This is a genomic window from Burkholderia cepacia (assembly GCF_001039005.1).
In the GTDB taxonomy this organism is placed as follows: Bacteria; Pseudomonadota; Gammaproteobacteria; order Burkholderiales; family Burkholderiaceae; genus Burkholderia; species Burkholderia theae.
In genome coordinates this window covers 1-113,906 of the sequence record NZ_LDWR01000058.1, presented here as the reverse complement: position 1 = coordinate 113,906, position 113,906 = coordinate 1, and the positions used below count along the sequence as shown (strand labels likewise).

General features: G+C 66.8%; 106 protein-coding genes, 1 tRNA gene and 4 pseudogenes (1 of these 111 running past the window's edge). 75 read left to right on the top strand and 36 right to left on the bottom strand.

All coding sequences use genetic code 11. The features are described from left to right. Window positions 1–14, top strand: the 3' end of a protein-coding gene (locus VL15_RS30835) for an amino acid permease (protein WP_048250505.1). 1,525 nt of this gene lie to the left of the window's left edge; the window shows 14 of its 1,539 coding nt (coding positions 1,526–1,539); its start codon lies off the left edge, out of view; its stop codon occupies window positions 12–14. A gap of 184 nt (window positions 15–198) precedes the next feature. Here the strand turns inward: VL15_RS30835 and VL15_RS30830 are convergent, their stop codons facing one another. After that, entirely contained in the window at window positions 199–924 is a 726-nt protein-coding gene (locus tag VL15_RS30830; RefSeq protein ID WP_048250504.1) for a glutathione S-transferase, read from the bottom strand. Window positions 925–1,052: 128 nt separating this feature from the next. Then, entirely contained in the window at window positions 1,053–1,385 is a 333-nt protein-coding gene (locus VL15_RS30825) for a cupin domain-containing protein (protein ID WP_048250502.1), read from the bottom strand. A 397-nt stretch (window positions 1,386–1,782) separates the two neighbouring features. Here VL15_RS30825 and VL15_RS30820 point away from each other — a divergent pair, with 397 nt between their 5' ends. The 7 genes from VL15_RS30820 (at window position 1,783) to asd (ending at window position 8,479) form a co-directional block, all read left to right on the top strand. Beyond that, window positions 1,783–2,604, top strand: a complete 822-nt coding sequence (locus tag VL15_RS30820) for a hypothetical protein (RefSeq protein ID WP_048250500.1) — start codon at window positions 1,783–1,785, stop codon at window positions 2,602–2,604. Window positions 2,605–2,636: 32 nt separating this feature from the next. Then, window positions 2,637–3,395 (top strand): hypothetical protein, encoded by a 759-nt coding sequence (locus VL15_RS30815; RefSeq protein ID WP_048250498.1) that lies wholly within the window; start codon window positions 2,637–2,639, stop codon window positions 3,393–3,395. Between the two features lie 232 nt (window positions 3,396–3,627). Beyond that, window positions 3,628–5,037, top strand: coding sequence for a 3-isopropylmalate dehydratase large subunit (gene leuC, locus VL15_RS30810; protein WP_048250496.1), 1,410 nt, complete (start codon window positions 3,628–3,630; stop codon window positions 5,035–5,037). Window positions 5,038–5,040: 3 nt separating this feature from the next. After that, on the top strand, window positions 5,041–5,187 hold the full coding sequence (locus VL15_RS30805) for an entericidin A/B family lipoprotein (protein WP_021158717.1): 147 nt from the start codon (window positions 5,041–5,043) through the stop codon (window positions 5,185–5,187). 68 nt (window positions 5,188–5,255) lie between these two features. Then, complete coding sequence (leuD, locus tag VL15_RS30800) at window positions 5,256–5,906, top strand: 3-isopropylmalate dehydratase small subunit (RefSeq protein WP_048250494.1); 651 nt, start codon at window positions 5,256–5,258, stop codon at window positions 5,904–5,906. Between the two features lie 76 nt (window positions 5,907–5,982). Continuing rightward, window positions 5,983–7,050, top strand: a complete 1,068-nt coding sequence (gene leuB, locus VL15_RS30795) for a 3-isopropylmalate dehydrogenase (RefSeq protein WP_048250492.1) — start codon at window positions 5,983–5,985, stop codon at window positions 7,048–7,050. A gap of 307 nt (window positions 7,051–7,357) precedes the next feature. Further along, window positions 7,358–8,479: an aspartate-semialdehyde dehydrogenase gene (gene asd / locus VL15_RS30785; RefSeq protein WP_048250489.1), complete on the top strand. Its 1,122-nt coding sequence runs from the start codon at window positions 7,358–7,360 to the stop codon at window positions 8,477–8,479. A 102-nt stretch (window positions 8,480–8,581) separates the two neighbouring features. Here the strand turns inward: asd and flgE are convergent, their stop codons facing one another. Beyond that, complete coding sequence (gene flgE, locus VL15_RS30780) at window positions 8,582–9,826, bottom strand: flagellar hook protein FlgE (protein ID WP_048250487.1); 1,245 nt, start codon at window positions 9,824–9,826, stop codon at window positions 8,582–8,584. A 799-nt stretch (window positions 9,827–10,625) separates the two neighbouring features. On the opposite strand from flgE, the gene VL15_RS30775 reads away from it, so the two are divergent. From VL15_RS30775 to VL15_RS30720, 12 genes are all read left to right on the top strand, one after another. Further along, the gene (locus VL15_RS30775) at window positions 10,626–12,707 is read left to right on the top strand and encodes a FimV/HubP family polar landmark protein (protein WP_048250486.1); all 2,082 of its coding nucleotides are present in this window, start codon (window positions 10,626–10,628) and stop codon (window positions 12,705–12,707) included. After that, complete coding sequence (gene truA, locus VL15_RS30770) at window positions 12,707–13,519, top strand: tRNA pseudouridine(38-40) synthase TruA (protein ID WP_048250484.1); 813 nt, start codon at window positions 12,707–12,709, stop codon at window positions 13,517–13,519. The genes VL15_RS30775 and truA overlap by 1 nt, the downstream gene beginning before the upstream one ends. Then, window positions 13,516–14,217, top strand: a complete 702-nt coding sequence (locus tag VL15_RS30765; RefSeq protein WP_048250482.1) for a phosphoribosylanthranilate isomerase — start codon at window positions 13,516–13,518, stop codon at window positions 14,215–14,217. Before truA ends, VL15_RS30765 begins: the two co-directional genes overlap by 4 nt. Window positions 14,218–14,272: 55 nt before the next feature. After that, entirely contained in the window at window positions 14,273–15,466 is a 1,194-nt protein-coding gene (gene trpB / locus VL15_RS30760) for a tryptophan synthase subunit beta (protein WP_048250481.1), read from the top strand. Between the two features lie 9 nt (window positions 15,467–15,475). Continuing rightward, complete coding sequence (locus tag VL15_RS30755; protein WP_048250480.1) at window positions 15,476–16,327, top strand: DNA-methyltransferase; 852 nt, start codon at window positions 15,476–15,478, stop codon at window positions 16,325–16,327. 46 nt (window positions 16,328–16,373) lie between these two features. Continuing rightward, a complete protein-coding gene (gene trpA / locus VL15_RS30750) occupies window positions 16,374–17,189 on the top strand; it encodes a tryptophan synthase subunit alpha (protein ID WP_027791147.1) in 816 nt (271 codons plus the stop codon). Window positions 17,190–17,254: 65 nt separating this feature from the next. Then, a complete protein-coding gene (gene accD, locus VL15_RS30745; RefSeq protein ID WP_048250479.1) occupies window positions 17,255–18,127 on the top strand; it encodes an acetyl-CoA carboxylase, carboxyltransferase subunit beta in 873 nt (290 codons plus the stop codon). A 100-nt stretch (window positions 18,128–18,227) separates the two neighbouring features. Continuing rightward, entirely contained in the window at window positions 18,228–19,538 is a 1,311-nt protein-coding gene (gene folC, locus VL15_RS30740) for a bifunctional tetrahydrofolate synthase/dihydrofolate synthase (RefSeq protein WP_048250478.1), read from the top strand. A 29-nt stretch (window positions 19,539–19,567) separates the two neighbouring features. Then, window positions 19,568–20,404, top strand: a complete 837-nt coding sequence (locus VL15_RS30735) for an SPOR domain-containing protein (RefSeq protein ID WP_048250477.1) — start codon at window positions 19,568–19,570, stop codon at window positions 20,402–20,404. Window positions 20,405–20,410: 6 nt separating this feature from the next. Further along, window positions 20,411–20,905, top strand: a complete 495-nt coding sequence (locus tag VL15_RS30730; protein ID WP_027782633.1) for a CvpA family protein — start codon at window positions 20,411–20,413, stop codon at window positions 20,903–20,905. Window positions 20,906–20,956: 51 nt separating this feature from the next. Then, window positions 20,957–22,489 carry an amidophosphoribosyltransferase gene (purF, locus tag VL15_RS30725; protein WP_048250476.1) on the top strand — a complete coding sequence of 511 codons (1,533 nt, stop codon included), beginning with the start codon at window positions 20,957–20,959 and terminating at the stop codon, window positions 22,487–22,489. A gap of 242 nt (window positions 22,490–22,731) precedes the next feature. Further along, window positions 22,732–23,922 (top strand): O-succinylhomoserine sulfhydrylase, encoded by a 1,191-nt coding sequence (locus VL15_RS30720; RefSeq protein ID WP_048250475.1) that lies wholly within the window; start codon window positions 22,732–22,734, stop codon window positions 23,920–23,922. Between the two features lie 129 nt (window positions 23,923–24,051). Here the strand turns inward: VL15_RS30720 and VL15_RS30715 are convergent. The 3 genes and pseudogenes from VL15_RS30715 to VL15_RS30705 form a co-directional block, all read right to left on the bottom strand. Further along, window positions 24,052–24,990 (bottom strand): annotated as a pseudogene (locus tag VL15_RS30715) (NAD-dependent epimerase/dehydratase family protein); the annotation flags it as partial. Next, on the bottom strand, window positions 24,977–26,023 hold the full coding sequence (gmd, locus tag VL15_RS30710; protein ID WP_048250474.1) for a GDP-mannose 4,6-dehydratase: 1,047 nt from the start codon (window positions 26,021–26,023) through the stop codon (window positions 24,977–24,979). The gene gmd and the pseudogene VL15_RS30715, both read right to left, overlap by 14 nt. A 36-nt stretch (window positions 26,024–26,059) precedes the next feature. Then, complete coding sequence (locus VL15_RS30705; RefSeq protein ID WP_048250473.1) at window positions 26,060–27,124, bottom strand: acyltransferase family protein; 1,065 nt, start codon at window positions 27,122–27,124, stop codon at window positions 26,060–26,062. 469 nt (window positions 27,125–27,593) lie between these two features. Between VL15_RS30705 and VL15_RS30700 the strand changes: the two genes are divergently transcribed. The 3 genes from VL15_RS30700 to VL15_RS30690 are packed head-to-tail and all read left to right on the top strand — an operon-like array spanning window position 27,594 to window position 33,758. Beyond that, on the top strand, window positions 27,594–29,786 hold the full coding sequence (locus VL15_RS30700; protein ID WP_048250471.1) for a hypothetical protein: 2,193 nt from the start codon (window positions 27,594–27,596) through the stop codon (window positions 29,784–29,786). Between the two features lie 43 nt (window positions 29,787–29,829). Next, window positions 29,830–31,296 carry a flippase gene (locus tag VL15_RS30695; RefSeq protein ID WP_048250470.1) on the top strand — a complete coding sequence of 489 codons (1,467 nt, stop codon included), beginning with the start codon at window positions 29,830–29,832 and terminating at the stop codon, window positions 31,294–31,296. Continuing rightward, the gene (locus VL15_RS30690; RefSeq protein ID WP_048250469.1) at window positions 31,293–33,758 is read left to right on the top strand and encodes a glycosyltransferase family 4 protein; all 2,466 of its coding nucleotides are present in this window, start codon (window positions 31,293–31,295) and stop codon (window positions 33,756–33,758) included. Before VL15_RS30695 ends, VL15_RS30690 begins: the two co-directional genes overlap by 4 nt. A 368-nt stretch (window positions 33,759–34,126) precedes the next feature. Here the strand turns inward: VL15_RS30690 and VL15_RS30685 are convergent, their stop codons facing one another. Beyond that, on the bottom strand, window positions 34,127–35,302 hold the full coding sequence (locus tag VL15_RS30685; protein ID WP_048250468.1) for an acyltransferase family protein: 1,176 nt from the start codon (window positions 35,300–35,302) through the stop codon (window positions 34,127–34,129). Window positions 35,303–35,534: 232 nt separating this feature from the next. Here VL15_RS30685 and VL15_RS42885 point away from each other — a divergent pair, with 232 nt between their 5' ends. Both VL15_RS42885 and galU read left to right on the top strand, forming a co-directional pair. Continuing rightward, entirely contained in the window at window positions 35,535–35,678 is a 144-nt protein-coding gene (locus VL15_RS42885) for a hypothetical protein (RefSeq protein ID WP_196319642.1), read from the top strand. 230 nt (window positions 35,679–35,908) lie between these two features. Next, on the top strand, window positions 35,909–36,796 hold the full coding sequence (gene galU / locus VL15_RS30680; RefSeq protein WP_048250466.1) for a UTP--glucose-1-phosphate uridylyltransferase GalU: 888 nt from the start codon (window positions 35,909–35,911) through the stop codon (window positions 36,794–36,796). Window positions 36,797–37,174: 378 nt separating this feature from the next. Here the strand turns inward: galU and VL15_RS30675 are convergent, their stop codons facing one another. After that, on the bottom strand, window positions 37,175–38,293 hold the full coding sequence (locus VL15_RS30675) for an acyltransferase family protein (RefSeq protein ID WP_048250465.1): 1,119 nt from the start codon (window positions 38,291–38,293) through the stop codon (window positions 37,175–37,177). A 261-nt stretch (window positions 38,294–38,554) separates the two neighbouring features. Between VL15_RS30675 and VL15_RS30670 the strand changes: the two genes are divergently transcribed. From VL15_RS30670 to VL15_RS30660, 3 genes and pseudogenes are all read left to right on the top strand, one after another. Continuing rightward, window positions 38,555–39,004: an HU family DNA-binding protein gene (locus VL15_RS30670; protein WP_048250463.1), complete on the top strand. Its 450-nt coding sequence runs from the start codon at window positions 38,555–38,557 to the stop codon at window positions 39,002–39,004. A 41-nt stretch (window positions 39,005–39,045) separates the two neighbouring features. After that, a complete protein-coding gene (locus tag VL15_RS30665) occupies window positions 39,046–39,243 on the top strand; it encodes a hypothetical protein (RefSeq protein WP_155420326.1) in 198 nt (65 codons plus the stop codon). After that, window positions 39,240–40,032 (top strand): annotated as a pseudogene (locus VL15_RS30660) (AadA family aminoglycoside 3''-O-nucleotidyltransferase). Before VL15_RS30665 ends, VL15_RS30660 begins: the two are co-directional and overlap by 4 nt. Window positions 40,033–40,197: 165 nt before the next feature. On the opposite strand, the gene VL15_RS30655 reads toward VL15_RS30660, so the two are convergent. The 3 genes from VL15_RS30655 to VL15_RS30645 form a co-directional block, all read right to left on the bottom strand. Beyond that, on the bottom strand, window positions 40,198–40,671 hold the full coding sequence (locus VL15_RS30655; RefSeq protein WP_048250461.1) for a VOC family protein: 474 nt from the start codon (window positions 40,669–40,671) through the stop codon (window positions 40,198–40,200). 389 nt (window positions 40,672–41,060) lie between these two features. Further along, complete coding sequence (locus tag VL15_RS30650; RefSeq protein ID WP_048250460.1) at window positions 41,061–42,218, bottom strand: porin; 1,158 nt, start codon at window positions 42,216–42,218, stop codon at window positions 41,061–41,063. A gap of 441 nt (window positions 42,219–42,659) precedes the next feature. Next, window positions 42,660–43,592, bottom strand: coding sequence for a YihY/virulence factor BrkB family protein (locus VL15_RS30645; RefSeq protein ID WP_048250458.1), 933 nt, complete (start codon window positions 43,590–43,592; stop codon window positions 42,660–42,662). Window positions 43,593–43,734: 142 nt separating this feature from the next. Between VL15_RS30645 and fdnG the strand changes: the two genes are divergently transcribed. From fdnG to VL15_RS30600, 8 genes and pseudogenes are all read left to right on the top strand, one after another. Then, window positions 43,735–46,806: a formate dehydrogenase-N subunit alpha gene (fdnG, locus tag VL15_RS30635; protein WP_080971006.1), complete on the top strand. Its 3,072-nt coding sequence runs from the start codon at window positions 43,735–43,737 to the stop codon at window positions 46,804–46,806. 10 nt (window positions 46,807–46,816) lie between these two features. Further along, window positions 46,817–47,731: a formate dehydrogenase subunit beta gene (gene fdxH, locus VL15_RS30630; protein ID WP_048250455.1), complete on the top strand. Its 915-nt coding sequence runs from the start codon at window positions 46,817–46,819 to the stop codon at window positions 47,729–47,731. Then, window positions 47,728–48,354, top strand: a complete 627-nt coding sequence (locus VL15_RS30625) for a formate dehydrogenase subunit gamma (protein WP_039370262.1) — start codon at window positions 47,728–47,730, stop codon at window positions 48,352–48,354. Before fdxH ends, VL15_RS30625 begins: the two co-directional genes overlap by 4 nt. Window positions 48,355–48,463: 109 nt before the next feature. Beyond that, window positions 48,464–49,399: a formate dehydrogenase accessory protein FdhE gene (gene fdhE, locus VL15_RS30620; RefSeq protein WP_196319641.1), complete on the top strand. Its 936-nt coding sequence runs from the start codon at window positions 48,464–48,466 to the stop codon at window positions 49,397–49,399. A 75-nt stretch (window positions 49,400–49,474) separates the two neighbouring features. Beyond that, entirely contained in the window at window positions 49,475–50,914 is a 1,440-nt protein-coding gene (gene selA / locus VL15_RS30615) for an L-seryl-tRNA(Sec) selenium transferase (protein ID WP_048250453.1), read from the top strand. Beyond that, window positions 50,911–52,836: a selenocysteine-specific translation elongation factor gene (gene selB, locus VL15_RS30610; protein ID WP_048250452.1), complete on the top strand. Its 1,926-nt coding sequence runs from the start codon at window positions 50,911–50,913 to the stop codon at window positions 52,834–52,836. Before selA ends, selB begins: the two co-directional genes overlap by 4 nt. A 32-nt stretch (window positions 52,837–52,868) precedes the next feature. After that, window positions 52,869–52,964 (top strand) — tRNA-Sec (locus VL15_RS30605). 149 nt (window positions 52,965–53,113) lie between these two features. After that, a pseudogene (locus VL15_RS30600) lies at window positions 53,114–54,368 on the top strand (tyrosine-type recombinase/integrase). Here VL15_RS30600 and VL15_RS30595 read toward each other — a convergent pair. From VL15_RS30595 to VL15_RS42235, 4 genes and pseudogenes are all read right to left on the bottom strand, one after another. Then, a complete protein-coding gene (locus tag VL15_RS30595; RefSeq protein ID WP_048250451.1) occupies window positions 54,337–54,570 on the bottom strand; it encodes a helix-turn-helix transcriptional regulator in 234 nt (77 codons plus the stop codon). The pseudogene VL15_RS30600 and the gene VL15_RS30595 sit on opposite strands and share 32 nt — an antisense overlap. Next, on the bottom strand, window positions 54,567–54,932 hold the full coding sequence (locus VL15_RS30590; protein WP_048250450.1) for a hypothetical protein: 366 nt from the start codon (window positions 54,930–54,932) through the stop codon (window positions 54,567–54,569). Before VL15_RS30590 ends, VL15_RS30595 begins: the two co-directional genes overlap by 4 nt. 2 nt (window positions 54,933–54,934) lie before the next feature. After that, window positions 54,935–55,180, bottom strand: coding sequence for a hypothetical protein (locus VL15_RS30585; RefSeq protein WP_048250449.1), 246 nt, complete (start codon window positions 55,178–55,180; stop codon window positions 54,935–54,937). Then, window positions 55,177–55,413: pseudogene (locus tag VL15_RS42235) on the bottom strand (hypothetical protein); the annotation flags it as partial. The pseudogene VL15_RS42235 and the gene VL15_RS30585, both read right to left, overlap by 4 nt. On the opposite strand from VL15_RS42235, the gene VL15_RS43340 reads away from it, so the two are divergent. The 6 genes from VL15_RS43340 to VL15_RS40860 all read left to right on the top strand — a co-directional run bounded on the left by VL15_RS43340 (window position 55,345) and on the right by VL15_RS40860 (window position 61,159). Next, a complete protein-coding gene (locus VL15_RS43340; RefSeq protein ID WP_048250555.1) occupies window positions 55,345–56,082 on the top strand; it encodes a hypothetical protein in 738 nt (245 codons plus the stop codon). The pseudogene VL15_RS42235 and the gene VL15_RS43340 sit on opposite strands and share 69 nt — an antisense overlap. 6 nt (window positions 56,083–56,088) lie before the next feature. Beyond that, entirely contained in the window at window positions 56,089–56,439 is a 351-nt protein-coding gene (locus tag VL15_RS30570; RefSeq protein ID WP_048250448.1) for a hypothetical protein, read from the top strand. A gap of 8 nt (window positions 56,440–56,447) precedes the next feature. Continuing rightward, window positions 56,448–57,683 carry a baseplate J/gp47 family protein gene (locus VL15_RS30565; RefSeq protein ID WP_048250447.1) on the top strand — a complete coding sequence of 412 codons (1,236 nt, stop codon included), beginning with the start codon at window positions 56,448–56,450 and terminating at the stop codon, window positions 57,681–57,683. Next, window positions 57,684–58,343, top strand: a complete 660-nt coding sequence (locus VL15_RS30560; protein WP_048250446.1) for a DUF2612 domain-containing protein — start codon at window positions 57,684–57,686, stop codon at window positions 58,341–58,343. A gap of 1 nt (window position 58,344) precedes the next feature. Further along, on the top strand, window positions 58,345–60,276 hold the full coding sequence (locus VL15_RS43335) for a hypothetical protein (RefSeq protein ID WP_053077741.1): 1,932 nt from the start codon (window positions 58,345–58,347) through the stop codon (window positions 60,274–60,276). Between the two features lie 241 nt (window positions 60,277–60,517). Continuing rightward, window positions 60,518–61,159 carry a class I SAM-dependent methyltransferase gene (locus tag VL15_RS40860; RefSeq protein WP_080971005.1) on the top strand — a complete coding sequence of 214 codons (642 nt, stop codon included), beginning with the start codon at window positions 60,518–60,520 and terminating at the stop codon, window positions 61,157–61,159. On the opposite strand, the gene VL15_RS30540 is transcribed toward VL15_RS40860, so the two are convergent. Both VL15_RS30540 and VL15_RS30535 read right to left on the bottom strand, forming a co-directional pair. Further along, the gene (locus VL15_RS30540; RefSeq protein WP_048250444.1) at window positions 61,160–61,876 is read right to left on the bottom strand and encodes an SGNH/GDSL hydrolase family protein; all 717 of its coding nucleotides are present in this window, start codon (window positions 61,874–61,876) and stop codon (window positions 61,160–61,162) included. It lies immediately after the preceding gene. 2 nt (window positions 61,877–61,878) lie between these two features. Further along, window positions 61,879–62,148 (bottom strand): XRE family transcriptional regulator, encoded by a 270-nt coding sequence (locus VL15_RS30535; protein ID WP_155420325.1) that lies wholly within the window; start codon window positions 62,146–62,148, stop codon window positions 61,879–61,881. Between the two features lie 282 nt (window positions 62,149–62,430). On the opposite strand from VL15_RS30535, the gene VL15_RS42225 reads away from it, so the two are divergent. From VL15_RS42225 to VL15_RS30510, 6 genes are all read left to right on the top strand, one after another. Further along, entirely contained in the window at window positions 62,431–62,712 is a 282-nt protein-coding gene (locus VL15_RS42225) for a hypothetical protein (protein WP_155420324.1), read from the top strand. 62 nt (window positions 62,713–62,774) lie between these two features. After that, window positions 62,775–62,996 (top strand): hypothetical protein, encoded by a 222-nt coding sequence (locus tag VL15_RS30530; protein ID WP_048250441.1) that lies wholly within the window; start codon window positions 62,775–62,777, stop codon window positions 62,994–62,996. After that, window positions 62,983–63,807 (top strand): lysozyme, encoded by an 825-nt coding sequence (locus VL15_RS30525; RefSeq protein ID WP_048250440.1) that lies wholly within the window; start codon window positions 62,983–62,985, stop codon window positions 63,805–63,807. Before VL15_RS30530 ends, VL15_RS30525 begins: the two co-directional genes overlap by 14 nt. Beyond that, entirely contained in the window at window positions 63,804–64,142 is a 339-nt protein-coding gene (locus VL15_RS30520; protein WP_048250439.1) for a hypothetical protein, read from the top strand. Before VL15_RS30525 ends, VL15_RS30520 begins: the two co-directional genes overlap by 4 nt. Then, window positions 64,066–64,329, top strand: coding sequence for a hypothetical protein (locus tag VL15_RS30515; RefSeq protein WP_048250438.1), 264 nt, complete (start codon window positions 64,066–64,068; stop codon window positions 64,327–64,329). The genes VL15_RS30520 and VL15_RS30515 overlap by 77 nt, the downstream gene beginning before the upstream one ends. 325 nt (window positions 64,330–64,654) lie before the next feature. Further along, window positions 64,655–64,867 carry a hypothetical protein gene (locus tag VL15_RS30510; protein WP_048250437.1) on the top strand — a complete coding sequence of 71 codons (213 nt, stop codon included), beginning with the start codon at window positions 64,655–64,657 and terminating at the stop codon, window positions 64,865–64,867. Window positions 64,868–64,969: 102 nt separating this feature from the next. Here the strand turns inward: VL15_RS30510 and VL15_RS30505 are convergent, their stop codons facing one another. Beyond that, window positions 64,970–65,374, bottom strand: coding sequence for an NUDIX hydrolase (locus VL15_RS30505; protein ID WP_048250436.1), 405 nt, complete (start codon window positions 65,372–65,374; stop codon window positions 64,970–64,972). A gap of 324 nt (window positions 65,375–65,698) precedes the next feature. On the opposite strand from VL15_RS30505, the gene VL15_RS30500 reads away from it, so the two are divergent. Further along, entirely contained in the window at window positions 65,699–65,923 is a 225-nt protein-coding gene (locus VL15_RS30500) for a hypothetical protein (protein ID WP_230684563.1), read from the top strand. A 289-nt stretch (window positions 65,924–66,212) separates the two neighbouring features. Here the strand turns inward: VL15_RS30500 and VL15_RS30495 are convergent, their stop codons facing one another. From VL15_RS30495 to VL15_RS30480, 4 genes are all read right to left on the bottom strand, one after another. After that, window positions 66,213–66,530, bottom strand: a complete 318-nt coding sequence (locus VL15_RS30495; RefSeq protein WP_048250435.1) for a hypothetical protein — start codon at window positions 66,528–66,530, stop codon at window positions 66,213–66,215. 242 nt (window positions 66,531–66,772) lie between these two features. Further along, window positions 66,773–67,009: a hypothetical protein gene (locus tag VL15_RS30490; protein WP_048250434.1), complete on the bottom strand. Its 237-nt coding sequence runs from the start codon at window positions 67,007–67,009 to the stop codon at window positions 66,773–66,775. 589 nt (window positions 67,010–67,598) lie between these two features. After that, window positions 67,599–68,987 (bottom strand): nucleobase:cation symporter-2 family protein, encoded by a 1,389-nt coding sequence (locus VL15_RS30485; RefSeq protein WP_048250433.1) that lies wholly within the window; start codon window positions 68,985–68,987, stop codon window positions 67,599–67,601. A 151-nt stretch (window positions 68,988–69,138) separates the two neighbouring features. Further along, window positions 69,139–70,086, bottom strand: coding sequence for a LysR family transcriptional regulator (locus tag VL15_RS30480; protein WP_048250432.1), 948 nt, complete (start codon window positions 70,084–70,086; stop codon window positions 69,139–69,141). 103 nt (window positions 70,087–70,189) lie between these two features. Between VL15_RS30480 and VL15_RS30475 the strand changes: the two genes are divergently transcribed. Further along, a complete protein-coding gene (locus VL15_RS30475; protein WP_048250431.1) occupies window positions 70,190–70,927 on the top strand; it encodes an SDR family oxidoreductase in 738 nt (245 codons plus the stop codon). Window positions 70,928–70,947: 20 nt separating this feature from the next. On the opposite strand, the gene VL15_RS30470 is transcribed toward VL15_RS30475, so the two are convergent. Beyond that, a complete protein-coding gene (locus VL15_RS30470) occupies window positions 70,948–71,925 on the bottom strand; it encodes a LysR family transcriptional regulator (protein ID WP_048250430.1) in 978 nt (325 codons plus the stop codon). 133 nt (window positions 71,926–72,058) lie between these two features. On the opposite strand from VL15_RS30470, the gene VL15_RS30465 reads away from it, so the two are divergent. The 8 genes from VL15_RS30465 (at window position 72,059) to VL15_RS30430 (ending at window position 81,381) form a co-directional block, all read left to right on the top strand. After that, window positions 72,059–72,775, top strand: a complete 717-nt coding sequence (locus VL15_RS30465; RefSeq protein WP_048250428.1) for an SDR family oxidoreductase — start codon at window positions 72,059–72,061, stop codon at window positions 72,773–72,775. Window positions 72,776–73,022: 247 nt separating this feature from the next. Next, window positions 73,023–74,486 (top strand): MFS transporter, encoded by a 1,464-nt coding sequence (locus VL15_RS30460; protein WP_048250427.1) that lies wholly within the window; start codon window positions 73,023–73,025, stop codon window positions 74,484–74,486. Beyond that, entirely contained in the window at window positions 74,483–76,024 is a 1,542-nt protein-coding gene (locus VL15_RS30455) for an FGGY family carbohydrate kinase (protein WP_048250426.1), read from the top strand. Before VL15_RS30460 ends, VL15_RS30455 begins: the two co-directional genes overlap by 4 nt. An 18-nt stretch (window positions 76,025–76,042) precedes the next feature. Beyond that, window positions 76,043–77,722 (top strand): glycerol-3-phosphate dehydrogenase/oxidase, encoded by a 1,680-nt coding sequence (locus tag VL15_RS30450; protein WP_048250425.1) that lies wholly within the window; start codon window positions 76,043–76,045, stop codon window positions 77,720–77,722. Next, a complete protein-coding gene (locus VL15_RS30445; protein WP_048250424.1) occupies window positions 77,719–79,281 on the top strand; it encodes an FAD-binding oxidoreductase in 1,563 nt (520 codons plus the stop codon). The genes VL15_RS30450 and VL15_RS30445 overlap by 4 nt, the downstream gene beginning before the upstream one ends. 5 nt (window positions 79,282–79,286) lie before the next feature. Then, window positions 79,287–79,862 (top strand): glycerol-3-phosphate responsive antiterminator, encoded by a 576-nt coding sequence (locus tag VL15_RS30440; protein WP_048250423.1) that lies wholly within the window; start codon window positions 79,287–79,289, stop codon window positions 79,860–79,862. A gap of 29 nt (window positions 79,863–79,891) precedes the next feature. Further along, window positions 79,892–80,227 (top strand): putative quinol monooxygenase, encoded by a 336-nt coding sequence (locus tag VL15_RS30435; protein ID WP_048250422.1) that lies wholly within the window; start codon window positions 79,892–79,894, stop codon window positions 80,225–80,227. Further along, window positions 80,224–81,381, top strand: a complete 1,158-nt coding sequence (locus VL15_RS30430) for an iron-containing alcohol dehydrogenase (RefSeq protein WP_048250421.1) — start codon at window positions 80,224–80,226, stop codon at window positions 81,379–81,381. Before VL15_RS30435 ends, VL15_RS30430 begins: the two co-directional genes overlap by 4 nt. Window positions 81,382–81,437: 56 nt before the next feature. On the opposite strand, the gene VL15_RS30425 is transcribed toward VL15_RS30430, so the two are convergent. From VL15_RS30425 to VL15_RS30415, 3 genes are all read right to left on the bottom strand, one after another. Next, window positions 81,438–82,058 (bottom strand): hypothetical protein, encoded by a 621-nt coding sequence (locus VL15_RS30425; protein ID WP_230684562.1) that lies wholly within the window; start codon window positions 82,056–82,058, stop codon window positions 81,438–81,440. Further along, window positions 82,025–83,191: an MFS transporter gene (locus VL15_RS30420; protein WP_048250420.1), complete on the bottom strand. Its 1,167-nt coding sequence runs from the start codon at window positions 83,189–83,191 to the stop codon at window positions 82,025–82,027. The genes VL15_RS30425 and VL15_RS30420 overlap by 34 nt, the downstream gene beginning before the upstream one ends. 170 nt (window positions 83,192–83,361) lie before the next feature. After that, complete coding sequence (locus VL15_RS30415) at window positions 83,362–85,542, bottom strand: ornithine decarboxylase (RefSeq protein WP_155420323.1); 2,181 nt, start codon at window positions 85,540–85,542, stop codon at window positions 83,362–83,364. 58 nt (window positions 85,543–85,600) lie between these two features. Between VL15_RS30415 and VL15_RS40855 the strand changes: the two genes are divergently transcribed. The 3 genes from VL15_RS40855 to potE all read left to right on the top strand — a co-directional run bounded on the left by VL15_RS40855 (window position 85,601) and on the right by potE (window position 89,793). Then, entirely contained in the window at window positions 85,601–85,852 is a 252-nt protein-coding gene (locus VL15_RS40855) for a hypothetical protein (protein WP_080971003.1), read from the top strand. Between the two features lie 200 nt (window positions 85,853–86,052). Next, complete coding sequence (locus tag VL15_RS30410; RefSeq protein WP_048250417.1) at window positions 86,053–88,353, top strand: Orn/Lys/Arg decarboxylase N-terminal domain-containing protein; 2,301 nt, start codon at window positions 86,053–86,055, stop codon at window positions 88,351–88,353. A 54-nt stretch (window positions 88,354–88,407) separates the two neighbouring features. Continuing rightward, entirely contained in the window at window positions 88,408–89,793 is a 1,386-nt protein-coding gene (potE, locus tag VL15_RS30405; RefSeq protein WP_048250416.1) for a putrescine-ornithine antiporter, read from the top strand. 39 nt (window positions 89,794–89,832) lie between these two features. Here potE and VL15_RS30400 read toward each other — a convergent pair whose 3' ends face one another. Continuing rightward, a complete protein-coding gene (locus tag VL15_RS30400; RefSeq protein WP_048250415.1) occupies window positions 89,833–90,741 on the bottom strand; it encodes a LysR family transcriptional regulator in 909 nt (302 codons plus the stop codon). 269 nt (window positions 90,742–91,010) lie between these two features. Here VL15_RS30400 and VL15_RS30395 point away from each other — a divergent pair, with 269 nt between their 5' ends. Continuing rightward, complete coding sequence (locus VL15_RS30395; protein ID WP_048250414.1) at window positions 91,011–91,595, top strand: putative glycolipid-binding domain-containing protein; 585 nt, start codon at window positions 91,011–91,013, stop codon at window positions 91,593–91,595. A gap of 27 nt (window positions 91,596–91,622) precedes the next feature. On the opposite strand, the gene VL15_RS30390 is transcribed toward VL15_RS30395, so the two are convergent. Next, window positions 91,623–92,615 carry a sulfonate ABC transporter substrate-binding protein gene (locus VL15_RS30390; RefSeq protein WP_048250413.1) on the bottom strand — a complete coding sequence of 331 codons (993 nt, stop codon included), beginning with the start codon at window positions 92,613–92,615 and terminating at the stop codon, window positions 91,623–91,625. Window positions 92,616–92,789: 174 nt separating this feature from the next. Continuing rightward, window positions 92,790–93,197, bottom strand: a complete 408-nt coding sequence (locus VL15_RS30385) for a DUF427 domain-containing protein (RefSeq protein WP_048250412.1) — start codon at window positions 93,195–93,197, stop codon at window positions 92,790–92,792. A gap of 326 nt (window positions 93,198–93,523) precedes the next feature. Here VL15_RS30385 and VL15_RS30380 point away from each other — a divergent pair, with 326 nt between their 5' ends. Further along, window positions 93,524–95,185, top strand: a complete 1,662-nt coding sequence (locus VL15_RS30380; protein WP_053077739.1) for an ABC transporter substrate-binding protein — start codon at window positions 93,524–93,526, stop codon at window positions 95,183–95,185. Window positions 95,186–95,227: 42 nt separating this feature from the next. On the opposite strand, the gene VL15_RS30375 is transcribed toward VL15_RS30380, so the two are convergent. From VL15_RS30375 to VL15_RS30350, 6 genes are all read right to left on the bottom strand, one after another. Then, complete coding sequence (locus VL15_RS30375) at window positions 95,228–96,175, bottom strand: TauD/TfdA dioxygenase family protein (protein ID WP_048250411.1); 948 nt, start codon at window positions 96,173–96,175, stop codon at window positions 95,228–95,230. A gap of 161 nt (window positions 96,176–96,336) precedes the next feature. Beyond that, the gene (locus VL15_RS30370) at window positions 96,337–97,290 is read right to left on the bottom strand and encodes a TauD/TfdA dioxygenase family protein (protein WP_048250409.1); all 954 of its coding nucleotides are present in this window, start codon (window positions 97,288–97,290) and stop codon (window positions 96,337–96,339) included. Window positions 97,291–97,437: 147 nt separating this feature from the next. Further along, window positions 97,438–98,283, bottom strand: a complete 846-nt coding sequence (locus VL15_RS30365; RefSeq protein WP_048250408.1) for an ABC transporter ATP-binding protein — start codon at window positions 98,281–98,283, stop codon at window positions 97,438–97,440. Between the two features lie 40 nt (window positions 98,284–98,323). Then, entirely contained in the window at window positions 98,324–99,154 is an 831-nt protein-coding gene (locus VL15_RS30360) for an ABC transporter permease (RefSeq protein ID WP_048250407.1), read from the bottom strand. Between the two features lie 35 nt (window positions 99,155–99,189). Then, window positions 99,190–100,032, bottom strand: coding sequence for an ABC transporter permease (locus tag VL15_RS30355; RefSeq protein ID WP_048250406.1), 843 nt, complete (start codon window positions 100,030–100,032; stop codon window positions 99,190–99,192). A gap of 15 nt (window positions 100,033–100,047) precedes the next feature. After that, window positions 100,048–101,130 carry an ABC transporter substrate-binding protein gene (locus VL15_RS30350; protein ID WP_048250405.1) on the bottom strand — a complete coding sequence of 361 codons (1,083 nt, stop codon included), beginning with the start codon at window positions 101,128–101,130 and terminating at the stop codon, window positions 100,048–100,050. Window positions 101,131–101,984: 854 nt separating this feature from the next. Between VL15_RS30350 and VL15_RS30345 the strand changes: the two genes are divergently transcribed. From VL15_RS30345 to VL15_RS30290, 12 genes are all read left to right on the top strand, one after another. Then, window positions 101,985–102,167, top strand: a complete 183-nt coding sequence (locus VL15_RS30345) for a Flp family type IVb pilin (protein ID WP_048250404.1) — start codon at window positions 101,985–101,987, stop codon at window positions 102,165–102,167. Between the two features lie 89 nt (window positions 102,168–102,256). Further along, a complete protein-coding gene (locus tag VL15_RS30340) occupies window positions 102,257–102,736 on the top strand; it encodes an A24 family peptidase (RefSeq protein WP_048250403.1) in 480 nt (159 codons plus the stop codon). 18 nt (window positions 102,737–102,754) lie between these two features. Continuing rightward, window positions 102,755–103,771, top strand: a complete 1,017-nt coding sequence (gene cpaB / locus VL15_RS30335) for a Flp pilus assembly protein CpaB (RefSeq protein ID WP_048250401.1) — start codon at window positions 102,755–102,757, stop codon at window positions 103,769–103,771. A gap of 62 nt (window positions 103,772–103,833) precedes the next feature. Beyond that, on the top strand, window positions 103,834–105,216 hold the full coding sequence (locus VL15_RS30330; RefSeq protein WP_048250400.1) for a type II and III secretion system protein family protein: 1,383 nt from the start codon (window positions 103,834–103,836) through the stop codon (window positions 105,214–105,216). 13 nt (window positions 105,217–105,229) lie between these two features. Next, window positions 105,230–105,613, top strand: coding sequence for a CpaD family pilus assembly lipoprotein (locus VL15_RS30325; RefSeq protein ID WP_048250399.1), 384 nt, complete (start codon window positions 105,230–105,232; stop codon window positions 105,611–105,613). Between the two features lie 22 nt (window positions 105,614–105,635). Then, window positions 105,636–106,859, top strand: coding sequence for an AAA family ATPase (locus VL15_RS30320; RefSeq protein WP_048250398.1), 1,224 nt, complete (start codon window positions 105,636–105,638; stop codon window positions 106,857–106,859). Then, window positions 106,856–108,265 (top strand): CpaF family protein, encoded by a 1,410-nt coding sequence (locus tag VL15_RS30315; RefSeq protein ID WP_048250396.1) that lies wholly within the window; start codon window positions 106,856–106,858, stop codon window positions 108,263–108,265. The genes VL15_RS30320 and VL15_RS30315 overlap by 4 nt, the downstream gene beginning before the upstream one ends. Further along, a complete protein-coding gene (locus tag VL15_RS30310) occupies window positions 108,262–109,239 on the top strand; it encodes a type II secretion system F family protein (RefSeq protein WP_048250395.1) in 978 nt (325 codons plus the stop codon). Before VL15_RS30315 ends, VL15_RS30310 begins: the two co-directional genes overlap by 4 nt. Beyond that, on the top strand, window positions 109,236–110,180 hold the full coding sequence (locus VL15_RS30305) for a type II secretion system F family protein (protein WP_048250394.1): 945 nt from the start codon (window positions 109,236–109,238) through the stop codon (window positions 110,178–110,180). The genes VL15_RS30310 and VL15_RS30305 overlap by 4 nt, the downstream gene beginning before the upstream one ends. Continuing rightward, entirely contained in the window at window positions 110,177–111,037 is an 861-nt protein-coding gene (locus tag VL15_RS30300; protein ID WP_048250393.1) for a tetratricopeptide repeat protein, read from the top strand. Before VL15_RS30305 ends, VL15_RS30300 begins: the two co-directional genes overlap by 4 nt. Then, on the top strand, window positions 111,034–111,462 hold the full coding sequence (locus tag VL15_RS30295) for a TadE/TadG family type IV pilus assembly protein (protein ID WP_048250391.1): 429 nt from the start codon (window positions 111,034–111,036) through the stop codon (window positions 111,460–111,462). Before VL15_RS30300 ends, VL15_RS30295 begins: the two co-directional genes overlap by 4 nt. Then, complete coding sequence (locus VL15_RS30290; protein WP_048250390.1) at window positions 111,455–112,495, top strand: TadG family pilus assembly protein; 1,041 nt, start codon at window positions 111,455–111,457, stop codon at window positions 112,493–112,495. The genes VL15_RS30295 and VL15_RS30290 overlap by 8 nt, the downstream gene beginning before the upstream one ends. Here VL15_RS30290 and VL15_RS30285 read toward each other — a convergent pair. Next, window positions 112,459–113,721 (bottom strand): glycosyltransferase family 87 protein, encoded by a 1,263-nt coding sequence (locus tag VL15_RS30285; RefSeq protein ID WP_048250389.1) that lies wholly within the window; start codon window positions 113,719–113,721, stop codon window positions 112,459–112,461. The genes VL15_RS30290 and VL15_RS30285 overlap by 37 nt on opposite strands. Between the last annotated feature and the right edge of the window lie 185 nt (window positions 113,722–113,906).

Sequence of the window (113,906 nt, the reverse complement as noted above, 5' to 3'; positions counted from 1 at the left end):
CGCGCGGCGCGTAGTGCACACGCCGTATCGACGCGGGGCTGCTGAGGTTCGCGGCGGCTGCGTGAGCCGCCGCGTTCAGTTCAGGTCAGGCAGGCCTTCATGAAGTCGACCCGCGCGAGCACCTTCTGCGGCACGTGCGTGGTCGCGTGAACGGGAACGGTGCCGCCGCGCGCGACGACGCACCTATGTCGGCGGCCGTTACTTGTCCAGCTCCGGATAGTGCCGGAAGATCCCCATGTCGTTGAACGGGATGCGGCGCTCCGACTCGAGATAGCGCACGACGGGCGGATGCTGCGCGACGCGGTCGTGCAGCGCGACGAGCCCCGCGACCTTCCGCTCCGCGCGCTTCATCGCCTTCGGAAACGCGTAGCGCAGGCCCTCGACAAGCTGGAACATCGACAGGTCCGCATAGCTGAGCGCGCTGCCGGCGATGTAGCCGCCCTCGTGCGGATTCTGTTCGAGCACGCGATCGAAGTAGCCGAGGAATTTCGGCAGCCGGTTCTCGAGGAAATCGGCCGCACGCTCGGCGGCTTCCGCTTGCTGGTCCTCGTAGTACAGGCAGCTTGCGATCGGATGATGCGTGTCGTGGATCTCGGTGACGAAATCGGCGACGGTCAGCTGGAGCTGGTGCACCCACAGCCGACCGGCTTCGTCGTCGGGCGCGAGCCCGAGCCGCGTGCCGAGAAACAGCAGGATGTTCGCGGTCTGCCCGACGACCAGGTCGCCGGCCTTCAGGAACGGCGGCGCGAGCGGTACGCATTCCGCTTTCGTGCTGTCCATCATGCGCATCATTGCCGACACGCCCATCCCGCGCCCCGATTCGCGCGCGACGTCGACATAGTCGGCTTCGGCCGCCTCGAGCGCGAGCCGCACGTATTCGCCGCGGCCCTGGATCTCGGGCCAGTAATAGAGTTCATATCGCATGCTGTGCTCCTGTCCGCTGAACCGGCTGTTGGCGGTTTCGTGAAGACCGGGCGGCCGTGCGCCGCCCGTTGCGAATAGACAGTCTAGAAGATCACGGGAAAAGCGCCGCGCGCGTTACGCGTGACGCTTCACTCGCCGCGTACGCCGCGTTCGCCGCCTTCGGGGCCGTAGAAGAATACCCACGTCGAGAAGTCGTCGGAGAAGCCGACGAAGCGATGCTCCGCGTGCGCGGCGACGAACAGCGCATCGCCGGCCGTGACGCTGCATTCGCGTCCGTCGACGACGAAGCGCGACGTGCCGGTCGCGATCACGTAAACCTCGTCGCGCGTATGCGGCTTCTGCTTGTCCTCGATGCGGGGCCGGTACAGTTCGACGTCGAGCGAACCGTGGCGAAACAGTGTCATGAATAGCGTGCCTTCGTAGTCGAGGCGCGCAAGCGATTCGTTCAGGCCGAGCTTCATCGTGGTGGGCTCCGGATCCGATCGTGGGGACGTGCGTTGCATCATCGTATCGCGAAATTGGGCGATCACGGTTCAGCGCGCGACGAAGCACGCGAATCGCATCACTCGCCACCGATGGAACATCGGCAAGTCCGCTCGCCACGCATGAAACAAAATCGTCCATCGGTGAAACGGCGTCACGATAGCCTGCATTCGATCGACAGGTTCACCGCAATTTAATAAACGCCCACTACGATCCAGCATCGTCGATCGACAGCGTGCTGCGATCCGATCCGCGCGTCGATCCTGTCGCCCGCCTTCCAGCCGCGCGACGTGCCCGATTGTCATTTCCCGTGAACCCGCGATTTGCATCGCCGCGACTGGTCGCCGGCGTTGTTCGCATCGTTTCGTATTTCTTATGAATCTGAATCCGTCGGCCTCTTCACGCAGAAAATTCCTTGCCGCCGCACCCGCCGTTGCGGCGGCACCGCTGCTGAGCGCATGCGGCGGCGACGACGTTACGTCGGCGCCCATCACCGATTCGGCGCTTGCTGCCCAGATGTCCGCAAAACTGAACGCGCAGCTCGGCGATGCGGCGACGGTCAACGCGATCGTGCCGGCGTTGACCGACGTCGGCTTCACGTGGGACCTGCCGACGGCCCCGGCCGCGCAGGTCGGCGCGATCGTCGCGTACAGCTTCGGCAACCGTCCGAACGCGGCGAGCGGCAACACGTCGAGCAACGGCGGCAACCAGGCCGCGCTGCCCGATCCGGGACCGGTCAACGAAGCGCTCGCGGATGCCGTGTACCGCATCCGCCAGTTGAAGCCCGTCAAGGTCTACGCGCAGTGGGAAATCGCGCGCTTTCTCGTGTCGAAATACGGAATGGGCACCGACGTGTTGTCGTCGATCGAGCCGGTGATCGCGAGCGACGGTTCGATCGTGTACCTGAGCACGGCAGGTGTCGCGGCGGTGGCTGTGTCGCGCGCGGGCGGTGCGGCCGCGATGGGCACCGTCGCGGTGGTCGGCCATCGCGACCATGCGAAGCGCTGCATCCAGACCTCGCAGCAGGCGGGCATGAAGGCGGCAGCCGTTGCCGAGGTACCGCTCCCGACGATGTACGACCCGCAATCGGGCCAGCCGTGGACGCGCAATCGCAGCCTGTATCTCGTGCACGACATGTATGCGCAGATGCTCGGCCGCGCGATGGCCGCGACGATGCAGGCGTTCCCGAAGGGCTGACGCCTTCCGTTTTTCACTCGAATCTCATGACCATGACGACCCGCCGCCATTTCCTGGCTTCCACTTCCGTGTTCGCCGCGTCGTGCGCCGCCAGCGCGCCGAGTTTCGCGAGCGACGCACCGGTTTCCGATGCCGAACTGCAACGCCAGATGCTCGGCAAGCTGACGACCGAGCTGAACGACCGCGCAACGGCCGCCGACGAGGCCGGCTACCTGTTCGACACCTTCTTCTCGTGGACGCCGCCGACCGTCGATTCGAGCCGCATCCGCACGATCGTCGCGTACGGCTTCGGCAGTCGCGCGCCGGCATCCGGCACCGTGCCCGTACCGGGGCCCGTGAATGAAGCGATCGCCGATGCGGTGTTCCGGCTGCGCCAGACGATTGCGATGCCGATTTTCGCGCAGCAGGAGGTCGCGACGGTGCTCGCGTCGAAGTACGGGCTGACGGCCGGCGTGACGTCGATCGCGACGCCTGCCGCGGTTGCCGGCAGCCCGATCCCGACGCCCGACGGCGTCGCCGCCGCGATCGTCAGACAAGCTGGCTCGGCCGCGGCGCTCGGCACGGTCGGGATCGTCTCGCACGCGGATCAGGCGTCGATCGCCGTGCGCGTGTCGAATGCGGCGGGGATGCAGGCGGCGGTGCCGGCCGGGCTGGCGCTGCCGTCGCTCTACGACACATCCGCGCAGCAGCCGGCGATGCGCCGCCGCGATCTGTACCTGATGAGCAATGTCGGCATGCAGTTCGCGATGCTGCGGCTCGATTTGATCAACCGCGAATATCCGAACGGCTGAGCCGCGGGGCTTCGGCCCGGCGCGCGCGATCCGTGCGACGCGATCCGCGATCGCAGTTCACCGGATCCCGCGCGCCCCGTTTGCCGGGTAATGCCGATACAGGTATTGGCACTACCAGCCAAACCACTGTTTTTAATGGGTTTTTTCGCATCCGGCCTGCGCCGCGACGCGTTCTGCGTGGCATAATCGACCGCATCCGTAAGGCTTGTAGTCACAACGACCCCGCATACCCATGGCACAGACTCTCTACGACAAACTGTGGAATACCCACGTGGTCCACACCGAGGATGACGGCACGACTTTGCTGTACATCGACCGTCAGCTGCTGCATGAAGTCACGAGCCCGCAGGCATTCGAAGGGCTGAAGATCGCACAGCGTCCGGTGTGGCGCATCAGCGCGAACCTGGCCGTGTCGGACCACAACGTGCCGACCACGGACCGCAGCCACGGCATCGCCGATCCCATCTCGAAGCTGCAGGTCGACACGCTCGACTCCAACTGTGATGCGTTCGGCATCACGCAGTTCAAGATGAACGACGTGCGCCAGGGCATCGTCCACATCATCGGGCCGGAGCAGGGCGCGACGCTGCCGGGCATGACGATCGTGTGCGGCGATTCGCATACGTCGACGCACGGCGCGTTCGGCGCGCTCGCGCACGGCATCGGCACGTCGGAAGTCGAGCACGTGCTCGCGACGCAAACGCTGCTGCAGAAAAAGAGCAAGAACATGCTCGTGAAGGTCGAGGGCGCACTGCCGCGCGGTTGTACCGCGAAGGACATCGTGCTCGCGATCATCGGCAAGATCGGCACGGCAGGCGGCACGGGCTACGCGATCGAATTCGGCGGCTCGACGATCCGCGCGCTGACGATGGAAGGCCGCATGACGGTCTGCAACATGGCGATCGAGGCCGGCGCGCGCGCGGGCATGGTCGCCGTCGACGACACGACGATCGATTACCTGAAGGGCCGTCCGTTCGTGCCGACCGGCGCGGAATGGGATCAGGCCGTCGAGTACTGGCGCCAGTTCAAGTCCGACGAAGGTGCGCAGTTCGACCGCGTGGTCGAGCTGAACGCGGCCGAGATCGTCCCGCAGGTCACGTGGGGTACGTCGCCGGAAATGGTCACGTCGATCGACGGTCGCGTGCCCGATCCCGAGCGCGAGAAGGATCCGGTCAAGCGCGACGCGATGGAGCGTGCGCTGGCCTACATGGCGCTCGAGCCGAACACGCCGATGGAAGCGATCAAGGTCGACAAGATCTTCATCGGCTCGTGCACGAACGCGCGGATCGAGGATATCCGCGCGGCCGCGTATGTCGTGAAGAAGCTGAACCGCCGGATCGCGTCGAACGTGCGTCTCGCGATGGTCGTGCCGGGCTCGGGCCTCGTGAAGGCGCAAGCCGAGCGCGAGGGGCTCGACAAGGTGTTCACGGACGCCGGTTTCGAATGGCGCGAGCCGGGCTGCTCGATGTGCCTCGCGATGAACGCCGACCGGCTCGAGCCGGGCGAGCGCTGCGCGTCGACGTCGAACCGCAACTTCGAGGGCCGGCAGGGCGCGGGCGGTCGCACGCACCTCGTGAGCCCCGCGATGGCCGCCGCCGCGGCGATCGAAGGTCATTTCGTCGACATTCGCAAGCTGGGGTAACGCGTGACGGCATCCAAGGTCATCGCGCGGCTGGTCGCCGCGCTGGCGCTGGCGGGGCTGGGTTTCGGCCTCGCCGGCTGCAATACCGTCCAGGGCTTCGGGCAGGACGTCAACGCCGCCGGCAACGCGCTGAAGCGCGCCGCGGAGTGACGATTCCCGCCGAGAATTTGTCGATGTGTGCCGGCTGAACGCCGGCCCTTCAACCGGATAGACGGATCATGGAAAAATTCAATGTGCATACCGGCGTCGTGGCGCCGCTCGATCGCGAGAACGTCGACACCGACGCGATCATCCCGAAGCAGTTCCTGAAGTCGATCAAGCGCACGGGCTTCGGTCCGAACGCGTTCGACGAATGGCGCTACCTCGATCACGGCGAGCCGGGCCAGGACAACTCGAAGCGTCCGCTGAATCCCGACTTCGTGCTGAACCAGCCGCGCTACCAGGGCGCATCGGTGCTGGTCGCGCGCAAGAACTTCGGCTGCGGCAGCTCGCGCGAGCACGCGCCGTGGGCGCTGCAGCAGTACGGCTTCCGCGCGATCATCGCGCCGAGCTTCGCGGACATCTTCTTCAACAACTGCTACAAGAACGGCTTGCTGCCGATCGTGCTGACCGAGCAGCAGGTCGATCACCTGTTCAACGACACGTATGCGTTCAACGGTTATCAGCTGACGATCGACCTCGACGCGCAGGTCGTGCGCACGGGCGACGGCCGCGAGTATCCGTTCGAGATCGCCGCGTTCCGCAAGTACTGCCTGCTGAACGGCTTCGACGACATCGGCCTCACGCTGCGCCACGCGGACAAGATCCGCCAGTTCGAAGCCGAGCGGCTCGTGAAGCAGCCGTGGCTCAACACCAAGCTGGTCGGCTGATATCGCCTTCGAGGCGGGCGCGCTGTCGGCGCGCTCGCCGGCCTGCCTCCATAACCTACCCAGTCAGGAATAACGCATGAAGATTGCAGTGCTGCCCGGCGACGGCATCGGTCCGGAAATCGTCAATGAAGCCGTGAAGGTGTTGAACGCACTCGACGAGACGTTCGAGCTCGAGCAGGCGCCGGTCGGCGGCGCGGGCTACGAGGCGAGCGGTCATCCGCTGCCCGACGCGACGCTGAAGCTCGCGAAGGAAGCCGACGCGATCCTGTTCGGCGCGGTCGGCGACTGGAAGTACGACTCGCTCGAGCGCGCGCTGCGCCCCGAGCAGGCGATCCTCGGGCTGCGCAAGCATCTCGAGCTGTTCGCGAACTTCCGTCCGGCGATCTGCTATCCGCAGCTCGTCGATGCGTCGCCGCTCAAGCCCGAGCTCGTCGCGGGCCTCGACATCCTGATCGTGCGCGAACTGAACGGCGACATCTACTTCGGCCAGCCGCGCGGCGTGCGCGCCGCACCGGACGGCCCGTTCGCCGGCGAGCGCGAAGGCTTCGACACGATGCGCTACTCGGAACCGGAAGTGCGCCGCATCGCGCACGTCGCGTTCCAGGCGGCACGCAAGCGCGCGAAGAAGCTGCTGTCGGTCGACAAGTCGAACGTGCTCGAAACGTCGCAGTTCTGGCGCGACATCATGATCGACGTGTCGAAGGAATACGCGGACGTCGAGCTGTCGCACATGTACGTCGACAACGCGGCAATGCAGCTCGCGAAGGCGCCGAAGCAGTTCGACGTGATCGTGACGGGCAACATGTTCGGCGACATCCTGTCGGATGAAGCGTCGATGCTGACAGGCTCGATCGGCATGCTGCCGTCGGCGTCGCTCGACAAGAACAACAAGGGCCTGTACGAACCGTCGCACGGTTCGGCGCCGGACATCGCGGGCAAGGGCATCGCGAACCCGCTCGCGACGATCCTGTCGGCCGCAATGCTGCTGCGCTACTCGCTGAATCGCGCGGAGCAGGCCGATCGCATCGAGCGCGCGGTGAAAACGGTGCTCGAACAGGGTTACCGCACGGGCGACATCGCGACGCCGGGCGGCAAGCTGGTCGGCACGACCGAAATGGGCGATGCGGTGATCGCGGCGCTGTAAGGCTTTGCGGTAATAACGTAGAAAGGGCGCGAACAGGCTGCAAAAACGGCCGGTTCGCGCGCGGTTGGCCGTTGTGCGGGCAACCGGCTTTGTGTAGACTCGAACGATGGCGCATATTTCCCTGATCTCCCCGGTCTTGAAACTCCACGGCAGCATTGCCCGTGCGGGTGCGCGCGCCATCGTCATCACGAAAACCATTACCACGAAAACGATCATTAAACGCTGATCGTCCGTCGTGCCCGCCTTTTTCCCCGCGCGGTCACAGCGGGGACGGAAATGGCGGGGAAGCTCCATCAAAGGGTTAGTCATGAACGTAGGTCTCGTAGGTTGGCGCGGCATGGTCGGCAGCGTCCTGATGCAGCGCATGCAGGAAGAGGGCGATTTCGACCTGATCGAACCGGTGTTTTTCAGCACCAGCAACACGGGCGGCAAAGCGCCGTCGTTCGCGAAAAACGAGACTACGCTCAAGGATGCGACCAACGTCGACGAGCTGAAGAAGTGCGACGTGATCATCACGTGCCAGGGCGGCGACTACACGAACGACGTGTTCCCGAAGCTGCGCGCGGCCGGCTGGAACGGCTACTGGATCGATGCGGCATCGTCGCTGCGGATGAAGGACGACGCAGTCATCATCCTCGATCCGGTCAACCTCGACGTGATCAAGGACGCGCTGGTCAAGGGCACGAAGAACTTCGTCGGCGGCAACTGCACGGTCAGCCTGATGCTGATGGCGCTGGGCGGCCTGTTCCGCGAGAATCTCGTCGACTGGATGACGGCGATGACCTACCAGGCCGCATCGGGCGCGGGCGCGCAGAACATGCGCGAGCTGCTGTCGCAGATGGGCACGCTGAACGGCGCGGTGCAGGAACAGCTCGCCGATCCGGCTTCCGCGATTCTCGACATCGACCGCCGCGTGCTGGCCGCGATGAACAGCGATGCGATGCCGACCAGCAACTTCGGCGTGCCGCTCGCCGGCTCGCTGATCCCGTGGATCGACAAGGATCTCGGCAACGGGATGTCGAAGGAAGAGTGGAAGGGCGGCGCGGAAACCAACAAGATCCTCGGCAAGCCGGCCATGGGCGAGCCGGGCTCGATCCCGGTCGACGGCCTGTGCGTGCGGATCGGCGCAATGCGCTGCCACTCGCAGGCGCTGACGATCAAGCTGAAGAAGGATGTGCCGCTCGACGAGATCAACGGCATCCTCGCCTCGGCGAACGACTGGGTGAAGGTTGTGCCGAACGAGCGTGAAGCATCGATGCGCGACCTGTCGCCGGCGAAGATCACCGGCTCGCTGACGGTGCCGGTCGGCCGTCTGCGCAAGCTCGCGATGGGCGGCGAATACCTGTCGGCGTTCACGGTCGGCGACCAGCTGCTGTGGGGCGCGGCCGAGCCGCTGCGCCGCATGCTGCGCATCCTGCTCGACAAGTAAGCCCGCTTGCCGGTCCGGCCTGTGGGCCGGGCTGCACAAGATGACGCGCCGCGTCGGCCTTGATGATGTCAAGGCTGGCGCGGCGCGTTTTTCATGCGCGGATCAGCGCAGGTTCAGCAGCGTCTGGTCGACTGTCTGCTGGCTCTTGATCGTCTGCGCATTCGCCTGGTAATTGCGCTGCGCGGTGATCAGGTTCACGAGCTCGGTCGTCAGGTTGACGTTCGAGTTTTCCAGCGCGCTCCCCTGCAGCGTGCCGTGGTTCGTGCTACCCGGCGCGGAGATCTGCGGCACGCCCGACGCGGCGGATTCGGTGTACTGGTTGCCGCCGATGTTCACGAGCCCGTTCGGGTTGTTGAAGTTCGCGAGCGCGATCAGGCCGAGCACCGCGCTTTGCCCGTTCGAGTAGTTGCCGGTCAGCTTGCCGTCGGGGCCGATCGAGAACGTCGTCAGTGTGCCGCTCGCGAAACCGTCCTGCGCGAGGTTGGTCACGCCGTTCTTCCCGCCGTACTGCGTCGTGCCGCTCAGGTCGAGCGTCAGGTTCTGCGGGTTGGCGCCGCCCGTCGTGTTGGGGACCGAGAACGCGAACTGGCCGAGGCTCGGCGTCGGCTGGCCGGTGGCGGCCGAGGTCGTCGAGCTGATCCGGCCCGACGTGTCGAACGTGACCGTGCCGAGATTCGTCGGCGTCTGGCCCTGCACGCCCGCGTACGCCTGCCAGGTGCCGGCCGCGCCCTTCGTGAAATACATCGTGACCTGCTGCGAGCCACCGAGCGTGTCGTAGACCTGGATTGACGAGTTGTAGTTGTACGTCGTGTTGTCGGTCGCGTTGAACGGCGTCTTGGTCGGCACCTTGTCCTGCGAGTTCAGGTTGAACTGACCGGTGATCTTGGTCGTCGCCTGCGGTGCGATGTTGTTGGTCGGCGCCTGCAGCGGCACGGTCGCCGCGGTGTTGATCGCGCCGCCCGCGCCTGCCGCATAGCCCATCAGGTTGCGGTTTTGCGAGTCGACGATGGCGCCGTTCTTGTCGCGGTGGAACGTGCCGTCACGCGAGTACGTCGTCGCGCCGTTGCTCGACATCTGGAAGAAACCGTTGCCGTTGATCGCGATATCCAGCGACGAGTGAGTCGTATTGATCGTCCCCTGGCCGAACTGCTGCTGCACCGATGCGAGCTGCGTGCCGATGCCGATCTGCGTGTTGACCGACGTCGCGACCGAATTCGCATACATGTCGGAGAAGTTCGCGCGGCCCTGCTTGAAGCCGGTCGTGTTTGCGTTCGCGATGTTGTTGCCGATCACGTCGAGATTGCTCGACGCGCCGGCCAACCCGCTCAAACCCTGCTGATAGCCCATGTTCGATCCCCGTAACGAGCTGGTGAGTGAATGCAGTCGTGCGACTGCGCGATGCCCCCTGGCACCTCACGGCGTCAGCCCGGCCTGCGCTCCCGCCTTTCCGGCATGTGCGAACGCGATGGTCGAATTGCGCCGATTCTTGTTTGAAGTCGATCGTAGCGACCGCAATTATTTGATCTGTGTAATTTTGTGTAATGTAATTGAATTGCCGGTGAAACGATTGCTTTTGTACGACCAATGGGGAGGGCAGTATGGGCTGTAAGCCTTATGGGGCGGGGCTTTCTGGGATGAAATGTTCAATTCGACGATAAGAGAGGGGAATTGACTTCTTATCGTTCAATTGAAATTTATTGGAATGGGATTGGCGGGCCGGTGGGATTTTTTTATTGGCGGCTGTTAATCCATTAACGGCAGGCGGTGCGAATTATTGAGCGGGCGTGCCTGATTCCGCGGCCGCGGTTCCGCGTCGGGCGCCCGGGCGGGCGAGCCTCCGGTGCGCGCCCGAAAGCCGCATGATTCGTTCGGGATGCGAGGGCTTTGATTCATCGGGGAGCGTTCTTTTGATCACCCTGGCGCGCCGGCTGCAGCGTGCGGACCGGGGCGGCGGCGCGGCCGGTTGCACCTGCCGGCGACGAATTCGGCCCGAACCCGATCGCGTGAAGTAAACTACGCGGTTACGACGCACAGACCCGCCTAAAGCGTCGCGTTCCGCGCGACGCTTTTGCATTTCTGCGGCAACTTTATTGACGCTTCCAACCGCGAATCCGAGCCGCGCCTGCGCGCGGCGATAGAGCCAACGATGTCCCGAATTTCCTTGTTTCCGCGTCAGTCCCGTCTGTCGCGCGCCGTGCGTGGCGCGCTGGCGATCCTGGCGCTCGGCGCAGCCGCGTCAGCTTGGGCGGCCGGCGCCGGCGAACTGCCGGCTTCCGCTGCCGGCGCCGCGCCGCTTACCGTGACGGTCCAGCCGGGCCAGTCGCTGAATGATCTCGCGAAAGCGGCCACGCAATCGCACGATCCCGGCGTGCTCGCGCGCGCCGGCCGCACGCTGTTCGACGCCAATCCGCAGGCGTTCATGAAGCACGACGCGAGTCGCCTGAAAGTCGGTGCGACGCTGACCGTGCCCGCGCTCGACGCGACTGGCGCGGCGCTCGTGCCGGCCGGTGCCTCTGGCGCATCCGGTGCGACGGCAGCCTCGGCACCCGCCGCCGCATCGGGCGGGGTGGCGGGCGCGCAGCATGGCGCGTCCGCGCCGCATCCGGTGTCGGCCGTGCAATCCGCGCCGGTGGCGCCGGCCGTGCATGCGGCTCCGGTGAGCGGCGCGAGCGTTGCGACGGCCGCGGGGGCGTTGGCTTCGGTCGGCGCTTCGGCCGCGCACGGTGCGTCGGCTGTCGAAAGCATGCAGCCGGCGGCGCCCGCGGCCGGTGCAAGCGGCCCGCACGTGTGGAGCGGTTCGATCCAGTCGGCGCCGTCGTCCGCGAGCGAGGCCGCGGTCCAGCCTGCGCAGGGCAGCCAGGGTTCCGGCGCGAACGAACCGGCCGGCGCTGCGCCCGTCGCGGGCGCGTCGCAGCCGCGACCGTCGAGCCTGCAGCAATTGCTGGCGCTGAAGAACCGCGTGCTGATGGAGTTGCAGAAGCACGGCATCGGCAAGCCGGCCGGGCCGAACGACGTCGCGCCGTCGATTGCGGCGGCTCCTGCCGCGCCGCGTGCGGCCGCGAACGATGCGGGTGCGTCGGCTGCCGCGTCGACCGCAGGCGAAGCCGCGTCCGGCGTAGCCGCCAGCGCGGTGCAACCGGCATCGGCGCCCGCGCAACCAGCCGCGCCCGTGGCGGCGCCTGCGCGCCGTACCGAACAGATGGACTGGCGTCCGGCCGCAGTGGCCGGCGCGGCCGTGATCGTCCTCGCGGCCGGTTTCATGTGGCGCAAGCGCCGCAAGGGCCGGCGCACGGACGATACGGGTACGGCGGCTGCCGCAGCGGGCGGTGCCGCGGCTGCGGAAGCTGACGTTGCGCCGGCCGTCGAACGCGAACTGCCGATCCAGCCCGAAATGCCGGTCTCCCGCGATGCGGCTGCCGACATGCACCTTGCCGCGGCGACTGCCGCAGCGGCGGAGACGATCGAGCCGCACGATGCGGATGCAGCGACGGTGCCCGAAGCGACGAAGCCGCATGGCGAGCAGCTCGAGTTGCCGTCCGCCCACGCCGAAGACTTGCCCGTGAGCGAGGCGGCCACGCCGCCGGCGCCGCACGACACGGAACCGGTGGAAGAGGCCGCCGCCGACCAGCCGGCCGAGACGCCCGCCGCGCCTTTGGCGCCCGAAGCGCAGCACGCGGCGCTGATGCAGAACGCGATCAGCGCGCTCAACAGCCTCGACATGCCGCTGCCGCCGCGCGCACCGGACGAGCCGTCGCCGGCATCGGATGAGCCGGCTGCGCGAGCAGAGCCGTCCAGCACCGATCAAATCGCAACTAACGGTCAATTCGCGCCACACCCGCCGATTGGCTCGGGTGATCCGACCCCGGAACATCCGGCCGACCAGGACGACGAGTTCGAGTGGGACCCGGACGCGGCGACGCCCGCCGGCCACACAGGCAGCCCGTCCGCGACGTCGACGCTGCCGCCGCTCGGCGGCGCGCAGTTCGGTGCGCTGAAGCTCGATTTCGACCTCGACCTGCCGTCCACGCCGGGCGCCGCGCTTCCCGCGCTGACGCCGGGCGAACTCGCACGCATCGCGCGCAACAAGCTCGATCTCGCGTCCGAGTACGTCGAACTGGGCGATCTGTCCGGTGCGCGGACGCTGCTGCAGGAAGTGGTCGACGCGAACGACGCCGCGACGCGCGACGACGCGCGCGCGCTGCTCGCGAAACTGGCGGACGAGGCGTGATGCGGATCGCACTGGGTATCCAGTACGACGGCGCGGCGTTCTGCGGCTGGCAGGCGCAACCGCACGGCAAGACCGTGCAGAACGCACTCGAGCACGCGCTGGCCGAGTTCGCGCGGGTGCCGTTGCACACGACGGTGGCGGGGCGGACCGACACCGGCGTGCACGGGCTCGGGCAGGTCGTGCATTTCGACACGGACCTCGATCGCGACGATTTTTCGTGGGTGCGCGGAACCAACGCGTTCCTGCCGTCGACCGTGTCGGTGCAATGGGCGAAGCCGATGCCGGAGGCCTTCAACGCGCGTTTCTCGGCGTTCGAGCGCACCTATTACTACGTGCTGTACGTGCACCCCGTGCGTTCGCCGATGCTGGTCGGTCGCGCGGGCTGGATCCATACGCCGCTCGACGACGACGCAATGCGCGCCGCGGCCGCGCACCTGATCGGCGAGCACGACTTCTCGTCGTTCCGGTCGTCGGAATGCCAGTCGAAGACGCCGGTCAAACATCTGCATCAGATCGACGTGCGGCGCGCGGGCCATTTCATCCATTTCCGCTTCCGCGCCAACGCGTTCCTGCACCACATGGTGCGCAACCTGATGGGCTGCCTCGTCGCGGTCGGGCGCGGCCGCTATCCGGCCGACTGGGTTGCCGACGTGCTGGCCGGGCGCGACCGCGGCCTCGCGGCGCCCACGTTCATGGCCGACGGGCTGTACCTCGCCCACGTCGGCTACCCGGCGGAATTCGCCGTCCCGCCCGCGCAGCTCGGCAGCGTGCCGTGGAGCAGCGTCTGGGCCGATCTGGACCTTCAATCATGACGGATCACGCCGTTTATCCTTCGACTTCCGCCGCGGCCGGCCTGCCGCCGCGCACGCGCATTAAGCTGTGCGGGCTGTCGCGTCCCGAGGACGTGCTGCACGCGGCGGCGCTCGGCGCCGATGCGATCGGCCTCGTGTTCTACCCGAAGAGCCCGCGCGCGGTGACGATCGCGCAGGCGGCCGAACTCGCGCGCCTGGCGCCGCCGTTCGTGTCGGTGGTCGGGCTGTTCGTGAATGCGACCGAAGCGGAGATCGAGGCCGTGGTGCGCGACGTGCCGCTCACGCTGCTGCAGTTCCATGGCGACGAGACGCCCGAGCAGTGCGATGCGCTCGGCCGCGCGGCACGCCTGCCGTGGCTGCGCGCGGTGCGCGTCGGCCCCTCGACGCAGCCGTCCGATTTGGTAGAATCGGACCTTCATTATTCGAAAGCGCGCGGCCTCCTGTTCGACACCCTGGTGCCGGACTACGGTGGTAGCGGCAAGGTCTTCGATTGGTCTCTTATTCCCGCAGAGCTCGCGCGTCGGGCCGTTTTGAGTGGTGGCTTGAACGCGCAAAACGTCGGTGATGCGATCCGCCAGCTGCGCCCGTTTGCTGTCGATGTCTCCAGTGGCATCGAAGTGGAGGGCGCGAAGGGCGTGAAGGATCACGCCCGAATGGCGGCGTTCGTACGCGCGGTGCGCGAAGCGGATGCCGGGTGATGCAAGCCGGTGCGGCCCCGAAAGCGGGGCGCATCGACCGATCGAGAGAGACACCATGTACAACCTTCCTGATAGTCGCGGCCACTTCGGCCCGTATGGCGGCGTGTTCGTCGCCGAGACGCTGATTCACGCGCTGGACGAACTGCGCGCGGCGTATGAAAAATTCCAGAACGATCCCGACTTCGTCGCCGAATTCGAGCGCGAGCTGAAGCATTTCGTCGGCCGTCCGTCGCCGATCTATCACGCGCAGCGCTGGAGCGAGACGCTCGGCGGCGCGCAGATCTACCTGAAGCGCGAGGACCTGAACCACACGGGCGCGCACAAGATCAACAACGTGATCGGCCAGGCGCTGCTCGCGAAGCGCATGGGCAAGAAGCGCGTGATCGCCGAAACCGGTGCCGGCCAGCACGGCGTCGCGACCGCGACGATCTGCGCGCGCTTCGGGATGGAGTGCATTGTCTACATGGGTTCCGAGGACGTGCGCCGGCAGGCCGCGAACGTCTACCGGATGAAGCTGCTCGGTGCGACGGTCGTGCCGGTCGAGTCGGGTTCGCGCACGCTGAAGGATGCGCTGAACGAGGCGATGCGCGACTGGGTCACGAACATCGAAAGCACGTTCTACATCATCGGCACGGTCGCGGGCCCGCATCCTTACCCGATGATGGTGCGCGACTTCCAGCGCGTGATCGGCGACGAGTGCAAGGTGCAGATGCCGGAGATGACTGGCCGGCAGCCGGACGCGGTGATCGCCTGCGTCGGCGGCGGCTCGAACGCGATGGGCATCTTCTATCCGTACATCGACGACCAGTCCGTGCAGCTGATCGGCGTCGAAGCGGCCGGCGACGGCCTCGACACGGGCCATCACGCGGCGTCGCTGATCGCCGGCAGCCCGGGCGTGCTGCACGGCAACCGCACGTACCTGCTGCAGGACGACAACGGCCAGATCATCGAGACGCATTCGGTATCGGCGGGCCTCGACTATCCGGGCGTCGGCCCCGAGCATGCATGGCTGAAGGACAGCGGCCGCGCGCAGTATGTCCCGATCACCGACGAGGAAGCGCTGAAGGCGTTTCACGACTGCTGCCGGATCGAGGGGATCATTCCCGCGCTCGAGTCGAGCCACGCGATCGCATATGGCGTGAAACTCGCGCCGACGTTGCCGAAGGACAAGATCCTGCTCGTCAACCTGTCGGGCCGTGGCGACAAGGACATGCACACGGTCGCCGAGCGATCGGGCATCGAGCTCTGACCCCGACCGATGCGTGACCTGATCGAAGAGCCGGGCGGCGGTGCTGCGAGCGAGGCGGAGGCGGTTCAGCCTGCCGCCGCCGTGCCGCGCGCGCTGCCGTCCGGTATCGAACTGCATAACCGCGATTTCCTGACCCATGCCGCGCACCTGCCGGACGCGTCGATCGACCTGATCGTCGCCGATCCGCCGTACGGGCTCGGCAAGGACTACGGCAACGACTCGGACAAGCTGTCGGGCGACGTGTTTCTCGCGTGGACGCGCGAGTGGCTCGAACTGGCGATTCCGAAGCTCAAGCCGAGCGGGTCGATGTACATCTTCTGCACATGGCAGTACGCGCCGGAAATCTTCAGTTTCCTGAAGACGCAGCTCACGATGGTCAACGAGATCATCTGGGACCGGCGCGTGCCGAGCATGGGCGGCACGACGCGCCGTTTCACGTCGGTGCACGACAACATCGGCTTTTTCGCGGTTTCCAAGGCGTATTACTTCGATCTCGATCCGGTCCGCATCCCGTACGACGCCGACACGAAGAAGGCCCGCTCGCGCAAGCTGTTCGAAGGCAGCAAGTGGCTGGAGATGGGCTACAACCCGAAGGACGTCTGGTCGGTCTCGCGCCTGCACCGGCAGCACGCGGAGCGCGTCGATCATCCGACCCAGAAGCCGCTGGAAATCATCGAGCGGATGGTGCTCGCAAGCTGCCCGCCGGGCGGCCGCGTGCTCGATCCGTTCATGGGCAGCGGCACGACTGCGGTGGCCTGCGCACGGCAGGGGCGCGACTTCGTCGGCTACGAGATCAACGAAAGTTATTGTGCGATCGCGCACGAGCGCGTGAACGCGCTCGCCGCGCAGGCATGCGCGTGAATCGCGCCGCCGCATCGCCGAACGCAATGCATCCAGGAAAATTGCCATGTCCCGTATCCAGCAGACCTTCGCCGCGCTCGCCGAACAAGGCCGTAAGGGCCTGATCCCGTTCATCACGGCCGGCGACCCCGACCCCGCGAAGACCGTCGAATTCATGCACGCGCTCGCCGAAGGCGGCGCCGACGTGATCGAACTCGGCGTGCCGTTCTCGGACCCGATGGCCGACGGCCCCGTGATCCAGCGCTCGTCGGAACGCGCACTCGCACGCGGCGTCACGCTGAAGAGCGTGCTCGCCGACGTGAAGCGCTTCCGGGAAACCGACCCCAAAACCCCCGTCGTGCTGATGGGCTATGCGAACCCGATCGAGCGGATGGGCGTCGACGCGTTCGCGGCCGAAGCGCAGGCGGCCGGTGTCGACGGCGTGCTCGTCGTCGACTATCCGCCGGAAGAGGCGGGCGTGTTCGCCGAAAAGATGCGCGCCGCGCAGATCGATCCGATCTTCCTGCTCGCGCCCACGTCGACCGACGAACGCATCGCCGACGTCGGCAAGATCGCGAGCGGCTACGTGTACTACGTGTCGCTCAAGGGCGTGACCGGTGCGGGAAATCTGGATGTTTCGAGCATTGCGGGTAAAATCCCGGCCATCAAGTCGCGCGTGCCGGTTCCGGTGGGCGTCGGCTTCGGTATCCGCGACGCCGAAACGGCGCGCGCGGTGGCCGAAGTGTCGGACGCCGTCGTGATCGGCAGCCGTCTGGTGCAGCTGCTCGAAAGCGCCGCGCCGGAAGGCGCCGCCGCCGCGCTGAAGACGTTCATCGCCGAGCTGCGTGCCGCGCTGGACGGCGCGGGCAAGACGGCGCGATAACACCAACATAGGAAGGCGGGAACGGGCCGCGCGGCCCGACCCGCCACGGAACAGGAAACCATACGATGAGCTGGCTCGACAAACTGTTGCCGCCGAAGATCAAGCAGACCGACCCGAAAAGCCGCAAGGGCATTCCGGAAGGCCTGTGGGTCAAGTGCCCGTCCTGCGAGGCCGTGCTGTACCGCAACGACGTGGACGCGAACCTGCACGTGTGCCCGAAGTGCGATCACCACATGCGCATCGGCGCGCGCGAGCGTCTCGACGGGTTGCTCGATCCGGAAGGCCGCTACGAGATCGGCCAGGAAATCGTGCCGGTCGACACGCTGAAGTTCAAGGACAGCCGCAAGTACCCCGATCGTCTGAAGGAAGCGATGGACGAGACGGGCGAGACCGACGCGATGGTCGTGATGGGCGGGGCGATCCACACGCTGCCCGTCGTCGCGGCCTGCTTCGAGTTCTCGTTCATGGGCGGCTCGATGGGCTCGGTCGTCGGCGAGCGGTTCGCACGCGGCGCGCAGAACGCACTGGAACAGCACGTGCCGTTCATCTGCTTCACGGCGTCCGGCGGCGCCCGGATGCAGGAAAGCCTGCTGTCGCTGATGCAGATGGCCAAAACCACCGCGATGCTGACCAAGCTGGCCGAAGCGAAGCTGCCGTTCATCTCGGTGCTGACCGACCCGACGATGGGTGGCGTGTCGGCGAGCTTTGCGTTCCTCGGCGACGTCGTGATCGCCGAACCGAAGGCGCTGATCGGCTTTGCCGGCCCGCGCGTGATCGAACAGACGGTCCGCGAGAAGCTGCCGGAAGGTTTCCAGCGTGCCGAATTCCTGCTGACGACGGGTGCGATCGACATGATCGTCGACCGCCGCAAGATGCGCGACGAGATCGCGCAGCTGCTCGCGCTGCTGCAGCGACAGCCGGCCGACGCGCTGGCCTGACCGGCGCAAGGTGGTGAACTCTGCGCGTCGCCTGGCTTCAGCGTCAGGCGGCGCGCTTCGTTTTTTGGCGTAGTGGCGGTACCGATCCAGATTTGATCCGATGAGCACTTTTCCCACTCTCGACGCGTGGCTTTCGCATCTCGAACGTGCGCACCCGGTCGGCATCGACATGGGCCTGACCCGCATCGGGCAGGTCAAGACGGCGCTGCAGCTCGAATTCGCGTGCCCCGTCATCACCGTCGGCGGCACGAACGGCAAGGGCTCGACCTGCGCGTTCCTCGAGACGATTCTCGTGCGCGCGGGCTACAAGGTCGGCTGCCACACGTCGCCGCACCTGCTCGAATTCAACGAGCGCGCACGCGTGAACGGGCAGAACGTCACCGATGACGAACTGCTGCCGCACTTCGAGGCCGTCGAAGCCGCACGCATGTCGCTGCCCGAGCCCGTGTCGCTCACGTACTTCGAATTCACGACGCTCGCGATCCTGCATCTGTTCGCGTCGCGCGGGCTCGACGCGGTGATCCTCGAAGTCGGCCTCGGCGGCCGGCTCGACGCAGTCAACATCATCGATACCGACTGCGCGATCGTCACGAGCATCGACATCGACCACACCGAATATCTCGGCGACACGCGCGAGAAGATTGCGTTCGAGAAGGCCGGGATCTTCCGCGCGGGCAAGCCGGCGATCTGCGGCGATCCGGCCGTGCCGCAGACGCTCGTCGACCATGCCGAAGCGATCGGTGCCGACCTGTGGCTCGTCGGCCGCGATTTCCGCTACGAGGCGCAGGCGGGTGCGGAGCGCCAGCAGTGGAGCTACCTCGGTCGCGAGAAGCGCTATCCGGCGCTCGCGTATCCGGCGCTGCGCGGCGCGAATCAGCTGATCAATGCGTCGGCCGCGCTTGCCGCGCTCGAGGCGCTGCGCCCGCTGCTGCCGGTGTCCGCGCAGGACATCCGGCTCGGGCTCGCGAACGTCGAGCTGCCGGGGCGCTTCCAGGTGCTGCCCGGCAAGCCGGCGATCGTGCTCGACGTCGCGCACAACCCGCACGCGGCGGCCGTGCTCGAACAGAATCTCGGCAACATGGGCTTCTTCCCGTACACGTACGCGGTGTTCGGCGCGATGCACGACAAGGACATCGACGGCGTGCTGCGGCACCTGAAGGGCGAGATCGACCACTGGTGCGTGACCGATCTGCCGCTGCCGCGCGCGGCCTCCGCGGAGCAGCTCGAAGCCGCGCTGCGCAAGGCCGGCGTGGAGGAGGGGCCCGATTCGAGCGTGACGCGTTACGCGTCGCCCGCCGAAGCGTTTCGCGATGCACTAAAAAGAGCATCCGAGAATGATAGAATCGTGGTTTTCGGCAGTTTCCATACGGTTGCCGGCGTGCTGGCCTACCGTAAATCGCAGCAACACTGACTGACGGGCAGTTTCGGACTCAGCCATTCATGGGAATTTTCTCGTTCGGCAAAAAAGACGACGACGCGCCCACGCGGCGCGGCGGTCGCACCGGGACCTCCCGGAACGTGCGCACGGAGCGCACTGAACGCGTCGAGCGACGCTCACGCCGCACCGAGCGTCCGGAATCGGACGCGCTGCTCCTCGATCCGACCCTTCCAGAAAAGCAACGCGCGCGCCGTCGCCTCGTCGGCGCGATCGCGCTCGTCGTGGCTGCCGTGATCGTGCTGCCGATGGTGCTTGATTCGCACCCGAAGCCGGTGACGGACGACATCGCGATCGACATCCCGAACCGGCCCGCGCACCAGGCGGTCGCGCCGCGCGACGACGACGCATCCGATGTGCAGGCGGGCGTCGCGCACGACGAGCCGCCGGCGTCCGATGCCGCCGTCGCGGCGGGCCCGGCGCCCGCGCCGAAGGATGCCGACAAGCCGGCCGCGAAACCCGATACGACGACCACGGCAAGCGTGACGCCGCCGAAGCCCGCGCCGAAGCCGGTCGCCCCCGCGGCGAAACCGGCCGCGCCGAAGCCGGTGCCCGCGACCGTCGCGAATGCCGACACCGCAAGCCCGGACAGCAGCGACGCATCGTCGCCGGCGTCGCCGGCCGGTGCGCGCTTCGCGGTGCAGCTCGGTTCGTTCAAGGATGACGCGACGGCCCGTTCGTGGGCCACCAAGTTGAAATCGGCGGGCGTGCCCGCATATGTCGAGCATCGCAAGCAGGCGGACGGCAGCACGGCTACACTGCTGCGTGCGGGCCCATTCGCGGATCGCGCGGCGGCTTCCGCCGCGATCGCGAAGGTGCGCGAAGCCGGTCTGACGCAATAACGCACGATGCTGACGGCTTTCGACTACGCTGTATTGGCGGTGATCGTGTTGTCGGCGCTACGCGGTGCGTGGCGCGGCTTCGTCTCGGAGATTTTCGGGCTGATCGGCTGGATCGCGGCGATCGTGATCGCGGGCCGCTACGTCGGGCTGGTCGTGCCATATATTCCGGCGAACTGGCCGGGCGGCGCGCTGACGCAGTGGGTGATCGCCTTCGCGTTGCTCGTGATCGGCGTCGTGCTGGTCGCCGGTGTCGCGAACGCGCTGCTGTCGCGGATCGCGCAGGCGAGTGGCCTGGGCGGCGTCGACCGCTCGCTGGGCATGATGTTCGGGCTCGTCCGCGGCTGCGTGCTGGTGGTGCTGCTGGTCGCGGCGGCCGGGCTGACCGAACTGCCCAAACAGGATTTCTGGCGCAATGCGCTATTGCGTCCTTTCGCCGAACAGGGCGTGCACGAGCTGAAGCAGCTCCTGCCCGACGGCATGGCCCAGTACGTACGCGTGTGACGACGCGGCCGGGCAGGACGGAACCGATTTTGTCATTCTGAAGGACATGCCATGTGCGGCATCGTAGGTGTTATCTCCCAATCCCCGGTCAATCAGCTGATCTATGACAGCCTGCTGCTGCTGCAGCATCGCGGTCAGGACGCGGCGGGCATCGCGACGGTGGACGGCAGCAATTTCCACATGTACAAGGCGAACGGCATGGTGCGCGACGTGTTCCGCACGCGCAACATGCGCAGCCTGCCCGGCACCTACGGCATCGGCCAGGTGCGCTACCCGACGGCCGGTTCGGCGTCGAGCGAAGCCGAGGCACAGCCGTTCTACGTGAACGCGCCGTTCGGGATCATCCTCGCGCACAACGGCAACCTGACGAACTGGCAGCAACTGAAGGACGAGATGTTCCGGATCGATCGCCGGCACATCAACACCAATTCCGACAGCGAAGTGCTGCTCAACGTGTTCGCGCACGAGCTGCAACTGTCGACCACGGGCCTCGAGCTCGATCCGGCCTCGGTGTTCAAGGCAGTCTCGGGCGTGCATCGCCGCCTGCAGGGCTCGTATGCGATCGTGTCGCTTATCGCCGGCTACGGCCTGCTCGCGTTCCGCGATCCGTTCGGCATCCGCCCGCTCTGCCTCGGAAAGCTCGAGACCGAGCACGGCACCGAGTGGATGGTCGCGTCGGAGTCGGTGGCGGTCGAAGGCATCGGTTTCGAATTCGTGCGCGACGTGCAGCCGGGCGAAGCGATCTTCATCGACCCGGCCGGCAACTTCCACAGCCAGCAGTGCGCGGAGAAGCCGACGCTGAACCCGTGCATGTTCGAATACGTGTACCTCGCGCGTCCGGATTCGTGCCTCGACGGCGTGCCTGTCTACAACGTGCGCCTGCGCATGGGCGACTATCTCGCCGAGAAGATCAAGCGCGAGCTGCCGAACGTGCCGATCGACGTCGTGATGCCGATTCCCGATTCGTCGCGCCCGGCTGCCATGCAGGTCGCCGCGAAGCTCGGCGTCGAGTATCGCGAAGGCTTCTTCAAGAACCGCTACGTCGGCCGCACGTTCATCATGCCGGGGCAGGCGGTGCGCAAGAAGTCGGTGCGCCAGAAGCTCAACGCGATGAGCATCGAGTTCAAGGACAAGAACGTGCTGATCGTCGACGATTCGATCGTGCGCGGCACGACCTCGCACGAAATCGTGCAGATGGCGCGCGATGCGGGCGCGAAGTCGGTGATCTTCGCGTCGGCGGCGCCGCCGGTGAAGTTCCCGAACGTGTACGGCATCGACATGCCGACGCGCGGCGAGCTCGTCGCGCACGGCCGCACCGACGACGAAGTCGCGAAGATCATTGGCGCCGACCACCTGATCTACCAGGACGTCGACGATCTGCGCCGCGCGGTGCGCGACATCAACCCAAAGCTCGAACGCTTCGAGGCGTCGTGCTTCGACGGCAACTACATCACCGGCGACGTGACGCCCGAGTATCTCGACAGGATCGAGCGTGCACGCCTCACGCCGGCGTCGCAAGCCGATCGCGACACGGCCGGCGAGACCGAGCGCTCGCAGATGAACCTGCAACTGTCGGTCGAGTGACACCGGCGTACGCTTTCGCCGAAGCGTGATAGGATGTGGCCTTGCGTCGATTTGATATCAGCTTGCGGACGCGGGGCAACTTCCCAAAACAGCTAAAGCGAAGGTCGGCGGAAGTCGGCCCGAGTCGATCGCTGTCGTACCCCGAAGCCCGCTGATGCCGATGCATAGCGGGCTTTTTGTTTTGGCCTGGTTTTGGTCAGGTTTGCGCGACACGCGCAACCATCGAATACGGAAAACGGAACATGGACGACTCCCTCAACTTCGACACGCTTGCCGTGCGCGCGGGCACGCTGCGCAGCGACTTCAACGAGCACTCGGAAGCGCTGTTCCTCACGTCGAGCTTCTGCTTCTCGAGCGCGGCCGACGCGGCCGAGCGCTTCGCGAATTCGGAAGACTACTTCACCTATTCGCGCTTCACGAACCCGACCGTCACCATGTTCCAGGAGCGTCTCGCGGCGCTCGAGGGCGGCGAGGCGTGCATTGCGACCGCGTCGGGGATGGCCGCGATCATGTCGGTCGTGATGTCCGCGCTGCAGGCGGGCGACCACCTGGTCAGCTCGCGCAGCCTGTTCGGCTCGACGCTCGGGATGTTCTCGCAGATCTTCAGCAAGTTCGGGATCACGACGACCTTCGTCGACCCGACCGACCTGAACGCATGGCAGGAAGCCGTGCGGCCGGAAACGAAGATGTTCTTCCTCGAGACGCCGTCGAACCCGCTGACCGAACTCGCCGACATCGAGGCAATCGGCAAGATCGCGAAGGCCGCGAACGCGCTGTTCGTTGTCGACAACTGTTTCTGCAGCCCGGTGCTGCAGCAGCCGCTGAAGCTCGGCGCGGACGTCGTGATGCACTCGGCGACGAAATTCCTCGACGGGCAGGGCCGCGTGCTCGGCGGCGCGCTGGTCGGCTCGAAGGAATTCATCATGGGCAAGGTGTTCCCGTTCGTGCGCAGCGCGGGCCCGACGCTGTCGGCATTCAACGCGTGGGTGCTGCTGAAGGGGATGGAGACGCTGTCGCTGCGCGTCGAGAAGCAGTCGGCGAACGCGCTGGAGATCGCGCGCTGGCTCGATTCGCATCCGGCGGTTGCGCGCGTGTTTCATCCGGGCCTCGAGTCGCACCCGCAGCACGAACTCGCGAAGCGTCAGCAGAAGGCGGGCGGCGCGATCCTGTCGTTCGAGCTGAAGGGCGACACGCCCGAGCAGCAGCGCGCGAACGCATGGCGCGTGATCGACAGCACGAAGCTGATCTCGATCACCGGCAACCTCGGTGACACGCGCACGACGATCACGCATCCGGCGACCACGACGCACGGCCGCATCACGCCGGAAGCGCGTGCGGCGGCGGGGATCACCGAAGGGCTGATCCGCTTGTCGGTCGGCCTCGAGGACGCGGGCGACCTGCGCAACGATCTCGCGCGCGGTCTCGGGGGCTGAGCGCGCCGGCAGCGGCCTTCATAACGATGCGACGGGGCGCGCCGGCGTCCTGTCGCCATCGGCACCGTAGTCACGGCGCACGCCTTCGCGCGTGCGCGATCCGTTCGGCGTACGTGCAGGCGGCATGTCGTCACGCACCGCGCTCACCATCCACCGCAAAGTTTCGTCGAGCGGCGTGACGGGCAGTTCGCCCACCGCGCGCCGCAGTTTGTCGCGCGACCCGCTCAGGCTCTTCACTTCGTTGTGCCGCACGAAACGCGGATCGACCGTCACGTCGATCACGTAGCCGGCGATGCGGGACAGTATCGCCAGCACTTCGTTCAGCGAATACGCACGCTCCGAGCAGACATTGAGTATCTCGCCGGCCGGCGCGGTTTCGATCAGCTTCAGATAGGCGGCCGTCACGTCGCGCACGTCGGAGAAATCGCGGCGCACGTCGAGATTGCCGAGCGAGATCCGCGGTTCGTTGCGCGCGTAGTGCGCGACGAGCTTCGGCAGCAGATACGTATCGCTCTGGCCGACGCCCGTGTAGTTGAACGGCCGCGCGATCACGATCGGCAGCCGGTCGGCCCACAGCTTCGCCGCATATTCCATCGCGAGCTTGCTGATCGCGTAGTCGTTCGCGGGGGCGGGCGGGACGTTTTCGTCGAGTACGCCGGCCGTCGAGTTGCCGTAGATGTTCGCGCTGCTCGCGAGCAGCACGGCAGACGGGCGGCGGTCGAGGCCCGCGAGCGCGGCCAGCAGGTTGCTCGTGCCGACGACGTTGACCGCGTAGGTTTGCGATGGGTCATCTTGCGCGACATGCGCGCGCGCGGCGAGATGCACGACCGCATCGGGTCGTGCGTCGGCCGCGGCCGCACGTACCGCATCCGCGTCGAGCAGGTCGACGGGCAGCAGCGTGCAGTTCGCGAACAACGGTTCGTCGGACGGCGGCGAGCCGGGCGCGACCGTGCCCCAGACTTCGTAGCCCGCCGCTTCGAGGTGTTGCACCATGTAGCGGCCGGTGAAGCCCGTCAGGCCCGTGACGAACGCCCGGCGCGGGGCGTGTTCGAGATCAGAACGTGTCATGGTGCTGGTTCCGCGTCAGATCCGCCTCGACCATCATCTGGCAAAGCTGTTCGAGCGTCGTCTCCGGTGCCCAGCCGAGCTTGCTCTTGGCCTTGTCCGCGCAGCCGATCAGCAGATCCACTTCCGCGGGACGGTAGAACTTGGGATTCACTTCGACGAGCACGTTGCCCGTCGCCACATCGAGACCGCGTTCCTGCTCACCCTTGCCGGTCCATTCGATCTGATAGCCGGCCGCCACGAACGCCATCCGCACGAAGTCGCGCACGGTTTCGGTGCGATTGGTGGCCAGCACATAGGTGTCGGGCTCGTCGGCCTGCAGCATCCGCCACATCCCTTCGACGTATTCGAATGCAAAGCCCCAGTCGCGCTTCGCGTCGAGGTTGCCGAGCTCGAGGCGCGTTGCCTTGCCGAGCTTGATCTTCGCGACGGTGTCGGTGATCTTGCGCGTGACGAACTCGCGGCCGCGCAGCGGCGATTCGTGGTTGAACAGGATCCCGCTGCTGCCGAACAGGCCGTACGACTCGCGGTAGTTCACGGTCATCCAGTGCGCATACAGTTTCGCGGCGCCGTACGGGCTGCGCGGATAGAACGAGGTCGCTTCCGTTTGCGGAATCGACTGCACCTTGCCGAACATTTCGGACGTCGACGCCTGGTAGAAGCGTGTTTTCGGGCTCACGACGCGGATCGCCTCGAGCAGGTTCAAGGGACCCAGGCCCGTCACCTCGGCGGTCGTCGTCGGCTGGTCGAACGATACGCCGACGAAGCTCTGCGCGGCCAGGTTGTACAACTCGTCGGGCTGCGTACGTTCGAGCAGGCGCAGGCTCGCGCCTGCGTCGGTCAGGTCGTGCTCGACGAGCGTGAGGTTCGGGTGCGTGTCGACGCCGAGCTCGGCGATACGCCAGAAATTCACCGAGCTGGTACGGCGGTAGGTGCCCGTGACTTCGTAGCCCTTGTCGAGCAGCAGCTTGGTCAGGTAGGCGCCGTCCTGGCCCGTGACCCCCGTGATGACGGCCTTCTTGCGAGTTTGGCTCATGGCGTTGTCCTTGTCGAAAATGATAGATGGTGAAATTCAGGCGGTCGTGCTTGCGGCGGCCGGCAATGCGCGGCGTGCGGGGCCGCGCGTCAGGCGCCGTTCGAAGCCGTACCAGCTCAAGGTCGCGTAGGCGAGCGTGATCGCGAGCGCGAGCGCGGCCGTGACGAAGCGGTTCAGGTGCAGCGGCCACAGCGCGTACAGCACGCTCAGGTGGATCAGGTAGACGGTGTAGCTGATGGTGCCCACGTAGACGAGCATCGGGTTCGTCAGCACGCGTTGCACGATGCCGCGGCCGCGCAGCGCGATCACGACGATCGACGTACACAGCAGCAGCGAGATGCTGTAGAGCGCTGCATTCGACAGTGGCGTATTCGCGGCGCGAAAGCGCGGGAACGACAGGTGCAGCCAGCCGAGGATCGCGAGCGACACGAGCGCGCCGACGATCGCGAGCGGATAGAACGGCTCCAGCGCGCGCCGGTCGCGGCGCAGCACGATCGCGAGCAGCGCGCCGGCTGCGAGCAGGTCCATCCGGAACGGCGTCAGGTAGTAGATCGGCCAGAACGAATCGAACCACGGCGTCGCGATCGCGCGCAGCACCGGCGCGGCGACGATCAGCGCGGCGGCGACCCACAGCAGCGCGCGCTCCGAGCACCACAGCACGACGAACGGCCAGAAGATATAGAACTGCTCCTCGACCGCCAGCGACCACAGCACGTTCAGGCTGTCGTGGCCGATGCTGCCGAGCGACAGCCCGATGTTGGTCGAGAAGAACGCGAACCACGGCCAGTGCGGCAGCCAGCTCGCGCCGAACAGGATCGTCGAGACCACCAGCAGCAGCACGTACGGCGGCAGGATGCGACGCACCCGGCGCGCGTAGAAGTGGCTGAAGTACGACTGCCCGCGCGCCTTGCGCTCGAGCAGGATGCCGGTGATCAGCAGCCCGCTCAGCACGAAGAACAAGTCGACGCCCATCCATAGCGGCGCCTTCAGCGCGTGCTGCAGGAACACGGCGCCCACCGCGATCGCGCGCAGCCCGTCGAGCTGCACGATGCGGCCGTGTTGCGGCGAGGCGAGGTTGGCGGGTCGCGCAAGGCCGGTCATTGCGCGGTTCCTTCGCGACGTGCATCCGATGCGTGTACGTATTGCATGCCTTTAAATGGAATATTGATTCGAAATCGATTCTAGGGAAAAGAAATCGGTAAAAAAACGCGCGCCATTTATCTGACGGCAAACATTCAAATGCCGATTATTTCGGTCGTGAGATGAAAGGTTGGCGCCCGGACAGCCGCGACAGGCGGTGTGGGGCGGCATTTTCTACGGGGCAACGTGTGAAAGGCGGTCGTTATTGCCGTTTTTGTGCGCTATTTCCTGCCTGTTCCGGTTCGATATTTCAGGCTGAAACATCCCCAAATATTTCCAAATTTCTTGTGATTATTTTTGCTTGTAACCTGCATCGCGACGTTTGAAACCCATTTATTTAGCGACAGGGTGCGCCGGCAGTCCGTGGCGGCGCCGGTCGCTTTCGCATCAAGTCTGGAGAAGCGCATTGCGACGTCTGATTCTGGTTGGCATGACGGTAGGCGCGGCGCTGCTGGCGAGCGCCGCACCGGCCGAAACGGTGTTGCCCGCGACGACGTCGTGGATCGGCAACACGTTCGGCTATGGCGACGGCAGCTGGACGCAGATCGACATCCGCGCGATCGCGGTGACGCCTGAAGGCAAGGTGTATACGAATGCGCCGTGGGATGAGAGCGGGGCCGAGGCGAGCGTCTACCAGGACGGGAAGATGCTCGGCTTCGCCGGCGGCACGCACGGCTGGGGCAACCTCGGCGGCAACGCGATCGCCGTGAACAGCAAGTATGCGTACGTCGCGATCGGCGTCGGCAATGAGCGCGGCCACCTTCAGTCGCCCGGCATCTGGCCGGACAAGGGCAAGCAGTGGTTTGGCATTTCGCGGCGCGCGATCGGCGACCTGAAGCAGCCCGCGCCGTTTCGCGCGGCGCCGCAGCCGGCACCGGGCGGCCGGGCCGATACCGGCCGCGCGCGTATGGCCGCGAGCTTCATGATGGTCAACGAGGTGCCGGCCCCCGCGCGCTCGGAAGTCGGCGAACAGAAGGCGGAAGTGGGCGGCCTCGCGGCCGACGACAAGACGCTGTTCGCGACGAATCCGTCGCGCGACGCGGTGGATGTCTACGACGCCGAGACGATGCAGCAGAAGGGCACGTGGAGCGCGCACGAGCCGGGCCGCATCGCGCTGGCGGGCGACGGCACGCTGTGGCTGCTCACGGACACGATCAACGGCCCCGCGCACCTCGTGCACATGCGCGCGGATGGCCGCAAGGTCGACGACGCGCCCGCGCTGCCCGAAGGCACCGATGCGGTGGATGTGGCCGTCGATGCGAAAGGGCGCGTGCTCGTCGCGGACAACGGGCCGCGCCAGCAGATCCTGATCTTCTCGAAAGGCGGCAAGGGTTATGCGCAGTCCGGCACGCTCGGCGAGCGCGGCGGCATCTTCGCGGGCCCCGTGCCGGGGCGGCCGGGGCCGCAGCGCTTCAACGGGCTGACGGGCGTCGGCGTCGACCGCGCGGGCAACGTGTATGTGGCGATGAACGGTATCGGACCGCGCCACGACTCGATCGGCGCGGGGCTCGGCGCGGTGCTCGAAAGCTATACGCCGGACGGCAAGCCGCGCTGGCAGGTGCAGGGGTTGCTGTTCGTCGACGGCGCGTGGCTCGACCCCGCGCGGCCGAACAGCGTGTACACGGGCAACAAGCGCTTCGAGCTCGACCTGTCGAAGCCGCCGGGCCAGGACTGGAAATACGTCGGCTTCCTGTCGAACCGCTTCAAGTATCCGGACGACCCCGTGTTCCATACGGACCAGTGGCCGGGCATGCCGATCGCGCGCCGCGTCGACGGCCGCACGTTCCTGTACCTGACCGACATGTACGCCGATCACCTGAAGATCTACCGCTTCGACGCGAAGCGCGACGGCGAGGTCGCGATTCCGTCGGGCCTGATCGCGGGACGCGCGCGGCCGGTCGACAAGGTGCCGAACAAGCCGCCCGGCGGCGACTGGCTGTGGCGCGATGCGAAGGGCAACGGCCGCCTCGACGCCGACGAGTTCACGCTCAATACGACTGGCAAGGCGAAAGCGGGCGGCTGGGGCTGGTGGGTCGACACGAAGGGCGACATCTGGCGCACGAGCGACGTGCGCGGCATTCACCGGTTCCGGTACGGCGGCGTCGACAAGGCCGGCAACCCGATCTACTCGTACGACACGGTCACGACCTACCCGATGCCGCAGCCGTTCACGCAACTGCGCCGCTCGATCTACGACGCGCAGACGGACACGCTGTACGTGACCGGCTACACGGCCGACGCGCCGCCGCAACCGGGCATCAACAAGGAAGTCGGCCGCGTGCTGGTGCGCTTCGACAAGTGGTCGAGTGGTACGCCCGTCGTGCGCTACACGGTCGCGCTGCCGTGGCAGCTCGACGCGAAGCCGATCCTGGACCTGATCGGGATCACGGTCGAGGGCCGCTACATCTTCACCGTGGAGCCGGTCGGCAAGATCCACGTGTACGACAAGGACACCGGCAAGGAAGTGGGCGTGATGAGCGCGGGCACCGAGGTCGGCAAGGCATCCGGCTGGGTCGACGTGCCGTTCGGCATCAGTGCCTTCAAGCGCGAGAACGGCGAATACCTCGTGTTCGTCGAGGAAGACGCGCGCGGCAAGGTGCTGATGTATCGCTGGAAACCGTGACGGGCGGCGCGCCGTCGTCGTCCCCGTCACACAAGGCTCAAGCATGGACAAAGGCATACTCAAGAACGTTTCGATCAACTTCATCGGGCTGATCCTGCCGACCTTCGTGTCGCTGGTGACGGTGCCCGCGTATATCCACGCGCTCGGCGTCGAGCGTTATGGCGTCGTCAGCCTGGTGTGGACGCTGATCGGCTATTTCGGGATCCTCGATCTCGGGATGAGCATGGCCGCGCAGAACCATATCTCGAAGGCGCTCGCGAGCGGCAACGACGACGAAAGCGCACGCGTGTTCTGGAGCGCGTTCTGGCTGAACCTCGGCACCGGCATCGTGGGCGGGCTGCTGATCTATTTCGGCGCGTTCATCTACACCGCGTATTTCACGAAGGTGTCGGCCGCGATGCAGCACGAGGTGTATCTCGCGCTGCCGTGGCTCGCGCTCGCGATTCCGCTGGCGAACGTGTCGTGGGTGTTCGCCGGCGCGATCAACGGCGCCGAACGGTTCGGCGTGTTCAACACGAACCAGACGATCGGCACGTTCCTGTTCCAGCTGTTGCCGCTCGGCGCCGCGTGGTGGATCGCGCCGAACCTGCAGACGGTGCTTGCCGCGGCCGTCGTCGCGCGCCTGATCGCGGCGGTGATGCTGGGCCACGCGAGTATCAAGGTGCTCGGGATCCGGCGCATCGATCCGCCGCAGTGGGGCACCGCGAAAGGGCTGTTCAACTTCGGCGGCTGGATGCTGATCGCGAGCACGACCAGCATGATCGCGGACACGCTCGACCGCGTGATGCTCGGCGCCGGCATGGGCGCGAAGTTCGTCACCTATTACACGGTGCCGCAGAACCTCGTCACGCGGCTGAACATGCTGCCGAACGCGCTCGTGCGCACGCTGTTCCCGCGCCTGTCGGCGGTCGGCCGCGACCACGCGGACACGCTCGCGCGCCAGTCGCTCGAATTCCTGAACGGCGTGTTCACGCCGGTCGGCATCGTTGCAATTTTCGCGCTCGCGCCGTTCCTCACGCTGTGGGTCGGCGCCGATCTCGCCGCACATTCGGCGCCGGTCGGCCGCGTGCTGGTGATCAGCGTGTGGCTCGTCGGCCAGGCGAGCGTCACGCGGATCCTGATCCAGTCGCAGGTCAACCCGGCCCGCGCGGCGTTCGCCGGGCTCGTCGAAATGCCGTTCTTCGTCGGCGGCCTGTGGTTCGGCATTCATCACTTCGGGCTGATCGGCGCGGCGGTGGTCGTCGCGGTGCGCGCGTTCGTCGATTACGGCGTGCTGCTCTATCTGTCGGCGATCCGGATGCGCGCGATCGTGCTCGACATGCTGGCGCACCTGGCTTTCCTGCTCGCGAGCCTGTTTCTCGCACAGGCGTGGCCGGGGCTCGGCGAGTCGATCGGCCTGTGCGCGGTCGTGCTGGTACTGAACGTCGCGTGGTCGCTCACGATGACGCCGGGGTTGCGCGCGCTCGTGCGCGACCTGTTTGTCCGTCTCAATGCGAGGAAAACCGTATGAATCGCGATCTGGCGGAACACGCCGTATTGAATCTCGCCACCGCCGATGCGGCCGTGGCCGAAGCAGGCGACGCCGTCGCGCTGCGCCGGTCGGAGCCGGCTGGGCGGGCCGACGCGCGCCATCCGGCGCGCACGCTGCGTGTGGCGATCGTCCACGACTGGCTGGTCACCTACGCCGGCGCCGAGCGCGTGCTCGAGCAGATCGTCGCGTGCTTTCCCGACGCGGACCTGTTCAGCCTTGTCGATTTCCTCGACGACCGCGCGTTCGTGCGCGGCAAGCCGGTGACGACGTCGTTCATCCAGAAGCTGCCGTTCGCGCGCACCAAATACCGGAGCTACCTGCCGCTGATGCCGCTCGCGATCGAGCAACTCGACGTGTCGGATTACGATCTCGTGATCTCGAGCAGCCACGCGGTCGCGAAGGGCGTGCTGACGGGGCCGGACCAGGTGCACATCAGCTATGTGCATTCGCCGATCCGCTATGCGTGGGACCTGCAGCACCAGTACCTGGAGCAGTCGAACCTCACGCACGGGCCGAAATCGCTGCTCGCGCGGATGATCCTGCATTACATCCGCAACTGGGACACGCGCACCGCGAACGCGGTGGACGGTTTCGTCGCGAACTCCGCGTTCATCGCGCGGCGCATCCGCAAGGTCTACCACCGCGACGCGGCGGTGATCTTCCCGCCGGTCGACGTCGACGCGTTTTCGCTGAACGCGGAGAAAGAGGATTTCTACCTGACCGCGTCGCGGATGGTGCCGTACAAGAAGATCGACCTGATCGTCGATGCGTTCTCGCGCACGCCCGAGCGCAAGCTCGTCGTGATCGGCGACGGCCCCGAGATGCAGAAGATCCGCGCGAAGGCCGGCCCGAACGTCGAGATCATGGGCTACCAGCCGTTCGCGGTGCTGCACGACCGGATGCGGCGTGCGAAGGCGTTCGTGTTCGCGGCCGAGGAGGATTTCGGGATCTCGGTCGTCGAGGCGCAGGCCTGCGGCACGCCTGTGATCGCGTACGGCAAGGGCGGCGCGCTCGAAACCGTGCTCGACCCGCGATCGGCCCCGAACCCGACCGGGCTGTTCTTCGACGAACAGACGCCGCACGCGATCGTCGCGGCGGTCGACGACTTCGAGCGCGCGCCGCAGCGCTTCACGCCGAATGCGTGTCGCACGAACGCGGAGCGGTTTTCCGCCGATACGTTCCGGCGGCGCTTCCTCGATTATGTGGAGGAGGCTTTGCCCGGCTCGACCGCGCAGCGCGGCACGGCCGCCGCGCCGATGCCGGCCGCACGCGGCCCGGCGACGCTGGTGCTCGATCAGAGCGGCGTGCTTGGCGGTGCCGAGCTGTCGCTGCTCGAGATCATGAAGCACATGCGCGCGAACGCCGACGTGCTGCTGTTCGACGACGGTCCGTTCCGCGCGGCGCTCGATGAGATCGGCGCGCGCGTCGACGTGGTCGACCAGGGCGCGCTCGCGGGCGTGCGCAAGCAGGGCGGCGTGTCGGCCGGCGCATTGAAACAGCTCGTGCGGCTCGTGCGCGATGTCGCGCGTCGCGCGCGCCGCGCCGAGGTGATCTACGCGAATACGCAGCGCGCAATGGTGGTTGCCGCGCTCGCCGGGCGGCTCGCGCGCAAGCCGGTGGTGTGGCACCTGCGCGACATCGTCAGCACCGATCATTTCGGCAGCAAGCAGTTGCTGGCGATCAAATACTGCGCGCGGCTCGGCGTCACCCGCGTGATCGCGAACTCCGACGCGTCCGCGCAGGCGTTCCGCGCGCTGACGGGCTTTACGCCGCAGCACGTCGACGTCGTGTTCAACGGCATTTCGGCCGAGCCGTTCGACGCGCTGGAAGGCGTCAGCCAGGCCGCGCTGCGCGCGCGCCTCGGGTTGCCCAAGGATGCGTGGCTCGTCGGCTCGTTCAGCCGTCTCGCGCGCTGGAAGGGCCAGCACGTGCTGCTGGAGGCCGCCGCGCGGCATCCCGACATGCACGTGGTGCTGGTCGGCGCACCGCTGTTCGGCGAGGACGAATACGCGGCGCAATTGCACGAATACGTCGCGCGGCACGGGATGGACGAGCGCGTGCATTTCCTCGGGTTCCAGCGCGACGTGGCCGCATGCATGACGGCGGTCGACGTCGTCGCGCACACGTCGATCACGCCCGAGCCGTTCGGGCGCGTGATCGTCGAGGGGATGCTCGCGCGCCGGCCGGTTGTCGCGGCCCGCGCGGGCGGTGTCGTCGAGATCATCGAGGATGGTGACAACGGGCTGCTCTGCGAGCCGGGCGATGTGACCGCGCTGGCCGATGCGCTGGACACGCTGAAGCGTGACGGCGCGCTGCGCGAGCGGCTCGTCGCGAGCGGGCGCGCGACGGCGGTGCGCCGGTTCGGGACCGAGACTTACGTGCAGCGGGTCGAGAAGATTCTCGCGGATACGGCGAAGGCCGCGAAAGCGAAGAAGCAGTAACCGGCGCGAGCCGGCGGTAAACGGGCCCCCAGGCGGCGTAGAGCTGCGTGGGGGCTTCGCTTTTCGGCTCGGGTGCCGTGTCGGGCGAGTTGCGGGCGGGCTGCTGCCTGCCGTATCGGGCACGAGCCAGGCCGGTCGCCGTTCCGATCGGGATCGCGCGCCGCTGGAAATGCGCGAAGCGAATGCGGCACCGAGGCAAGCGCGTGATGAAAGCCGGTCAGGAGTGGCCCACGCGGGCCGTAGCGCGGCCGGACGGACGAGCGTCGTACATCCGGCTCAACTTGGCGTGCGACCGCGCTCTGGCCATGAAAAAGCCCCCGCGCAGCGAGACGCCGCGCGGGGGCTCCTCCGGAAGCGGACCGGCCGGATCAGGTAGCCCGTTCGGGCGTCGATGCGACCACGCGGGTGCTGCGTGCCGGCTTGAAGCTGGCCGACCACGTCATCGCGGGCCGTTCGAACAGCCGGTAGAACAGGTACGCGACCGGGATCGCGGCGGCCATGAACGCGAACGACGGCCAGATCGACAGTTGCAGCTCGGAGCGGAACAGCACCGAGCCGAGGCAGACGAACAGCGGCAGGTGGATCAGGTACAGCGAGTAGCTGAAGTCGCCGAACCAGCCGAGCACGCGCAGCGGCGGCGTCGGGCGCGGCGGACGAGCGAGCGCGCGGTACAGGAAGCACGCGAAACCGGCCGACCACAGCTGGAATGCGCCGTACTGGCCGAAATGAAACGCGCCGCAGCCGGCGGCCAGCAGCACGGCGGCCGCGCCGTACCACGCACGCGACGGCACGGTGGCCGCGCCGCGGGCCTGCTGCGCGCGCACGTCGGCGATCCACGCGCCGATCGTCCACGACAGCCAGTACGACGTGAAGAATTGCAGGTCGTGCCGTTCGAGCAGCCACGCCGACGCGACGTTGACGACGGCGACCGCGGCCACGACGGCCGGCATGCCGATGCGCCGGCGCAGCGCGAACAGCAGCGGGTAGATCGCGTAGAACTGCACTTCGAGCGACAGCGTCCACAGCGCGCCGTTCGACCCGTACGTGTAGCCGGCGACACCCTGCAGCGAGAACAGGTTCACGAGGAACGCCGTGACGCCGATGTCGCGGATCTTGTGGCTGACGGGCTCGATCTGCAGGCTGACGGCGTCGAGCGCGAGCGTGAACAGCAGCGCGGCGAGCAGCACCGGGTAGATGCGTGCGAACCGGCGCGCCCAGAAGTTCGGCGCGTCGAGCCGGTACGCGGGATCGGCCGCGAGCTTGAGCGCCGCGTTGCGGTGGATGCAGTAGCCGCTGATCACGAAGAAGATCGGTACGCCGGCGGAACCCCACGCGAACGGGAAGGTCAGGTAACCGGCGATCGCGCTCGGGTTGAGCGCATGGCCGTAAGCGTGATGGAAGCTCTGCATGCCGACCCAGACGACCTGGCGGCAGTGGAAATAGGCGACGAGCAGCGCCGCGAAGCCGCGCATCGCGTCGATCACGTGTTCCTTGCGATCGGCGACGGGCGGCGCGGTCAGAGACGATCCGCTGAAAGCTTGCATGCGATTCGATTCCTTGCGACGGATGGAGTGGAGCACGGACGAATGGGAAGTCTGGTCCAATCGTAATGCGCAAGAATTCGATCAATGAATAAAAAAATATCGCGCTGAAATAACGCTATTCCGCATGATGGTTTTATCCGGATCTGAAAGCGGTTCCACCGGTGCTTCAATTATTTACCGATTTTTTTCTGATAGTTTGAAGCTCCAGTTGATTGATGCAAGGAGCGGCAAGATGGACATGCATTGGATCGCGAGCGCGGCAGTACTGCTGGTCATGGTCGTGCTGTCGGCGTACCGCGAGGCGCTGAAGAACGAACCGATTCGCCCGGGCGTCGAACGGGGCGGCGTGCCCTATATCGAGGAATTCGAATCGTAAGAATTTGTATCCGGAAAATCGGTAATATGTTTCCGTTTCGGCACTCGGTCCGGCAAGATCGACCGGGTTGAAAGGATTATATTTTTTTCGGAATCATTGGGCAATCGGCCCATATCGAAAATGAGCGGAGTGGAATTGGCAGTGCCGTCGATTCTCGATATGCCGTTCGGAAAACCATCGCGCCGGGTCGCTGGTCGACGCGGCGCAGTCAACGCAATCAGGATGCGAACATGTTGAAAGTCACCAAGGCCGTGTTTCCCGTTGCCGGTCTCGGCACGCGGTTCCTCCCGGCTACGAAGGCGAGCCCGAAGGAAATGTTGCCCGTCGTCGACAAGCCGCTGATTCAGTACGCGGTCGAGGAAGCGATCAACGCCGGTATCACCGAAATGATCTTCGTCACCGGGCGCAGCAAGCGCGCGATCGAGGATCACTTCGACAAGTCGTACGAGATCGAGGCCGAACTCGAGGCGCGCGGCAAGGACAAGCTGCTCGAGCTCGTGCGCGGCATCAAGCCGAGCAACGTCAACTGTTTCTACGTGCGCCAGCCGGAAGCGCTCGGCCTGGGCCACGCGGTGCTGTGCGCGGAGAAGCTCGTGCACGGCGAGCCGTTCGCGGTGATCCTCGCCGACGACCTGCTGCACGGCGAGCAGCCGGTGCTCAAGCAGCTCGTCGACGTGTTCGACCACTATCACAGCTCGGTGATCGGGGTCGAGACGATCGCGCGCGAGGACAGCCGCTCGTATGGCGTGGTCGAAGGCCGCGAATGGGAGGAGGACATCATCAAGCTGTCGGGCATCATCGAGAAGCCCGCGCCGGAAGATGCGCCGTCGAACCTCGGCGTGGTCGGCCGCTACGTTTTCATGCCGACGATCTTTGATCATCTGCGCCGGCTCAAGCCGGGCGCGGGCGGCGAACTGCAGCTCACCGACGCGGTCCAGTCGCTGCTCGCGAACGAGCAGGTGCTCGCGTATCGCTACTTCGGCACGCGTTTCGACTGCGGCAGCAAGATCGGCTACCTCAAGGCGACTGTCGAGCTTGCGCTCCAGCACCCGGAAGTGAGCCGCGAATTCGAGGCGTACCTGCGTACCTGTTTGCCCGCGCTGGCTGCTGTCGCTTAAGCAGCTGCGCGCTCCGTTGTTTCAGGTGGTGGTTGTTCCGTTGGCCCCGGCCGCTCGCGCGCCGGGGCTTTTTTGCTTTTGCCGATGCGCGATCGTGGTGCGTGCAGCGGGCGTGTCGTGTTCGAGTGACGAGTGGTGAGTAGTGCCGTTTGCAGAGCGGGGCGCTCGGTCGCGGTCTGGTGCGACGTCTGAAACCGGTGCCGAAGCGCTCGCCCGGACGGCCGGATCGGCGGTTCCGTTGCGCGATGCGCATTGATGCGTGTGCTGGTGTCGGTCCTGCCGGAGTGGGTTAACGACGCCGAGCCATCGTGCGTCAGTTTCCGGACGTGACCGGTATCGCGTTTTCCCCGTTCCTTTGTGTCGCCATCCGCGTGGCGCTCAACGCGCCGACGTGCCCGGCCGCGCGACGAAGTGCCGGGCCAGCATCGCGGCGATCGGTTTCTTGAAGTCGAGCAGCCGCTTTTCGAGATAACGCCACGACAGGTGTGCGAGCAGCACGGCGAGCGCGAATTGCAGCATCTCGGGCAGCGCTTCCCGGACGAATTCCGGAATCGGCACGTGCGCGAAGCGCGCGGGCAACATGCCGAAACGCGCGGGAATCAGATTGTGGAACAGGTAGAAGCCGTAGCTGATCGTGCCGAGATAGACGAGCGGCGCCCAGTCGAGCAGCGACACGACGGGATGCTCGGGTTCGCTGACGATCCACAGCATCAGCGCGCCGAGCGATGCCGACAGGCCGAGATCCGCGAGCCCCGCGACCGCGTCGGGCAACGCCGTGCACGCGGGCAGCACGAGAAAGAACACGACGCCTGCCGCGCCGAGCCAGCCGGGCGGAATGCGGCGCAGGGTGGCCGGGCCCTGATCGGCGAGCGCCATCGCGCCGACGCCGCCGAGTGCGATCAGCGCGAAATTCCACGGAGAAAACGCGTAGATCAGCACCGGCGACGCGTCGGACAGATAGAGCGCGAGATGCGCGACCGCGCACAGCGCGATGGCCGCGATGCCGAGCGCGACGTGTCGCGCGGCGGGTACCGCGAGCAGCGCGAGCGGCGCGATCAGATAGAACTGCTGTTCAACCGCGAGGCTCCAGAAGTGCGACGTGGAGCCCGGCCAGCCGTCCTTGACGACGCCGATCCAGTAATTCGACAGGAACGCCGCGTGCCACGCGAGCCCGAGATTGACGCCGCGCTGGTAGAAGAGTGCGTGCGCGATCGCGAGCGCGGCGAGCAGCAGGTAGTACACGGGGAAGATCCGCAGCGCGCGTTTCGCGAGGAACAGCGCCAGCGCGTGGCGGCGCGTCATCGTGCCGCACTCGAGCGCCTGGCGGTTGCGATGCAGCTCGCCGACGATCAGGAATCCGCTGATGAGGAAAAACGTCCACACGCCAAGCTTGCCGACGTCGACGGCAAGGACGTGGCCCTTGTGGGACAGGAAAACGAGGATGACGGCGATGGCTCGCAGGCCGTCGAGTCCTTTGACGTATCTGGCTTCACGCATGGAGGCATCCGGGCATTGAGCGAGCCCAGTATAGGTGCGCAAATATCGAACGTAATTCGCGTTTGGACGCATACGTAACGAGGTTTTTCGACGTTCGAGCATCGACGGAGTCGGTCGCGTGCAACAAAAACTGCGGGAAACCCCGCGAAAACGCATAAAAGTACTGCACGAAGCGTCAAGGCGCTTGTAGAATCCGGCGTTGAAGCGCGCGCATTGCACGCTTCGTGTATCCAACGAACGACCACACCTGGTAGGAGAAACATGGCGACTTCCGCAAAAAAGGTGGCCAAGAAGGCTGCCGCCGCACCGGCCAAGAAAGTGGCTGCTAAGAAAGTAGCGCCCGCGAAGAAAGTAGTGGCCAAGAAGGCCGCCGTCGCGAAGGCGCCCGCTGCTCCGACGCCGCTGAAGGACAAGTTCACGAAGGCATCGCTCGCAACGCACATCGCTGAGCGCGCAGCCGTGGAAGTGAAGGCGGTCAAGGCAGTGCTCACCGCACTCGAGAACGTCGTGCTGGGCTCGGTCCACAAGAAGGGCGCAGGCGAGTTCACGCTGCCGGGTCTGCTGAAGATCACGGCACAAGTCGTGCCGGCGAAGAAGAAGCGCTTCGGCAAGGATCCGTTCACGGGCGAAGAGCGTTGGTTCCCGGCGAAGCCGGCCAGCGTGCGCGTGAAGGCACGTGCGCTGAAGAAGCTGAAGGACGCGGCGGCGTAATGCCGCGCAACGGCTGCCGATGCATGTCGGCAGCCGTTGCAGTGTCCGACGATCCCCGTACGCGAAAGCGTGCGGGGATTTTTATTGCGCTGCGCAAATCGTGCGGCAGCGATGTCCGGTTCGACGTGCAACGCGTGGCGAATGACATGCCGCGCCTGCGCAATGCCGAACGGCAATCTTCATTCGCGCGTGTGGTTTTCCATTCGCGGCACGCCGTGCCCGTTGCATGCGCATCGTGACTGAATGCATTCCGACTGAAATCGTCGGCCAGGTGGCCGCCGCGCGCACCGCGATCGAGCGGCATCTCGGCGCGATGCTGGAGGCGATTCACCTGTTCGGATCGGCGCTCGACGGCGGATTGAAGCCGCGCAGCGACATCGACCTGCTGGTGACGGTGGCGGCGCGGCCCGACGAACCGGCACGGCGCGCGCTGATGCTCGACCTGCTCGCTGCGTCTGCTCCGCCCGGTTGCGCAGGCGGCTTGCGTGCGCTGGAGGTGACCGTCGTCGCGCATGGCGAGGTGGTGCCGTGGCGTTATCCGGCGCGGCGCGAATTGCAGTTCGGCGAGTGGCTGCGCCGCGACCTCGAAGCCGGCATCGTCGAACCGGCGCTCGCCGATCACGATCTGGCGATCCTGTTGACGAAGGCGCGACAGCACAGTGTCGCGTTGGTCGGGCCGCCGGCGGCCGCGCTGTTCGAGCCGGTGCCCGCGCGCGACTTGGTCGCCGCGTTTCTCGCTACCGTGGCGCAGTGGGATGCCGAACCGGACTGGCGCGGCGACGCGTGCAACGTGGTGCTCGCGCTCGCGCGCATCTGGTATAGCGCCGCGACCGGCAGGATCGCGCCCAAGGACGTCGCCGCGGCATGGGTGCTGGAGCGTCCGCCGGACGCATACCGGCCGGTTGCAGCGGCTGCGCGTGCCGTCTATCTCGATGGCGAAGCGGGCGCGGCGATCACTGTCGGGTGAACCGCTCGCCGCATTCATCGGCTACGCGCGGCGGACCGTCGAATCGATGCTGTCCGCGTAGCGGCGGAGGCCACGGTGCACGTGATCGGGTTGCGGGCCGACCCGCCGCGGATCAAGAACGCTTGCGCAGACGCCGCACGTGCAAGCAGCCGATCGGGCGCTCGCCGGCGACTCGCATCGCGCTTGACCAGCGCGCCGTCACGCGTCCGCGGCACGACGCGTTTCGTCAGCCCCCGGTGCCCTCATAGGCGGCCTTCAGCGCGGCGGCGTCGAACTTGGTCATCTGCATCATCGCCGCGGCCACGCGCGCTGCCTTGACCGCGTCGCGGTCGGCCATCATCGGAATGAGATCCGCGGGAACGATCTGCCACGAGACGCCATAGCGGTCTCTCAGCCAGCCGCAGCCGTCCGCCGTGCCGCCGTTGTCGAGCAGGGCGCTCCAGTAGCGGTCGAGCTCCGCCTGATCGCCGCAACTGACCAGCAGCGAGATCGTGTGGTTGAACGACTCCGTGCGCGTGTGGCTCATCGCGAAGAACGGCTGCCCGAACAGTTCGAATTCGACCATCCGCGTGCCGTCGGTGCCGGACACCGACGTGACGCGCACGACGCGCGAATCCGGAAAGATGCCGGCATAGAAGGCCGCTGCTTCTTCGGCTTCCGTCGAGTACCAGAGAAAAGGCGTGATCTTCTGAATCGTCATGGCGAATCTCCTGTCTGAATTGGCCGGGGCGCAAACCGCGTGCCGACATCGATGCGACGCACGACGGCCGCCGAAATCGACATGCCGGGGCGAATGCGCCGTCGCACCGGATGAACGGTGCCGGCAAGTGCGGATGGTAGTCGCCTGGTGGAGAGATAGCGACCTGCCCGGGTATCCGGAAGCGGCGTTTTCGGCGCATTGCAGCCTCCAGGCGCCGCTGCCGGCCGGCGGTCGTGCGTCGGCATCGTCTCTGCTCGCCGGCCCGTACAGGCCATTTCGACCCGCCGGCGATGGACGAAAAAAAAGCCAGCCACGGTCGAAACCGAAGGCTGGCTTTCCAGTTCGGCGGCAAGGCGTCGGAGACGCCATGCACACCGGATACATCGTTTTTAGAACTTGTGGCGCAGGCCGAGAGCAACCATTTCTTGCGACTTCGTGCCGGCGAAGCCGTACGAGCCGATCGATGCTTGCGCTGCCGACGTCGTGCCGTCTGCGTTGAGCTGCGTGCCGCTTGCGTGCTGGTACGCGCCGACCAGGTACACGTCCGTGCGCTTCGACAGCGAGTAATCGCCGCCCAGCGAAACCTGATGGTACTTGGCGTCCGTGTTGCCGCTCGCCTTCGTGTACGAGTAGCCGAGGCCCAGCAGCAGCGGCGGCGTGACCTGGTACGTCACGAACGCGCGGCCCGTGTTGTACTTCTCGGTCGAACCGAAGCCCGACGATGCGTCCGGCTTGTACTGCGAGTTGCTGTAACCGAGGCCGAGCGTCACCGGGCCGATAACGTACTGGCCTGCGACTTGCGCGATGGCGATCGACTTCGCCGACACGTAACCCGCGTTGATCGGGCCGTCGACGATGTTGTCCGACGTCGTCGACGTCCAGTTGTTGCGGACGCCTGCCGACGGCGTCGGGTTGTTCGCGTAGAAGTAGCCAGCAGCAACGCCGACCGGGCCGTTGTTGTACGCGGCTGCGACCGACCACGTCTGGCCCGAACCCGTCTTGCCTGCAACACCGCCGAGGGCGTACATGCCTTCGACCTGGAGGCCGGCGAACACCGGCGACGTGTACTTGATCGCGTTGCTGACGCGCAGGCTGTTGTCGTTGTTGTCGACGTCGCCCGGCGTTGCGAACGTGCTGCCGAAGTAGTTGTCAGCCGTGACTGCCTGGACCAGATCGACGACCGGGTCGTACTGGCGGCCGAGCGTCAGCGTACCGTATTGCTTGCTTTCGAGGCCGACGAATGCCTGACGGCCGAACATGCGACCGCCCTGGTTCAGGTGGCCGGTGCCCGGATCAAAGCCGTTTTCCAACTGGAAGATCGCCTTCAGGCCACCGCCGAGGTCTTCTGCGCCTTTCAGGCCGAAGCGGCTGCCTTGCAGGTTGCCCGACAGCATTTGCCACGAGTTGATGCCTTGGCCGTTATTGCCGTGAACGTAGGCGATCGACGTGTCGATCACGCCATACAGCGTCACGCTCGATTGAGCGTGAGCAGCGCCAGCGGCGCCCAGCAGGGCGAGCGAGAGGGTCGAGAGAGCGAGTTTCTTCATCGTTGAGTTTCTCCACGCAAGTGATTCATCGTTATTTGTTGCGGATTGGAGAATAGCTCAGTGCCATCGACGCAAGAAAGCTTAAAAAATAAAGTGTCTCGAAAAGGTAACAGCATCAAAAAGTCTATATATATCAAGCACATCAACGACTGTTCCTGTTTTTGAAATAGTTGACATTTGCTGCGGTGCGATTGTTTCGATAGATGATGCACATTGCAGCAGGGGGCCCGTTTCGGCCGATTGACGCACGGAAATGAGGGTGAGCAAACGTTTGCGATTGCAGAGACCGACGTGCCGGCATGCAAAGAACGCGTCAACGCCGCGCGAATGCGCGGCGGACAGCGTGGTTGGCGGGGTGGCAAAGCGGCGGGAAGGAGGCGTTTCGATGCGGCGGTGTGCGCGATGCCGATTGCGCGGCCGTTTTTGCGCAGCGTGTGCGAATCAGTCGTCGTGCACGCGGCCGGCGGCGCGATCGGTTTGAGCGGGCGCGGCCGCGGCGACGCCGGCGGGCCGATGCGCGTTGCCGCGGGCCGCCGCGAATTCCGCGCCGAGCAGCAGCACGACCGCGGAGAAGTACAGCCACATCAGCAGGACCGCGAACGATCCGGCCGCGCCAAACGCACTGGCCGTGCCCGCATGCGCGAGGTACAGCGCGAACAGCTTCTTGCCGCTGGAAAACAGGATCGCGGACACGACGCCGCCGATCGCGGCATCGCGCCACGCGACGCGCGCGTCGGGCAGGAACTTCATCAACGAAGCGAAGGCGGCCGCCAGCACCGCGATGCCGACGAAGAACTGCACGAGATTCGTGACGACGACATACGGCGAATTGCCCAGCAGCCAGGTGCCGATGAATGTGATCGCGGTGTCGAGCACGAGCGACACGATCAGCAGGAACGCGACGCCGAGCACGAGCCCGAACGAGATCAGCCGCACGCGCACGAGCCCGAGCATGCTCGACCAGCGGTTTTCGGTGGCCGGCCAGATCACGCTGAGCGCGGCGCTGAGCGACGCGAAGGTGGCCGACGCGCCGATCGCGAGCGCGGCGAACGAGATCAGCGTCGCGAGGCCGCCGCGCTCGCCCGCGCGGTGTGCGTTCTGCACGATCGTCTGGATGCTGGCCGCCGCGTCGTTGCCGATCAGCTGGTGCGCCTGCTCGAACACCTGGCCGCGCGCGGCGTCGTCGCCGTAGAACCAGCCGGCCACCGCGATCACCATCACGAGCATCGGCGCGAGCGAGAACGCGGAGAAAAACGCGATGCCCGCGGCCATCGCGGAGCAGCGGTCTGACGAGAAGCGCTTGAATGCGGTGAGGGCCCAGTTGGCCTGTTGTTGGGCGAGGCGGGTCGCCTCGGTGGTGATCTGTCGTTTCATGAGGATTCGGTCGAGATGCCGTGCGGCGGTCACCGTTGGTAATCGGACAATTCAGGATTGATCCGAAGAATCGAACATAGTTGCGTGGACTGTCTATAATTCCTTTCAGTTTCCCCACCCCCACAATAACGCCGAGACCGCCATGCTACAAATGTCCCGGCGCCAGTTCCTGAAGGTGACGGCCACGTCGCTTGCCGGATCGAGTCTTGCCCTGCTGGGCTTTTCTCCGTCCGAAGCGCTGGCCGAAGTCCGACAGTACAAGCTGGCGCGCACAGTCGAAACGCGCAACACCTGTCCTTACTGTTCAGTGGGTTGCGGCATCCTGATGTACAGCCTCGGAGACGGTGCGAAGAACGCGCAGCCGAGCATCATCCACATCGAAGGCGATCCCGACCACCCCGTCAATCGCGGCACGCTGTGCCCGAAGGGCGCGAGCCTGATCGACTTCATCCACAGCCCGAGCCGCCTGACGCACCCCGAATACCGGGCGCCCGGCTCGGACAAGTGGGAACCGATCTCGTGGAACGATGCGCTCGACCGGATCGCGAAGCTGATGAAGGCCGACCGCGACGCGAACTTCGTCGAGACGGCGGAAGACGGCGCGAAGGTCAACCGCTGGCTCACGACCGGCATGCTGGCCGCGTCGGCCGGCAGCAACGAGGTCGGCTACCTGACGCACAAGACTGTCCGCAGTCTGGGAATGCTCGCATTCGACAATCAGGCGCGTGTCTGACATGGCCCGACGGTGGCAGGTCTTGCCCCGACGTTTGGCCGTGGAGCGATGACGAACCATTGGGTCGACATCAAGAACGCGGACGTGATTCTCGTGATGGGCGGCAATGCAGCCGAGGCCCATCCATGCGGGTTCAAGTGGGTAACGGAGGCGAAGGCGCACCGCAAGGCGCGGCTGATCGTCGTCGACCCGCGCTTTACGCGTACGGCCTCGGTGGCCGACTACTACGCGCCGATTCGCACCGGCACCGACATCGTCTTCCTGGGCGGCGTCATCAACTATCTGCTGACGAACGACAAGATCCAGCATGAGTACGTGAAGAACTACACGGACTTCTCGTTCATCGTGCGCGAGGATTTCGCGTTCAACGACGGCATCTATTCCGGCTACGACGCGGAGAAGCACGCGTACCCGGACAAATCGAGCTGGGACTACGAGCGCGGCGACGACGGTTTCGCGAAGGTCGACCCGACGCTGCAGCATCCGCGTTGCGTGTACAACCTGTTGAAGCAGCACTACGCGCGCTATACGCCGGACATGGTCCAGCAGGTCTGCGGCACACCGAAGGAGAAGTTCCTGAAGGTGTGCGAGATGCTCGCCACCACGGCCGTTCCCGGCCGCGCCGGCACGGTGCTGTACGCGCTCGGCTGGACGCACCACTCGATCGGCGCGCAGATCATCCGCACCGGCGCGATGGTGCAGCTGCTGCTCGGCAACATCGGCATCGCGGGCGGCGGGATGAATGCGCTGCGCGGCCACTCGAACATCCAGGGGTTGACCGACCTCGGGCTGATGTCGAACCTGCTGCCGGGCTACATGACGCTGCCGACGCAGGCCGAGCAGGATTTCGACGGCTACATTGCAAAGCGCGTGCAGCAGCCGCTGCGGCCGAACCAGTTGAGCTACTGGAAGAACTACAAGGCGTTCCACGTCAGCTTCATGAAGTCCTGGTGGGGCGATGCGGCGACCGCCGAGAACAACTGGGGCTACGACTACCTGCCGAAGCTGGACAAGCAGTACGACCTGCTGCAGACGATCGAGCTGATGAGCGCCGGCAAGATGAACGGCTACATCTGCCAGGGCTTCAACCCGCTCGCGGCGGCGCCGTCGAAGGTGAAGACGGCCGCGGGGCTCGCGAAGCTGAAGTGGCTCGTGATCATGGATCCGCTCGCGACCGAGACGTCCGAGTTCTGGAAGCATCACGGCGACTACAACGATGTCGATGCGTCGAAGATCCAGACCGAGGTGTTCCGTTTGCCCACCACGTGCTTCGCGGAGGAAAACGGCTCGCTCGTGAGTTCGAGCCGCGTGCTGCAATGGCACTGGAAGGGTGCGGAGCCGCCGGGCGAGGCGAAGAGCGATCTCGAGATCATGTCGGGGCTGTTCCTGCGCATGCGCAAGATGTATCAGACGGATGGCGGCAAGTATCCGGACCCGATCGTGAACCTGACCTGGCCGTACGCGAACCCGGAAAACCCGACGCCCGAAGAGCTTGCGATGGAGTTCAACGGCCGTGCGCTCGCCGATCTGCCCGACCCGAAGGATCCGGCCAAGACGCTCGTGAAGAAGGGCGAGCAGCTGGCCGCGTTCGCGCAGTTGAAGGACGACGGCACGACCGCGAGCGGTTGCTGGATCTTCTGCGGTGCATGGACGCAGGCCGGCAACCAGATGGGGCGGCGCGACAACTCGGACCCGACCGGCATCGGCCAGACGCTGAACTGGGCGTGGGCGTGGCCGGCGAACCGGCGGATCCTGTACAACCGCGCATCGTGCGACGTGAGCGGCAAGCCGTTCGACCCGACCCGCAAGCTGATCGGCTGGAACGGCAAGGCGTGGGCGGGACCCGACATCCCCGATTTCAAGGCGGACGAACCGCCCGAGAACGGGATGGGGCCGTTCATCATGAATCCGGAAGGCGTCGCGCGCTTCTTCGCGCGCGCGGGGATGAACGAAGGTCCGTTCCCCGAGCACTACGAGCCGTTCGAGACGCCGATCGGCACGAACCCGCTGCACCCGAACAACCCGCAGGCGCTGAACAACCCGGCCGCCCGCGTGTTCCCGGACGACCGCGCGGCGTTCGGTCAGGCACCGGAGTTTCCGCACGCCGCGACGACTTACCGGCTGACCGAGCATTTTCACTACTGGACCAAGCACGCGCGGCTGAACGCGATCATCCAGCCCGAGCAATTCGTCGAGATTGGCGAAGACCTCGCGAAGGAAGTCGGTGTCGCGCACGGCGAACGCGTGAAGGTGTCGTCCAAGCGCGGCTACATCATTGCGGTCGCGCTCGTCACGAAGCGGATCAAGCCGCTGACGGTCGACGGCAAGAAGGTCCAGACGGTCGGTATCCCGTTGCACTGGGGCTTCAAGGGGCTGACGAAGCCCGGCTATCTCGCCAATACCCTGACTCCGTCCGTGGGTGACGGCAACTCGTACACACCGGAATTCAAGTCGTTCCTGGTGAAGGTCGAAAAGGCGTAAGGGGAAAGAGATGGCATTGCAATCGCTGGATATCAAGCGCGTCTCGGCCACCACGACGCCACCGCCCACGGTGCGCGAACCGGTGACCGGGAGCGTCGCGAAGCTGATCGACGTATCGAAGTGCATCGGCTGCAAGGCATGCCAGACGGCGTGCATGGAGTGGAACGACCTGCGCGACGAAGTCGGCACCAACGTCGGCGTGTACGACAACCCGGCCGACCTGACCGAGCACTCGTGGACGGTGATGCGGTTCTCCGAATACGAGAACCCGGCAGGCGACCTCGAATGGCTGATCCGCAAGGACGGCTGCATGCACTGCGAGGATCCGGGCTGCCTGAAGGCGTGTCCGTCGCCGGGCGCGATCGTGCAGTACAACAACGGGATCGTCGATTTCCACGAGGAGAACTGCATCGGTTGCGGCTATTGCGTGACCGGTTGCCCGTTCAACGTTCCGCGGATCTCGAAGAAGGATCATCGCGCGTACAAGTGCACGCTCTGTTCCGACCGCGTCGCGGTCGGCCAGGAACCGGCCTGCGTGAAGACCTGCCCGACGGGCGCGATCGTGTTCGGCACCAAGGAGGACATGAAGCAGCACGCGGCCGAGCGGATCGAGGACCTGAAGGAGCGCGGCTTCGAGCATGCGGGGCTGTACGACCCGCAGGGTGTCGGCGGCACGCACGTGATGTACGTGCTGCACCACGCCGACAAACCGTCGCTGTACCACGGGCTGCCCGACAATCCGTCGATCAGTCCGATGGTGAAGCTGTGGAAGGGCATCGCGAAGCCGCTCGCGGTGGCCGGCATCGCGCTGACGGCGCTCGCTGGGTTCTTCCACTACGTCCGGGTTGGTCCGAACGAGGTGAGCGACGCAGAAGAATCGGCCGCGCGCGACGAGGCGCGACGCATCAAGGAGGACGTGAAATGAAGCACGACGACCCCAACCTGATCGTCCGCTACTCGGCGAACGAGCGCACGAACCACTGGATCACCGCGATCACGTTCGTGCTGCTCGCGCTGTCCGGGCTTGCGCTGTTCCATCCGTCGATGTTCTGGCTGACCGCGCTGTTCGGCGGCGGCCAGTGGACGCGGATCCTGCATCCGTTCGTCGGCCTCGTGATGTTCGTGTCGTTCGCGATCCTGGTCGTGCGCTTCTGGCACCACAACGCGCTCGACGCGGACGACCGGCAGTGGCTGAAGCAGATCGGCGACGTGCTGACCAACCAGGAAGACAAGCTGCCGCCCGTCGGCCGCTATAACGCCGGGCAGAAGCTGCTATTCTTTACGTTGGTGGCGTGCCTGCTGTTGCTCCTGCTGTCGGGAGTCGTGATCTGGCGGCGCTACTTCTCGTTCTACTTCCCGATCGGGGTGATCCGCGCGGCCGCTGTCGTGCATGCCGTGGCGGCCTTCGTGCTGATCGCGAGCATCATCGTGCACATTTACGCGGCGTTGTGGGTGAAGGGCTCGATAGGCGCGATGGTGCGCGGCACCGTCACGCTGGGCTGGGCTCGCAAGCATCACCCGAAGTGGTTCCGTGAAAGCGTGAAATAACGCACCGGACCGGGGCGGCTCGCCGATCGCGGCGGGCCCAGCCCCGTCAGCCGTCGGAACCGCCTGAAGCGCCGACCTGTCGGCGCTTGTTCATTTGGAAGATATATTTGTGACACAACGTATTCTCGAACCGACCGAGATCTCGGCACTCGATCATTCGGCCATTCCGCGCTTTCGCCTGCCGGAGCGCGCCACCGCGTTCTCGGCGCGCGCCGCGCGGCTGCGCACGCTCGCCGACCTGAACCCGATCAGCGGCTACCTGCGGCTGATGGCCACCGTCGCCGATGCGCAGCATGCGACGCTGCAGACGCTGGAGTTGCCGCTGCCGTCGCAGGAAGCGATCGCGCGCGCGCAGCAGCATTCGATGCCGCTCGTGCCCGCGCTCGACGGCGAGCGCGATCCGCGATGGCGCGCCGTGCTGTACGAACTGCTCGACCGCGTCGAGGGCGCCGGGCTCGTCAACCCGTCGCTCGCGAGGCTGCTCGACCGGCTGCGCCTGATGGCGCCTGCCGAACTCGACGCGCAGGCCGACGCGATCCTCGCGCTGCGCTTCGCGGAGGTCGACCCGGCCACCGCGCCGTTCCTGATGGCCGCGCTGCAGGTCGTGTGGACGGACCTCGCGAGCCGCGTGTCGCCGGCCGACGTTCCGTATCTCGACCAGCCGGGGCTGTGCCCCGTTTGCGGCACGCATCCGGTCGCCAGCGTGGTGCGGGTCGGCGGCCAGTTCCAGGGCTACCGTTTCCTGCAGTGCGGGCTGTGCACGACCGAGTGGCACATGGTGCGCACGAAGTGTTCGCATTGCGATTCGACGAAGGGCATCGCGTATCACGGGATCGAGGGCGGCAGCGAAGCCGTCAAGGCCGAATCGTGCGACGAATGCAAGACCTATCGCAAGATCGGCTATCAGGAGAAGGACTACGAGTTCGAGCCGCTGGCGGACGATCTCGCGAGCCTCACGCTCGACCTGCTGATGAACGAGGCCGGTTATCAGCGCAGTTCGCCGAATCCGCTGCTGTGGCCGGATGTGTCGCGGGAAGCGGAGTGACGGCAGGGGGCCGGGGGCGGTGCGCGAGCGCCGGCTGCGGCCGCCTGCGAAGCATCAGACGGGAGCCACCACGACGTGACCGAACCGGGTTTGAATGAACTGAATGCCGTGCTGGCGCGCGTGCCGTCGGTCGAGCGCGTGCTGTCGTCGGCGCCGCTGCAACCGCTGCTCGCCGACTATGGCCGCACGCGCGTGCTGAACGCCGTGCGCGCCGAACTCGAACGCTGGCGCACCGCGGCGCAGCATGACCCGGCGGCGGCCGAGCCGCTCGACGAGCCGAGCATCGCCGCGGCCGTCGCGCGCACGCTGGCCGCACAGAGCGCCGGTGCCGTGCGCGCGGTGTTCAACCTGACCGGGACCGTGCTGCACACGAACCTCGGGCGCGCGCTGCTGCCCGACGACGCGGTGCGCGCGGTGGTCGACGCGCTCACGCGGCCCGTCAACCTCGAGTTCGATCTCGCCACGGGCCGGCGCGGCGATCGCGACGACCTGATCGACGATCTGCTGTGCGAACTGACGGGCGCGGAAGCCGCGACCGTCGTCAACAACAACGCGGCAGCCGTGCTGCTGACGCTGTCGGCGCTCGCGACGAAGCGGGAAGTCGTCGTGTCGCGCGGCGAACTGGTCGAGATCGGCGGCGCGTTCCGCATTCCCGACATCATGAGTCGTGCCGGTGCGAAGCTGCGCGAGGTCGGCACGACCAACCGCACCCATCTGCACGATTACGCGAACGCGATCGGCCCGCGCACGGCGCTGCTGATGAAGGTGCACTGCAGCAACTACGCGATCAGCGGCTTCACGAAGGAGGCGACGCTCGCCGAACTCGCGCCGCTCGCGCGCGAGCACGGGCTGCCGGTCGCCGTCGATCTCGGCAGCGGCACGCTCGCCGACCTGTCGTCATGGGGGCTGCCGCACGAGACGACCGTGCAGGAGACCATTGCCGCCGGCGCAAACGTTGTCACGTTCAGCGGCGACAAGCTGCTCGGCGGGCCGCAGGCCGGCCTGATCGTCGGTGATCGCGCACTGGTCGCGAAGATCAAGAAACATCCGCTCAAGCGCGCGCTGCGCGTCGGCAAGCTGACGCTCGCGGCGCTCGAGCCGGTGCTGCGCCTCTATCAGGCGCCCGAATTCCTGCGCGACCGGCTCACGACGCTGCGCCTGCTGACGCGTCCCCAGAATGAGATCGCCGAGGCCGCCGAACGCGTGCGTCCGGTATTGCAGGCCGCGCTTGGCAGCGGCTTCGACGTGACGGTCGAGCCGATGTTCAGCCAGATCGGCAGCGGCGCGCTGCCGGTCGACCAGTTGCCGAGTGCCGGGCTCGTCGTGCGCACGGCGGACGGCAAGCGCAGCGGCCGCGCGCTCGCGCAGCTCGAGAAACGGCTGCGCGAATGGCCGCGACCGGTTATCGGCCGCGTTGCCGACAACGCGCTGCGGCTCGACTTGCGTTGTCTTGAAGCCGCCGACGAAGCGGCGTTCGTCGCGCAATGTGTGCCGTTCGCAGGGCCCGCTGCATGATCGTCGGTACCGCCGGACACATCGACCACGGCAAGACCACGCTCGTGCGTGCGCTGACCGGTGTCGATACCGACCGCCTGAAGGAAGAGAAGGCGCGCGGCATTTCGATCGAACTCGGTTACGCATACACGCCGCTCGACAACGGCGACGTGCTGGGCCTGATCGACGTGCCGGGCCACGAGAAGCTGATTCATACGATGGCGGCCGGCGCGTGCGGGATCGACTTCGCGCTGCTCGTGATTGCCGCCGACGACGGCGTGATGCCGCAGACGCGCGAGCATCTCGCGATCCTGCAACTGCTCGGCGTGACGCACGGCGCTGTCGCGCTGACGAAATGCGATCGCGTCGACGCCGCGCGCGTCGCCCAGGTGCGCGACGAGATCGCCGCATGGCTGCACGACTCGACGCTGGCCGGCGTGCCGATTTTTGAAACCCGCGCGACGGCCGTGGACGACCCGGGCGTCGCCGCGTTGAAACATCACCTGGCCGACGCGGCGATCGCGTGGCGCGCCCGCCGCGACGACGGCCTGTTCCGGCTCGCCGTCGATCGCGTGTTTACGCTTGCGGGGCAGGGGACCGTCGTCACGGGCACCGCGTTCGCGGGCCGTGTCGCGACGGGTGACACGCTCGCGATCGTGCGCACGGGCGGCGCGGCCCGCGTGCGCAGCATCCATGCGCAGAACCGGTCGGTCGAGGCCGGCCGCGCGGGCGAGCGCTGCGCGCTGAATCTCGCCGGCGTCGACAAGGCCGATGTCGAGCGCGGTGATACCGTCGCCGATGCGCGGCTCGTCGCGACGTCGCCGCGCGTGGACGTCGAGCTGACGCTGCTCGCGGATGCCGGGCTGACACTGACGCACTGGGCGCCGCTGCACGTGCATCTCGGCACGCTGCATCGCGTCGCGCATGTCGCGCTGCTCGACGGCGACACGCTCGCGGCCGGCCAGCGGATGCGCGTGCAACTGGTGTTCGACGAGCCGGTGTTCGCGCTGCCGGGCGACCGGTTCATCGTCCGCAATCCGCAGGCGACGCGCACCGTCGGCGGCGGTCGCGTGCTCGATCCGTTCGGGCCGGCGAGCAAGCGTCGCACGCCCGCGCGCCGCGCGTGGCTCGATGCGCTCGCCATGTGGCTCGACACAGGGCGCCTCGATGCGCTGCTCGCGCAGGCGCCGCTCGGCATCGCGCGCACGATGCTCACGCATCTGACAGGCTTCGCGCCGAACGCGCTGGCGTTGCCGGAAGACGCGCTGGCGATCGGGCAGCGCGATGCCGCGTCGAACGACGGCGCGGTGATTTCGCATGCGCACTGGCGAGCGCTGCAGACGCGGGCGATCGACACGCTGCGCGCGTATCACGAGCGCCTGCCTGACGAGCAGGGGCTCGACGCTGCACGCTTGCGGCGGATGGCTGCGCCGCTCGTCGGCGATGCGCTGTGGCGCGCGCTCGTCGATGCGGTGGTGGCCGGCGGCGAAGTTGCGCGAAGCGGGCCGTGGCTGCATCTGCCGTCGCATTCGGTGAGCCTCGAGCCGCGCGAGGAAGGGCTGGCGCGGCAACTGCTGCCGCTGATTCACGCGGGGCGCTTCGATCCGCCGTGGGTGCGCGACCTGGCCCGCGACACGGGCGCCGCTGAGGACGCGGTGCGCACGCTGTTGCGCAAGCTCGCACGGCGCGGCGACGTGCATCAGGTCGTGCGCGACCTGTTCTATCACGCGGACGTCGTGCGCGAACTCGCCGAACTGGTCGCGCATCTCGCGCCGTCGCCCGGCGCGGGGCTCGATGCCGCGACGTTCCGCGACGCGACGGGGCTCGGCCGCAAGCGCGCGATCCAGATTCTCGAGTTCTTCGATCGGGTTGGGTATACTCGCTTCCACCGCGATCTTCACTTCCTGCGGCCTGACAGCGGTTGGGTGGGTATTCAGGCGTAGGCGCTCGTTGTTCTTCTGGTTCTTTTCCCCGAGGAAGGCATTCGTATCCGGTGGTACGGCCGGGCTTCAAACCCGGTTGGGGGTGTCAGACACTCCCGGGTCGGTTCGACTCCGGCTGCCTTCCGCCAGTCAAGGCTCTCAGCGATTCCCGTTTACTCTCGCAGCACTCCCGCAGCGCCTTATGCGGCGCGTGTTTTGGGGGTGTCGTCGCTCTTGCTCGCTCCCGCGCCTTACCCCAGAATCTAACCATCATTTGTGGGTAGATTTGGGGGTAGAAATGGCATCACGGCAGATGAATCGGTTGACTGCGCTCGGCATCGGTAAACTGGTCGACCCAGGGTATTACGCGGACGGCGGCGGCCTGTATTTGCAGATCAGCGCGAGCGGTTCGCGATCGTGGATCTACCGGTTCTCGATCGCCGGCCGCGCGCGGGAAATGGGCCTCGGTTCGCTGTCGGTGCTGCCTCTCGCTGCGGCGCGCAAGGCGGCGGCCGATTGCCGCGTGAGCGCGAGGTAGGGCATCGACCCGATCGTCGCGCGACGGCGCGCGCAGGTCGTGCGGGCGGCCGATGATGCCCCAGGCGTGACGTTCAAGCAGGCCGCGCAAGCCTATATCTCGGACCGCGAATCGACGTGGCGCAACACCAAGCACGCGAAACAGTGGACGTCCACACTCGAAATGTACGCGTATCCGGTGATCGGTGATCGGTGATGTTGACGTGCGCGACGTCGATACCGAGATGATCGTGCGCATCCTGCAGCCCATCTGGATGAAGAAGGGCGAAACCGCGCGGCGCGTGCGTGGCCGCGTGAAGGCGATCCTCGACGCGGAGACGGTGCTCGGCCACCGCACTGGCGACAACCCGGCCCGCTATGCCGATCACCTGGACCGCGTGCTGCCGCGCGTGAAGAAGCGGAACACGGTGAAACACCACCCGGCGCTCGCGTGGGAAGAGATGCCGGCGTTCTTCGCCGCGCTCCGCGGGCGGCCGAAGCGCGCCGCACAGGCGCTGCGTCTGCTGATCCTGACCGCGACGCGCACGAACGAGGTTCTGTTCGCGCGGCCGGAGGAATTCGACCTCGAAGCACGCGTCTGGACGATTCCGGGAGATCGGATGAAGTGCGAGGTCGAGCTGCGCGTGCCGCTTTGCGACGAGGCTGTCGAGCTCGTGCGGCAGCAGATCGCGACGAAGGCGAAGTGGGGCTGGCTGTTCCCGGGCTACAAAGAGGGGCGGCCGCTATCGAATATGGCGATGCTGCTGTTGCTGCGCCGCATGGAACGCGCCGACATTACCGTGCACGGCTTCCGATCGACGTTCCGGGACTGGATAGCGGACTGCACCGATTATCCCGACTCTCTCGCCGAGCAAGCGCTGGCGCACACGATCACGTCGACGACGGTTTCCGCGTACCGGCGTCGAGACATGCTCGAGCGCCGGCGCGGAATGATGGAGGACTGGGCTCGTTACTGCGCAGGGCAGACCGCGACTGTGGTGCCGTTCACGCGACAGGCAGCGCAGACAGCTGCATGACGTTGTCGGCCGGCCGGTCGGCGCACGGCTTCTTCCCCGCCTTCTCCGCGAGCCACGCGTCCACGTCCTCCTCGAGCCATGCCGTGCGCCCGGGCACGAGCTCGAACGGTTTCGGGAACGTGCCGGCCGCGATCATCCGGTAGAGCGTCGACTGTCCGAGCCCGACCTTTTCGGTCACATCTTTCATTCGAAGTGCTTTCATCGTTGCCTCGTCATCATGCAGAGTTCGACCCAGCCACGAATCTCGCGTTCGTAGCCGGTCAGGGTTGAATTCAAGTTCGGTGGCGTTGGCGCCGCGGCGATGCTCGTATCGCCGCCCGGCGCGGGCGCTTCTTTCTGCGGCTCGTGCCCGGGGCGCCGGAAGCCGAGCGTCTTCGCGAGCGCGTGACTGTGCTCGATCAGGCCTGACTGAATCAGCGCGTCGAGATGCGGCCGTACGTCCTTCGTCGGCACCTTGAAGCTCGCCGCGATCACGTACGCGGGATACGTCTTGCCCGGAATCATTCGCGCGAACACGTTGTCGGCGTTCAGCACACGCGGTTCGTACGTCCGTCGGCGTCCCATGCTCAGTTCCCTCGCGACTCGGTGAGCACGTGCAGCGCGGCGGCCGCGTGCCGTTCCCAGTCCGCGCCGTGCTCGATCGCGAAGCCGGTCAGCCAGTGGAGCACCGCGGCTTGTTCGGCCTCGGACGTGCGCTCGATCGCGTGCCCGGCGGCGCGCAGCGCATGCGCGATCGGCCCGGTTTCCCAGACCATCATGCCGAGCACGCGGCCGAGGGCCGGCGTCAGGTTGTCGGGGTAGGGGCGTGTCATGCTGATGCCTCGCCGAGCGGGGTGGCGAAGGCGCGATGCGCCGTTGCGGCCAGGTCGTCGAGCTGCGCGCGGCGCGCCGCGAACTGCGCGTCACGCCATGCCTCTGCCTCGTCTGGTTTGCCAAGCTCGCCCGTCGCGCGCCGGCGCACACACATCGCGGAGCACTGGCGCAGCGTGATCGGCACCGCGCCGGCCGCGACCGCGCGCACGCGGAAGCTCATGCAGATGTCGAAGTGCTCGCCATGGGTGAGCGGCTGGTCGAAGTGAAGGCGGTCACGAACGCCGGCAGTGTCTCGCCGGTCGGCTTCGTCGATGTGCTACCCCTCGTGAACCAGCTCGACGGCTCCGACAACGCGATGCCGCACGGCGTCATCCACAACCTGCCGTACTTCCGGCTGCAGGGCGGTGCGAACGCGGTGATCATCGACCCGCAGGTCGGCGACATCGGGCTCGCCGTGATCGAGGACCGCGATATCTCGTCGGTGAAGGCGAACCGCGGGCCAGCGAACCCGGGCTCGAAGCGCATCTTCGATATGGCCGACGGCCTGTATATCGGCGGGTTCCTGAACGGCGCGCCGAGCCAGTACGTGCAGTTTTCTGCGGCCGGCATCTCTGTCGTGTCGCCGACGAAGGTCACGCTGCAGGCGCCGCTCGTCGAGGTCGATGCGTCCACCTCGTTCACCGTGAACTCTCCGCAGTCTGGCTTCAGAGGCACGGTGATCGTACAGGGGCTGCTGTCATGGCTGGCAGGTATGACCGGCAGCGCAGTGAGCGGTGTCGCGTCGCTGATCTCCGGCACCGTCCAGTTCATTGGCTCGATCACGTCAAACGGTCACGCGATCGACAACACCCATCAACACCCCAACTCTGGCGGCTCTGGGCTCGGCGGCCCGCCGCAATAAGCGACCATGGGAACGACACTTCTCCTCGACCAGACCGCCTGGGATCTCTGCCTCGACGCCTACGGCAACATTGCCGTCGCGGCCGAGCCGTATGCGATCGCGCAGGACGTCGCGAGCGCCGTGCGCACGTTCCGCGGTGAGGCCTGGTACGACACGTCCGTCGGCGTCCCGTACTGGCAGGACATCCTCGGCAAGCGACCGCCATTGCCGCTCATCAAAAAGGACATCGTGACGGAGGCGCGTCGCGTGTTTGGCGTGCAGGCCGCGCAGTGCTTCATCACGTCCATGACCAACCGCGTCGCGAGCGGCCAGGTGCAAGTCGCCACGGCTGCCGGCGTGCTCCCCGTCAACTTCTGAGGTTCCGCATGTCGACTCCTCCCACCTCCAGCGTACCGCCGATCAATTGGGCCTCGACTGGCCCCGTCGTGCCGGCCGAGTCGGCGATCCTGACCGGTGTGCTCGCCGATACGAACGCTGCATTCGGCGGCAACCTGAACATCACGAACGAGGACGGCACGCCGAACGTGACAGCGCCGCAAGGCCAGCTCGCGTCGAGCCTGACCGCGATCATCGCAGCGAAGAACGACGACATGCTCGAGGTATCGAACGGCGTCGACCCTGATCTCGCAGACGGACGCTGGCAGGATGCGATCGGCCGCGTCTACTTCATCGAGCGCGATCCGGCCGAGCCGACGGCGCTGCAGGTGGCGTGCGTGGGTGCGGTGAACACGCCGATCCCGGTGGGTGCGTTGATCAAGGATTCGAGCAACAACGTCTACCTGTGCACGCAGGCCGGCACGATCCCGGCGAGCGGCACGATCACGCTCGGGTTCGCCTGTAAGACAACGGGGCCCATTCCAGTGCCGGCCGCCAACCAGGTGTCGATCTATCAGGCGATCCCGGGGTGGGATACGGTGACCGTGGTATCCGGCGTGCAGGGGAGCAACGTCGAATCGCGCGCCGACTTCGAGAATCGGCGCCGGCAGTCTATGGCGAAGAACTCGAGCGGCTCAGTGCCATCGGTGCGCGGCGCGGTGTTGGGCGTGGCTGGCGTCCTCGACGCGTGCGTACTCGATAACCCGCTCGGTACGTCGGTCACGATTGGCGGCTACACGCTCCTGCCGAACTCCCTGTACGTCGGCGTCTACGGTGGTGCCGCTCAGGACATCGGCAACGCGATCTGGAGCAAGAAGGCGCCGGGCTGCAACTACAACGGGAACACGACGGTGACCGTTCAGGATTCGAGCGGCGGATCTCAGCCGTATCCGAGCTACGCCGTGAAGTACCAGACGCTGACGGCGGTCCCGATTCTGTATGCCGTTCAGCTCGCCAACAACTCGAATCTGCCGTCGAACATCACGCAGCTGGTGCAGAACGCGATTATCGCGGCATTCACTGGCGCGGATGGTGGATCGCGCGCGCGTAGCAACAGTACGGTTTTCGCTGGCCGATACTACCCGGGCGTAATGGCGATCGATCCGTCGGTCGAGCTTCTTTCGATCCAGCTCGGCACGACGACCGCGAATCAGAATTCCGTCGACATTGGCATCGCGCAAACCCCGACCATTACCGCGTCGAACATTTCGGTGACGCTCGTTTAAATGGAAAACGTCCTTCAGACAGTCCTTGCTCAATACGCGAACAGCCCGACGCTGATCCAGCTCGTTCAGAACATGAACGGGTATATCGATCCCAGCGCGGACATCGACGCGTTCTACGACAACGTGTGGAACATCCAGACGGCGGTCGGGCGCGGCCTCGACATCTGGGGGAAGATCGTCGGGCTCGAAAACGGACGGCTGCTGAAGATCCCGTCGGCCGAGATCAACCTGGGCTTCAACGAAGCCGGAACGGCGAGCGCGACGACGTTCAACTCGGGCGTGTTCTACGCGGGGCAGCAGATCACGCAGAGCTACTACCTATCGGACGATGCGTTCCGCACGCTGATCCTTGTGAAGGCCGCAGCAAACATCTCGGACGGATCGATCCCGAGTTACAACCGGTTGCTCCAAAGCCTGTTCGCGGGTCGCGGGCGTTGCTACGTCAACGACCTCGGCAATATGCAGATGCGCTACACGTTCGAGTTCTACCTGCAGCCGTTCGAGCTCGCAATCGTCACGCAATCCGGCGCGCTGCCGCGCCCGACCGGCGTCCTCGTGACGGTGCTTGAGGAGCCGCAAAACAGCACATTCGGTTTCTCCGAGGCAGGCGTCGGGAGCGCGGCGCCCTTCGGTCAAGGCACTTTCTACTCTGAGGTCTAACATGCAAGCAAACCAGATTCCGACGCTCGTTCCGTTGGCCTTCGCGGCGGGTGGCGCCTTCAACACCATTCCGGAGGCGTCGCAGATCGGGACGAACCCGGGCGGTGCATCGCTGGTAGACGGTTTCCCGCCACTCACGCGCACGCCGATCGCGGCCGGCGGCATCCCGCCGTCTGGTCTCGACATGAACGGTGTCCTGAACCTGATCACGCAGTCGACTCGATGGGAGCATGCAGGCGGTCGGTACGCATACAACGCGGCTTTCGCAGGTGACACGAACGTCGGCGGCTACCCGGCTGGTGCGATGCTGATGAGCGCGGATGGTCAAGGGGCGTGGCTGAGTCTCGTCGACAACAACAGCGACAACCCGGACACGGGCCCCGGCACGAAATGGGCGCCGTCGCAGGCTTACGGCTTCTCCGCGATCTCGGGCCTCACGAACACCAATGTCACCTTGACGCCTGCGCAGGCGATGAAGTCGCGAATCGTGCTGACCGGCACGCTGACGGGGAACGTGCAGGTCATCCTGCCGACGTGGACGCGTGAATGGACGATCGTGAACAACACGATCGGCGCCTTCGCGATCACGGCGAAGACGGCATCGGGCACGGGTGTGGTGATTCCGGCCGGCCCGGCCCGTGTCATCGGCGACGGTACGAACATCGTTCAGGCTGCCGAAAGCATCGCACCTGCGACGCTGGCGAGCCATGCGCTGACCGCCGGCCAGATCGGTGCGATCGGGTCTCAGGGCAGCCTGCCGATCAACACGTCGGCGAAGGTCAACGGCGTGAACGCCGCGAACCTGCTGTTCAATGGTTCGGGTGAATTCGGAAATGCCGGATGGGGTTCATCGAACTTCGGCGCGTCGATTGCATTCCCGCAAGAAGGAACGATCTTCATCAATGCGTCGTCGATTAGCTCAACCACGCAGGACATTTCGTCACCTATCGGAATTGGGCCCAACATCGCTATTTGCCTCACAGCGGAGATGTATGCGTCCGGAGTCGTTGCTGGTCGTGGTTATATCTACGTCGAGGCATTTACATCAGCTGGGACGTCATTGGGAACCGTCGCTGCCGTAAATGCTACCAATGGCTCAAGCTGGACGCAGTACTCGGCGACCGGAACAACTCCCGCGAACACCGCATATATTCTCGTTCACAAAGTCGCGGATACGTCCCCGAACATGTCAGCAAACGGTCTTGGCTTTCGCCGTATCAAGGTGGAGAAAGGATCGTCGCCGTCGCTTTACTCGCAAGAAGCGAGCAACGCGACATTGGGCGGTGGCACGCCTGTCGTCGGCTCCGCTCGTAACCTCTCGATGTCGGTGGCAACCGCGAGTGCGAGCGCCACGCTGACGGCTGACGAGATCATCGTTTGCTCGGCACTCGGCGGCGTCGCCTACAAGCTCGCGAACTTCAACCAGACGATTAATCTCGCGACGGTTGGCGCGAGCGGGATGGATGCCGGAACGGCGCCAGTGTCTGGTTTCGTCGCGCTCTATGCGATCTACAACCCGACCACGCGGGCGAGTGCGCTACTCGCGACGAACGCGACCAGCTCGCTCGCGCCGAGCGTCTATGGTGGTAGCAATATGCCGGCGGGTTACACCGCATCGGCGTTGGTGAGCGTCTGGCCGACGAACGCAAGTTCGCAGTTTGCGGTGGGTATGCAGGACGATCGCAAGATTTGGATCACCCCCCCAAACGGCACTGAGCACCAGCACGCAGCAAAGCAGTCTCACGTCGCTCTCGATTTCGTCGCTGGTGCCGAAAGGCGCAAAACGTATTTCGGGAAATATTGCCGTCGGCTCCAGTTCCGCCACTGCGTCGATGACGGGGCAAGTTGCGGGTTCCGCGCAAGGCTTCGGCGGCCAGCAGTTGAGCGCGTACAGCGGAGTTGCAAGCCAGGCTTACACAACTCCGTTCAATGATGTTCCGGTGCTTACGTCGCAAACCATGTATTACTCGGCCGTCGCCAATACGGGAACCATGGCGCTCACTATCACGATCACAGCCTACATATTCTGAGGAGCGGCCATGATTCAGGTGTAATTTTCCAACTTGACCGAAGACGCAATAATTTCCGACGTTTCCGACATGGCAACTTCTCTTGCGCGATTTTGGTGCGCATCTGTTAGACTCGGCCCACCATAAGTGACTGCGGAGACGAAGGTGGCAGACCAAGTGGAGTTGGACCTTATTCCGATGTCGGATTTTAAGCCTTTGAATTGGGATGATGCTAGGGCGCACGAGACGACCAAAAAAATCCAATACGCATGCGGCTTAAACCCCTTCGAAGGATGGTTGAACGTTGATTTTTTCGATGACGCCGTAATGTGGAATTTCAACCATATTGGCGGAGTTCCCAGAAATGTCGCTGAGAACGTCTATAAGGTCAATTTATTGGAGCGCCATCCGTTTCCTGATAACGCTTTTGAGTATGCATTTTGTGAGGATTTTGTCGAGCATCTGGAGCAAAAGGACGCAATAACTTTTCTTTCCGAGGTATTTCGCACGCTCAAGCCGGGTGGCGTTGTTAGAATTGCGACACCCGGGTTCGAGCAAGTAATGAGAAATCATTTTCTTAATGCGACATTTGACAAAATTGCAGATGGTCATAGGGATGCGTACACCCAATGGGGGCATCTGCATTTCTTCACACACGACAGCCTTAAAGCAATGGCGCGATGGCTCGGATTCAGTAAATATCGAATCAAAAAGATTCATAAATCGTGGCATCGACCATTGAGGAATTTGGAAACAAGAGTCGATCAGGCCCAATATATGAATATCTATGCGGAGCTAACCAAATAACTAGTTCCCGGCCGACTGAATGGTGGCTGTTAGAACTGCCGCCGTCCTCTGGGCCTTGATTTTATATAGCGCCTCTCCCGGACGAATGCAGTCGACCAGCATTGACTGCCAGTCTGGAAGGGACTTGATGTAGGCGTATTGTTGAACGATGGCGACGCGGTACGTGGCCGCGTACTGCTCAAGGGCAGCCACCTCGGCATCGAGCGCCGGGATATTCTTCGATGTTCCGTCGCATACCGGATTTGGCTCGTCGATGACGGGCACCTTCCCATTGGCACGCGCTTGGGTCACGAAATAGTCGACGTTCGACATGAACTGCAGTAGCGATTGAGACGATGCATCGTTGATCGCGAAGTTTTCCACCACGATCCGAGACGACGACTTCGCCATCAGTTGTTGCAGGTTCATGGTGTGCTGGCCGTCCGTGCCGTCGATAAGCTGCTGCAACGTCGAGCCGCTGACGCCTTGATTCCAAATGCGAACGCGGGAGCCCAAATCTTGCTGAACACGGGCCGGCTCGCTGGCTGGTGTCATGACGTATTTCCCGGGCGTGATCATCGTCAGGCCGGCCATCGTGCTGTCGCCGTACATGTCGATGTCGACCAGCCGTGATGAGTCAGAAACTGGGGGCTGGGTAGAGGCTTGCAGCTGGGCGGCCGATCCATCGCCGCCACCTCCGCAGCCCGAAAGCGCAGCAGCAGTGCAGCCGAGCGCCATCGCTACGGCTGCGGCTCTCCATCGGGCGCCAGGGAGTCGGCCGGTGCGTCCAGATCGATCACCGCGCCGACGTCGCGCATTGTCGCCAGCACGCGGTCGATTTCCTGTTGCGGGAGTGTGACGAGCGCGGCTGCCATGAACAGATTGGCCGGCGGGATTCCCTGTGGCTTGTTCTCGTCCGCGTAGTCGCGCCAGCGTCGCGCGCTCTTCAGGCCGAGCGCCCGCGCCATCTGCGTTCCAGAGTAGCCGAGCTTCTCCTTCCACTGTTTCATCTGCGCCACGGTTGGCGATCGAAAGAGCATGTTGAGTCGATCCAAGACGCGCGAGCGCGCGAAAGCACGGTTTCATGATGATTTCCTTTCGGATGGCGGCCGCGCGGTGTGCGCTTCCTATGCTGATCAAGGTAGGCGGAATCCGCCTATTTGTCAAGCGCCATCGCGCGCACCGGTCGCGCGCCCGTTGTGATAATTCGCGCCGTGGATTTTTACTCAAGTTCCTGTAAACATTTGGCCGATAATCAGCCCATCTGATTTTTAATAACCCGGTTTGGATAAATGGCTACTCCAAATATTCCGCAAAATACCCCGAATTCATGGCTTGTAAGTGCGAAAACGGTTATTACCACGGTCGCAGGCCTCGTTTCCATTTTGGCCGCGCTGGTAGGGGCTTCCGCATGGTGTATTGGTCTTTATTCCGGTCTTTCTAATCGCGTTACGGTGCTCGAACAGAGTAATCAGGCAATGCGCGACGATTTGAAAGACATCAAGCAAATGGTTTCTCAGCTCGTATTGGGTGCGGCAGGTAATAGGCCCGAGACTCGAAGGTGGACGAAATGATGAAATGGAAAATCACCCTCGCAGACAATTGACGGACGCTGCACCGACGCGGCACCGTCATCGTGAGTGGCGCGCTCGCGGTCGTGACGGCCGCCGGTCCGGCGATCGTCGAGGCATGGAACTCGATGCCGTCCGACCTGAAAGAGCTGCTGCCGCAGGGCGTGCAGCGCTACGCGGCGCTCGTCGCGTTCGCGCTGATTCTGGTCGTGCGCTACACCGCGGTGCGCCGCGTGCCGCCGCCGGCCGCGCCGGTTGAGCAGGGGGCCAGCGATGGCGCTCAGTGACCTGTTCTGCGCGATCGCGCGAATGTTCGGCGTGAACCCGACGCCGGTCGTCGACGTGCCGACGCCGCCGATCCCGCCAAGTAGCGTGTCGAGCGCTGCACCGACGCCCTCATTCGAGATGGAAGAACCGACCATCAACGTGCCTGCGATGCAAGCATCCTCGTCGGAAAGCTCCGCGCAGCAAGCTTCATCGGGGCTGGCGGGCGGCAATGATGAGGCGTGGCTCGCGCTCTGCCGGCCGCTGTCGCAGCACTTCGAGAGCTGCTATCTGACTGCCTATCCGGATCCAGCGTCGCCGCTCGGAAAGGCACTCCAGGCGCGCGGCCTCTGGTACAAGGTGCTAGCCGGCGCGCCGATCCCGAATGATCCCGCGCTGCGCGCGCTCAGCGGCGCGCCGTGGACGTGCGGGTGGGGCTCGACCGGGCCGGACGTCCACGAGGGCACGAAGTGGACGCAGGCGACGGCCGACGCGCGGCACGATGTGAACCTGCGCGCCGCGGCGGCGCTCGTCGACCAGGCCGCGCGCGTGCCGCTGTCGGCGCAGCAGAAGGCGGCCACGACGAGCATCGTGAACAACGTCGGGCCGGGCCGCGCGCGGCGCGCCGGCGATCCCGGGCGCGACGGCATCATCACGCTCGCCAGCGGCCAGCCGTCGACGCTGCTGCGGCACCTGAACATCGGCGACATGGTCGGCGCGGCCGAGCAATTCCCGGCGTGGAACCGAGCAGGAGGCGTCGTCAGCGCAGGTCTCGTGCGCCGCCGCGCGGCCGAGCGCGATCTCTTCCTGACGGGCCACTGGAGCGCAGCATGACGACGATCCTTATTTCCCTGTTCGCGAAGTTCTGGCCGTACCTGGTTGCGGCCGGCGGCGTTGCCGCTGGCGTGCTGGTTGGCTGGACGAAATCGAAGTCGGCTACGGCGCGCGTCGCGCAGGCCGGCCAGCAGACCGCCGAAGCGCAGGCGGCCGCCGCGCAGGCGCGCGAGCAAGCCGCACAGTCCGCGAATGCGGAAGCCCAGGCGAATGCCGACGCGGCGCAGGCCGGTTCGGCCGCCGCAAAGGAGAGAAGCGATGCAGAAACGAACGTTGGCGCTCTGCCTGCTGGCGGTGCTGAGCAGCAGCTGCGCAACGACTGGACCCGCGACTAAGCCGACCGCGGCGCCGTGCGAGCCGCAGATCGTCACGAAGACGCGGATAGTCGACACGGCGTGCGACTGGGCGCGACCGGTCTACGTCAGCAAGACCGACGTGCTGAGCGACGACACCGCGCGCCAGATCCTCGCGCACAACATGGCCGGCGCGAAGAACTGCGGCTGGAAGCCGAGCGGAAAGTAGGGTTGGGGGTAGCAATCCCCCAATTGTGGGTACGGTTGTGGGTAGCCGTTTTCCAGCTTCGCGGGATCATTACCATATAAGGCTCGGTGGCCGACCAGTTGAGTCGGCTGCCTTCCGCCATCCCGTCTTCTTGCGATTCAGCGCGCTTCGATAGCGTGCACTTGCGTCATGGGCCGACGCTGTAAAGCGGCCATGATCGAGCAAACTTGATCGGGAAAATCACTGAAAGTTTGCGAATTATTTTCCGGCTATAGTGGAATCACTGGGGGTAGGCGTGGCGCTTTTTGCCGATACCGGCCAGGTAATGACTGTAGACGGGTGCTGTATGAAAAATAAAATCGAAAAGACCGCCGGACCGATCTGGGGTGTGGCTGCTGGATTGCTTCTTGCCGCCGCAGGACTGAGTCTCGGCATCTTCCCGACGTCCCTGCACAGCTCGGGAACGGCAAGCGATTTCATGGCGTCCGGCGCTGCGATGCTGGGCATCTTCCTCGTCGTCTATTCCACGCACGAGTTACGAAGAAAGCGCTCGCACTGAGCGTTCGCGCGCGGCCGCCCACGAAAATCGACTCGAGCCGGCCGACGGCTCATGCATGCGCTCGTCCGCGATACGCACGAGCCGTACGGGATTTCGTGCGCGCTACGACTTGAGGATTTCGTGCTTGTAGACGAGCTCGACGATGCGCTTCGTCGGGATGCTCGCGCGCAATGCGTCGACGCCGTCGATCGGAAACCACCGGCATTTCTCGATCTCGTTGTTCGGTTGCGGCGTGTGGTCCGGGCCGACTTCCGCGAAGAACACGTGATGGATCTTCGCGAGCCCGGTGAACTGCATCGAGTACACCAGATCCTGGCCGGTGACGCCGGTTTCTTCGCACAACTCGCGATGTGCGGCTTCGAGCGGCGTTTCCCCGTGCTTGATCGTGCCGCCGGGCAGCGCCCAGCGCGACGACGCGCGCGCGACGAGCAGCACGTGCTTGTTGCGGTAGCAGACGATCGTCGCCCGTTCCTTAACGAGTACTTCGGTCGATTGAGGGGAATTCATAGGCTCAGGGGCATGGACTCTGGCGAGATTCTAACCAGCGCTGGTCACGGTGCCAAGGCGGCATCGGCCGGAACCGATCGATCATGGGGGAACGGGGCATGTCCGATGTGATGGATGTGAGCACCAGGGCCGTCGGGCGGGATGCAAGACATGCGCGAGCGATCGGCACCTCAATTGCGCCTATTAGTCAACGCTGCTCGCAGCGCATGCATTACCCACGAATCGGCCGGTAAATTCACGTTTACAGGTGGATTCACCCGGCTGCAGTAGCGCATACTTGACGCCCCAATGACTAGGCCGGACACGTCGATTCCTACCTTAGGCATGCAAACGATCGTTTGCGGCAAGACCATTCAGGTAGCGCTGATGACCGATATGGCGACGGCCAGTATTTTCGTGATGAACAATGACGACGGTTCCCATCAGCCGCGGATCATGAAGATTCGCCAGTACCTCGATGCCGGTATGACGGGTGAGGATGTCGTCCGCCATGTGTTGAATATCGTGGTGGCGTCGATCGAGCGGCGTGGCCGGCTTTGGGCGCACTGAATGTCTTCCGAGCAGTCGTCTGCCCGACTTCTGCGCTGCAGCGGGTGGCTCGAAAGGGGATTCGGCGAGGATGGCGAGACGCAGGGTAGTGCCTGCGATCGGATCGGAAGCAATCGGCGATCGCATCCACGTGCTGAGCGACGTGTGAGCAGCGATGTGGCGTCGGGACCCTACCCAACGCATCGGCTCCACGTTTCGCAAGCGGCAACGAGACAGAAGGGCGATACAAAAGCGATCAGGATCACGACGGCGGCGCAGCGTCGGCTCGAACTTCGGGCCTGGCGGCGCGCTACCGCCTGGGGTGTTTCATCTCCTCCGCTTCCATTGCCGCGGTGCGTTCCTCGCTCGCGGAAACAGGTTCCATGGCCTCGTCGATCGAGGCCAATGCGTACTCGCAGGCCAGCTTGGTTTCCTCGACGTCGGCGTCAGGTTCCTCGTCGTCGTTGAGAGGCGGCTCGAGCATGTCTTTGATCATCGTCGCCAGTTCCGGGGTGTCCCAGGGTTCGCCTCGTTGCTCCTTCTTCCTGATGTAGTGCCGGATCTCCGCATCCTGTTCGGGTGTCAGTGGCAGGTGCCGAAAGGTGCTGCTTGGGTTGGCATCGATCATGATGGTGCTCCGAAGTCCGGCGGGTCCCGGTTTGGCTGCTTCCCGGGATGCTCCATGCCGGAAAAACGATAAGGATGACCGATCGACTCGCGAGCGAGGCCGGGCCAGGGCGACTCGCGCGACGGTCGGCGCCGCGGATACTGCGTTCGCCGAGCGGATGTGCAGCCTGCAATTCGGCATTCACGATGCGTTGGGTCCCGAATTGATGCGCCATCGAATGCTCGGACGTGCGTGGCAGATTCTTATTTGCGGGAGTTCGGATCATGGATCCGATCGAGGCGAGCGAACAGCTCATTGATCTGGTATTCGAGTACCTTGTTTCGCTCGAATCGTGTCCGGAGTGCGTCGAGCTTGACTCGCCAATACGCCGGATCGTTCACTGGCGATCGGTTCGTGAAGGCGTCGTGTGTTTGCTCGAGCAGTCCGATCGCGCCCCTAATGTGAGCCAGTTCGCGCTCCACATCGCAGTACCAGCTCATTTTACCGACTCCCGGTTATGGTTCGATTCCTGGTTCTTGTGTACGGCGAGTGCGTTCGATTCCACTCGAAAGCCGCCGCACGGGCCAATTTCGAGCGGTGTTGTCGTCCGTGCCCCGCCTGCAAGATCTCGACCACAGTGTCGAAGCCTGCGTTGTCGTCATGCGGGCGGTCGTGTCGCGTCGGCGCATGGGGCAAATGAGCGCGCAATATTCGAATCCACGATAAGGATGCGCGCTCATGACGAGCTGCTGAACGCTGAACGTCCGGCCGCGACGAATCGCAGGGCGAACGCATCCGGCCTGTATCGCCGTGTGTGGCGCGACGGGGGGACGAAAGACTTAACGCTGCGTGCGAAAGTGGGCGCGCTGCAGCAAGAGGGAAGAAGGCGGGCGAGCAGTCGAACGGCGCACGAATGCTCGGATGAGTTCATCATACGCGCGTCGTCCTTCGAGGGGCCATCTTATTTGGGGCGACGCGGATTGCCGTTGGTACGAGGTGTCCGGCGCGGTCGGGGGTGAGCAGGCGTTCGGCGTTTGGGCCGACCGGCGCGGTGCCTGAAACACCGCGCGGTTGCCACGCATCCGGTCCTTACTTCTTTTCCGGCAGGAACCAGTTCATCACGAGCGCGCAGATGCCGCCCGTCGCGACGCCCGATTCCAGCACGTTCTTCAGCGCGTGCGGCAGGCTGTTCAGAATGTCCGGCACCTGCGACACGCCGAGGCCGAGCGCCAGCGACACCGCGATGATCAGCAGCGCGCGGCGGTCGAGCTGGACGCCCGCGAGAATGTTGATGCCCGATGCGGCCACCGCGCCGAACATCACCATCGCCGCACCGCCGAGCACCGGCTCCGGCACGGCCTGCAGCACGCCGGCAACGACCGGGAACAGGCCGAGCACCACGAGCATCCCCGCGATCCAGATGCCGACATGGCGGCTCGCGACGCCGGTGATCTGGATCACGCCGTTGTTCTGCGCGAACACGGAGCTCGGGAACGTATTGAACACGCCGGCCAGCAGCGAATTCGCGCCGTTGACGAGCACGCCGCCCTTGATTCGTTGCATCCACACCGGGCCTTCGACCGGTTCGTTCGAGATCTTGCTGGTGGCCGTCACGTCGCCGATCGCCTCAAGCGACGTGACGAGATAGATGATCAGCATCGGCACGAACAGCGACCACGAGAAACCGATGCCGAAATGCAGCGGCGTCGGCACCTGGAACAGCGCGGCCTGGTGCATGCCGGTGAAGTCGAGGCGGCCGAGGAAAGCAGCCGCGAGGTAGCCGATCACCAGTGCGATGACGAGTGCGGTGCTGCGCACCCAGACGACCGGCACGCGGTTCAGCAGGATGATCGTGCCGAGCACGAGGCCGGACAGCGTCAGGTTCTCCGCGCTCGCGAACGTGCCCTTGGCCATCGCGCCATAACCGCCGCCCATGCTGATGAGGCCGACCTTGATCAGCGTGAGGCCGATCAGCAGCACGACGATGCCGGTGACGAGCGGCGTGATCAGGCGCTTCACGAACGGCAGGATGCGCGACACGCTCATCTCGACGAACGACCCGGCAATCACGACGCCGAAGATCGCGGCCATCACGGTCTCGACCGGCGTGCCCTGCTTGACCATCAGGCTGCCGCCGGCAATCAGCGGGCCGACGAAGTTGAAGCTCGTGCCCTGGACGATCAGCAGGCCGGCGCCCAGCGGGCCGAAGCGCTTGCACTGGACGAAGGTGGCGATGCCGGAAATCACCAGCGACATCGACACGATCAGGGTCGTATCGCGGCTGGACACGCCGAGCGCCTGGCAGATCAGCAGGCCGGGTGTGACGATCGGCACGATGATCGCCAGCAGGTGCTGCAGCGCTGCGACGAAAGCGACCATCGGCGCCGGCCGGTCGTTCGGGCCGTAGACGAGGTCGCGGGCCGATGCTGCGGCGTCGGCGCCGTGGGCGGCGGGTTGGGCGGAGGAGGCGGGTTGCATGGCGAGCGGGCCGGACAAGGTGGAAAGTGCGGCATTTTAGCCGAAGGGCCCGCCGGCGCCGTCGGGGCGCGCTGCAATAGCCGGGATTCGGCCGACGGCGAAAACGGCGACGGATCGGCGCACGGTCGGCCGCGACCGCGGCGCCCGTCGATCAGCGGGATTGCCGCGATGCGATCGTGGCCGTCGCAGCGGTCGCGCTGAAGCCGGGCAATTCGGGAATCCGTTGCGCCATGAACTGCAGGAATGTGCGGGTCCGGAGCGGCAGATATCGGCGCGACGCATACACGAGGTGCAACGCATGCGGCGGAACCATGTCCCACTTCGGCAGTAGCCGGACGAGCTGCCCGGTGTCGATCAGATCCTGGACAAGCCACGCCGGCGCGCTGCCCACCGCGTTCCCGGCCAGAAAGCACTCCCGCAGCGCGATCGAGCTGTTCACGCGATACCGGCCGCTTACCGGAACGGCGACCTTGTCGTCGCCGCGGGCAAATTCGAGTTCCCTTCCTATGATGTCCGTGCGCGCGTAGCCGACGTACTCGTGTGCCGTCAGGTCTTCCGGCCGGCGGATCCTGGGCGCCTGCGATACATACGCCGGCGCGGCCACCAGCAGGCGCGGCGACGACGCGATGTGCCGCGCGACGACATCCGGCGGCAGCACGTGGCCGAGGCGAATGGCGACATCGACGCCTTCCTCGACCAGGTCGATCACGCGATCGGTCAGGTGCAGTTCGACGTCGATCTCCGGCCACGCGGCGAGGAATTCGAGCACGAGCGCGTTCAGCCTCAGCTCGCCCAGCCCCAGCGGCGCGTTGACGACCAGCTTGCCGACCGGCCGCAGCGTTTGCCCGCGCACCTCGGCCACGGCGCCGGCGTATTCGTCGAGCACGCGCTTGCAGCGGTCGTAGAAGCGGCGGCCTTCGTCGGTCGGCCCGAGACTGGTGGTCGAGCGTTCGAGCAGGCGGACGCCCAGTTCCTTTTCGAACGCGGCGACGATCTTGCTGATCGTCGGCTGGCCGGTGCCTTCCTCGCGAGCGACCGCCGAAAAATTGCCCAGCTCGATCGCGCGGACAAACACGCGCATGGATCGCAGCGAATCCATCTTATTCCCTTATGGCATGAATCATATTCAAGTTTCCCACGTTCCGGCGCAATTGGGCATGACTTAACGTTCGTGAACCTTCAACCCTTGATGAGGAGTCGACATGAACGAGGCAACGCAATCTTCGACACTGGACGGCGCGCACGTCGTGATATTCGGTGGGAGTTCCGGAATCGGTCTTGCAGCCGCGGCCGCCGCGAAGGCGAGGGGCGCCACCGTCACGCTGGTCGGCCGGACCCGCGCGAAGCTCGAGGCCGCCGCGCACGCGATCGGCGGCGCGCGTATCGCGGTGGGCGACATCGCGGACAGGCACGCGGTGCAGGCCGTATTCGACACGATGACGCGCGTCGATCACCTGGTCGTCACGGCCGGCCGGTTCATCGCCGGCAAGCTCAGCGAGACCGATCCCGATCATCTGCTCGGTGCGATACAAGAACGTATCGCCGGGCCGGTCTACGCGATCCGGGCCGCGTTGCCGCTGATGCCTGCGACCGGCTCGATCGTGCTGACGGGCGGGCAACTGGCGGATCGCCCGGCCGCGCAAGGCACGTCCGTCATCGCCGCGGCCGTGCGCGGCGTCGAAGCGCTGGCGCAGTCGCTCGCGCTGGAACTGAAGCCGATTCGCGTCAATGTCGTCGCGCCCGGCTTTGTCGAGACGCCGCTGTACGACGCGTTCGGCCCGGAAGCGCGCGATGCGATCCTGGCGGGGGCGGCAGCGGCGCTGCCCGGCGGCCGCGTCGGGCGCGCCGACGAAGTCGGGGACGCGATTGCGTTCCTGCTGGGCAACGGCTTCATGAACGCCGAAATCCTGCACATCGACGGAGGCGGCCGGCTGGTCTGAACCGGGCGCGTCGCGCGGCGTTAGCCGGCCGCGCGTGTTTTCGTGCCGCGCGCCGGTGTGCGCGGTGCGCGGGCATCGGGATACATGCGCTGGCACACGGCAATGACCGTGTCGCGCAAGCGGCGATGCACGGGATCGCCGTGCATGCGCGGGTGCCACAGCGCGGAGACGAGGATCGCGGGCAGGCGGACCGGCATCTCGAAGCTGCGCAGCCCGAGGGTTTCGACGAGCCCCGGCGAGAACGCGTTGCCGAGGCACGAGCGCGGCACGAGCGCGATCAGGTCGGTGCTGGCCGCGACGCGCATTGCATCGGGGTAGCTGGGGACGACCACGCGCACGGTCTGGTCCGAGCCGGACCGGTTCGCCGGTGCATCGGCCGGTCCGCTGAAATCGCCGAGCTGCGATGCGATCACTTGACGGCAGGCCGCAAAGCGCGCGGGCGTGATCCTGCCCGACGCGAACAGCGGATGTCCGGCGCGCGCCACCGCGACGTGCCAGTCGTGACCGAGCATGCGCGTGTGCAGCTCGGGCGCGTCGTCGCCGCGCTTGCCGATTTCCAGATCGACGGTGCCGTCGCGCAGCGCTTGCGGATCGCGGTCGGGCTTGGGCACGAAGCGGATGCGCACGTGCGGCGCGATTTCGCCGATCGCGGCGACCACCGGGCCCGACAGCATTTCCATGAACGACGCCGCCGCGCGAATGGTGAACGTGGAGGCGAGCGTCGCCAGGTCCACGTCGGCTGTCGCCGGCCGCAGCACGGCGCGCGCGTCGCTCGCGATCGCGTGTACGCGGTCGCGCAATGCCGCCGCGTGCGGCGTCGGCACGAGCTTGCGCCCGGCGCGCACGAGCAGTTGATCGCCGGTGGAAAGCCGCAGCCGCGTGAGCGTGCGGCTCATCGCGGACGTGCTCAGGCCAAGCCGGCGCGCGGCGCCGGTCACGCTGCCTTCCGATAGCAGCACGTCGAGCGCGGTGACGAGGTTCAGGTCGATGTCTTCCATGCGGACAGGATACGCCATTACGTTATTTGTCATGGCGTCTGATGCAACTATGGATTGCATCCAGTGCGTCTGGCGCATGGTCCGGTGCGCGCCTATAGTGGGCGCATCATGCAACCCGGCAAAGGCGGAAACCATGCAATCGACTGAATCAAACCGGAACGCACCCGCGATCCTGCTCGTTGCGGCGTCGCGCGGCCTCGGGCTCGCGATGGCGGAGGCATTTCTCGGCAAGGGCTGGAACGTCACGGGGACCGTGCGCGAAGGATCGGGCCGCACGAAGCTGCACGACCTGGCGGACCGGTTCGACGGCCGGCTCGAGATCGAGACGCTCGACATCTGCGAGCCGGCGCAATTGGCCGCGCTGCGCGAGCGCCTGTCGGGCAAGCGCTTCGACATGCTGTTCGTGAACGCGGGGACGACCAACGATCCCAACGAAACGATCGGCGAAGTGACGACCGACGAATTCGTGCGCGTGATGGTCACGAATGCGCTTGCGCCGATGCGCGTGATCGAGGCACTGCAGGATCTCGTGACCGCGGATGGCCTGATCGGCGCGATGTCGTCGGGGCAGGGCAGCGTCGCGAACAACGTCAGCGGGATGCGCGAGGTCTATCGCGGCAGCAAGGCCGCGCTGAATCAGTTCATGCGCAGCTTCGCGGCGCGTCAGGCCGACACGCCGCGCGCGCTGGCGCTGATGGCGCCCGGCTGGGTCCGCACGGAGCTGGGCGGGCCCGATGCGCGCCTGACCATCGACGAGAGCGTGCCGAGCCTCGTCGACGTGCTGATCGCGAAGCGGGAGCGCCCCGGGCTCGAGTATCTCGACTATCTGGGGCGGACGGTGCCGTGGTGAACGGATGTCGTCGCGGCTTGCCGTGCCCGGCCGCGTGCGTATGACGTTGTGTCCACAACGATTGCGCGGCGCGACGACGTGCCGCTCGCTGCATCGCACAACCGACTGCGCTTGACACAGGCGCGGTGCCCGCCGTAAATTGCGCGGGCAGATCTAGATAAGAGACTATCTGTAAGATGGTCTCTCCATGCGTCGATCGCATCTGCAATGTCGAGCCTCTTACAGAACAAATATACGGAGGCCGATTGTGCGAACGATCGCGGTCAAGCTTCATGGCATTGAAGACGTCATCTCCTTTCTCGACTCACGCCCCGGTATCGCGGGCAGGGCGGGGCTCGTCTGGTGGCTGTCGCTCGGCGGGCTGTTTCTCGACGCATTCTCCAACTCGGCATTGAGCGCCGGCCTCGGGCCGATGACGCACGAATTGCATCTGTCGGCCGCGCAGGTCGCATGGATGACGTCGTTCGCGTCGTGGGTCGCGATCGCGTTCAACCCGGTCGGCGGCTGGATGGCCGACCGGTGGGGGCGCGTGCGGCCGCTGATCGCGGCGAAGCTGCTGTCGGTGATCGGTGCGTTGCTGGTGGTGTTCGCACCGGATTTCAATACGATTCTCGCCGGCCGGTTCTTCGTCGGGATGGCGTACGGGATCGACTTCGCGATCGCCATGGCGATGCTCGCGGAGTTCACGCCGGGCCGCCTGAAGAGCCGGCTCAATACCTGGCAGGGCATGTGGTACACGGCGGTCTGCCTGAACCTGCTGCTCGCGCTGCTGTTTCATGCGTGGCAGGTCGGCGATTCGATCTGGCGATACTCGGTTGCGGCCACCGCGGTGTTCGGTGTCGCGATTCTCGCGCTGCAATGCGCGTTCCTCGTCGAAAGTCCGATCTGGCTCGCACGCAAGGAGCGTCTCGACGATGCGGCACGCGCGATGACGCGCATCTACGGGCAGGCGTTCGTCGCCGCGCCCGCGCATGAACGCACACCCATCGTCAATCCGGCCACCCGCGGCCTTGCGAACGTGCTGCTGATCTTCCGGGGCGTCTACCTGCCACGCACGATCCTGGCCGCGACCGTGCAGATCGGCCAGTCGATCGAATACTTCGCGATCGGCTGGTATCTGCCGCTGATCAGCGCCGCGCTGTTCGGCAAGGACTTCGTCTATGCGACGCTCGGCGCGCTCGTGTTCAACCTGTTCGGGATCGTCGGCGGTTTCTCGTCGTCGTCGGTCGGCCGCCGTGTCGGCCTGCGCCGCGCGTCGGCGATCGGGTTCGCGGCGGTCTGCGCGATGCTGGTCGCGCTCGGGTTGTTTCATGCGCACATGCCGCTGTGGCTGTCGGTGGTCGTGCCGTCGCTGTTCATCCTGTTCCACTCGGCCGGCCCCGGCGCGAACGGCAAGAGCCTGTCGTCGCTGTCGTTTCGCGGCGAGCTGCGCGCGGGCGCGAACGGCATCGTCGGCGCGCTCGGCTCGATCGGCGCGGCGCTCGGCCTGCTGGTCTTTCCGCTGTTTCGCGCGCGCTACGGCCTCGAACACACGTTCCTGATCCTCGCGATCGTGCCGTGCATCGCGAGCGCGATCTGCTTCGCGATCCGCTGGGATCCGACGCGCACGACGATCAATCCCGACAACGAACCCGACGCGCCGCACTTCGGCGACGACGCGCGCACCACGTCGGCCTTCCTGAAACCCGCCATCGAGAAAACGCAGCGATGACCGATTCCCGAAACGCCATTCTCGCGATCGACGAAGGGACGTCCGGCACGCGTGCCGCCCTCGTCGACGCGAGCGGACACGTGTCGTGCCTTGAATATCTGCCGCTGTCGGTCGAGAGCCCGCAGCCGGGTGTCGTCGAACAGGACGCGAACGCGATTCTCGACAAGACGCTCGCGGTCTGCCGCGCAACGCTCGCGCACGCGCATCGACAGGGTGTGTGCATCACCGCACTGGCGCTGGCGACCCAGCGCGCGACCGCCGTGCTGTGGGATACGCGGACCGGGCGCGCGCTCGTACCAGCGATGGTCTGGCAAGACACGCGCCATGCGGCCGAACTCGACCGTCTCGCGGCCGACTGGGACCGCATGCTCGTGCCGCAGGTCGGCCGTCCGGCGGGCGTGCGTTCGCCGTATCTGTGGGCCGTGCACCAGATGCGCACGTCGCAGGCGGTTGCCGGCGCGCATCGCGACGGGTGTCTCGCGTTCGGCACGATCGATACGTGGCTGCTGTGGCATCTGTCCGATGTGCGCGAGTGCGTGACGACGCCGACCAACGCGACATCCGCGAGCGCGTACCTGCTCGGCGAACATCGCTATTTCGACCCGTGGCTCGACGCGCTCGGCTTTCCGCGCGAATTGCTGCCCGCGCTGCGCGAGGACGCCGATGCGTTCGGCCGCACGCGCGAGGACGTGCTCGGTATCGACGTACCGATCCTCTCGTGTGCCGGCGACCAGTTCGCGGGTGCGGTCGGTCTCGGTTGCGTCGAACGCGGCCAGGCGATGTGCGTGCACGGCACCGGCAGCTTCGTCGACCTGCTGACCGGTACGGCGCGTCCCGACACCGGATCGCATGCCCAACCCGGTCACGCGCACGACGGCACGCTGGCGATGACCGCGCGGCGGCACGGCGGCGTGTCGCATTACTCGCTCGAGACCTTCGTCGCGACGACGGGCTCGGCGCTGCGCTGGGTCTGCGAAAAACTGCGCTGGTTCGACGATCCCGCGCAGATCAGCGCGCTGGCGGGCAGCGTGCAGTCGGCGCGCGGCGTGACGTTCGTGCCGGCACTCACCGGCCTGCGTGTGCCGCGGATGGAACCGAACGCGCGCGCGTTGCTGTCGGGCATCTCGATTGCGACGACGCAGGCCGAAGTCGCGTACGCGGTGCTCGAAGGCATCGCGCATTCGGTCGCATCGTGCATGGAGGCCAATCAGGCCGTGGCGCGGGCCGACGTGTCCGAGCTGATCGTCGGCGGCGGCCTCGCGGGCAGCGATACGCTGCTGCAGATCCAGGCCGACGTGAGCGGCGTGCCCGTGCGCAGGATCCGCGAAGGCGACCGCGCGAGCCTGCGGGGCGCGGCGTTTCTCGCGGGCGCGTCGGGGCTGCTGTGGGATTCGCTCGACGCGGCCCGCGCTACGCTCGTCACCGACGCCGTTTTCGAACCCTCGATCGATGCGGACAGCCGGCAGCGCCGGCGCGCGGCCTGGCATGCGCGGATCGCGTCCGAGCTCGCGCACGCGGCCGATTTCGCTAATGCGTAAGCACGGAGAACGACCAGCATGATGTTTTTGCCATCCAGAAAAATGCAGACGGACCGGGCCGGCATGACGGGCACCGAGCCGCTGCGCGTCAACCGCGACGAGCACCTGGCGCGACTCGAGACGGACACGTTCGACGTGCTGATCGTCGGCGGCGGCGTGACGGGCGCGTATGCGGCATTCGATGCGAGCCTGCGCGGGCTGCGCGTCGCGCTTGTCGAGAAGAGCGACTTCGCGTCGGGCACGTCGTCGAAATCGTCGAAGATGGTGCACGGCGGGTTGCGCTACATCGAGCAGGGCAATCTCGGGCTCGTGCGCCACTCGTTGCTCGAGCGGCAGCGGCTGCGGCGCAACGCGCGCCATCTCGTGCAGCGGCTGCCGTTCCTGTTCCCGGTGATGGAGCGCGAAGGCGTGTTCGACCCGCGTCTCGCGAAAGCCTTCGAGAGCCTGCTGTGGACCTACGACATCGCCGGCGGCTGGCGCGAGGGCATCCTGCACCAGAAGCTGACGAAGGCCGAGGTGCTGTCGCATTGCCCGACCTTCAACGAAACCTACCTGACGGGCGGCTTCCTGTACTTCGACGCGCGCGTCGACGATGCGCGCCTGACGCTGAACCTCGTGCGCACGGCGGCGTTTCACGGCGCGGCGGTGGCGAACCACGCGCGCGTGGTCGAGCTGACGCGCGACGGCCACGGCAAGGTCGACGGCGCGATCGTGCATGCCGACGGCCGCGAGCGGCGTGTGCGTGCGCGCGTGGTCGTGATGGCGACGGGCGTATGGCTGCGCGACTGGACCGGCGCGCGCAAGGGCGACACGGCCGCGTTGCAGGTGCGGCCCGCGAAGGGCGTGCACGTCGCGATCCCGTGGCTGAAGATCCGCAACGACTGCACGGTGACGATCCCGGTACCGGGGCGCAACCGCCGCGCGACGATCACGCGCTGGGGCAACGTGTCGTATCTCGGCACGACCGACGAGGACTACGACGGCGATCTCGACGACGTGCACTGCACGCGGCAGGAACTCGACTTCCTGCTCGACGGCGCGCGTTCCGCGCTGAAGGCCGACCTGAGCGCGGACGACGTGGTCGGCAGCATCGCAGGATGCCGGCCGCTGGTCGGGCCGCCCGGCGGCAAGACGATCGAGATGAAGCGCAATCACGAGATTCATGTCGCGCCCGACGGGCTCGTGACGATCGTCGGCGGCAAGCTGACGACGTCGCGGCACATGGCCGAGCAGACGATCGATACGGTCGGCAAGCTGCTCGGGCGCCGCACGCGCTGCCGCACGAAATCGGCGTACCTGCTCGGCGCGGCCGGCTACGACCCGCAGGCAATCGTCGCATCGGGCGGGCTCGCCGCGCATCTCGGCGAACGCTACGGTACCGAGGCGCGCTTCGTCGGCGACCTCGCCGACGCGACGCCGTCGCTGCTCGCGCCGATCGTCGAAGGGCTGCCGTACAGCGAAGCGGAAGTGCTCTATGCCGTGCGTCACGAATTCGCGCGCAGCGTCGACGACGTGCTGTCGCGTCGCACCCGCGCACGACTGATGGCGCGCGACGCCTCGGCGCGCGCGGCGCCGCGCGTCGGCGCCATCCTCAAGGCGGAGCTCGGCCTGTCCGATGCGGCCGTCGCCAGCCAGGTGCGCGACTACGTCGCCGCCGTCGCACTCGAAAAAGCCATCCTCATGGGAGAACACGGATGATCAGCAAGGAAGCCATCAAGCGCGGCTACAACCGCGGCAACTACATCGTCGGCGCGCATACACCGCCGCCATACGCGCTGAACCTGCCCGCGGCGGGCGGTGCGCCGGCCGAGGCCGCCATGCAGCGCGCGCCGGTCACCGTGTCGCCGCAGCAGATCGATGCGCTGCGCGCGGTGGCCGACGAGGTGCTCGCGCAGCCGGCCGACGTCGTCGCGTGGACACGCGACTGGTGGGCCGCATCGATGGTCGCGGAGACGGGCGGCCGGCCCGCGACGCCGCACGCGGTCGTGGTGCGTGTGTCGACGGTCGAGCAGGTGCAGGCCGTGATGCGCATCGCGCACGCGGCGACGATTCCGGTGACGGCATCGGCCGGCCGCAGCAACGTGACGGGCGCGGCGCTGCCCGTGCGCGGCGGCATCGTGCTCGACGTGTGCGGGCTGAACCGGCTGATCGGCGTCGACACCGAAAGCCAGATCGTCGACGTCGAAGCCGGCATGTTCGGCGACGTGTTCGAGGAAACGCTGCAGCGCGAGCACGGGCTGACGATGGGGCACTGGCCGTCGTCGTTCGCGATCAGCACGGTGGGCGGCTGGATCGCGTGCCGCGGCGCGGGGCAGTTGTCGACGCGCTACGGCAAGATCGAGGACATGGTGTTCGGAATGGACGTCGTCCTCGCGGACGGTAGCCTGGTGACGCTCGGCGGTGCGTCGCGCGCGGCGGTCGGTCCCGATCTGCAGCAATTGTTCATCGGCAGCGAAGGGACGCTCGGCATCATCGTGCGCGCACGCCTGAAGCTGCATCGGCTGCCCGACTACGGCCGCGCGATCGCGTACGGCTTCGACACGTTCGCCGCCGGCCTCGACGCATGTCGCGAGATCCTGCAGCGCGGCGCGAACCCGGCCGCGCTGCGGCTCTACGATGCGCTCGAAAGCGGCGTGCAGTTCGGGCTGCCCGACACGAACGTGCTGTTGATCGCCGACGAAGGCGCGCGCGAGATCGTCGACGCGGTGATGGCGATCAGCGCGCACGTCGGTGAGGAAAGCGGGCGCAGGCTCGACGGCGACGCGATCTTCGAGAAGTGGCTCGACACGCGCTACCTGACCGGCAAGAGCGCGGAAGGCTTCAAGCGCAGCCCCGGTTTCGTCGCCGATACGCTGGAGATGTGCGGACGCTGGCGCGACCTCGCGGCGATCTATCGCGACGTGGTGGCCGCGCTGCAGGCCGTGCCGGGTACGCTGGCCGGATCGGCGCACCAGTCGCATGCGTATGCCGACGGCGCGTGCCTGTATTTCTCGCTGCGCGGCGACGTCGCGGTGGCCGAACGGGCCGCGTGGTATCGCGCGGCGTGGGACGCGGCGAATGCGGTGCTGATCCAATACAATGCGGCGTTGAGTCACCACCACGGCGTCGGGCTGCTGCGTTCGCCGTACCTGCGCGATTCGCTGGGCACCGCGTTCCCGGTGCTGCAGACGGTGAAGCGCGCGCTCGATCCGAAACACATCCTCAACCCCGGCAAGCTCGGCCTCGGCGACGAGACCGGCCCGCACGTCGACCGGTAAACGTCATGGACAAGTCGCTGGGCGCGCGTCTCGCCCGTCATCCCGTCATCGCCACGCTGTACGGCGCCGAGCAGGCCGACAGCTTCATCGACAGCGCGGCCGAGGTCGGCATCGTCGCGAACGTCGACCTGCGCCGGCTGCAGGCGGTGGTCGCGGCGCTCGCCCGGGCCGGCAAGTTCGTGATCGTCAACATCGACAGTTGCGATGGGCTGTCGCAGGACAAGGGCGGCGTCGAATATCTGGCCGATATCGGCGTCGCGAGCCTCGTGTCGACGCGTGTCGCGACGATCCAGCGCGCGAACCGCACGGGGCTGATCACGATGCAGAAGGTGTTCGTGACCGACCGTTCGACGTGGCCGCGCAGCGTGAAGGCGATCGAGCAGAGCGATCCGAACCTCGTGCAGCTGATGCCGGCGCCGATGCTCGCGCACCTGAGCGAAGCCGACCGGCAGGCACTGCCGCCGATCGTCGCGTCGGGCTTCGTCGGCAACGCGGACGACGTGCGCGGCGCGAGGCGGCACGGCGCGATCGCGGTGTCGACGAGCGACAGCACGTGGTGGAATTTCGACCCGTCGTCGTGACGGGCCCCCGGTCGAACCAGGAGCGCAGCATGAACGAACCTTACCTGCAGGTCATCGCGCATTACTTCGCGAAGCCCGGCAACGGCGATCGCGTGGTCGAACTGCTCGCCGAACTCGCGCCGGCGACGCGCGCCGAGCCGAAGAATCTCGACTACGCGTATTTCCGGTCGCCGGCGGACCCCGACCACATCGTGATCCTCGAGCGTTACCGCGACGCGGACGGCCTCGATGTGCATCGGGAAACGCCGCATTTCCAGCGGATCGGGATCGGGGCGATTATTCCGTTGCTCGATCGCCGCGACGTGTCGCGCTACATGGTGCAGCCGGACACCGGCACGGCGACGCCACCGGGAGGCACCCGATGAATCCGTTTCAATTCCGTACCGTTCCGACGCAGATCGTCGAATTCGGCGCCGCGCGCCGGCTCGGCGCGTTGTTGCGCGAACGTTTTCCGGCGCTCGCGCGGCTGTGCGTCGTCACCGATGCGTTCCTGCATCGCAGCGGCGTGCTCGCGCCCGCGCTGGAGAGCCTCGCCGCGCACGGCTGGCAGGTGACCGTGATCGACGACGTGATCGCCGATCCGCCCGAGCACGTGGTGCTCGAAGCGACCGAGCGGGCCGTCGCGGCCGATGCCGAGCTCGTGCTCGGCCTGGGCGGCGGTTCGTCGATGGACGTCGCGAAGCTGATCGCGGTGCTCGCGCCGGGGCAGCAGGCGCTGGCCGACATGTACGGCGTCGACAAGGTCGCGAGTGCGCGGCTGCCGCTCGTGCAGATGCCGACGACGGCCGGCACGGGCTCGGAGGTCACGGCCGTGTCGATCGTCACGGTCGGCGAGGCGCGCAAGATGGGCGTCGTGTCGCCGTACCTGTTCGCGGATGTCGCGATCCTCGACGCCGAGCTGACGCTCGGCCTGCCGCGCGCGGCGACGGCCGCGACGGGCATCGACGCGATGGTGCATGCGATCGAGGCCTATACGTCCGCGCGGCTGAAGAATCCGGTGTCCGACATGCTGGCCGTGCACGCGCTGACGCTGTTGTCGCGCAACCTGCTCGCTGCGTGCGACGACGGTAGCAACCGATCCGCGCGCGAGGCGATGCTGGTCGGCGCGATGTTCGCGGGGCAGGCGTTCGCGAACGCGCCGGTCGCGGCCGTGCATGCGCTGGCCTATCCGGTCGGCGGGATCTTCCACGTGCCGCACGGACTGTCGAATGCACTCGTGCTGCCGCACGTGCTGCGCTTCAACGCGCCGGCCGCCGCGCCGCTGTATGCGGAACTCGCGGCGATCGTCGCGCCGCAGGCGACGGGCAGCGACGAAGCGAGGACGCATGCGCTGATCGACGAGATCGACCGGCTGATCGTCGCGACGGGCATCCCGCGCACGCTGCGCGAGGTCGGGATCGGGGAGGGCGATCTGCCGAGGATGGCGTCGGACGCGATGCTGCAGACGCGCCTGCTCGTGAACAATCCGCGCGAGGTGACGGAAGCCGACGCACTGGCGATCTATCGGCACGCGTGGTGATGCGGCCGGTGTGAGCGGTCGATGGGCCGCGGCGCGATGCCGCCGGCCGGGTGCCGTTATTTCAGGTCGCGATCCTTGCAGGTCGGCTCGAGCTCGCCGTCGAAGTACTGATACAGATGCACGAGCAACTTGTTGGTGCCGACCTTGCGTCCCAGGTAATGCGTGCCTTCCACCGACGTGCAGGTCGAGAACGCGAGCTGCAGCCCGCCGTCGAGCACGGCTTCCGGGCGGGTGCCCTGTTGCACGAAGCGCGCGGTGCCGACCACGCCGAAGCCGCGCGTGTCCGCCGCCACCGACTTCGGTAGCGATAGCGCGTACGCGGCGATCGTGCGGTCGTCGTGCAGCGCGTCGAGAATCTGGTTGCCGGGCTTGCCGGGCTTGCCGGCAGGCCCGGTGATCGTCGCGCAGCAGCGCGGGATGCCCTTGTCGTCGTCCGGCAGCACCTGCAGCGACGTGCCTGCCGCGAGGTGCGTGTTCGGCGTGTAGTAGACGCCGTCGGCAATCACGCCGACCTGCTGCGCATGCGCGGCGACGGAGACGGCGAGTGACGCGGCGATCAGGAGCGGACGAAGGGAGCGGATGGGCATGATGGCGGCGATGATACACGTCGTGCGCGAGGCCGGCGAGCGCACCACGCCGCCCGTCACGATGCGCGCGCGGCCTGCCGAGCGGGCCATGCCGCGATGCATGCGCACGCCAGCGCGACGGCCACGAGCAGGCATCCGGCCCATGGCGTGACGCGCAGCGCATCGCGTTCGACCAGCACGCCGCCGAGCGCCGAACCGAGCGCGACGCCCGCGTGCATGGCCGACACGTTGATGCCGACGCTCGCGTCGGCCAGCGACGGCGCGGTATGGATCAGGTAGTTCTGCACGATCGGCGAGATCGACCAGCTGATGCCGCCCCACAGCATCATCGCGGGCACGAACGCGAGCGGCGACGCGCCGGCCGCCGGCAAGACGGCCATCGCAACAAGAAACACGGCCGGGCACGCGCACAGCGCACGGGAGGCGCCGAGCCGGTCCGAGAACATCCCGCCGAGCCACGCGCCGGTCACGCCGGCGATCCCGAACGCGACGTACAACCCTTCTAGCGCGGCCGCGCCGGGCGACAGCACGGCCTGCAGGTACGGCGTGAGATACGCGAACAGCGTGAAGTGCCCGCCGATCATCGCGATGGAGACGAGTTGCGCGGCCAGCAGTCGCGGGCGCGCGAGCACGGCGCGATACGACGGCGTGGCCGGCGCAGCGGCAGCAGCAGCCGGCGCCATGCGCGGCAGCCGCCGGCCGAGCCAGATCCCGAGCGGCAGCGCGGGCACGGCGATCGCTACGAACACCGCGCGCCAGCCGGCCCATTCGGCGATCCGCATCCCGATCGGCACGCCGAGCACGAGCGACGCGCTGATCCCCATGAACACGATGCCGATCGCGCGGCCGCGTTGCGAAGCCGGCGCGAGTTCGGCCGCGAACCGCGTCGCGACGAGGATCAGCGTCGCGCAGCTCGCGGCCATCAGCACGCGCGCGGCGAACAGGCTCGCATAACCGGGGCTCGCCGCGGCGAACAGGTTCGCGGCCGCGAACGCGCCGAGCGACGCGAGCAGCGCGGTGCGCCGCTCGATCCGCGCGACGCAGGCGGCCGCGACGAGCGCGGCCAGTGCGAACACGGCGGAGAAAATCGTGGTGAGCTGGCCGGCGGCCGCGATCGACACATGAAGGCCGGTGGAGATGGCCGGCAGGATGCCGACGCAGATGTTTTCGGCGACGCCGGCCAGGAATACGGCGGCGGCCAGCAGGTACACGCGAACGTCCAACGCAACCCCCTCCTGTACGCCCGACGCGACGGCACCGGACAAGGGCGGGGCCGCATCGGATCGAATCGACGGATGGGTTTCGAGGCGAGGCTTCGGTTATCCCGGAAAGCTGGACGGTACCGCAGGGCCGGCCCGTGCGCAAGCGCTGCACGGGCCGGGCACCGGCGCGATCAGGCGCGCGATGCGTCGGCGCCGGCTGCCACCACGTACGCCGATGCCTGCTTCGTGCCGTCCGGCTTCGTCTGCAGGTAGACGCCCTGGATCTCCGGTTCGAAGCCCGGCAGCGCGTTGATCCCGGCTTCGAGCGCGCGGAAATAGTCGAGCGCCGGGCCGCCCCAGGCTTCGCCGGGCACCACGCAGAAAATGCCGGGCGGATAGGGCAGCGCACCTTCGGTTGCGATCCGGCCTTCGATGCGATCGAGTGTGACGAGCTCGACGTTGTTGCGGATCAGCTCGGTATTCGCGGCTTGCGGCAGCATCGCCTGCTTCGGGAACTGCGCACGCCGGAACATCTGCTTCTGCAGGTGCTTCATGTCGTGGCTGCGGTAGAAATCGTGCATCCGCTGGCACAACTGCCGCAGGCGCATGGTGCCGTACAACTCCGGATACGCTTCGCACAGCGACGGAATCGCTTCGCGCAGCGGCGTGTCCTGGTCGAGATGGCGTTCGAACTGCGCGAGGTGCGCGACCAGATGCTGCAGCTTGCCGAAGCTCTCCGACGGCGTGAGCAGGAACAGGATCGTGTACAGGTCGGCTTTCTCGGGCACGACGCCGTGCTCGCGCAGGTAGCGGGCGAGGATCGGCGCCGGCGCGCCGAACGGCGCGTACTCGTGCGTGTCGCGATCGATGCCCGGTGTCGTCAGCAGCAGCTTGCACGGATCGACGAAATACTGGTTGTCCGCATAGCCTTCGAAACCGTGCCAGCTGTCGGCCGGATGGAAGCGGAAGAAGCGCAGGTCGTCGACGATCTGCTCGGTCGGGTAGTCGGCCCACGGGCGGCCGTCGACATGTTGCGGAACGAACGGGCGGATCTGCCGGCAGGTCTTCAGCAGCAGCTTGCGCGCATCGACGCCGTGCGCGACGCAGTCGCGCCACAGGCGCTTGCCGGCCGGGCCCGCATGCATCTGCGCGTTGACGTCGAGCGCCGCGAACATCGGGTAGAACGGGCTCGTCGACGCATGGATCATGTACGCGTTGTTGAAGCGCCGGTGATCGCAGAAACGCTTCTGGCCTTCGATGTGGCTGTCCTTCTTGTGGATCTGCGACGTCTGCGAGAAGCCGGCCTGCTGCTTGTGCACCGACTGCGTGACGAGGATGCCGGGATCGTCGGGGCCGAGCGTCAGCATCAGCGGCGAGCAGTCCTGCATCATCGGGATGAACTGCTCGTAGCCGACCCACGCCGAATCGAACAGGATGTAGTCGCACAGATGCCCGATCCGGTCGACGATCTCGCGCGCGTTGTAGATCGTGCCGTCGTAGGTGCCGAGCTGGATCACCGCGAGCCGGAACGGGCGCGGCAGGTCGGCGCGCTCGGGCGCGACGTCGCGGATCGCGTCGCGGATGCGCGCTTCGTCGAGCGCCGCGCTGTCGACGCCGCCGATGAGGCCCCACGCGTTGCGCGCGGTCTCGAGGTAGACCGGCCGCGCGCCGGACAGCACGAGCGCACCGAGGTGCACCGACTTGTGGTTGTTGCGGTCGAACAGCACGAGATCGCCGGGCGCGAGCAATGCGCTCGTGACGACCTTGTTCGACGTCGACGTGCCGTTCAGCACGAAGTAGGTCTTGTCCGCGTTGTAGATCCGCGCGGCGTTGCGCTGCGCTTCCAGCGCGGGGCCTTCGTGGATCAGCAGATCGCCGAGCCGGACGTCCGCGTTGCAGAGGTCGGCGCGAAAGATCGTCTCGCCGAAGAAGTCGAAGAACATCCGGCCGAGCGGATGATTCGAGAAGAACTGGCCGCCCTGGTGGCCGGGGCAGTCGAACTCGACGTAGCCGCGCTGCACGTAGTCGCGCATGACCTTGAAGAACGGCGGCAGCAGGTTTTCGCTGTAGATGTCGGCGGCGGCGGAAATCTGCCGGCCGTAGTAGTGGCGGCCGCCGTGCCCGAGCTGGATTACGCCGCTCGCGCCCGGCAGGACCGACTGCGGCACTTCCTGATCGGGCTCGACCGCGACGAAGAACGGAATCGCGAAGCCGGTTCTTTCGACGGTTTTCTGGACTTTCTGTGCCGCATCGATTCCGACGACGATTGCCGCGATATTCGTGAAATCGGTCTGAAATACGTCGACCTGTTCGTGCGTGGTGAGGAAGGCGCCAATCAGCGCCGGCTCGACTGCGATTTTCAACAGGCTCACGCGAATTCTCCCGAAAATGTGCGGAAGCGGGCGCGGCATTCGCGCCGGTACGCAATCCATGCGTAATCCGGCATGCGCCGCAGCCGATTCAAATGCTCCCGCGAATGCTGAATGCCGAATGCGCTCCGCGCCAGCTGGCCTTGTGCGGCGGGGTGAAGCCGCCGCCGGTCAGCGCACGGCGCAGCCGATCCTAGCAACAAAACCCGGTGAATTCAATCGACTGGAAATGACAGTGTCATTGCAGGATGCGAATGATCAAGCTATCTCGAATTTAAATGCTGCGGTGCACATGAAAATGATCAAATCATGAAGTCCGCTTTGAAAGCGACCGACGGTTTCGCCGAATCGTCGGCTTTTCATTGAAAGTCGTCTATGGCATAGTCGGCTGCGAATTGGCTGCTGAATCAAACCGGAATCGAGAACGTCTCATGCTGCTGAACGCGGCAGGCTGGCTGCGTGGGCGTGAGGCGAAAAATACCAATCGAAGCAACGGAACACGAGGGCAACATCATGAATACGTCCGTCGGTGGCATTCGTCGTCTCGGCATGCGCGCGCTGCTGGTCGACGACGAGATCACGCAGGAAACGGCAACGGGGCGCGCGGTCCGCACGCTGAGCGCGGAGCTCGTGCAGCGCGACATCGACGTGCTCACGGCGACCTCCGCCGACGATGCGATCGTATCGATCCGCTCCGATCCGTCGATCCAGTGCGTGCTGCTCGACTGGGATCTCGGCGTGGACGGCCACGGGCCGTCCGAGGCCGTGGTCGACGCGATCCGGCAGCGCAATGCCAACGTGCCGATCTTCCTGCTGGCCGACCGCAGCGTCGCGTCGACAGTGCCGGCCACGGTGATGGGCAAGGTCGACGATTTCGTGTGGCTGCTCGAGGATACGGCCGACTTCATCGGCGGGCGCATCCACGCGGCGATCGAACGCTATCGCGCGACCGTGCTGCCACCGATGTTCGGCGCGCTCGCGAAGTTCTCGCGTGTCTACGAATACTCGTGGCATACGCCCGGTCACACGGGCGGCACGGGCTTTTTGAAGTCGCCGGTCGGCCGCGCGTTCTTCGAATACTTCGGCGAAGCGCTGTTCCGCTCCGACCTGTCGATCTCGGTCGGCGAGCTCGGCTCGCTGCTCGACCACTCGGGCCCGATCGGCGAAAGCGAGCGCTACGCGGCGCGCGTGTTCGGCGCGCACCGCACGTATCACGTGACGAACGGCTCGTCGACGTCGAACCGGATCATCCTGATGGCGAGCGTGAGCCGCGACCAGATCGCGCTGTGCGATCGCAACTGTCACAAGTCGGCCGAGCATGCGATGACGATGTCGGGCGCGATCCCGACCTACCTCGTGCCTACGCGCAACCGCTACGGGATCATCGGGCCGATCGCGTCCGAGCGCCTCACGCAGGCGGCGATCCGCGAGGCGATCGCGTCGAACCCGCTCACGGCCGGGCTCGCCGATCGCCAGCCGAAGCACGCGATCGTCACGAACTCGACTTACGACGGCCTGTGCTACAACGTCGCGCGCGTCGAGGAGCTGCTCGGCGCGAGCGTCGATCGCCTGCATTTCGACGAAGCGTGGTACGGCTACGCGCGTTTCAATCCGATCTACCGCGACCGCCATGCGATGCACGGCGACCCGCGCGACCATCGTGCGGACCGGCCGACGGTGTTCGCGACGCAGTCGACGCACAAGCTGCTGACCGCGTTGTCGCAGGCGTCGTACATCCACGTGCGCGACGGCCGCAATCCGATTCCGCATGGCCAGTTCAACGAAACATTCATGATGCATGCGTCGACGTCGCCGAACTACGCGATCATCGCGTCGAACGACGTCGCGGCCGCGATGATGGACGGCCCCGGCGGCGCGGCACTGACGCACGAGTCGATCGAGGAGGCCGTCGCGTTCCGGCAGATGATTGCGCGGATGAGCAGCGAGTTCGGCGCGAAGGGCGACTGGTTCTTCGAATGCTGGCAGCCCGACACCGTGCTCGAGGCGCGTACGGGCCGCACGCTGCCGTTCCATGATGCGCCGCCCGAGCTGCTCGCGAGCGACCCGTCGTGCTGGGTGCTGCGCCCGGGTGCGCAATGGCACGGCTTCGGCAATATCGAGGACGGCTACTGCATGCTCGATCCGATCAAGGTGTCGATCGTCACGCCGGGCGTCGCGCCGGCCGGCGGCCTGATGCCGGTCGGCATCCCGGCGAGCGTCGTGACCGCGTATCTCGATGCGCGCGGGATCGTCGTCGAGAAGACGACCGATTTCACGATCCTGTTCCTGTTCTCGATCGGCATCACGAAGGGCAAGTGGGGCTCGCTCGTCAGCGCGCTGTGCGACTTCAAGCGCGACTACGACGCGAACCTGCCGCTCGATCTCGCGATTCCGTCGCTCGCGAAGGAGCATGGTTCGCGTTATGCGGGCATGGGGCTGAAGGACTTGGCCGACACGATGTTCGCGGCGATGGAGCAGCTCGGCACGACGCGGCTGATGTCCGAGGCATTCTCGATCCTGCCGACGCCGGAGATGAGCCCGGTGCGCGCGTACGAGCATCTCGTGCAGGGCCGCGTCGAGCAGGTCACGCTCGACGAACTGGCCGGGCGCACGGTCGCCACCGGCGTCGTGCCGTATCCGCCGGGCATTCCGCTGCTGATGCCGGGCGAGAACGCGGGGCCGGCCGGCGGCCCGGTGCTCGGTTACCTGTTGGCGCTCGAAGCGTACGACCGGCGCTTCCCGGGCTTCGCGCACGACACGCACGGCGTGGAAGTCGAGGACGGCACGTACCGCGTGTACTGCCTGAGCGCCTGACCGGACGAACGAGCGACCGGCCGCGCGGCGGCCTCACATCGAAGGATCGACATCATGGAAAACGCAGCGCACCTATCCGACGCGGCCCCGGCGGCCACGCCGAAGAACCGGATGAATGTCTGGCAGCTGACCATCCTCACGGCGGTCAACATGATGGGCTCCGGCATCATCCTGCTGCCGTCGAAGCTCGCGCAGGTGGGCACGATCTCGCTGCTGTCGTGGATCGTCACGGCCGGCGGCTCGCTTGCGCTGGCCTACGCGTTCGCGCGTTGCGGGATGCTGAGCCGCAAGCCGGGCGGGATGGGCGGCTACGCGGAATACGCGTTCGGCAAGGCCGGCAACTACATGGCGAACTACACGTACGGGCTGTCGCTCGTGATCGCCAACGTCGCGATCGGCGTCACGGCGGTCGGCTACGGCACGGTGCTGTTCGACGCGACGCTGACGCCGCTGCAGACGGGCCTCTGGACCATCTTCCTGCTCGTGCTCACGACGGTCGCGAATTTCGGCGGCTCGCGCATCACCGGCCGGATCGGCGCGGTGACGGTGTGGGGCGTGATCATTCCGGTCGTCATCGTGTCGCTGATCGGCTGGTTCTGGTTCAGCGGCGCGACCTGGGGCGCCGCGTGGAATCCGCACAACCTGCCGTTCGGGCCGGCCGTCGGCGGCTCGATCGCAGTGACGCTGTGGGCATTCCTCGGACTCGAATCGGCGTGCGCGAACTCGGATGCGGTGGAGAATCCGGAGCGCAACGTGCCGATCGCCGTGCTCGGCGGCACGATTGCGTCGGCGATTTTCTACATCGTGTCGACCAACGTGATCGCGGGGATCGTGCCCAACGCGATTCTTGCAGCGTCGAATGCGCCGTTCGGCATCGCGTTCGCGACGATGTTCACGCCGACGGTCGGCACGATCGTCACCGCGCTGATGGTGATCGCGTGCATCGGTTCGCTGCTCGGCTGGCAGTTCACGGTCGCGCAGGTGTTCAAGAGCTCGGCGGACGTCGGCTACTTCCTGCCGGTGTTCGCGCGCGCGACGCGCACGGGCACGCCGATCGTCGGCATGGTGATCCTGCTCGTCGCGCAGGTCGCGCTGGCGCTGATGACGATCAGCCCGGAATTGAGCAGCCAGTTCCAGAAGATCGTCGATCTCGCGGTCGTCACGAACCTCGTGCCCTACGTGATGTCGATGGCCGCGCTGATCACGATCCAGAAGGTCGCGAAGGTGCCGCCGGCCAAGGCGCTCTTGACGAATGTGATCGCGATGGTGGCCACCGCGTACAGCTTCTATGCGCTGTTCAGCTCGGGCGAACAGGCGCTGATGCTCGGCGGCCTGTGCGTGTTCCTGGGCTGGACGCTGTTCGGTTTCGTCAGCGCGCGCTTCTACCAGATGGAAGTCGACGCGCACGTGAAGGAGCCGGGGAAGTCGCTGCAGGCGTGACGGCGGGCGGCCATCGGTGACGGCCGGTGGCTGTGGCCGTTACCGGTGGCGCTTCGTCAGCAGCGGCGGGATTGCCTGCTTCAGCAGATCGACGACGGCCCGCACGCGCGGCGGCAGCGGCCGCTGCGCATGCACGAGCGCATTGAGCGCGAAATCGGGGATCGCGTACTGCGGCAGGAGCCGGACGAGTTCGCCGCGCGCGAGCGCGTCGGCGCAGGCTGGGTGCTGCACCACGCCGATGCCGCCGCCGGCCACGATCGTGTCGAACATCGGGCGCCAGTGGCTCGTGGTCATGACCGTCCGGATCCGCGCGTGCTGGACCGCGCCGCCGTCTCGTTGCAGCGGCAACTGCTCGTTGGCGAAGACACCCTTCACGCGAATGAACGGATGGGCCGCGAGATCGGCGTGCGTGTCGAGCGGGCCGTGCCGGTCGAGATACGACGGCGCGGCGACGAGCACGCGGGCGACCTCGCCGAGCGCGTGCGCGACGAACCCGCCGTCGCCGAGCTGGCCGACCCGGATCGAAATGTCGACGCCTTCGGTGACTGGATCAACGATGTCGTCGTTCAGTACCAGGTCGATGTGCAATTCCGGATACGCGGTGCGGACCTGCATCAGCACGCGCGGCAGTACGACCTCGCCGAAGCATTGCGGCGCCGCGAGCCGGATCGTGCCGTCGAGCGCGTGTTCCGTCTTCGATACCGACGCGACCGCCACCTCGGCCGCATCGAGCAGCGCCTTGCTGCGCTCGTAGAAGATGCGGCCTTCTTCCGTGCAGGTCAGCGTGCGCGCACTGCGCAGCAGCAGACGCGTGCCGAGATGTTTTTCGAGTCGTTCGATGCGTTCGCTGACGGCCGGCTGGCCCATGTCGAGATCCCGCGCCGCGCCGGACATCGTGCCGCGCTCCACGACCCTGACGTAGATGCGCATCGTCGCCAACAAATCCATGTAATCGCGCCTGTTGTCTGCTTGTGTCTGCTGGTCCGGTTCCCGGCCGAAAACGACGGTCGTCGACGAACGACGACGCGTGCCGGAGCGTGTTCCGCTCGACGGATGGTACCAAAGCATCGTCGGCCTGACGGTGCGGGTTGGGCCGATACTGATTATCGGTTCGAAGCCGGCTGGCGCCGGCGGGCAGGCGGTGCGCCGAAGCCGCGTGCGTTCAGCGGCGTCGTGCGCGAAAATCGGCTTCCGTGCGACTGACAGGAGACAGCGACATGACGCAACAGGACGAAGCCGCGCGCACGCGATGCGTCGCATGGCAGGTCGTGCAAACGTGGCAGGCGGCCGAATGGTGCCGGCTCGTCGAGTCGCGTACTGGAATCGACCTGTCGGGTTCGGTGTCGGGTGCGATCGACGGCACGCCGTTTCGCATCGACTACGCAATCGCATGCGGTGCCGACTGGCTCACGCGCTCGGCGCGCGTGACACGTTGGGTCGGCACGCAGCCGCCGCAGCAGCTGGACATCGTATGCGAAAGAGGGCGCTGGACGATCGACGGCGTCGATACGCCGGCGCTCGCGGGCGCGACCGATATCGATCTCGGCTTCAGTCCGTCGACCAATACGCTGCCGATCCGGCGGCTCGCGCTGGCCGTCGGCGATTCGGCGGCGATCCATACTGCCTGGCTGCGCTTTCCGGATTTCGACCTCGTGCGCGGCGAGCAGCGTTATACGCGCACGGCGCGTCACGTGTATCGCTACGAAAGCGGCACGTATGCGGCCGATATCGCGATCGACGAAGCGGGCCTCGTCACCGACTACGACGAGTGGCGGCGTATCGGCGCGGCGCCCGCGGCGTAACGCGTCGCATCGCGTTTCGGTGGCGCGTCAACGCGCGCTGGCAACCGTCAGCTTGCCCGGAATCAGCTTCAGCGCGCTGAACGCGTCGGCGATGTTCTGCTGATACGCGACCGTCGCATCGGTAATGGGCTGCACGCCGTAGCCGGCGCGCTTGAGTGCGATTTCGAGCGTCGGCGCGTCGAGGCCGACGAGCGGCGACAGTTGCGTGGCAACCTCGGGAATGTGGTCGCGTGCCCAGCGATCGGTCGCGTCGACTTCGTCGAGCAGCGCGCGCAGCACTTGCGGCTGCGCCGCCGCGTACTTGCGCGCGGCGAGGTAGTACTGCGTGTTGCGCACGAGCCCGTCGCCGTTCGCGATCACGCGTGCGCCGAGTTGCCGCTCGGCGGCCGCCAGATACGGATCCCAGATCACCCACGCATCGACGTTGCGCTGCACGAACGCGGCGCGCGCGTCGGCGGGCGTCAGGTAGATCGGCTGGATGTCGGCATACGTGAGGCCCGCATGTTCGAGTGCCTTCACGAGCAGGTAGTGAACGTTCGAACCCTTGTTGAACGCGACCTTCTTGCCGCGCAGTTGCGCGACGTTGCGGATCGGCGAATCGGGCAGCACGACGATCGCCTCGCCCTGCGGCGCGGGCGGCTCGTTGCCGATATAGACGAAATCGACGCCGCCGGCTTGCGCGAAGATCGGCGGCGTTTCGCCGACCGTGCCGACGTCGATCGCGCCGGCGTTCAGCCCTTCGAGCAGTTGCGGGCCGGCCGGGAATTCGAGCCACTGCACCGCGACGCCCTGGCTCGCGAGACGCTTCTCGAGCGTGCCGCGCGCCTTGAGCACGACGAAGTTGCCGTATTTCTGGAAGCCGACGCGCAGCCGCGTGCCGTTGCCGTCGGCCAGTGCCGGCCGGGCCGCGAGCGACCCGAGCGCGAGCCCGGCCAGCCCGGCGGCCGCGCCGTGCAGCCACTGGCGGCGGCGCGGGTTTGCCGGTGTCGTTTCAACGTCTGCGTGCGGTGTGTCGTTCATCGGAGCGTCCTGCGAGCGGGTTCACGGGCCGCGCGCGAAGGCGGCGCGGCCGGCGCAGGACTTGGCCGGATGCGGGCGAGGCACGCAACGGGCCGGCCCGCGCCGGATTCAGGACGATACGGCCGCGCGTGCCGGCGGCCAACCAATGAATGCGCATATGCAAATCAGCGGCGCTCAATCGGTGCCGGTGGCGCTTTCCTCGATCGAGTCGACGCGGTCCGGATAGAACGCGAGGTGCCCGCGAATCGCTTCGACGGCCGGATACGGATGCTCGTACGTCCACACGGCGTTGGTCGCGCGTTCGCCGCCGGCCGGGATCGAGTAATACGCGCAGTCGCCCTTGTACGGGCAGTAGGTTGAATGGTCCGTGCGCCGCAGCAGCGACATGTCGGCGTCTTCACGCGGGAGGTAGAGCACGGCCGGGTAGCTGGATTCGCGCAACGCCAGCGCGCGGCGCGTATCGACGACGACCTTGCCGGCCACCGTGACCACCACGCGCGACGGATGCGGTTCGATCGTGATCGGATGATCGGGGCCCGGCGATTTGACGGGACGAGCGGGCGTATCGGGACTGATCGACATCGTGTGTCCTCCAGGAATCGGCGGCGCGACGGCGCCGGGCGGATCCCGGCGCGCCCGTGCCGGCGTTTGCCAGCCGATACGATGCGCCAATTCCGGAGAGTCTGCAGGGGGCCGGATTGACGGCGATCGGCAGCGCGCGACAGCGTGGCGCGACAAGGCTGCCGGGCCATCCCCCGGCGCTCGCGTGGACATTTTCATGCACGGGCAGCGGGATGCATCCCCGGCGATAAGCAACGCCGAATTTATTGGTAAGCGATCGGCGGGCGGCGCGCGAAGATCGGCCGTCGTCATTCGCATGACAGCCATCGTCCTTTCTCTCCGCCACCATGAAGAACGCTTTCGTTTCGTCAGCCGCGCGTCGTGCGCGTGGCGCACCTCATGCCGTTGCCGCGCTGCGCTGCATCGCCGCGTCGCTGTTGCTCGCCGGCGCGGCCACGCAGGCGCTTGCCGCGCCGACCGGCAAGACGCTCGTGTACTGCACCGAAGGCAGCCCGGCCGGCTTCGATCCGGGCCAGCACACGACGAGCACCGATTTCGACGCGAGCACGTACACGATCTACAACGGGCTCGTGCAGTTCAAGCGCGGCACGCTCGATCTCGAACCGTCGCTCGCGACGAGCTGGGACGTATCGCCCGACCAGCGCACGATCACGTTTCATTTGCGGCGCGGCGTGAAGTTCCAGACGACCGCGTGGTTCAAGCCGACGCGGCCGTTCCAGGCCGACGACGTCGTGTTCACGTTCCGCCGGATGCTCGATCCGGACGATCCGTTCCGCAAGGCCTACCCGGTCAGCTTCCCGTACTTCAGCGATCTCGGTTTCGACCGCAACGTCGAGCGTATCGAGAAGATCGACGACTACACGGTGCGCTTCGTGCTGAAGTCGCCCGACGTCGTGTTCGTGCGCAATCTCGCGATGGCGTTCGCGTCGGTCCTGTCGGCCGAATATGCGTCGCAGCTCGCGGCGCGCCATCGCGAGGCCGACATCAACCAGTTCCCGGTCGGCACGGGGCCGTTCCTGCTGCGCACGTACCAGAAGGACGCGCTGATCCGCTACGACGCGAATCCCGACTACTGGAAACCGGACGACGTGAAGCTCGCACGCCTCGTGTTCGCGATCACGCCCGATCCGGCCGCGCGCCTGCAGAAGCTGGTGGCGGGCGAGTGCCAGGTGTCGGTGTTTCCGCGGCCGGCCGATCTCGACACGGTGCGGCGCGACCCGAAGCTGACGCTGTTTTCGGGGATGGGCTTCAACGTCGGCTTCGTCGCGTACAACACGCAGCATGCGCCGCTCGATCGCGTCGACGTGCGGCGCGCGCTCGACATCGCGATCGACAAGACGGCGATCGTGAAGACCGTCTTCAACGGCGACGCGAAGATCGCGACGAACCCGATGCCGCCGACGCAATGGTCGTACAACCCGCGCCTGAAGGATGCGCCGCGCGATCCGGCCGCCGCGAAGGCGCTGCTCGCGCAGGCCGGTTTCCCGAACGGCTTCGACCTGACGCTGTGGGCGATGCCGGTGCAGCGGCCGTACAACCCGAACGCACAGCTGATGGCGCAACTGATCCAGCAGGACTGGGCGAAGATCGGCGTGCGCGCGAAGATCGTCAGCTACGAATGGGGCGAATACAACCGCCGCGCGAAGCACGACGGGCAACACGACGCGATCCTGTACGGCTGGTCGGGCGACAACGGCGACCCCGACAACTGGCTCGGCACGCTGCTCGGCTGCGACGCGGTGCACGGCAGCAACCTCGCGAAGTGGTGCAACCAGGATTTCGACAAGCTGGTGAGCGCGGCGCGATCAAACGGCGATGTCGCGAAGCGTACGGCGCTGTACGAACAGGCGCAGGTCGTGTTCAAGGATCAGGTGCCGTTCACGCCGATCGCGACGTCGATCGTGTCATTGCCGGTGTCCAGGCGCGTACACGGGCTGACGTTCTCGCCGCTCGGCGGGCACCGGTTCGACGGCGTGTGGCTCGATTGATGGAAGGGCCGGCGCGCTCGCGCGCGCCGGTGCCGGTCGCGCTCAGTTGAGCGCGACGGCCGCCGCCGTTTCGACCGGCGAGCCTTCGAGCGCGACCGATGGCTGCCCGTCGGGGCCGACCGGCACATCGCCGGTGAGGGTCGTGCGATAGAGCTGGCGGTCGAAGTCGAGATCGAAGATGTCGACCGGCGCGAGATGCGCGGTCGCGCGGTTGTCCCAGAACGCGATGCTGCGCGGTTCCCACTTGAAGCGGATCGTGAATTCCGGCCGCGTCACGTGTTCCCACAGCAGTTCGAGCAGCGCCTGGCTCTCGCGCGGCGTGAGCCCGATGATCGATTTCAGGAAGCTCGGGCTCACGTACAGCGCACGCTCGCCGGTCTCCGGATGCACGCGTACGAGCGGATGTTCGGTCACGAGCGGGCGGCGCTCGACCGCTTCGTCGAACGCGCCGGTTGCGCGCGCACCGGCCGGCGGCGTGAAGCGGTGCAGGCCGCGCAAGCCGTCGACGAAACCGCGCAGCGGCGCGGACAGCGTTTCATACGCCCGCACGAGGTTGGTCCAGTGCGTGTCGCCGCCGTACGGCGGGATCGTCACGCCGCGCAGGATCGACGCCCACGGCGGATTCACGGCAGCCGTCACGTCGGTGTGCCAGCCCGTCCACGGCCGGCGCACCGGTTCGCCTTCGAAGCGCGTCGCCTTGCGATGCTTCGCGATCGAATAGACGGCCGGATGACCGTCGACGTGCCCGAACACCGGGTGGCCGACCGTCGGCTCGCCGAACTGCGCGGAGAACGCGACGTGCTGCTCGTGCGTGAGGAATTGCTCGCGGAAGAAGATGACGCGCCATTTCAGTAGCGCGGCGCGGATTGCCGCGATCTGCGGCGTGGTCAACGGTTGCGTGAGGTCGACACCGCGTATTTCCGCGCCGATGTGGGCGGACAGCGGGATCACATCGACCGGCTGGGCGGCGGGTTCGAGTAGGGCGCTCATGCGACGCTCCTGGCGGAAGTGAACGGGGCGGATGGCCGACATCGTTGCGGATGCACGCGTCGGCTCGGTGGCGACAGGTTCATGATCGGGTGTCCGGGGTGGCGAATCGAGCGGAAGGCGCGGCGGCACGCAGGGAATCGCGCCGCCGCAAGGCTCGGGCGTTACTGCAGTGTCGCGCCCGGCCCCTTCAGCACGACGCTCCGGCGGCCGTCGATGCCGACCGGCACGTCGCCGTGAACGGTCGCGCGGCGCACGACGCGGCGCGCATCGCCGTAGTCGTTGATCGCGTAGTGTTGCGTCGCGCGGTTGTCCCAGATCGCGACGTCGCCTTCCTGCCAGTTCCAGCGCACGGTGTTCTCGAGACGCGTCACGTGCTCGTGGAATACCTGCAGCAGGTGCGCGGAATCCTGCGCCGACAGCCCCTTGAGCCGCTGCACGAAGTGCCCGAGCACGAGCGTGCGTTCGCCGGTTTCCGGATGCACGCGTACGACCGGGTGCTCGGTTTCGTAGACGGTCGACGTGAACACTTCGCGGTAACGCTTCAGTTGCGCATCGTCGGCATGCACGTGCGTCGACGCGTAGTCGTACGCGTTCGTGTGCAGCGCCCACAGCGTATCGGCCAGTGCGCGCAGCGGGTCGGGGAGATGCGTATATGCGGCGGCCGTGTTGGCCCACACGGTATCGCCGCCGAACGGCGGAATCACGACCGCGCGCAGGATCGAGATCTTCGGGTATGCATCGACGAAGGTCACGTCGGTATGCCACGAATTGGCGCGCGCACCGTGCGTGGAATCGAGTTCGAGCAGGTGCGCGCTACCGTCGACGGGCGGCACGGTCGGGTGCGCGACGATATCGCCGAAGCGCCGTGCGAACGCTTCCTGCGCGGCATCGTCGAGATGGCGCTGACCACGGAAGAACAGCACCTTGTGGCGCAGCAGCGCGGCCTGGACCGCGTCGAATGTTGCGTCGTCGAGCGTGGCCGACAGCCGGACGCCGGCGATCTCCGCGCCGATCCGGCCGGCGACCTGACGCAGCTGGAGCGGGGCGGCGGCCGTGCGCGGCGCGGTGTGCGAAGCATGGGAAGACGGGTGAGCGGCGTGCTGGACTTCGGACATCGGGAGTCTCCTGGAGTCGGGTCGATCGAATCTCCATTCAAGCAGGGACCGCGCGGAACCGGAACCGATGAATCGTCACAACCTTAGCGTGCAAGTTTCGACGATCGATATGTGTCGTCGTGCTGAGCAATTCGCCGCGTCGCGCACCTACCACGCGAGCCGCCATTCACCGATGCGGTGACGGGGCGTCGTGTCGATGCGCTTGCCACCCGCGCCATCGTCGCCCGGCGGTTCGCGTTCGTCGAAATCGGCGAGCACCGTGTCGCGCAGCCGCGCGAATTCCGGCGAATCGCGCCGGCGCGGCCGCGGCAGCGCGATGTCGACGATGCGCTCGATGCGGCCCGGGCGCGGCGCCATCGTCACGACACGGTCGCCGAGATAGACGGCTTCGTCGACATCGTGCGTGACGAGCATCATCGTGATGCGCTCCTGTTCCCAGATGCGCAGCAGTTCGTTCTGCATCCGCGCGCGGGTCTGCGCATCGAGCGCGCCGAACGGTTCGTCGAGCAGCAGCACGCGCGGGCGGTTCACGAGGCCGCGCGCGATCGCGACGCGCTGCGCCATTCCGCCCGACAACTGGTTCGGATACGCGTGCTCGAAGCCGTTCAGCCCGACGAGCGCGATGTGATCCGCGACCGCGCGCCTCTTCGCGGCCGCGTCGAGCGGCGCGTTGCGCAGCGCGGCGCCGATGTTCTGTTCGACGGTCAGCCAGGGAAACAGCCGGTGATCCTGGAACACGATGCCGCGTTGCAGCGACGTGTCGCGCACGCGTTCGTCGCCGGCTCGGATCTCGCCCGCGTAGTCGGTATCGAGCCCGGCGATCAGCCGCAGCAGCGTCGACTTGCCGCAGCCGCTCGCGCCGACGATCGTGACGAATTCGCCGGCGCGCACGTGCAGCGATACGTCGTCGAGCACGGCGAGCGACGCGCCGCGTTGTGCGTAGCGCTTGCTCACGTGGAGGATGTCGATCGAATCGGAGGCGAGGGTCGTCATGGCGGGGCGAGGAAGGTTGCGGCAGGGAAGGAAAGGGCGATCACCGCGACAGGTCGCCGCGCCGGGCCAGCACCTTGCGCTCGATCGCACGCGCGATCGCGTTCAGTGCCCAGCCGGTCACGCCGACGACGATGATCCCGAACAGCACGAGATCCATCCGGAACTGCTCGCTGCCGTCGATCAGCGTGTTGCCGATCCCGCTGCCGGCGACCAGCAGGTATTCGGCGCCGAGCGTCGCGAGCCACGAATAGATCAGGCCGAGATACAGCCCGGTGAAGATCGACGGCAGCGCGGCCGGCAGGATCACGTAGCGGATGAGCTGCAGCCGCGAATAGCGCAGCGCGCGGGCGACGTCGACATACGTGCGCGGCACCGCGTGAATGCCGTCGCAGGTGTGCGCGGCGACGGGCAGCAGCGCGGCGAGCGACAGGAACACGACCTTGGCGACGTCGCCGAGGCCGAACCACACGGAAATCAGCGGAATCCACGCGAACAGTGAGATCTGCTTGAACGTGTCGAAGCTCGGGCCGACCATCCGCGCGGCGACGCGCGACAGCCCGAGCGCCGCGCCGAGCAGCAGTCCGCCCGTCGCACCGATCGCGAAACCGCAGGCTTCGCGCGCAAGCGACGCGGACAGGGCACGGCCGAGCGCGCCGCTCGCGGCCTGCGACCACGCGGTGCGCAGCACGTCGGCCGGGCCGACGAGCAGCCCGCTTTTCACGAGATGCGCGGAAGCGACCGCCCACCACAGCGCGAACGCGGCGAGCGGCAGCACGAAGCCGCGCCAGTCGGGCGCGTGCAAACGGCGGGCAGGCGCGGCGGCCGGTGGCGGATCGTCCGGCGTGAGCGTCGGCGTGGCGGAATGCGGCACGGGTGGGTCTCCTTCGGTTGGGCCGGCAGGCCGGTTCAGCCGCGGAACGCGGACGGCACGCCGCGGCGCAGGCGCGCTTCGAGCGCGTCGAACAGCCGGTTGATCAGCAGGCCGACCGCGCCGACCACGATCACCGCCGCCATCACGAGATCGAGCTGGAACAGTTGCCGCCCGTACACGATCAGGTAGCCGAGCCCTTCGGACGACGCGACGAGTTCGACGACGACGAGCGCGAGCCACGACTTCGTGAACGCGAGCCGCACGCCGGTCGCGAGCGTCGGAATCGCGGCCGGCAGCACGACGTGGACGATGCGTTGCCGGCGCGTGTAGCCGAACCCGCGCGCGACTTCGTCGAGCGCGGGCGGCGTCTGGCGAAACCCTTGCAACGTGCTCAGCGTGACGGGGACGAGCGCCGCATGCGCGATCAGCAGGTACTTGAGCGGTTCGCCGACCCCGACGAGCAGCAGCAGGAACGGCAACCAGCCGAGCACCGGAATCTGCACGAGCGCGTTGAAGCTCGGCAGCACGTAGGCCTCCAGCGTGCGCGACAGGCCGAGCGCGACGCCGGTCGCGAAACCGAGCAGCGTGCCGGCCGCGAAGCCGACCAGCACGCGCTGCAGGCTGATCAGCGTATGGCGGGTGAGATCGCCGCTCGTCGCGAGATCGGCGAGCGCTTCATACACGCGCTCGGGCGGTGGCAGGATCTGCGGCGCGATCCAGCCGCGCGCGCTGCCGACGGTCCACAGCGCGAACAACAGCGCGGGCAGGACCCACGGCGCGAGCCGCCACGACAGCCGCTTCAGCCCCGCCGCGCGGCGCGGCTGCGCGGCGAGCGCATTCAGCTCGGACGACGGAATCGGGATCGCGGTGTCGCTCATCGGGGCAGGTCCAGGTCAGGAAAGGGGCTTGCCGGCCGCGTCGTAACGTTGCCAGTAGGTTTCGAGCTTCAGCGTGCGCAGCGCGTTGTCGAGATACTTCGGCTCGAACCAGCCGTCGACGTCGACCGGCTGCCGGATCAGCTTTAGCTTCAGCGCATCCTGCGCGACGGCCTTGTAGCGCGCGACGAGGAACGGATCGATCAGCGGGGACAGGCGGTCCTTCAGGCGCTGGTTCGCATAGTCGGCCTGCCACGACGAATACGGCACGCCGCTCTTCGCCCACAGCTTGAACAGCGCATCGCGGTTCGCTTCGTCGGACGACCATTGCGCGCCCTTCACGAACGCGGTGACGACGCGCTGCACGACGTCCGGATGCGCCCGCTCGAAATCGTCGAGCACGAGCAGGTGAGTCTGGCGCGTGTACTGCGGGCCGTCGTTCTGCGATTCGTAGATGATTTTCGCGAGCCCCGCGTCGCGCAGCTTGTACAGCTGGTAGTCGCCGACCGACGCGTCGATGCCTTTCGACGCGAGCGCGGCGAGCGAGCTCGCGGAGTCGAGGTTGATCACGCGCAGGTCGCGTTCGCCGAGGCCGTTCGTCGCGAGCGCGTTGTCGGCGACGAGCTGCAGGTTCGTGCCGCGGAAGATCGATACGCGGCGGTCTTTCAGGTCCTTGATCGAGCGGATCGCGGAATCGGGCGGCACCGCGATCTTGACGCCCGAGCGCACGCTCGCGGCGAGCAGCAGGTGCGTCTTGATCCCGTTCGAACGCGCGAGCACGGCCGGCAGGTCGCCCTGATACGCGAAGTCGAGCGCCTTGTTGGCGATCGCCTCGTTGACGGCCGGCCCCGCGCCCTTGAAGAACAGCCACTGCACGGTGATGCCGTCGGCCGCGAACTCCTTCTCGACCCGCTGCTGCAGCTGCACGGTGGCGGCGCTCGATCCGCCGAAGGTCGGCGGATCGCCGGCACCTTGCTGGGAGACGCCGATGCGGATGGTGGCGGGCTTGTCGGCGTGTGCGGCGGTGGCCGCCAGCGTCATCAGCATGGCCGCCAGCAGCGGTCGCAGCAGGCGCAGGGGAGACGGGAATCGTTCGGTCATGGTGCGTCGGGTCGCGAGAGAATGAAGTCGGGCCGGGAGGCGTCGAGCCATTCTGGTGGACGCGGCCGGCGCGGGACAAGCAACGATTTGAACTATGCTTATCGCCGCTTGGCGGGTTGCCGGGCCGGGTGCGCCGTTTTATGAGGACGGCAAGCGGATTCGCGTATACGGGGTAATCGTTCAGGATTCCGATTGTATTTGTCGACGTCATTCGATAATCGGGAAAGCGTCGATCCAGGAATTCATGAAATGACTAGGTCACGGATTCGCATGCCGATCGACCGGCGAATCCGGGCGGTGAAATTGGCATCAGGTGGTTAAAAAAATGATCCGGACTCGTCGTTTTCGCCGGATAGAGGCCGCATGAAACGGCACTCACAGCCCGATCCGGCATACCGGAAAATAGAATGCAAATGGCTTGTAAGCCAGGCGCCAAATGACGCATCGCAATAGTCGAAATGTTTGCCTCGGAATCTGAATCATGCGGCATGTCACGAGAAAGAATTTCGATAGATGACCGGTATGAATTTCATTGTTTCAGGGCGCTACCCATAAATACATTCCGACGCTAAATTATTTGAAATCGTCCGAAAAATTGTCTATACCCTAGACGAATCAACGCGGTCGGCATCGTGCCGACACGGCGCACAACAGATGTGCGAATGAAACGATCGATGCCGTCGTTGCATGCCGCACGTCGTAGTGATCGAGTGGACTTCGAGGGTGCGAACGGCCTGATGCCAGGGCCGTCCGTAAGAGTCGCGAATGGGCGAGTGCCATGTACCGCATGGCGGACCCATGCAGCGTCTTTGCGTTCAACGGTCGATCATCGACCCCGTCACACGGAGGTTGCCATGCTGCAATACGTCAAGTCCCTGCTGCGTGATGAACGTGGCGTCAGCTCGCTCGAATATGCGGTGCTGGCCGGCATCGTCGTGGTCGCGCTGGCGGCAGTCGGCGTGATCCTCAGCAGCACTTCCGGTGGCTTGCCGAGCGTGTTCACGGCGTTGATCTCGAAGGTGACGAGCCTGATCTGATCCCCTGAACCCGCGCGCCGCCGACGAACACACGGATCCGCAGCGGTAGAACGTATCCAGCCGGGGGCGCGCCGACGGACGGCTCTCCCATGCTCATTCTTGTGCAGTCGGTGGCCACGGTCGTGCTGGCGTCGCTCGCGGCGCAGGACCTGCGCGATCGTCGCCTGTCCAATCGCGCGGTGCTGGCGTTCGCGATGCTGTATTTCGTCGCGGCGGCGTTCTCGCACGAAGGCCTTGCGCTGCTCGCCGGCCACGTGGCGACCGCCGCGGCGATGCTGCTGATGTTCGGCGGCTTGCGCCACGCGGGATGGATCGGCGGCGGCGACGTCAAGCTGGCGGCGGCGGTGTTCCTGTGGGCCGGCCCGACGCTGGCGCTCGCGGTGTTGACGATCGTCGGCGTGGCGGGTGCCCTGTGCGGCCTCGCCGCGCTCGCGGCCATCGCGTGGCAGCGTCGCGCGGCGCCCGCCCATGCATTCGCCGTGCGCGGTGTGCCATACGGCGTCGCGCTCGCGTTCGGCGGTGCGCTCGCTGTCTGGGTGCCGTCTCCGTACACGGTTTCGCTTATCTAGCCGGGGACGCACGCCGCCATGCCCAAACCTCTGAGAATGGCCGTGCTGATCGTCGCTGCCGGCATCGGTGCGTTCATCCTGCGCGAACTGTACGTCGCCGCGTCGACGACGTCGGCACCCGGCGATGCGGATCAGGCGCGCGTGCGCGTCGCGGCCGCCGATCTGCCGGAAGGGCTGCTGCTGCGCGACAACGATCTCGGCTGGAAGCGCATGCCGCGCGCGCAGGTGCCGCCCGGTGCGTTCGTCGAGTCGCAGCCGGGTGCCGATCTGAAGGGCGCGCTGCTGCGCAACCGCGTCAGTGCCGGCACGGCGATCCGCACGGACAACGTGATTCCGGCCGGCGCGCCGGATTTCCTCGCGGCCGCGCTGCAGCCGGGCATGCGCGCGATCTCGGTGCCGGTCGACGACGTGTCGGGTAACGCGGGGCTGATCCAGCCGGGCGACTTCGTCGACGTGGTGCTCACGCAGCAGATCGGCGGCTCGGCGACGTCGCCCGGCACCTTCGAAGCGGAGACGGTCGTGCGGCGCGCGCGCGTGCTCGCGGTCGGCTCGGAGTTCCAGCGGGCGAAGGCCCCCGCAAGCGCGCCGGACGCAACGGCGCGCGCGCGCACGGTCACGCTCGAGGTCGCGCCGCGCACCGCGCAGGTCGTGCTGGTCGCGACGCGCCTCGGCTCGCTGTCGCTCGCGCTGCGCAGCTTCGCGACCAGCGACCGGTTGCAACCGGCGGGGGGCGACGAGCAGGAGCCGGACACGCAGCCGGTGTGGGCAGGCGACGTGTCGCGTGCAGCCCGCGAGGCTGCGCGCGTGCCGTCCGCCCGGACGGAGGCCGGCGGCGCGCGCGCGACAGGGCAGGACAACACAGTCGTGATCTATCGCGGATCGTCGATCGATGACGGGTCGCGCGGCGGCGGCACCGGCACACCGGGCCTGCCGCCGTTGCCGTCCGGCATGCCGGGGCTGCCGGCGCTGCCGGGCGGCGGCAACGTCGCGGCGGATGCGACGGCGCAACTGCCGCGGGTGGCGGTGCCGCAATGACGGGTGGACGGATCGGGACGGCCGGCCGCCGGCCGGCATGTGACGGGATGACGGGAACACGCATGGTGCGCATGATTCGTTGGTTCGCTCTCTGGTGCCTGGCCGGCGTCGCCGCGCCCGGCATCGCGTTCGCGCAGGGCGCACGCACGCCGGACGCGGGCGCGGTGCTGTCGATCGCGACCGGCAAGGGCGAGATGCTGTCTCTGCCCGAGCCCGCGATCGCGATGTTCGTCGCCGATCCGGCGATTGCCGACATCCAGGTGCCGTCGCCGCGCACCGTGTTCGTGTTCGGAAAGAAGGCCGGCACGACCACGCTGATCGCGCTCGGCGCGAACCACCGGACGATCCTGCGCAGGACGGTGATCGTGCAGGTCGACACGGCGTCGCTTCAGGCGGTGCTCGACGGCCGTTTTCCGCAGCTGAAGCTGTCGGTGTCCGGCGCACCCGGCTCGCTGATGGTGTCGGGCAAGGTGCCGAGCGCGGCCGACGCGGACGCCGTGATGCAGTCGCTCGCGCCGTACCTGCACGACAAGGAAAGCATCGTCAACCGGCTCACGCTGTCGCGCCCGATCCAGGTGAACCTGCGCGTGCGGGTGACCGAGGTGAGCCGCAACGTCACGCAGCAGCTCGGCATCAACTGGAGCGCGCTCGGCGGCGCCGGCAATTTCGTCGGCGGGCTGTTCAACGGGCGCACGCTGTTCGATCCGACGAACGGCCTGTTCAACCTGTCGCCGACGGGCGCGTTTTCGGTGCTCGGCGGGTTCCGCGCGGGACGCTGGTCGATCGACGTCGTGCTCGATGCGCTCGACCAGGAGGGCCTGATCACGATGCTCGCGGAACCGAACCTCACCGCGATGTCCGGCGAGACCGCGAGCTTTCTCGCGGGCGGCGAGATTCCGATCCCGGTCGCGCAGGCGGGCACGTCGTCCGGTGCGATCACGGTCGAGTTCAAGCCGTTCGGCGTGTCGCTCGACTTCACGCCGACCGTGCTCGCCGACAACCGGATCAGCCTGAAGGTGCGGCCGGAGGTGAGCGAGGTCGACCCGAACAACAGCGTGACGACCGGCGGCGTCAAGATCCCCGGGCTGACCGTGCGGCGCGTCGAGACGACGGTCGAGCTGTCGAGCGGGCAGAGCTTCGCGATCGGCGGGCTGCTGCAGAGCCAGACGGCCGACACCGTGTCGCAGATCCCGGGGCTCGGCCGGCTGCCGATCATCGGCCGGCTGTTTTCGTCGAAGAACTTCCAGGACAGCAAGACCGAGGTGGTCGTGATCGTGACGCCGTACATCGTGCAGCCGGCCGGGCCCGGCCAGCTCGAGCAGGCGATCGACACCGTCGCGCGGCCGAGCAGCGATCTGGAGTTCGCGGTGCAGCACGAGCTGGGGCTCGACCTGCTGTCGGGCGACACGCCGCGCCTCGTCGGCGCCGCGGGCTTCGTGTACTGAATCGGAGGCGCCCATGCGAGTTCGAACCGCTGTCCTGACACTCCTGCCACTGACGCTGGCGGGCTGCATGTCGGCGCCGCCGCCGCTGAGCCTTCCCGACGCGCGGTCGATCGGCTTCGACGGCGTGCAGGCGGTGCCGCCCGACTGCGCGAAGCTGATGCAGCCGTCGCATCTCGTCGACGCGGGCTTCGGGCGGCCGGGTGTGCCGTTCGGCTGCGCGACCTACACGAACCTCGCGACCATGCTCGCGCGGCCGCAGGATCTCGTCGCGCCCGTGCCGTACGGCGGCGCCGACGCGGAGGTCGCCGCCGGCGCGGTGCGCCGCTACGTCGAGGATCGCGTGAAGCAGCCGACCCCCGGCAAGACGCTGACGACGACCGGCTCGCCCGGCCATTGAACCGATTTCCGCTGCCATCGCGATGCCGCCCATGAACGTCCTCGAACGCCAGAATGCGAAGCGCGCCGTGTCCGCCGGCGCGACGGATCTCGTCGCGGTCGTGTCCGATCCGGGCAGCGAGGACGTGATCCGGCGCGTCGCGCAGGATTTGTCGATCGCGCGTGCGCACCTGCAGACGGGCACCTGCGACGACGCGATCCGGTTGCTGCAGCAGCAGGAGCGCTCGCCGCGCCAGCTGGTCATCGACGTGTCGGATTCGGTGCTGCCGGTATCGGACCTGATGCGGCTCGCCGATGTGTGCGATCCGTCGGTGCGGGTCGTCGCGATCGGCACGCAGAACGACGTCGGGCTGTTTCGCAATCTGCTCGGCATCGGCGTGCAGGACTACATCGTCAAGCCGCTGACCGTCGAGCTGATGCGGCGCGCGCTGACGGCGACGGAATCGGTCGTGCAGGTGCGCACCGGCAAGATCGTCAGCTTCGTCGGCGCACGCGGCGGCGTCGGCACGACGACCATCGCGGTGAGCCTCGCGCGCTGCCTGACGGGCGAGAAGCGCCGCCGCGTCGCGTATATCGACCTGAACCTGCATGGCGGCGGCGCGAACTCGATGCTCGGGCTGTCCAGCAACAACGGGCTGGTCGAGTTGCTGAACATGGAGCAGCGCCCCGACGACGCGCTGTTCGACCGCATGTTCGTCACGAAGGGCGACCGCCTGCACGTGCTGTCGGCCGAGCTCGCGTACGGCGCCGACGTGCCGCTGAGCGACGGGGCGATCGCGCGGCTGGTCGACATGCTGAAGGACCGCTTCCACTACGTGTTGTTCGATGTCGGCAGCGGCGCCGGCAAGCTGCTCGAGGATGCGCTCGAGGTGTCCGATCTCGCCTACGTCGTCGCCGACCGCTCGGTGCACGCCGCGTACGAATCCGCGCGGCTCGCGCGCTTCGTGCAGGAGCTGCCGGGCGAGCGGCAGCTGTCGATGGTGCTGAACAATCCGCTCGCGCCGGTCGCGGGCCGGGTCGAGCGGGCCGATTTCGCGGAGGCGTTCGGCGGCGCGACGCTGCGCGAGCTGCCGCACGAGCCGCAGACGCTCGCGGTCGCCGAGAACCTCGGCGAGCCGATCGAAGGCGCAAAGCTCCATGGCTTCCTGGACGGGATCCTGCAGCTCGCGAACGGCATCACCGGCGAACCGATGGCCATCGCGGCACCCTGGTACGCGCGCTTCGTCAAGTGGAGGAAAGGATCGTGACGTTCGGCAACCGCAACCGGCCGCCGCCGGACCCCGCGCCGGCCGTGGCGCCCGTGGCGCCCACGGCACCGCGCGAGCCGGCGCCGACGGTCGCGCCCGCGCCGCCGCCGACACGCGCGCCCGCGGCCGCCGACACCCACGAGGCGCTGATCCGCTCCGGCAAGTTCGACGCGATCCGCACCGCGGTGTTCGCGTCGATGAACATGTCGGCGGCGCTGATGAAGACGCGCGACGAGGTGCGCGCAGGCATCGAGCAGGTGGCGGCGCACACGGTCGAGCGCGAGCGCCTGAAGATCACGGCCGGCGAGCAGGTGCTGATCGTCGATGCGATCCTGAACGACATGTTCGGCGTCGGGCCGATCGAGCCGCTGCTCGCCGACGAAACGGTCACCGACATCCTCGTCAACGGGCCCGACCAGGTCTACGTCGAGCGCGCGGGCCGGCTCGAGCTCACGTCGCTGAAGTTTCGCGACGACGCGCACGTGACGAGCGTTGCGCAGCGGATCGCGGCGGCGGTGGGCCGGCGCGTCGACGAGAGCAGCCCAATGGTCGACGCGCGGCTCGCCGACGGCAGCCGCGTGAACGTCGTGCTGCCGCCGATCGCGATGCGCGGCCCGTCGATCTCGATCCGCAAGTTCGCGAAGCGCGACATCACGCTCGCGCGGATGGCGCATCAAGGCAACATCTCGCATCCGATGCTGCAACTGCTGAAGGTGGCGTGTTCGTGCCGGCTGAACATCGTGATCTCGGGCGGCACCGGCTCGGGCAAGACGACGCTGCTCAACGCGCTGTCGCAGCACATCGAGCAGCACGAACGGGTCGTGACGATCGAGGACGCGGCCGAACTGCAGCTGCAGCAGCCGCACGTCGTCAGTCTCGAGACGCGGCCGGAGAATACCGAGGGGCTCGGCGGCATCTCGCAGCGCGACCTCGTGCGCAACGCGCTGCGGATGCGGCCCGACCGCATCATCCTCGGCGAGATTCGCGGCCCGGAGGCGTTCGACGTGCTGCAGGCGATGAATACCGGCCACGACGGCTCGATGACGACGATCCATGCGAACTCGCCGCGCGACGCGATCAGCCGGCTCGAGAGCATGGTGATGATGGCAAACGCGAACCTGCAGTTGCTGTCGATCCGGCGCCAGATCGCGAGTGCCGTGCACCTGTTCGTGCAGATCGAGCGGATGCGCGACGGCGTGCGGCGCGTCACGCGGATCACCGAGATCGTCGGGATGGAGGGCGAGGTGGTCATCACGCAGGACCTGTTCGCATTCCGCCAGGAAGGCGACACGACACGCGACGCGGTCAAGGGCGTGTTCGATGCGTCGTCGCTGCGGCCGGCGTTCGCGGCGCGTGCCGCGTACTACGGCCAGGAGGATGCGCTCGCCGAGGTATTCCGGCCATGAGGGCCGCCGACCTGTTCGCGGTGTGCGCGTTCGTCGTGATCCTCGGGATCGGGCTCGCGCTGTCGTCGCTGCTGGAGCGCGCGCGCCACACACCCGCGCGGCGCATTCGCGAGCGGATGCGGCGCCTGTCGCCGTTGCTCGCGGGCCGCGATGCGGGTGCGGCCGACGGGTCCGGCGTCGCGCTGTTCAACCTCGAACGCCGGCAAAACCGCGTGCGCACGTGGCTGCAGCGCTACGTGACACGCGTGCGGGCGGTGGGCGGCGACGGCGGCATGCGGATCGTCGTCGCCAGCACGGTGGCCGGCGCGATCGCGGCGATCGTCGCGGTCAAGCTGATCGGGCCGCCGGGCGTGCTGCGCCCGCTGATCTATATCGGGCTGCCGCTGGTCGCGATGCGCGCCAGCTACCGTGCACTGGTCGAGCGTTTCCGGGTGCGCTTTCTCGAGGCATTCCCGGACGCGATCGACCTGATCGTGCGGGCCGTGCGCGCGGGCATTCCGGTTACGCTGGCGATCAGCACGGTCGGCGACAGCGCGGCCGAGCCGGTGCGTTCGACGTTCCGCACGATGGGCGACAGCCTGCAGGTGGGCGCGGATCTCAAGGATGTGCTCACGCACGCGGCGGACCGGTTGATGATCGCGGACTTTTCGTTCTTCGCCGTCTACCTGTTGCTGCAGCGCGAAACCGGCGGCAGCCTCGGCGAGACGCTCGACGAACTGTCGAGCATCATCCGCACGCGCCGCGACATCCGCCTGAAGACCCGCGCGCTGACCGCCGAAGGGCGGATCACGACGAAGATCATTTCGGCGGTGCCGTTCGTGATGATCGGCGCGCTGTTCCTCGTGAATCGCGCCTACGTGATGCTGCTGTTCACGACGCACGCCGGCAACACGATGCTGACGATCGCCGCCGGGCTGCTGACGGTGGGCTTGCTGACGATCCGCAAGATCTCGCGACTGGATACCGCACGATGACGATATCGATGCTGGCCGCCCGTGGCCTTGAACTGCTGCTGTTGCTCGCCTGCGTCGGCGTGGCGCTTGCCAGGCCAGGCGGCGGCACGCGCCGGCGCATCGCCGCGCGCGTGCAGCAGGCGGCCGGACAGCGCGCGCCGTCGCCGTCGGCGGGGCTGCTGCAGCCGGGCGATGTCCGCCAGGGCCTGACGCGCCGACTCGCGCTGCTCGGCGAGCGGCTGCCGGTGCTCGACCCGATGCAGCGCGTGAAGCTCGGCCTGCAATTGGCGCGCGCGGGTTTTCGCGAGCGCCGCGCGGTGTCGTCGATGATCGGGATCAAGCTGAGCTGCGGCGTGTTGTTCGCGGGCGTCGCGATCGTGTTCAGCCCGTTCATCCCGCGCTTCGGCGAATACTTCGTGATCCGCGCGCTGGCGATGGTCGCCGCGTTCGTGATCGGCGTGATCGTGCCCGAGTACGTACTCGGCGCGATGATCCGGCGGCGGCGGCGGATCATTGCCGCGTGCTTTCCGGACGCGCTCGACCTGCTCGTGATCTGCACGATGGCCGGCAATAGTCTCGCGTCCGGCGTCCGGCGCGTCGCGCACGAGCTGGCGCGCATCTGCCCGCCGCTTGCCGACGAGCTGACGGTGTGCGCGGACGAGCTCACGCTCAGCGGCGACGTGTCCGCGACGCTCACGCACTTCGCGACGCGCGTCGATTTCGCGTCGGCGCGCTCGCTCGCGACGACGCTCACGCAGTCGCAACGGTTCGGCACGCCGATCACGCGGGCGCTGCGAACGCTGTCGCGTACCGAGCGCACCGAGCAGATCGTCGCGCTCGAGGAAAAGGCCGCGAAGCTCGCGCCGAAGATCACGCTGCCGATGATGTTGTTCATCCTGCCGACGGTCTGCCTGATCGCGGCGGGCCCTGCGGCGATCCGCCTGCTCGAGGTATTCAAGTGACACGATCCGTCATACGCGCGCTCGCGTTCGCGGCCGTGCTGCCGGTGCTGGCCGGTGGCTGCGGCGCGCCGGGCGTCCAGACGCGGCCGGTGCTGTCGCACAAGAGCGACGATCCGCAGGCCGAACTGCGCATCGCGGACAGCGCGCTCGCCGGCGGCAACGTCGATCTCGCGTCGACGCTGTACGAGAAGGTGCTCGCGAAGCATCCCGATTCGCTCGCGGCGCAACTGGGGCTCGGCGACGTCAACTATCGCACCGGCAACCTGGAGCGCGCGCGGATCCTCTACGAGGAAGCGCAGCGGCAGTCGCCCGCGGAGCTCGGCCCACAGCTCGGGCTCGCGCGCGTCGCGTTGCGGCAGCGCCGGCTCGACGAGGCCGCGCAGCGCTATCGCGACCTGCTGGCCGCGCAGCCGAACCATCCGCTCGCGGCGGAAGGACTCGGCACCGTGCTCGACCTGCAGGGGCGCCATGCCGATGCGCAGGCCGTGTATCGCGACGCGTTGCGCGCGCACCCGGACGCGCAGGGGCTGCGCATCGACCTCGGGCTGTCGCTCGTGCTGGGTAATCGGCCGCGCGAGGGCGTGAACGTGCTGCTCGACGTCGCGGGGCTGCCCGATGCGCCGTGGCAGGCGCGCCAGAACCTCGCGTTCGCGTATGGCGTGCTCGGCAATACCGATTCGGCGAAGAAGCTGCTGTCCGCGGATCTGCCCGCGTCGGCAGTGGCCGACAACCTGCGCTTCTACCAGGCAGTGCGCGCACGGCTCGCGTCGCGCGGGGCAGCAGGCGGCGCGCCGCCGCTGTCGGGCGCGGCGCTGGAGTCGGACGTCGCGCCGCCGGGAGCGGGGGCCGCAAAATGACACGCCGGACGACGGGCGCTCGCCGCGCGCGCGGCGTCGTGTCCCTCGAGTTCGTGCTGATGCTGCCGTTCCTGCTGATGGTGCTGATCGGCATCATCGATACGAGCCTGATCCTGTGCGACAAGGCCGTCATCACGAACGCAAGCCGCGAGGCCGCGCGCGCCGGCGTCGTGCTGCGCGTGCCGATGCTGACCACGACGCAGGTCGCCAGCGTCGCGCAGAACTATATGCAGAACAGCCTGATCACGGGCGGCACCGCGACGACGCCGGCCGTGACCGTGACGCAGGCGAACGGCACGACGTCGGGCACCGCGCTGACGGTGACGGTGACCTACACGTATTCGGGGATGGTGCTCGGTTCCGCGTTCAGCGCGCTGACCGGCCCGGTGACGGTCTCGGCCACGTCGGTGATGCTCTATGAATGACGCACGCGGCTCGCGGCACGTCGCGCTTGCACGGCAGCGCGGTTCGGTCGCGCTGTTCTTCCTGTTGTTCCTGATCCCGTTGCTGTCGTTCGGCGCGCTGGCGATCGACATCGCGTGGGTGGCCACCGTGCGCAACCAGTTGCAGAACGCCGCCGACGCGGCCGCGCTCGCGGGGGCCGACGCGATGATGTCGTCGAGCGGCGGCGCGGTGAACTGGTCGCAGGCCGCGTCGGCGGCGGACGGCGTGATCGCGCGGAATTCGGCGGCCGGTGCCGCGCTGTCGTCCGGCACGGTGGCCACCGGGTACTGGAACATGACGCGGAGCCCCGCGGGCATGCAGGCGACGACCATCACGCCCGGCGTGTACGACGTGCCGGCCGTGCAGGTCACCGTGTCGCGCGCGCCGGGCGTGAACGGCGGCTCGATTCCGCTGCTGCTCGGCGGGCTGCTGGGGATTCCCGGCGCGTCCGGCAGCGCGACCGCGGTGGCGGTGCTGGCCGCGCCGGGCGGGGTGGCGGCCGGCGGGCTGTTCCCGGTCGCGATCGATCAGTGCATCTACAACCAGTACTGGAATGCGGCGACCAACCAGCCGCTGATCAATCCGCTGACGGGCTTGCCGTACGAGTTCACGATCACGAACGGCCAGACCTATGGCTTGCTGTGCATGGGCGGGCAGTGGACATCGTTCCAGTCGACGGCGACCGATACGACGACGATTGCGGGGCTGATGGCGACCGGCAATCCGACGACGCTGAGCATCGGCGACAGCATCAACCTCGCGACCGGCTCGAAGACGGCGCTTTACTCGTCGGTGCCGGTCGGCACGACGGTGGTGCTGCCGGTCGTCACGCAGACGTCGAGCAACACCACCGTGCCGATCGTCGCGTTCGCGGCGTTCCACATCGACGTGTCGCTCGGCGGCTCGTCCAAGTACATCCAGGGCCACTTCGTCGCCGGCGTGAAGCTGACCGGCGTCGCGACCGGCGTCGGGCCGTACTACGGCGTGTACGTGCCGCCGCGGCTCGCGTTGTGAGCGCCGGACCGCGCGCGGCGCAGTAGTACGAACAGCGCCCCCAGCGTCACGACTGGTCCGACCTGCGGCGCGTTGAGCCACGGGTTCAGGTATTCGACGAGCGGCAGTGCCCACATCAGCGCGATCATGGTCTGCTCGCCGCGCAGCCAGCCGTCGCGCCAGCCGATCGCCAGCATGCAGGCGATCGCGAGGCCGAGCCACGCGAGCTCGTAGTGCCACACGTACGGGTTCGCCACGAGCGTCGCGGCCGCCAGCACCGCCACGCGCAAGCGGGTGTCACGCGTGCGTGCCCACACGATGCACGCGGCCGCGATCGCGATCGCAGCGACGCAGGCGTGCGCCGCATACGCGGCGCCGAGCGGCAGGCCGGCGAGGCGGAACGCCGCGAACGGCGTCGGCGACGCGAACCAGAACGCCACGCGATGCTCGAGAATCAGCGATCGCGCGAGCCCCGTGCTGGCGGCGAACAGGCGCAGCGACTCGACGCCGCACACCAGCACGCTCAACGCGCCGAACGCGGCGGTGGCGAGCGCGGCCCACGCGATCGTGCGCCAGGCGCGTGCGGCGATCAGCACGAACGGGAACAGCAGCGCCATCTGCGGCTTGACCGACAGCAGGCCGATGCAGAGGCCGGCCCACATCGGCCGCCGGTCGGCCCAGTAGACGGCCAGCGCCGCGCACGCAGCGGTCAGGAACGCGTTTTGCCCGAGCATCGCGGTGACGAACACGCAGGGGGCGGCGACCAGCGCACACGCGCCGACGCGCAGCACGCCGGGCGTCGCGCCGAGGCCCGAGACGCGCCACGCGGCGAACCCGAACACGACGATGCCGAACGCGACGAACAGCGGATAGCCGATCGCGAAAGGCAGTAATGCGAGCGGCGTCACGAGCAGCAGGTAGGTGGGCGGGTACAGCCAGGCGACGAAGCCTTCGCCGCGGAAATACGGGAACAACGCGGCCGACAGCCGCGAGAAGGTCGGGAGATCGTACGCTTGCCATGGCGCGCCGTGCAGCATCACGTACGACGCCGACCAGAACACCGCGTAGTCCGCACCCGGGCGCTTGATGGCGGTGCCCGGCGCGTAGCGGATCACGTACGCCCAGATCGCCAGGAACAGCGCGTAGAACACGAGCACGAACGCGCTGTACGTGACGACGCGTCGGGGTGTCAGCCACGGGCGGACGGGGTGTTCCGCCGAGCGCATCGATTGCCGGGGAATGTCCATGCGCCGCGTGCCGGTTATTTGACGGAGATTCGCTTGGCGGCGTGGCCGGCTGCCACGGGCGCCACCGGCCGGCGGCGGGCCGCGTGCACACGCTTGAGCGGGAACTGCAGCAGCTTCGACGCCGGATGCACGGCGGCATCCCGCTCGGCGCGGTAACGACGCAGCACCAGATAGACCGGTCGCTG

Excerpts from the sequence above, each read along its gene's own strand:
- VL15_RS30595 (WP_048250451.1), bottom strand. The coding sequence starts at position 54,570 with ATGAAAGCACTTCGAATGAAAGATGTGACCGAAAAGGTCGGGCTCGGA.
- VL15_RS30535 (WP_155420325.1), bottom strand. The coding sequence starts at position 62,148 with ATGAAACAGTGGAAGGAGAAGCTCGGCTACTCTGGAACGCAGATGGCG.
- VL15_RS30590 (WP_048250450.1), bottom strand. The coding sequence starts at position 54,932 with ATGGGACGCCGACGGACGTACGAACCGCGTGTGCTGAACGCCGACAAC.
- VL15_RS30355 (WP_048250406.1), bottom strand. The coding sequence starts at position 100,032 with ATGAGCGACACCGCGATCCCGATTCCGTCGTCCGAGCTGAATGCGCTC.
- VL15_RS30775 (WP_048250486.1), top strand. The coding sequence starts at position 10,626 with ATGTCCCGAATTTCCTTGTTTCCGCGTCAGTCCCGTCTGTCGCGCGCC.
- VL15_RS30735 (WP_048250477.1), top strand. The coding sequence starts at position 19,568 with ATGGGAATTTTCTCGTTCGGCAAAAAAGACGACGACGCGCCCACGCGG.
- leuC (WP_048250496.1), top strand. The coding sequence starts at position 3,628 with ATGGCACAGACTCTCTACGACAAACTGTGGAATACCCACGTGGTCCAC.
- VL15_RS30295 (WP_048250391.1), top strand. The coding sequence starts at position 111,034 with ATGACACGCCGGACGACGGGCGCTCGCCGCGCGCGCGGCGTCGTGTCC.
- VL15_RS40855 (WP_080971003.1), top strand. The coding sequence starts at position 85,601 with ATGCGTAATCCGGCATGCGCCGCAGCCGATTCAAATGCTCCCGCGAAT.
- VL15_RS30365 (WP_048250408.1), bottom strand. The coding sequence starts at position 98,283 with ATGACGACCCTCGCCTCCGATTCGATCGACATCCTCCACGTGAGCAAG.
- trpB (WP_048250481.1), top strand. The coding sequence starts at position 14,273 with ATGTACAACCTTCCTGATAGTCGCGGCCACTTCGGCCCGTATGGCGGC.
- VL15_RS30380 (WP_053077739.1), top strand. The coding sequence starts at position 93,524 with ATGAAGAACGCTTTCGTTTCGTCAGCCGCGCGTCGTGCGCGTGGCGCA.
- VL15_RS30290 (WP_048250390.1), top strand. The coding sequence starts at position 111,455 with ATGAATGACGCACGCGGCTCGCGGCACGTCGCGCTTGCACGGCAGCGC.
- VL15_RS30465 (WP_048250428.1), top strand. The coding sequence starts at position 72,059 with ATGCAATCGACTGAATCAAACCGGAACGCACCCGCGATCCTGCTCGTT.
- gmd (WP_048250474.1), bottom strand. The coding sequence starts at position 26,023 with ATGAGCCAAACTCGCAAGAAGGCCGTCATCACGGGGGTCACGGGCCAG.
- VL15_RS30400 (WP_048250415.1), bottom strand. The coding sequence starts at position 90,741 with ATGGATTTGTTGGCGACGATGCGCATCTACGTCAGGGTCGTGGAGCGC.
- truA (WP_048250484.1), top strand. The coding sequence starts at position 12,707 with ATGCGGATCGCACTGGGTATCCAGTACGACGGCGCGGCGTTCTGCGGC.
- VL15_RS30650 (WP_048250460.1), bottom strand. The coding sequence starts at position 42,218 with ATGAAGAAACTCGCTCTCTCGACCCTCTCGCTCGCCCTGCTGGGCGCC.
- VL15_RS30585 (WP_048250449.1), bottom strand. The coding sequence starts at position 55,180 with ATGACACGCCCCTACCCCGACAACCTGACGCCGGCCCTCGGCCGCGTG.
- leuB (WP_048250492.1), top strand. The coding sequence starts at position 5,983 with ATGAAGATTGCAGTGCTGCCCGGCGACGGCATCGGTCCGGAAATCGTC.
- VL15_RS30505 (WP_048250436.1), bottom strand. The coding sequence starts at position 65,374 with ATGAATTCCCCTCAATCGACCGAAGTACTCGTTAAGGAACGGGCGACG.
- VL15_RS30705 (WP_048250473.1), bottom strand. The coding sequence starts at position 27,124 with ATGACCGGCCTTGCGCGACCCGCCAACCTCGCCTCGCCGCAACACGGC.
- asd (WP_048250489.1), top strand. The coding sequence starts at position 7,358 with ATGAACGTAGGTCTCGTAGGTTGGCGCGGCATGGTCGGCAGCGTCCTG.
- VL15_RS30475 (WP_048250431.1), top strand. The coding sequence starts at position 70,190 with ATGAACGAGGCAACGCAATCTTCGACACTGGACGGCGCGCACGTCGTG.
- VL15_RS30470 (WP_048250430.1), bottom strand. The coding sequence starts at position 71,925 with ATGGAAGACATCGACCTGAACCTCGTCACCGCGCTCGACGTGCTGCTA.
- VL15_RS30825 (WP_048250502.1), bottom strand. The coding sequence starts at position 1,385 with ATGAAGCTCGGCCTGAACGAATCGCTTGCGCGCCTCGACTACGAAGGC.
- VL15_RS30690 (WP_048250469.1), top strand. The coding sequence starts at position 31,293 with ATGAATCGCGATCTGGCGGAACACGCCGTATTGAATCTCGCCACCGCC.
- VL15_RS30390 (WP_048250413.1), bottom strand. The coding sequence starts at position 92,615 with ATGAACGACACACCGCACGCAGACGTTGAAACGACACCGGCAAACCCG.
- VL15_RS30820 (WP_048250500.1), top strand. The coding sequence starts at position 1,783 with ATGAATCTGAATCCGTCGGCCTCTTCACGCAGAAAATTCCTTGCCGCC.
- VL15_RS30520 (WP_048250439.1), top strand. The coding sequence starts at position 63,804 with ATGACGACGATCCTTATTTCCCTGTTCGCGAAGTTCTGGCCGTACCTG.
- VL15_RS30485 (WP_048250433.1), bottom strand. The coding sequence starts at position 68,987 with ATGCAACCCGCCTCCTCCGCCCAACCCGCCGCCCACGGCGCCGACGCC.
- VL15_RS30385 (WP_048250412.1), bottom strand. The coding sequence starts at position 93,197 with ATGTCGATCAGTCCCGATACGCCCGCTCGTCCCGTCAAATCGCCGGGC.
- VL15_RS30755 (WP_048250480.1), top strand. The coding sequence starts at position 15,476 with ATGCGTGACCTGATCGAAGAGCCGGGCGGCGGTGCTGCGAGCGAGGCG.
- VL15_RS30695 (WP_048250470.1), top strand. The coding sequence starts at position 29,830 with ATGGACAAAGGCATACTCAAGAACGTTTCGATCAACTTCATCGGGCTG.
- flgE (WP_048250487.1), bottom strand. The coding sequence starts at position 9,826 with ATGGGCTATCAGCAGGGTTTGAGCGGGTTGGCCGGCGCGTCGAGCAAT.
- VL15_RS42885 (WP_196319642.1), top strand. The coding sequence starts at position 35,535 with ATGGACATGCATTGGATCGCGAGCGCGGCAGTACTGCTGGTCATGGTC.
- VL15_RS30440 (WP_048250423.1), top strand. The coding sequence starts at position 79,287 with ATGGACAAGTCGCTGGGCGCGCGTCTCGCCCGTCATCCCGTCATCGCC.
- VL15_RS30430 (WP_048250421.1), top strand. The coding sequence starts at position 80,224 with ATGAATCCGTTTCAATTCCGTACCGTTCCGACGCAGATCGTCGAATTC.
- VL15_RS30730 (WP_027782633.1), top strand. The coding sequence starts at position 20,411 with ATGCTGACGGCTTTCGACTACGCTGTATTGGCGGTGATCGTGTTGTCG.
- VL15_RS30510 (WP_048250437.1), top strand. The coding sequence starts at position 64,655 with ATGAAAAATAAAATCGAAAAGACCGCCGGACCGATCTGGGGTGTGGCT.
- fdxH (WP_048250455.1), top strand. The coding sequence starts at position 46,817 with ATGGCATTGCAATCGCTGGATATCAAGCGCGTCTCGGCCACCACGACG.
- VL15_RS30445 (WP_048250424.1), top strand. The coding sequence starts at position 77,719 with ATGATCAGCAAGGAAGCCATCAAGCGCGGCTACAACCGCGGCAACTAC.
- VL15_RS30480 (WP_048250432.1), bottom strand. The coding sequence starts at position 70,086 with ATGGATTCGCTGCGATCCATGCGCGTGTTTGTCCGCGCGATCGAGCTG.
- leuD (WP_048250494.1), top strand. The coding sequence starts at position 5,256 with ATGGAAAAATTCAATGTGCATACCGGCGTCGTGGCGCCGCTCGATCGC.
- VL15_RS30395 (WP_048250414.1), top strand. The coding sequence starts at position 91,011 with ATGACGCAACAGGACGAAGCCGCGCGCACGCGATGCGTCGCATGGCAG.
- VL15_RS30350 (WP_048250405.1), bottom strand. The coding sequence starts at position 101,130 with ATGACCGAACGATTCCCGTCTCCCCTGCGCCTGCTGCGACCGCTGCTG.
- VL15_RS30495 (WP_048250435.1), bottom strand. The coding sequence starts at position 66,530 with ATGATCGATGCCAACCCAAGCAGCACCTTTCGGCACCTGCCACTGACA.
- purF (WP_048250476.1), top strand. The coding sequence starts at position 20,957 with ATGTGCGGCATCGTAGGTGTTATCTCCCAATCCCCGGTCAATCAGCTG.
- VL15_RS30370 (WP_048250409.1), bottom strand. The coding sequence starts at position 97,290 with ATGTCCGAAGTCCAGCACGCCGCTCACCCGTCTTCCCATGCTTCGCAC.
- VL15_RS30570 (WP_048250448.1), top strand. The coding sequence starts at position 56,089 with ATGGGAACGACACTTCTCCTCGACCAGACCGCCTGGGATCTCTGCCTC.
- VL15_RS30815 (WP_048250498.1), top strand. The coding sequence starts at position 2,637 with ATGACGACCCGCCGCCATTTCCTGGCTTCCACTTCCGTGTTCGCCGCG.
- VL15_RS30345 (WP_048250404.1), top strand. The coding sequence starts at position 101,985 with ATGCTGCAATACGTCAAGTCCCTGCTGCGTGATGAACGTGGCGTCAGC.
- VL15_RS30375 (WP_048250411.1), bottom strand. The coding sequence starts at position 96,175 with ATGAGCGCCCTACTCGAACCCGCCGCCCAGCCGGTCGATGTGATCCCG.
- VL15_RS30320 (WP_048250398.1), top strand. The coding sequence starts at position 105,636 with ATGCCGCCCATGAACGTCCTCGAACGCCAGAATGCGAAGCGCGCCGTG.
- VL15_RS30655 (WP_048250461.1), bottom strand. The coding sequence starts at position 40,671 with ATGACGATTCAGAAGATCACGCCTTTTCTCTGGTACTCGACGGAAGCC.
- VL15_RS30285 (WP_048250389.1), bottom strand. The coding sequence starts at position 113,721 with ATGGACATTCCCCGGCAATCGATGCGCTCGGCGGAACACCCCGTCCGC.
- VL15_RS43335 (WP_053077741.1), top strand. The coding sequence starts at position 58,345 with ATGCAAGCAAACCAGATTCCGACGCTCGTTCCGTTGGCCTTCGCGGCG.
- VL15_RS30525 (WP_048250440.1), top strand. The coding sequence starts at position 62,983 with ATGGCGCTCAGTGACCTGTTCTGCGCGATCGCGCGAATGTTCGGCGTG.
- VL15_RS30410 (WP_048250417.1), top strand. The coding sequence starts at position 86,053 with ATGAATACGTCCGTCGGTGGCATTCGTCGTCTCGGCATGCGCGCGCTG.
- VL15_RS30645 (WP_048250458.1), bottom strand. The coding sequence starts at position 43,592 with ATGAAACGACAGATCACCACCGAGGCGACCCGCCTCGCCCAACAACAG.
- accD (WP_048250479.1), top strand. The coding sequence starts at position 17,255 with ATGAGCTGGCTCGACAAACTGTTGCCGCCGAAGATCAAGCAGACCGAC.
- VL15_RS30435 (WP_048250422.1), top strand. The coding sequence starts at position 79,892 with ATGAACGAACCTTACCTGCAGGTCATCGCGCATTACTTCGCGAAGCCC.
- VL15_RS30685 (WP_048250468.1), bottom strand. The coding sequence starts at position 35,302 with ATGCAAGCTTTCAGCGGATCGTCTCTGACCGCGCCGCCCGTCGCCGAT.
- VL15_RS30490 (WP_048250434.1), bottom strand. The coding sequence starts at position 67,009 with ATGAGCTGGTACTGCGATGTGGAGCGCGAACTGGCTCACATTAGGGGC.
- VL15_RS30325 (WP_048250399.1), top strand. The coding sequence starts at position 105,230 with ATGCGAGTTCGAACCGCTGTCCTGACACTCCTGCCACTGACGCTGGCG.
- VL15_RS30565 (WP_048250447.1), top strand. The coding sequence starts at position 56,448 with ATGTCGACTCCTCCCACCTCCAGCGTACCGCCGATCAATTGGGCCTCG.
- VL15_RS30675 (WP_048250465.1), bottom strand. The coding sequence starts at position 38,293 with ATGCGTGAAGCCAGATACGTCAAAGGACTCGACGGCCTGCGAGCCATC.
- selB (WP_048250452.1), top strand. The coding sequence starts at position 50,911 with ATGATCGTCGGTACCGCCGGACACATCGACCACGGCAAGACCACGCTC.
- VL15_RS30425 (WP_230684562.1), bottom strand. The coding sequence starts at position 82,058 with ATGGCCCGCTCGGCAGGCCGCGCGCGCATCGTGACGGGCGGCGTGGTG.
- VL15_RS30700 (WP_048250471.1), top strand. The coding sequence starts at position 27,594 with ATGACGGTAGGCGCGGCGCTGCTGGCGAGCGCCGCACCGGCCGAAACG.
- cpaB (WP_048250401.1), top strand. The coding sequence starts at position 102,755 with ATGCCCAAACCTCTGAGAATGGCCGTGCTGATCGTCGCTGCCGGCATC.
- folC (WP_048250478.1), top strand. The coding sequence starts at position 18,228 with ATGAGCACTTTTCCCACTCTCGACGCGTGGCTTTCGCATCTCGAACGT.
- VL15_RS30670 (WP_048250463.1), top strand. The coding sequence starts at position 38,555 with ATGGCGACTTCCGCAAAAAAGGTGGCCAAGAAGGCTGCCGCCGCACCG.
- VL15_RS42225 (WP_155420324.1), top strand. The coding sequence starts at position 62,431 with ATGGCTACTCCAAATATTCCGCAAAATACCCCGAATTCATGGCTTGTA.
- VL15_RS30830 (WP_048250504.1), bottom strand. The coding sequence starts at position 924 with ATGCGATATGAACTCTATTACTGGCCCGAGATCCAGGGCCGCGGCGAA.
- VL15_RS30540 (WP_048250444.1), bottom strand. The coding sequence starts at position 61,876 with ATGGCGCTCGGCTGCACTGCTGCTGCGCTTTCGGGCTGCGGAGGTGGC.
- potE (WP_048250416.1), top strand. The coding sequence starts at position 88,408 with ATGGAAAACGCAGCGCACCTATCCGACGCGGCCCCGGCGGCCACGCCG.
- VL15_RS30330 (WP_048250400.1), top strand. The coding sequence starts at position 103,834 with ATGGTGCGCATGATTCGTTGGTTCGCTCTCTGGTGCCTGGCCGGCGTC.
- VL15_RS30515 (WP_048250438.1), top strand. The coding sequence starts at position 64,066 with ATGCAGAAACGAACGTTGGCGCTCTGCCTGCTGGCGGTGCTGAGCAGC.
- VL15_RS30340 (WP_048250403.1), top strand. The coding sequence starts at position 102,257 with ATGCTCATTCTTGTGCAGTCGGTGGCCACGGTCGTGCTGGCGTCGCTC.
- VL15_RS30625 (WP_039370262.1), top strand. The coding sequence starts at position 47,728 with ATGAAGCACGACGACCCCAACCTGATCGTCCGCTACTCGGCGAACGAG.
- VL15_RS30450 (WP_048250425.1), top strand. The coding sequence starts at position 76,043 with ATGATGTTTTTGCCATCCAGAAAAATGCAGACGGACCGGGCCGGCATG.
- VL15_RS30500 (WP_230684563.1), top strand. The coding sequence starts at position 65,699 with ATGCAAACGATCGTTTGCGGCAAGACCATTCAGGTAGCGCTGATGACC.
- VL15_RS30765 (WP_048250482.1), top strand. The coding sequence starts at position 13,516 with ATGACGGATCACGCCGTTTATCCTTCGACTTCCGCCGCGGCCGGCCTG.
- VL15_RS30720 (WP_048250475.1), top strand. The coding sequence starts at position 22,732 with ATGGACGACTCCCTCAACTTCGACACGCTTGCCGTGCGCGCGGGCACG.
- VL15_RS30455 (WP_048250426.1), top strand. The coding sequence starts at position 74,483 with ATGACCGATTCCCGAAACGCCATTCTCGCGATCGACGAAGGGACGTCC.
- VL15_RS30305 (WP_048250394.1), top strand. The coding sequence starts at position 109,236 with ATGACGATATCGATGCTGGCCGCCCGTGGCCTTGAACTGCTGCTGTTG.
- VL15_RS30310 (WP_048250395.1), top strand. The coding sequence starts at position 108,262 with ATGAGGGCCGCCGACCTGTTCGCGGTGTGCGCGTTCGTCGTGATCCTC.
- galU (WP_048250466.1), top strand. The coding sequence starts at position 35,909 with ATGTTGAAAGTCACCAAGGCCGTGTTTCCCGTTGCCGGTCTCGGCACG.
- trpA (WP_027791147.1), top strand. The coding sequence starts at position 16,374 with ATGTCCCGTATCCAGCAGACCTTCGCCGCGCTCGCCGAACAAGGCCGT.
- VL15_RS30560 (WP_048250446.1), top strand. The coding sequence starts at position 57,684 with ATGGAAAACGTCCTTCAGACAGTCCTTGCTCAATACGCGAACAGCCCG.